Below are 115,343 nucleotides of genomic sequence, written 5' to 3' on the forward strand. Positions count from 1 at the left end.
AATCTATTTAGTCAGGATTAAGCGATTATTACGTGTCAAACGTAGTCGATACTCTTCACCCTCATGCTCAATACGCACTTCTTTAGTGAGTGCAAATAAGTGTTGTGATTGCAAAGTTGGTAAGCGGTTTTCACGGCAATTCAAGTAACGAGAGATAACCATGCTCATAGTAAATTCCTTTTGATAAAAAATGGCTGAATAGTAATGGCGGTATAGTAACTATCTTTAACGATAATAATTATCATTTACATTGGAAGATTTTGCAAGGTAATTGATAAAATAAAATGCAGTCATTGTGTAAACTTATCTACAGTAATTGTTGTAAATGAGGTTTAAATAAATAAAAATTAGCTAATTATTATTATAAATCAATAGGTTGGTTTTAGATCGACTTGATTTTTTAAAGGTATAAACCAATCAAATAGCACTTTAAAAAAACAGTAATAAAGGAGACGCCGATGCCAAATGAAGCAGACAACCACGTTGATAGCTCATTTAACAGCGAAAAAGTACTTATCGTAAACGTGGCAGTTGCGGTCATTCATCATAAAGCCCAATATTTACTTGGATTTAGAAACGCCGCCCAGCATCAAGGCAACCGCTATGAATTTGTAGGTGGCAAAATAGAAGCCAATGAAAACGCCGAGCAGGCGTTAATTCGGGAAGTTGCTGAAGAGACAGGCATTGAGATTTGTGACAATACAATGGTCAAGCTTGGACGTCTACATCATGATTATGGTGATAAGCAGGTCAGTTTACAGATTTACAAAGTTGAGCTGACCGCGCAGCAGTATGAGCAGCATAAGCATCGCCAATATGGGCTAGAAGGTCAGGCGCTAACGTGGGTAAATAAGGCAGATTTATTAGCAGGAAAGTATCATTTACCGGCTGCTAACCAGACGATTCTCGAATGGCTGAGTGTGCCAACAACGATAGCAATTACCTATCCATTGACGCATTTTGATGCCACTCCTGATCCAGTGGCCGCATGGCTGACTTTTCATCAAAACAAGCTAACAGCCAATGCTTGGGTATATATTCGAATAAAGGCAGCTGGCTCAGCAAGTATAGCATCGCAGTTGATGCATATGCGTCCAGATATTAAGGCGATTGTCCCTTGTGATGTCAATGGGCAGACCCTAACCACTGAAGCGCCGCTAGCAATGAAAGATACAACCACTGCCAATTCAATCGTTGCCAATCAGCTGTCTCATACCGCATTGTTGCAATGGTCGGAGGATACACAAGATAGAGTGCTGTCTAAAAATTATCCGTTAATAGTCAGTTGTCATGATGCCGCCAGTATTGATGCTGCCAATAAACTGGCTCATGCTCGGTTACAACAGCAATTACCGCCCGTCATAGGCGCCTTTTTGTCTCCTGTACTAGTCACCCATACACATCCTGATACTGTGCCACTTGGTTGGGAATCATGGTCAGCATTGGCGCAATTGGCTGACATGCCGATTATCGGTTTGGGTGGTTTATCACCTGTGATGATTCATCAAGTATCAGAGTATGGTGGTATCAGTGTTGCTGGTATTCGACAGTTCTTTGAATAGTAAAAAACTAATAGAGGGAGTGTTGGCACCAATGCTGACCAGTCCTGAACTAGAATTGCCATTAATTGGCATCTATTAGGTCAAATAATTGATTTTTAATATATTTATCCAATCAGTAACTATGTGTTTATTCGGTATTTATTCTACTGCATAAACGCATAGTTACTTACAAACCGTTGCTTTTTCCTACATTGCGACACTGTTTTAATAGCCGAGCTGCCATTAATATATCACCTAAACAAAGAGTACTTACTCTATATTCTTATAAACGAATTGCTTATCAATATACCTCTTAAGCCCTCTCATAATATTTAGTTTTTGCAGCGCCAACTTTTAAATTCAATATATTTTTAAAAGTTGAAGACGCACAGAAGATGAGAGTACATATAGGGCATATAAGAAGAATAGTTAACAGTCACTATCAATAATGGTACCTCTATGAAAACCAATAAGTTACCTCAATCAGCATGGTCTGATACAAAGGAAGCTGGTTCTCAATCTAAGCAGACTACCCAGTCGCGCCACTATCATCTGAATGAGGATAGTACACGGCAGACAGGTAACGCCAGCAACGATGCTAGCTACAACCATGATAATCTAAATGACCAATATTCTACCCATCTGGCAAAAAAAACGTCTTCGCAAGACCACTATTTTGGATATAAAAGCGCCGATAAGAGCCCACTACGGGTAAAAGAGTCTGCTATGACTAACAGCAATAATAATAAAGACGGCGATTCAAAACATAGCGAAAGCAGTAATTTCGTTAGTGATTACTGTACCAAGGATAGTGGTCACTGCACTAACGATTACAAATGGTCACAAGAGTTGAGCGAAAAAGAATCTGGACAGAACCGCCATTCAAAGCAAAATACTGATTCATCATCAACCTCTACTTACTCATCATACAAAGAAATACCGGAGCGTATATTTATGAATGGACTTATCAAGCATACGGGTATAGCGCTAGCTATTATCATCCCATTAGCTGCATTTTCAGCGTATGCGGCGACGCCACCGGTCAATGCTAACGCCACTACTGCTAACGCCACTATTGATAGAACCACTACAGAGACACTGTCAATCAAGCCAAGCGCCATCATTCATAAGTCTGCAAGCACACCGACCACAGTGGATAGCGTTGATCTAAAAAAGTATGCAGGAACATGGTATGAGATAGGTCGTTTGCCCATGTATTTTCAGCGCAATTGTGCCAGTGATGTCACCGCCAATTATACTGAAAAAACCGACGGCTCAGGTATCATAGTCACTAATAAATGCGTACAGAAAGACGGTTCTGGTATTACTTCTGAGGGTATCGCTAAGCCTGTTGATGAGTCAGGCAGTAAGTTAAAGGTCACCTTTTTACCCTCGTGGATTCGTTGGTTGCCAGTTGGTCGTGCTGACTATTGGGTACTAGCCCGTGATGCTGATTACAAGACTGCTTTAGTAGGAACACCTGATAAAAAATATTTATGGTTATTGGCGCGTTCGCCAAACGTCACTCAAGAAACCTATGCCAAATATCGTCAAATCGCTCAACAGCAAGGCTATGACTTAAAAGAATTTAAGTTAACCTCGCAGACCAATCAAACAGTTAGCCTCGTTCCATAACGAGCATCACTTACTAGATACTGTGTTAAATCGTAGTGTCGCTTTATCATCCACTATTTGATAATGGCAATAATAAACAAAAAGGCAGCATAATTGGCTGCCTTTATTTTCATAATAACCTGCACAACTCAATAAAATGCTTTATAAGCGCTAGCAGATCGGTTATCACTGGCAAAATAGGCCGTTTTAGGCTAAAATCTAGGCGATCTCAATACTCTACATCAATAACTGACACCGATATCGTGCGGTTGCCATACTAGAGTGATTGCGTAGACCACACATAATCTATCTAATCTGTATTCTCTATCATTTACTGATCACACATTACTGACCATAAGGATGTTTCTCGTGAGCAACGCTGATACCTTACGCCAATTACATCAAGACCACTTAAGCAACTACAACAATCAAGAGCAACAAGCGATTGAGCTGATGGGGCTATTGAATAAGCTCTATAATGAGCAAGACGTACAAGTGACCTTGTTCGGTGACACGTTAAATACGACGTCAGTTGGTCAAATATTGGCATTGCATCAAAAAGTAGCTTTGCGTAACCAAGACGCTAAATCTATTGATATCGCTGACACTTTAGCCATGGTTAAAGCGCTAGCGGCTAATGATAAGCTTCAGTCTGCACAGGTTGATGTTGGTCAATTAATCGCTAATGACAGTGATTTACAAGCAGCACTTCAAGCCGTTAATGTTGATGACACTACTGTTAATCCGGCGACTGATGTCGTGCTATACGGTTTTGGTCGTATCGGTCGTATTTTAACTCGCCTGCTATTATCACAAGCGTCAAGTGCTAAAGGTATGCAGTTAAAAGCCATCGTCGTACGTCCTGCGGCATCTGGCGATTTGGCCAAGCGCGCCTCATTGCTAGAGCGTGATTCGATTCATGGTAGCTTTGCTGGTGGCGTGGTGGTTGATGATGAAAACAACGGCTTGATTATCAATGGTCGCTTTGTTCAGGTTATCTACGCCAAAGATCCAAGCGAGATTGATTATACGGCTTACGGTATTAATGATGCGTTAGTGATTGACAATACGGGCATTTGGAAAGATGAAGCGGGTCTTGGCAAGCATTTGCAATCGACTGGTGTGAAAAAAGTCCTATTAACAGCCCCAGCTGGCGGTGAGATTAAAAACGTTGTTTATGGTGTAAATAACGATACAGTCGGTGAAGATACCATCGTCAGTGCGGCGAGCTGTACCACCAACGCAATCACCCCAACGTTAAAAGTATTGAACGATGAATACGGTATCGAAAACGGTCACGTTGAAACGATTCACTCATTCACTAACGATCAGAACTTGATTGATAATTATCATAAAGCGGATCGCCGTGGTCGTAGTGCTGTATTGAACATGGTTATTACCAGTACGGGTGCGGCTAAAGCGGTTGGTAAAGCACTGCCAGAGCTTAGTGGTAAACTAACGGGTAATGCCATCCGTGTACCAACGCCAAACGTCAGCTTAGCGATTTTAAACTTGAATCTTAAAACAGCTCCAGAAAATGTTAATGCGTTAAATGAATTCATGCGTAAAATCTCTAATAGCAGTCAGTGGCAAACACAGATTGCTTATACAGATTCTACCGAAGCGGTATCGACGGATTTTGTTGGTGATACCCATGTAGGTATCGTTGATGCCCAAGCGACTATTTTGACCGACAATCATGCCATTGTTTATATCTGGTATGACAATGAAGTTGGCTATAGTACGCAAGTATTACGTTTAGCCACACAAATGGCAGGCATCAGTTATACACAGATTCCAGCTTAATAGATTTGTACAGCAGTAGTGAGTTTTTAATATTGAGGTACTCTTTATAAGAAAGTACTTTAATAGTCACTTTTAGCATGGACAAATAGATGTGATTTTTTAAGTTAATATATACCGCACCCGATAGTCCAATTGGTTATCGGGTGTTATTGTCATAAATAAAGCAATGATATATAGCAACATAGACGTAAGTCTCCTATTTTTTAAAAGATACCTATAGGCAAAAGAAGCAGTATATGACTGCTATTGAGTCTATAAACTAGAGTGTAAATAAAGGAACGTAAGATGCGATTTATTGATGAAGCCGTCGTAACGGTAAAAGCAGGTGACGGTGGTAACGGAATCGCCAGTTTTCGCCGAGAAAAGTATGTCCCACGTGGTGGACCTGATGGTGGAGATGGTGGCAAGGGCGGAGATATTTACGTCATTGCAGAGGATAACACCAACACCCTAGTGGACTATCGTTATACCCGTCGTCACGATGCTATGCGAGCAGAGAATGGCCACAGTAGAAACTGTTCAGGCAAGGGCTCTGATGATTTGTTTTTACCAGTACCTATCGGTACCACGGTAGTTGATACCGAAACTGACGAAGTGTTGGGTGACTTGATTGAACTTGGTCAGACGTTACTGATTGCCAAAGGTGGTGATGGTGGTTTGGGCAATACCCATTTTAAGAGCTCTACCAACCAAGCACCGCGTAAATCGACGTCTGGTTTTGAAGGTGAGTTAAAAGTTCTTAAGTTTGAGCTAAAAGTTGTGGCTGATGTTGGCTTGATTGGTTTGCCTAATGCTGGTAAATCTACCTTTATTCGTCAAGTCTCTGCTGCTAGACCAAAAGTTGCTGACTATCCGTTTACCACCCTCGTTCCGAATCTAGGTGTGGTTGATATCGGTCGTCATCGCTCATTTGTGATGGCAGATATTCCAGGTTTGATCGAAGGTGCTTCAGAAGGTGCTGGACTTGGCATTCGTTTCTTAAAACATGTGGCTCGTACTCGTCGTCTGTTACATGTGGTTGATGTAAAGCCAATTGATGGCAGCGATCCGGTAGCCAACGCTCGTGTTATTTTGAATGAACTTGAGCGTTTTTCGCCTGAGTTATCCAACTTGCCCCAGATTTTGATATTAAACAAAATTGATCAGGTGCCTGACGAAGAGTTAGATGAGCTTTGTACTCATATTGTCGCCGAGCTTGATTGGACAGGCGATGTATTTCGCACGTCAACCTTAATGGGTGAAGGGACTGATGCAGTTAAATATCATTTAATGAATGAGATTGAGCTAGAGCGTGAGCGTGAACTAGAAGATCCTATCTTCGCTGAAGCACAAAGAACCCGTTTTGAGCGCTTAGAAGTAGAAGTACGTCTAAACACTGAGGCGCAGCGTGAAGCATATCGTGCGGCTCGTAAAGCGGCTCGCGAAGGTGTAGATTTAAGCGACGACGATGCTGATTTTGACGATGACGACGAAGATGGTGTTGAGGTCATTTATGTTCCTTAAGCTAACAGGCTTGAGCTGATATACTTGAATTTTTTAGATCAATCCCCGTAATCAATTCACATGAGAGACAGGAGTTTATATGGCAGGTGACATAGAAAACACGACCGAAGAAGCAAGGTTTATTAAACAAACTCGCAACTTTGATATTCAGCGCGTTATTGTCAAGATTGGCTCATCGTTGTTAACCAATAACGGTCGAGGGCTGGATCGAACTGCCATATACGAGTGGGCAAAGCAGATCGCTAAATTGCATAAGCAAGGCGTCGAAGTGCTACTGGTATCGTCAGGTGCCGTTGCTGAAGGTGTAGTACGAATGAACCTTGAGGAGCGCCCGAAGAAATTAGCAGCACTACAGGCCTGTGCTTCTATTGGTCAAATGGGTTTGATTGAAACGTGGTGGTCAGCATTAATTCAGCATGGTATTCAAAGCTCGCAGCTGCTACTAACACATGATGATTTGTCTAATCGTAGCCGTTATCTCAATACGACGGGCGCGTTGACACAATTACTAGAGTGGCGCGTGCTCCCAGTCATCAATGAAAATGATACCATTACCATTGATGAAATTAAATTTGGTGATAACGATACTTTGGGCGCGATGGCGGCGGCGATGGTCAATGCCGATTTATATATCATTTTGACTGATCAAGATGGGGTGTTTACGGACAACCCACGTGACAATCCTAATGCAAAAATGATTCGCCAAGAGCGTGCGATGGCGGATTACTTATTTGATATTGCAGGGGATGGTGGCAAGCTTGGTCGCGGCGGTATGCTGACCAAAATTCGCGCTGGTCGTCTTGCAGCGATGGGTGGTTGTCCAACCGTTATCGTGAGCGGTGCTATCGATGATGTTATTACTCGTGTGGTATCAGGCGAAGCGGTCGGTACTTTATTGACCACCAATGATCAAGACAAAATCATTGCACGCAAACAATGGCTTGCCGCACATTTACGTATGTCAGGCACTCTAATAGTCGATGCAGGCGCAGCAAAAGCAGTAGTCGAGCATCACAAGAGCTTGCTACCGGTCGGCGTTGTGGAAGTACGCGGTGATTTCGATGAAGGTGACGTGGTTGAGGTGGTACACCAAGATACGGGCGAGCGTTTAGCAGTTGGACAAGTGAACTTCTCATCTCGGGATGCTTGCCGAGTGGCTCGCGAGCGTACTGAACAGTTTGATAGAATTCTTGGTAATAATGAAGAGCGTGTGGTCATGGTACACCGTGATAATTTAGCGCTGACCATGTAGACCATTTATGGTATTCATCCGATTTCAAATATGAGCACGATATTATTGATTAAAGACTAACGGCAAATGACGCTCTAAAAAACACAAATATTTTTAATGATTATTGTTTTTATGATTGTTAACACGAGAGATATTAACCAATAAATTGTTATTAGCGAATATCTCATTATTTGTGGTTTTTTAGAATAGATTGTCGCTATCTAAACGTTTTAATATTCTTTTATTCAACTTATTTTATCCAGCACCGTATTCATTGATGATCATGAATGCGGTGTTGTTTTGGAGATTTGTACATGAGTGCTTCAGATAATAGTAACTCGATTCAGCAAGAATTTGCGCCTTTAAAGAACGACAGATTGTTACGGGCATTACGCTTTGAATCAATAGACACCACGCCAGTCTGGATGATGCGTCAAGCTGGTCGTTATTTACCAGAATATAAAGCCACTCGTGCAGAAGCGGGTGACTTTATGAGCCTGTGCAAAGATACGGACCGCGCCACTGAAGTCACTTTACAGCCACTACGCCGTTATGATTTAGATGCTGCTATCTTATTTAGTGATATTTTGACCATACCTGACGCTATGGGTCTAGGCTTATACTTTGAGGCGGGCGAAGGCCCTAAGTTTAAACATCCTATTCGTACGCAAGCAGACTTAGATAGATTGCCAGTACTTGAACCCAATGATTCTCTTGATTATGTCATGCGTGCGGTGACGAGCATCCGCAAAGCATTAAATGGTCAAGTGCCGTTATTTGGTTTCTCTGGTAGTCCATGGACATTGGCCACCTACATGATTGAAGGCGGCAGCTCAAAAGACTATCGTTATACTAAAGGGTTTTTGTATAGCAACCCTGATTTTTTGCATCAATTATTAGATAAATTAGCCACTTCTGTCATTGATTATCTAGATGCACAGGTGGTCGCTGGCGCTCAAATTCTACAGATTTTTGATAGTTGGGGCGGGGCGCTTGGCCATCGTCAGTTTATCGATTTTTCTCATGCTTATAATAAGCGTATTGTTGCTGAATTAAAAGTACGCCATCCGCAGATACCAGTGGTATTATTTACCAAAGGCGGTGGGTTATGGTTGGATGTGCAAGCAGATAGTCAAGCTGATGTTTTAGGGTTAGATTGGACGATGCCCATTGATCGTGCACGCCAAGTATTGGCTGAAAGTCAGCGTCAATTGACCAAACAGCACAAAAAACTACAGAGTAGTAAAGCCATTCAAGGCAACTTGGATCCAGCAACATTGTATGGTTCACCTGCGACGATTCGTGCTGAAGTAAATGCAATGCTTGATAGTGCTTATGCAAGCGGCGAAAAAACGGGTTATATAGCAAACTTAGGTCATGGTATTACGCAGTGGGTTAATCCTGACAATGCCAAAGTATTTATCGATGCGGTGCACGATTATAAAATCTAAAGCTGCTAGAATCCAAAAATGACAAAGTTCAGGTATATAAGCGAGCTTTCTATCTAAGATTTGTTTAACAAACACTGATATTTACCAAGTAAAATAAAAAGGAATATCTTATGATTTCAGCAGCGATTGTTGGTGGTACAGGTTATACGGGTATTGAGCTGATTCGCTTGTTATCTGCGCATCCTGAAGTATCTATTGATTTGCTAACCTCGCGTAGCGAAGCTGGTACACGCGCTGATGAGATATTTCCAAGCTTACGCGGTATATCAGATATTGTCTTTAGCGACTTGGGCGATGAGACGCTTGCAACGCTGCAAAAGTGTGATGTGGTCTTTTTTGCCACTCCACATGGCGTAGCGATGAAGCAAGCAGAGGCGCTAACGCAAGCCGGTGTGAAAGTCATTGATTTGGCTGCTGATTTTCGTTTGCAGTCACTGTCCGATTTTGAACACTGGTATCAGCAGTCGCATGCCTGTCCTGAGCTACTAAAGACAGCTGTCTATGGTTTACCTGAAGTGAATCGAGATAAACTTGCCACTGCTTTAGTCGTCGGTAATCCGGGTTGTTATCCGACTACCGCTATTTTGGGTTTGAAACCAATAATCGATATGCAAAATAAGCAAGCAGAGAAATTGGTGGAATCACGCATTGTTATCGATGCAAAGTCTGGTGTTTCTGGCGCTGGTCGCCAAGCTTCACTTGCGCTTAATTATGCTGAAACTACTGATAACTTTAAAGCTTATAGCGTTGAAGGACATCGTCACCTGCCCGAGATTGAGCAAGGCGTAGCGCAGTTATTAGACAGCCAGTTCACCCATCGCATTCGTTTTTTACCGCACCTTGTGCCGATGATACGTGGCATGCTGAGCTCTATTCATCTTGAGCTGACGGATGTGGGTGCCGCTATTGATTGGCAGCAGATATTTGAAACATGCTATGAATCAGAAGCGTTTATTGATGTCATGCCAAAAGGTATTTATCCAGATACCCGTAGTGTCCGCGCCAGCAACCGTTTACGCATTGCTGTGCATCAAAACAATGAACGGGCTGAATTAACAGTGATTGTCGTACAAGACAATTTGGTAAAAGGCGCTGCAGGACAAGCGGTACAAAATATGAATGTCATGTTCGGATTCGATGAAACAATGGGTCTAAACTTTGCACCTATTGTTCCGTAGCAGATGTTTAGCTGTGGTCAAATCATTCACATTTATGGTGCTAGGTATTGATTATAAATTCCGCTATAATATTGCCATTACTGTTAAGAGATATTGTCTAAATGCGTGTCAAGCTTGTACGACGCTTTTGCTCACAGCCCGCACTTTCATCGTGCAAAGACTCTGATTTGTATCATTTAGAGCGTAGTCCGCATTCTCTTAAAACCAATGCTAGTTCAGTAACTAAGGTAGGTGGTACCCAACAAGGGGCATCCACATTGGTGTTGGCTCTCTTTGTCGTTGTCATATTGGTGACTGCCATTGTTGGATTGATATTCGGTCATAAATTAGGATATCAGCGTGGCTTTCATTCTATGCAAACTGAAACCAAGCAAGCGATGATCAATAGCACTGAGGCAACAGAAGCGCTGGAAGATTTACGTCTTAGTCATAAAATAGCGGCCAATCAAGCCGCTACTGCTAAGCAGGAGCTGGCGATTAGCTTGGCAAACATCAAAGAGTTGCGTGAAAACCAGCAAGAATTAACGGTTGAGAATAGACAAGTTTCTCAACTGAATGAATTATATGCTGATGTCCTTCGTGACAAAGGCGGCATGCCTCTACAGGTAATAGCGGCAAAGATTGAGCCATTACCTGAAAATGCCTTCGAATATGGTTTCGATATAGGCATGCTTGCTAGCGATGGCAAAGCCAAACGCCTAAAGCCAACGTTGACGTTGCTCAATGACGATGATTTTGTAGAGGTGCCGCTAGATCCTCCAGTTTATACTATTGAAGGTATCGTTCGTATTCGTGGTCGTTTCATGATGCCATCAGGCTTTAAACCGTTACAAGTCAAACTTAGCTTACAAGCTGGCGGGCAACAAGTGGAGCAGCTCTATGATTGGAAGCTTGGCGACCGAGTGGATAATATGCCGCTATCACTTTTAGATTTACCTGAAGTCGACGAAAGTCCGATTGAGCCTTAATCTATTCATATTTAAGAGCGCTATAATAAGCATTGCATTTGCCAACCTCTGTTAGCGCTCTTTATTCTGTTATAAATATAACCATTAATTTGTATGCCAATTATGATAAAACAAACCCTATTGCAAGCGTTGCCAACTGTTGCTGATTGGCACTTTCCAACCATACCTGCTCATCGTGCACAAGATGGCGATACGGACGGCGAGACCTCGCCACAAGCAGATGTATTGGTAGCAGAGCCAGAAGTGGCTAAGCCGCCTATGTATGCAGTCGTTATGTATAATGATAATTATACGCCGATGGAGTTCGTCGTTTATATTTTGCAGTCCGAATTTCGTCATAGTATGGATTCGGCAGTCGAAGTTATGCTGACGATTCATAACAGTAGCAAAGGCATTGCTGGTATCTATCCTAAAGATATCGCTGAGACCAAAGCCAAAAAGGTAAACAGTCTGGCATATCGTGAAGGCTATCCATTATTGACCCAGATTGAGCCACATCAAGGCGAATAAGGAAATAGCGTAAACATGAATTTAAAGTTTTATCTTCTTTTCGTGCTTCTATCTTATTATTTTCAATGGTTTTATCGTTTAGAAACCCTTTCAAGCTCTAAAAACCGCTCATTGTGAGCTTGATAGGTACTCTGTATCCAAGCAGTCACTCATAAATTCCTTATTATAAAAATGTCCTAACCTTGATTTTTCTTTAATATACCCTTATCTATACTAAGTCATCACATCAAACAGCTGTCTAAATTTTATAGAAATGATTGCTGCACTCGTATCATTTTCTAGTCATCCTATTAACTTGAATTTTTCTATAATTTAATCAGTTGATGGCTTAAAAAAGTCACTTGTATCCTTCACTCTCTCATTTATTATTCTATTACCCATTTCTCCTTTATTTGCTCAGCTTTTGAAGCTTTCATGCTATTTCTTTACTATAAATATTGATGCGCAGTACGCCTTGATACATTTTAGTCTGTGTTAATAGATTGACTCTTCTTAAGTATCGTGTTGAGATAAAGAAAAGCAAGTATGAGTGATCAAAACGCTTAATTGGTGATAAGTAGATAGCACTGCTACTTGAGTAATACATGGTCAATATCATTTAGCGCAGTCTTTTGATAATACAGATTTAGCCCTTGAACAATCCATCTGTCGCCCTGATTTACTTACTAACTCATTCATAAAGCTATCAATTATAAAGATAGGTATAACCGTAGGAAGTCGTTATGTTAAGTCGTCATCTTGAAGTTTCTTTGCGTTTAGCAATGACACTTGCGCGCCAAAAATCGCATGAGTACCTCACTGTTGAGCATCTATTATTGGCGTTATTAGAGAATACTCACGCTGCCAATACATTAACTGCCTGTAATGCTAATGTTTCAACGCTGCGCACCGAGTTAGAAGCTTATATCAATAAGCATACGCCAACGGTAGACGCAGACACCGAGCAGTCACCGCAGCCAACCCAAAGCTTTGATCGTATTCTACAGCGTGCTATTTTCCATGTACAATCTATTGGTGGTGGTCGCCTTGTTGAAGGCTCAGACATCCTAGTGTCTATGTTTTCAGAGCACGATACTTATGCCGTTTATTTGCTCAAAAAGCAGGGTATTAGTCGTCTTGAGTTAACCCAATACTTATCACATGGTCAAGATAAAGACGAGCCATCCGAGCCACGTGCTTCTATGACGGGCGAACGCCGTAGTGCCTCAGAAAAAACCAGTAAAGATCCCTTGGTTGAGTTTGCGACCAACCTGAACCAGCGTGCGGCTGAAGGTAAGACCGATCCGTTAATTGGACGTGGCTCTGAAATTGAGCGCGCCGCGCAAGTACTGTGTCGTCGCCGTAAAAATAACCCGTTATTGGTTGGTGAGCCTGGCGTCGGTAAGACCTCTATCGCTGAAGGCTTGGCGTGGTTGATTATTAATGATAAAGCACCGAAACCATTGAATGGCTGCGTGATTTATAGCCTTGATATTGGCTCATTAATCGCTGGTACTAAATACCGTGGTGATTTCGAAAAACGCATGAAGTCGCTGCTTGATGCGCTAAAGAAAAAGCCCAATGCGATCTTGTTTATTGATGAGATTCATATGATTATTGGCGCAGGGTCGTCAATGAGTAGCAATATGGACGTATCAAACTTGATTAAGCCAGCACTTGCTAATGGTGAGCTGCGCTGTATCGGCTCAACTACCTTTACCGAATACCGTCAAGTGTTTGAAAAAGACCATGCACTGTCACGTCGTTTCCAGAAGATTGATGTCAAAGAGCCGAGTGTCGACGATACAATTGATATTTTGCGCGGTCTGAAGCCTCGTTATGAGGAATTTCATAACGTCGAATATACCGATGAAGCGTTGGTCACCGCCGTTCAATTATCTGCTAAGCATATTCACGAGCGTTTCTTACCAGATAAAGCGATTGATGTGATTGACGAAGCAGGTGCCTATAAGCGTTTAGGCGTGATTCCTGATGCTGATGATATTGATGCAGAAGAAAGCTTCATTGCGGATATAGAGCAAGATTTTGATGCTCAAATTGATGCTGATGTTGAGGGTCTCGATGGCGACACGTATAGCGATAGCGAAATGCAGGATGAAGCACAAACTGCAAAAGCCAATGATCGTGCCAAATCGTTCAGTGATTCAAAAAGTGCCAAAGCTAAGAAAAACCCACCGATGAAAATCGATGTGGCAGATATTGAAGCGATTGTTGCCAAGCTTGCACGTATCCCCCCCAAGTCAGTATCAAGTGATGATAAGAGTATTCTTCAGCACTTAGATCGTGATCTTAAACACTTAGTGTTTGGTCAAGATGAGGCAATTGAAACCTTAGCCGATGCCATTAAGCTATCGCGTGCCGGTCTCAAAGCACCAGATAAGCCAATTGGTTCCTTCATGTTTGCCGGTCCTACTGGGGTGGGTAAAACCGAAGTTTCACGTCAATTGGCAAATTTGTTAGGCGTAGAACTGGTTCGTTTTGATATGTCAGAATATATGGAAGCCCATACCGCATCGCGTTTAATTGGTGCGCCTCCTGGCTATGTCGGTTATGATCAAGGTGGTTTGTTGACTGAAAAAATCAATCAACATCCACATTGTGTGTTATTGCTTGATGAGATTGAAAAAGCCCATCCTGATGTCTTCAACTTGTTACTGCAAGTCATGGATCATGGTACGTTGACTGATAACAATGGTCGTGTGGCTATCTTTAAGCAAGTCATTGTGATTATGACGACCAACGTCGGTGCTGATAGTATTAGCCGCTCTTCAATGGGCTTTACTCAGCAAGACCATAGCCGTGATAATACGGAGTCGCTCAAACGTGTCTTTACGCCAGAGTTCCGTAATCGTCTAGATGCCATCATCCAATTTAACCCATTAGATACCTCCGTGGTGGTATCTGTGGTTGATAAATTCTTGGTTGAGCTACAAGTCCAGCTTGATGATAAACAAGTCACCTTAGAGATTGATGACGAAGTACGCGATTACTTGGCTAACAAAGGCTATGATCGCCTAATGGGTGCACGCCCAATGCAGCGTCTGATTCAAGATGAGATCAAAAAGTCACTGGCAAGTATGATTTTGTTTGGTGATTTGGTCAATGGCGGGGTAGTACATCTCACCTTAGAGCCTGAAGCTAATGATGAGCAAGATGGTGATTCCGTTAAGCTTGATAAGTACAGTGGTAAGACGGATTATAAGTCTACAGATAAAGGATCAGCAGATAGTCGTATTATCTTGACGGTCGTTGAGACTCATGAGCCACATCCAGACTCTGAGTCACTCGCCAGCTAAGTTTTTGCTACTAATGTAATAACAACGGTTACCATGTTACTGTGGTAGCCGTTTTTTTATTGCTATAATTCATAACAAAACCAACGTATGAAATTACGAGCTCTCATGTGCGAGATTAGTTCATGCATCATTACCCGATATTTATCTAATTAATAACAAATATAACAGGACATACTATGGAATTATTCGATGAACAAACACCAAAAACGCCAGTGCAAAAACAAGCAATTTTAGACAATGTGCGCTTGCCAGAAGATTGGAAAACGGCGTTAGCAGACGAGTTAACTTCTAACAATATGGACGACTTGCGTGCGTTTTTAAAAGAAGCCTATCAATCAGAAAATAGTATCTATCCGCCAGCACCTTTAATATTTAATGCGTTAAACCTGACCCCTTTATCACAAGTTAAAGTAGTGATACTAGGTCAAGATCCTTATCATGGGCCAGGGCAGGCAATGGGCTTATCGTTTTCAGTGCCCAAAGCCATTCCAAAGCCACCCTCACTTAATAATTTGTTAAAAGAGATGGCGAGTGACGTTGGTATCGCACCTTCAAAACATGGCGACCTGACTTACTGGGCGCAGCAAGGAGTTTTACTATTAAATAGTTCTCTGACCGTGCGAGAAAGTGAGCCAAATAGTCATCAAAATAAAGGTTGGGAGCAGTTTACCGATGCGGTGATTGATGTGGTTAATGAACAAACAGAACATACCGTATTTATATTGTGGGGCAGTAAAGCACAGAAAAAAGGCAAATATATCAATACTGATAAGCATCTTATTCTCACCGCTGTACACCCATCACCACTTGCTGCCAATCGTGGTGGATTCTTTGGTTCCAAGCCGTTTTCTAAGACCAATGATTATCTGGTACAGTATGGGCAAACGCCTATCGATTGGCAATTACCGCAATAGTTGTCAAAATAAATGAAACATAAACAAAATATAAGCTTGAAGCCACATCCAACCGCAAATAGCCAGTTAGTTATTGAAGATATGCAAGCCAGCGCATTTTGGTCACTTCAAGATATGAGCTGGATGAAAATAGCTCTTAAACTTGCTAGGCAAGGTGCTGAGCGTGGAGAAGTGCCGGTAGGAGCGATACTGGTACACGATCAGCAGATTATTGGTCAAGGATTCAATGAGCCAATTGGTCGTCACGATGCGACCGCTCATGCCGAGATTGTCGCATTAAGAGAAGCGTGTGCGCGCTTAAAAAACTATCGTTTACCATTACAGACAACGTTATACGTTACCTTAGAGCCTTGTACGATGTGTATCGGAGCGCTCATTCATGCGCGGGTAGATAGATTGGTTTATGCAGCAAGCGAGCCACGAGCGGGTATGGTTGGTAGTCAGATAAATTTACCGATACAACCTTTTTATAATCATGCTATCGAAGTACATAATGGCTTATGTCGTGAGCATAGTAGCCAGATGCTTAAGACCTTTTTCCGTGAACGACGAAAAGCGGCAAAAAAGAAAGACAATATAAGCAATTAACAAGATATCAGTCTTGCTGCTAGTGATGGGTAGGTTTCTTTGCTATAATATCGCCCTATTTGATGACGAAATGATGAATTAATTGTCAAGCGTTTGATAAATAAGTAAATATTATTCTGCAGCTAGCATGCACTAAGCCGTATCAGTATCGTCTACTATTAAGTGAGTATTATGACCGTTTCTACAGCTGATAACGCTATACTTGATAACTTTGGTGCTGGCAGTAATGATAACCAAGCGCCATTGTTGCGCTACCCAGTTATCTGCATTGATGGACCAAGTGGGGCAGGTAAAGGTACGGTCACGTGGCGTTTAGCCCAAGCATTGAATTATCAACTGCTAGATTCAGGTGCTTTGTATCGTATCGTTGGACTCAAAGCATTTGAAGCGGGATTAGTTGCGGCAGACGGAAGCCATGCCATTGACGAGATGGTTGTATTAGCATTAACGCAGCGCCTAGAGATTGCTTTTGTACCTAACAATGCATCAGGACGTGTTGATATTTTAGTGAATGGTGAAGCGGTTGGTGAGCAGGTTCGTAATGAAACCGTGGGCGGCTATGCATCACAAATAGCAGTATTTCCAAAAGTTCGTCAAGCATTACTAAAGTTGCAACAAGATATGGCAACTCGTTCTGGATTGGTCGCTGATGGTCGCGATATGGGAACGGTGGTGTTCCCAGATGCGGATGTAAAAGTGTATTTGACTGCCAGTGCTGAAGCGCGTGCCGAGCGCCGCGTAACACAGTTAATAAATGCTGGTCAGACGGCAGATTTTGACGCGATTTTAGCGACGATTAAAGCTCGTGATGATCGTGATGAGAATCGAGCGACTGCACCATCAAAGCCTGCAGAAGATGCTCTACTACTAGATAGCTCTAACTTAGATGCTGATGAAGTTTATGCACAAGTGAAAAGACATTGTCAGGATAAAGGTATTTTCTTTAATAGTTAATAAAAACAAGTTAGTAAGTATGAAAAAGTTTCCTATACGCTTGATTTTAGTATAAAATCACAGTAGTAGATGCTAATAATCTCTAGAGAGTGATAAAAATATTCTTTCTAAATCATAGAGATTTAAAAGTATAAGGCATTGCAATATAAGACAGTTGTTGCTAGTGAGTTTAATAAGTTATGTGCTTACTAACAACAAACGTTTTTATATATGATTGTATGGGATATAAAACCAGTATTCTCGTTTTATGCAATCATAAATTTGATCCGTACTGTGCTGGACAGGATACGGCTATACAAAGGTAGACATAATGGAATCATTTGCTGAACTATTTGAAGCGAGCATCGAAGAAACAGGTCTGGATATCGAGCGTGGCTCGGTTATCACTGGTACTGTTGTGGCCATTGATAACGACTGGATCACTGTTGATACTGGTCTGAAATCTGAAGGTATCGTCGCTCGTGAAGAGTTTTTAAGCGAAGAAGGCGAACTTGAAGTTGAAGTTGGCGATAGCGTTGATGTCGTGGTTGAAGCGGTTGATAACGGCATGGGTCAAACTTTGCTTTCACGTGAAAAAGCCAAACGTGTTGAAACTTGGAACTTCCTTGAGAAAATCGCTGACAATGATGAAATCGTAAAAGGTATCATCTCAAGCAAAGTGAAAGGCGGTTTCACTGTAGATATCGGTTCAGTACGCGCGTTCCTACCAGGTTCATTGGTCGATGTTCGTCCTATCCGTGACACCACGCATCTTGAAGGCAAAGAGCTAGAATTCAAAGTTATCAAACTTGATCAAAAACGCAACAACGTTGTTGTTAGCCGTCGTGCAGTTATGGAAGCTGAAAATTCAGCTGAGCGCGAAGAGCTATTGAACAAGCTTGAAGAAGGCATCGAGATCGAAGGTATCGTTAAGAATCTTACTGATTACGGCGCATTCGTTGATCTAGGTGGTATCGATGGTCTATTGCACATCACTGACATGGCATGGCGCCGTATCAAGCATCCATCTGAAGTTGTTGAAGTTGGTCAAGACCTAAAAGTTAAGGTATTGAAGTTTGACCGTGAGCGCAATCGTGTTAGCCTAGGTCTAAAACAACTTGGTACTGATCCTTGGGATAACGTTGGCGGCACATACCCAGTAGGTAGTGTGGTTAAAGCACGCGTAACCAACTTAACTGATTATGGTTGTTTCGCTGAGATTTCTGAAGGTATTGAAGGTCTAGTACACGTGTCAGAAATGGATCATACCAACAAAAACATCCACCCATCAAAAGTTGTTCAAGTGGGCGATGAAGTTGAAGTAATGATTCTTGATATCGATGAAGAACGTCGTCGTATCAGCCTAGGTATCAAACAAACTCTAGCTAATCCATGGGATGAGTTTGATAAGAAACATGAGCGCGGTGATAAAATTACTGGTACGATCAAATCAATCACTGACTTCGGTATCTTTATCGGTCTAGATGGTGGTATTGATGGTCTTGTTCATCTATCTGATATCTCTTGGAACGAAACTGGCGAAGACGCTATCCGTAACTACAATAAAGGCGACACCGTTGAAGCAATGGTATTGTCAGTAGATGCAGAAGCAAACCGTATCAGCCTAGGCGTGAAGCAGTTAAGCTCTGATCCATTTAACGAATACCTAGTCAACAATGACCGCGGTGCTATCGTTAATGGTAAAGTAAAAGAAGTAGATGCTAAAGGCGCTACTATCGAGCTTGCTGACGAAGTTGAAGCGTATCTACGTGCCTCTGAAATTCAACGTGATCGCGTTGAAGATGCGACTAAGCATTTGAGCGTTGGTGATGACGTTGAAGCGAAAATCATCAGTGTTGATCGTAAAACTCGCAACATCAACTTGTCTATCAAAGCGAAAGACGAAGCTGAAGAGCGTCAAGCGATTAAAGAGCTAAGCAGCACTAGCACGACTAGTACTACTGCCAGTTCTGATGCACAGCCAAAAACAATTGGTGACTTGATCAAAGAGCAAATGCAGTAAGCTGCACGTTATTGATATAAGATTATAAAAGAAGCGACTATGGTCGCTTTTTTTTTGCTTAAATTTTAAGTGCACTATTAATCAACGAGGTTTTTGCTTAAACGGGCAAACTCTTATTTCCATTTACCGTAATATCCGCTATCATTTGCAACATTGAGTAACGAGATGTGAATTATTACTTATTTAAGACACTGAGATTATTTTAGTCAATGGCTACTTATCCTTATGATCTTGATGTATAGCTTGTCTTAAAAGTAACCAGCTATCGAAAATGATGGCCCAATTCACAGTCATCTTATCCATTAATCAACAAGGCAAGCGTAATAATGCAGCAAGCGATTAACAAGTCCGAATTTATTAGTAATTTAAGTGCGAACTGTGACAATATGACTGATACTGTAGTCGATGATGCAGTACGTGAAATATTAAACTTAATGACCGATACGTTAGCCAATGATGGACGCGTAGAAGTTCGTGGTTTTGGCAGTTTTTGTCTGCACCATCGTCGTGCCCGTATGGGTCGAAATCCTAAAACAGGAGAAAGCGTACCTGTGCCTGCCAAAGCGATACCGCACTTTAAACCAGGTAAAGCATTACGTGAAGCAGTCAATGATACAGTAGCAAATAGCTAAGTGTGTTATAAAGTATTTATTGGGTAAAATTGCCAACAAGAGTGCTTGCCAGCTACTTTTTCTAGAACTTATCACTAGTGATTTTATAAGCATATAAATGTATGGGTTGATGAAGGTTTTAGAGTGCTATTTTTAAAACACTAACGACATTCCAAATCGAGGTAGACGTCTCATGCGCTTTTTACTATTTGTATTGCTGTTTTTGAGCTTTGCTTATGCACTTGGTTTGGTGTTGGCAAATAATACCGAAGTTGGCGTAAATTTATTATTCTCGCAAGCACCGACGATGAATCTAGGATTGCTGCTCATTTTATGCCTTATGCTTGGTATTGTTATCGGCATCTTGTTGGCACTGCTTATCTTCCGTGTCTTACAGAATAAGTGGGAAATCTCGCGTTTGCAAAAAGCGAATGTGAATTTGCAAGCGCAACTGACACAAGCCAATGCTGTCATTGATCGCCAAGCAAGTGCACCAACGGTGGAAGAGGCTGTTTATGGTTCGACAGCAACCAATGTGCAAGTGCAAGACGCAGAAGTACTTACTGTAGATGAAGGCGCGACACTTACCAAACAAAAACGAGACTAAATTATATTTTGTACTGATCTATGAGCAGTCCATATATAGTGTTTTGATAATTCTGATATAGATATGGTAAAACCATGAATAATACAATGAATTCCCCAGTCATCGTTGCCTTAGATAATATGACGATGGAGGCATCGATAGCATTAGCTGATCAGTTAGATCCAACATCATGCCGCTTAAAAGTGGGTAAAGAGCTATTTACTCGCTGTGGTCCTGAGATAGTTAAGGCGCTACATCAGCGTGATTTTGACGTATTTCTAGACTTGAAATTCCATGATATTCCTAATACTACCGCTCAAGCGGTACTAGCGGCAGCTGAGCTTGGCGTATGGATGGTGAATGTGCATGCCAGCGCAGGCTTAGAGGCGATGTCATTGGCTAAACAGCGCTTGTTAGACGGTAACTTTGATACCTTGCTGATAGCTGTCACCGTGCTGACCTCTATGGATAATCAAGCATTGATGCAAACAGGTATTACCCATGGTCTAGATGCGCAAGTGAGTCGATTGGCACAATTAACCAAGCAAGCAGGTCTTGATGGCGTGGTCTGTTCAGCGCAAGAAGCTAAAACGCTCAAGACACTATGTGGTCAAGATTTTAAATTGATTACCCCTGGTATTCGCTTGCTAGACGACAATGCAGATGATCAAAAACGTATTTGTACGCCGAAACAGGCGTTAGATGATGGTTCTGATTATTTGGTGATTGGTCGTTCAATTACTCAGGCAGCAGATCCTGCCGCTAAATTACAAAAGATACTCCGAGGTATTTAGATACTTATAAAATATTTGTATATTTACAAAGTGTTTAGCATTTTATAGTGTCAGCATGATAAAAAAGACAGCCTAATCCGCTGTCTTTTTTTAATTTTTGCGGGTATATCAAAAAGTGCTAAACTATTTACGTTTATTTAATGATATTAGAGCTTATGAAATTACAGATTTTAAGTGACTTACATATTGACAGTTATGCGCGTCAGTCACATCCGCTAGGGCATATTCCCAAAACTGATGCAGACGTGGTATTAGTCGCGGGCGATACTGCCAACAGCGATAGTGGTATGCCATGGCTACAAGAGCAGGCAGCACGTTTGCAAGTGCCTGTGATTACGATAGCTGGTAATCATGAATACTTTAATGAAGATGTGCTACATTTTGATAAAAAGCTGGCGACTTGGGATAATTATAATGCCCAGTCGCAGCAAGGCGTCCGTTTTCTACAGTGTCAACATATTGATATTGGTGACATACGTATCCTAGGGTGTACTTTATGGACAGATTACCAATATCAGGCCAATGAAGATACTATAGCTGCTGCTATGCGCTTTATGCGTGACTATAAACAAATCTATGCTGGAGGAGAGCTTTTTTCACCTGAAGTATCGATGCAAATCCATGCTAAGCAGCGTCAATGGTTAAAGCAAGCATTGATCACCGCCAAAACACTTGGCAAAAAAACTGTTGTAATGAGTCATCATAGTATTAGCCCATTATCGGTGTCTGAGAAGTATGCGAATCTACCAAGTAACGCAGCTTTTGTCAGTGATTTGTCTGGCTGGATGCATGAAGATTGGGCGCCAATACTATGGGTACATGGACATACACACGAAGCATTTGACTACCGTATTGGTAATACACGAGTCATTGTCAATCCACGTGCGTATCCAAATGAAGTGAGCAGCACTGCATTAGTGTTCGCGTGGGACAAAGTCATTGATATCGGCTAAGTAATTTTAATCATTTAAAAGCAGATATCTTTTTAGTTATTTGTCACCTTGATCTGTCTTTTTAAAATAGCGCTTGATCTGTCTTTTTAAAATAGCAAATATAAAATAACGCTTATTTTAAAGTCTAACCGCCTAGACTCGTAAGCAATATTACAATCGAACTGATATTTTGTTCATTCATATCAAAAAATCTGCTACGCTTGCTACCATGAGCAAATATCTCAATAACAATCCCTCAAAACTGTTGGCTGAAAAGCTTGCGGGTCATACTCCAAGTGCACCAGCGCCTTCGCACCTGCCTGATAGTATGATTTCCTCAGTCAGCTTATTGCCTGAAGATAAACGGCTGATTTTATTTACCAGACACTCCTTACGTGAACGCTCTGATGGCAATGGTTTTGCCAGTTATCAATTACCACTAACACCTAAAGGTCGAGTACTAGCGAAGTCGTGGGGGCGTTGGTTAGCAGGGCATTTACCGTACTCGCTCGATGTAGACAGTATCTCAAGTCCGATTGGACGCTGTATTGACACGGCGCAGCTGATGCAAGCAGGTGCGGGACTACAACGTGATATTACGCATCAGTCATTGTTGGTCGAGCCTGGTAGCTTAGTGACTGAGCCTGAAATAGCAAATCCAGTATTTAAAGAAATTGGCGTGCTCAACTTTATCAATCGATTTTTGCAAGGCAATCTTGAAGGTACCAAAAACGCTTACCAAGGCGGTCTCGATATTTTATCGCTGTTTTATCAACATCAGCCGCAGCAAGGGCATCTCATGCTTGCTGTTAGTCATGATACTTTATTGTCTGCTTTTTTAGCAGTGATGTTTGATGTGGTCGAGATTGATTGGAATGATTGGCCAAAGATGATGGAAGGCGTGTTTTTGTGGTTTGATGATAAGCCGTTTGAACAAGCCAGTGCACACTTCGTTTGGCGCGGTGAAGTGTATGTGCGCCCGATTCATACTTTATTAGAAGACTACCGTGCTGCTGGCTTTCATCCTAATACATTGCTCTTACCACCAGAAGTAAAATGGATCTAAATACTATTTAATCTAGATACTATTTAATAGATTACTACTCACTTTTCAAGCAGACATAAAAAAACCTTGCCCCAGTATTAGAACCAGTAACAAGGTTTTAGTCATCACGCTATAAAGGCGAGATATGGTCTAAACGTTAACAATCTTAAGCTTGTAGGCCTTTGATGGTTTTGTTCAGGCGGCTCTTACGACGAGCAGCTTTATTCTTATGAATAATACCTTTGTCAGCCATACGATCAAGAACTGGTACCGCTTTTTTGTAAGCTTCGGTAGCCGCGTCATAATCTTTAGCTGCGATAGCCGCATCAACACGTTTTAAGTAAGTACGAACCATAGAGCGTTGTGACGCAGAGTTCTGACGACGTTTGGTGTTTTGACGGGCGCGTTTACGAGCTTGTGCAGTATTAGCCACGCGAATCTCCTTGATAAAGACAGATAAAAATATGAATGTGGATTACAATAAAAAAGGGTTTAACCATCATCGGTAACGAGCAGCCGTCTCGCCAAACATGATGTCGATGTCTAATATTAAAGTACCTATCTGTTATTAAAGGCACCTAAATTAGCAATAGAGCATCGCAAGCGCCAAAACTGTTTGGAATAATTAAACAGCGTTAACGTGTAAAGCCGGTTATCTTAGCAAATTATCGCCCTTAGAACAATATATTTGATGATTAATGCTTAAAGAAGTTGTGTGATCATATATACGACAGTTTTTTGTGTCTCTGCTCAACTATTTCTTGAAATACTTATCAATATTGTTGCACTAAAAACCGCTTATGAGTGAATAAATCGCTTAGCCGATAAAATCTCTTACAATAAATTCTATAGAATACCCTCAGCTATGCGTTAATTTAGGTATGATACTAGGGCATGTCCTCAATTCAATCGATGGACATCTAAATGGGCTAAATCTTGCCAAACAATGTTAAAAAAATGTCAAATAGCTGGTTAATATCCCGATACTGTTTACTATTTCGATAGTATCTGCGCTATTTTCCTCATTTGACTATGATTTATCTCATTGTTATCACCATTTTAAAAATGATGATACGCTCTAAGATGAAAAGCTTTGGTGATAGGCTTTAAAATCAGATTTTTCATTATCATCTATTTTCCAACACACTATAAATGGATAGGCTATGCAGCGAAAAGCAATTGTAATTGGCGCGACAGGATTGGTCGGACAGCATCTTGTCAAACAGCTTAGTGAGCTTTATGACACGTTAATTGTGATTGCAAGGCGTCCGCCACGCTATATCAATACCAGCATGCGTTTTTATCAGGTTAATGATTTTGATAATTTGGCTGAAATATTTGCCAGCGTTGGTGTTGATCGAAAGACGGACGCTTTTAGCTGTCTTGGTACGACTAAGAAGCAGGCTGGTAGCGATGAGGCCTTTCGAAAGGTTGATCATGATTATAATGTCAATTTTGCCAAACTGTGCCAAGAAAAAGGTGTTGAAAATTTCTTTTTGTTATCATCCATGAATGCTGATATTCATAGTCGGTTTTTATACAATCGCGTAAAAGCTGAAACTGAGCAGTCTATTATGGCGCTAGGTTTTACGCAGCTAGTTATTTTCCGTCCGTCCTTGTTACTTGGCAAGCATAAAGGTCGTCCGCTCGAAAGTATTGGTCAAAAAGCCTTTCAGCTGATATCGCCCTTGGTCTCAGAATCATTGTCACTGCATCCCATTTCCGCCAAACGCGTTGCCATTGCCATGGCGATGAGTGCGCATGATGTTTATCAGCGTAATAAATACCGTACTGAACCTGCTATCCAAACCACTGATATCATCGAAAATAAGCAAATGCTAGCGATGACTAAAGTTAAAAAATAGCCTAAGTATTAAGTTAAGGGAACGATTAAAATTAAGCGCCAGTCACAAATAATCAGTCATGAATAACCAATCATATATAACAAGGAGCGTCACTATGTCAGACATGCCAGAATCAATAACAATGGATAAAGAGAACTTTGTGACCTGTGATTTATTGGATGCCAACCCTGAGTCGCAGGTGTGTTTGCCTAATATCGAAGGTAAGTCTTTTCATAGCTTTGGCGGCAAAAAGAAATTCTGCGGTGAAATTGTGACGGTGAAATGCTTCGAAGACAATAGTCGCGTCAAATCATTGCTAAATAGCGATGGTAAAGACAAAGATGGTAACGGTAAGGTATTGGTCGTTGACGGTGGTGGTTCGATGCGTTGTGCGCTGTTAGGCGATATGATTGCGCAGTCAGCGATTGATAATGGCTGGGCGGGGGTTATCGTGTACGGCTGCGTCCGTGACGTTGATGATATGGCAGCAATGGACATCGGTGTTATGGCGCTTGGTTGCATTCCGCGTAAATCGAATCGCCGCGATGAAGGTCAAACCGATATTGAAATAAGCTTTGGTGATTTAACATTAAATTCTGGTATGTTTGTCTACGCAGACAATAACGGTATTATCGCTAGCGACAAGCCATTAATTTAAAAATGGCTTATAATTTAAAAGCAGCTTAATGCATATAACTCAAAAACCTCAGCTTAGCCGTTGAGGTTTTTATATTTAATCATCCTGTCTTTATATACGAATATAATCTTTATCAACTATTTGTCTATTGGTTTTTTAATAAAAATGCTAAGTGACAAACCGTTACGGCATAAATTTTGGTAATTGCTGAAATATTCGTATAATAGCTCTCTGACTCTTAACATTGATCCTACTCTTTATGCCTATCACTGCTTTGACTGACGCGTTTGAACCAATTAACCAGCAGTTGTTTCCTATCCAGAATGCCGAGCGGCGTTGGCTGGCACCTGTGCATGGCGCAGTCAGCAGTTTGTGGCTAGCAAGTCTGGTGCAAACACCGCTATGGAATGTTGCCGACCGATTAAAAGTTGTGGTGACGCGTGACCAAAACCAGCTCAATCAGATAGAGACGGAATTGGCATTTTGCGGCGTCGATGCTTATGTGTTCCCCGATTGGGAGACGTTGACCTATGATGAGCTGTCACCGCATCAAGACATTGTTAGTGAGCGTATCAATCTATTAACAGATATGCCAACGACAGGCGTACTATTGATATCTGTACAAGCATTAATGCATCGCGTAGCACCGCCAAGCTGGCTGATTGGGCAGCATTTTGATTTGAGCGTTGGTGATCGATTTGATATCAATACCCAGCGCGGATTGCTGGCAAAGGCAGGTTACCGCGCCGTTGAGAATGTGTTTGAGCCGGGTGAATTCGCGGTACGTGGCAGTATCATTGATATCTTTGCCATGGGTCAGCCGTTTCCACTACGTTTAGATTTGTTTGATGATGAGATTGAGACCATTCGTTTTTTTAATCCGCAAACCCAGCGGACATTGACCGTTGATGACCTCAAAACAATGATGAGCGGCAACGATAGTAGTATGGGCAAAGAGTCACTATCACTGCTACACAAGTTGCCAGATATCTCAAAGCCCATTCAACAATTTCAAATACTACCAGCAAAAGAGTTCCCGCTTGATGAAGGGCGTGAGATGTTTCGTACCAACTTCGCCACGATGTTCCCTAATGCGAGCAGCCGTAAGTTTGAGCTACATAAAGACGTCATGGCAGGTATCGCTAGTAGCGGACTTGAATATTATCAGCCGCTATTTTTTGATTTAAAAGCGTGGACAGCAGAGAGTAGCTTGTTTGCTTACTTACCAAGCGATGCGCTGTTTATCACTGATGAATTGATTAATGAAAAACAGGTAGATTACTGGTCACAAATTCAGCGCCGTTATGAAGAGCGTCGTCATGATATCGATAAGCCTATTGTCGCGCCTGAGTTGCTGTATTTATTGTCAAATACCTTAAACGCGCATCTTAATCGTTATCCACGGGTGATTCTCAGTGCGCGCAATGAGCTGGCTAGCATGACGGATGTCGCTGCGATTGACAGCGATGACTCATTGTTAGAAGATAGTTCATTGTTACAAGTTGAACACCAATCAGATTTACAGCCACAATTGCCGCTGACGGCAAATAAGCAGCAAGGCTTGGTGACGCTCAGTGCGCAAGAGCCGCCACAATTGACCGTTAATCACCAAAAGGCTGAGCCTCTTACCCAGCTATTAGAGTTTTTAGAGCTGCAAGCACAAACAGCGACGCCAGTATTGATCGTTGCTGAAACAGCGGGTCGTCGTGAGATTCTTATTGAGCTGCTCAAAGGCAAGATTGACATTAAGGCTTATGACAGCTTTGCAGCGTTTCTAGCAGCGGACAAAACCAACAGCGTTAAAGGTAATAAGCTGCCGCAGGTTGGTTTAACCGTTGCGCCCATTGAGCGTGGGGTATATGTTCCTGAGCGTTTAGTGCTGATTAGTGAGACGCAATTATTTGGTCGGCAAGTGCTGCAAACACGCCGTCGTCGTCAAAGCGGGGTGTCTGAAGAGTTTTTGGTTAAAAGTGTTACTGAAATAACCGAAGGCAGCCCAGTGGTTCATATCGAGCATGGTATTGGGCGTTATAATGGTCTAATTACGTTAGATGTGGGCGACGGTGAGCAAGAGTTTATTCACTTAAAATATGCCGATGATGCCAGTATTTATGTGCCCGTTGCTAATTTGCAAATGATTAACCGTTATAGTGGCGGTGACCCAGCACTTGCGCCATTGCACAAAATCGGTAGCGGTAAATGGGATAAGGCTAAGCAAAAAGCGCTCGAGCAAATCCATGACGTAGCGGCCGAACTGCTTAATATGCAAGCGCGTCGTGAAGCCAAAGTCGGTATTCATTTTAAAATAGATCCATCACAGTATGAGCTCTTTGCCAGTCAATTTGCTTTTGAAGAAACGCCGGATCAAGCCAATGCTATCCATGCGGTGATGGAAGACATGCGACAAAACCAACCAATGGATCGGCTCATCTGCGGTGATGTTGGCTTTGGTAAAACAGAAGTGGCTATGCGGGCAGCATTCATTGCCGTCAGCGCAGGTTATCAGGTGGCGGTGCTAGTGCCGACGACCTTGCTGGCCGGTCAGCATGAAGACAATTTCCGCGACCGTTTTGCCGATTGGCCAGTGCGTATCGAGACGCTATCACGCTTTGGCGGCAAAAAGCATCAAGAAACGGTATTGACAGATTTAGCAGCAGGTAAAGTCGATATTGTCATCGGCACCCATAAACTGTTACAACCTGATGTGAAGTTTTCTAATCTAGGTTTGATGATTGTCGATGAAGAACATCGCTTTGGTGTGCGCCATAAAGAGCGTATCAAGGCGATTCAGACTGATGTGGATAGTATGTCGATGACAGCAACCCCCATCCCTAGAACGCTCAATATGGCGCTCTCAGGTATGCGTGACATGTCAATTATCGCGACACCGCCCGCACGTCGTTTGGCGATTAAAACCTTTGTTATGCAAAAAACGGATGCTTTAATGAAAGAGGCTATCTTGCGTGAGCTATTGCGCGGTGGGCAGGTTTATTTATTACATAATGATGTGGCGAGCATTGAGCGTATGGCAGAAACCATACGTGAATTGGTGCCTGAGGCGCGAGTAGGGGTCGCTCACGGGCAAATGCAAGAGCGCCAACTTGAGCAAGTGATGCAGCAGTTTTATCATAAAAAATTCAACGTGCTGATATGCTCGACCATTATTGAAACGGGTATTGATGTGCCGAATGCCAATACTATTATCATTGAGCGCGCTGACAAGTTTGGTTTGGCGCAGCTGCATCAGTTACGTGGTCGTGTCGGTCGTAGTCATCATCAAGCGTACTGTTATCTACTTGTGCCTTCTCTCAAAGGTCTAAAAGGCGATGCTAAACGCCGGTTGCATGCGATTGAACGCGCCAATACGCTGGGTGCAGGTTTTATGCTGGCTAGCGAAGACTTAGAAATTCGCGGTGCTGGCGAAATACTTGGTAAGCAGCAAAGTGGTAATATGCAGGCGATTGGTTTTAGTTTATATATGGACATGCTGGAGCGAGCAACTAAGGCGATTAAAGCGGGTAAAGAGCCTGATTTAAGCACACCATTGTCGCTGACTAGTGAGATTAATCTGCATAGCTCAGCATTGATACCAGAAGACTATCTCCATGATGTCCATCAGCGTTTGTTATTTTATAAGCGCATCAGTAACGCCGATGATAAAGAGGCATTGATTGATATTCGTACCGAAATGATTGACCGTTTTGGTACATTACCAGAGCAAACTAAGCAGTTGTTCGCCATCCACGGACTGCGTATACAAGCTGAGCCGCTCAAGATTAATAAGATTGATGCCAATAGTAATAGCATGACATTAGAGTTTGCGCCCGATACCCCAGTTGATGCCTTAGCAATTATTAAGTTGATTCAATCAAATGGCCAGCGTTATCGTATGAACGGTGCTTCTGGTATTCGTTATCAAGATGCTGATAAACTTGCAACGCCGCAACAGCGCGTCACCGCGATACAAGAGTTATTACGCTATTTTAGCGAGCATATGGTGGCAGAGTCAGCGTAGTTGTTTTGGTATTTCGGCATTTTGAGAGCTTGGCAATGATTTTCGGTAGATTCAATCAGCTCAATAAGTCAGCTAGCCAGTGCTCAAGTAGGACGTCAAGACAATGAGTCATAGCGCTATTTTATCGGTCGGATAACTGATAAAATAGCGACATCCTATATTTAGCCTATTGTTTTTTAGTAAATTAAATTTTGCTTTTCTAGATTTATATTCCTTTTATCTGAGTGTCATAACAAGAGAACCGTCATTATGTTCCAACTTCATCATAAACTTGCTGCCGATAGCTTTTTAGTGGGTGACTTCCCATTATCGACTTGTCGTTTAATCAATGATTGCCAGTTTCCTTGGTTAATATTAGTGCCGCGCGTATCAGGTATCAAAGAGTTATATGAGTTATCTGAAGCCGATCAAACACAGTTTTTACGTGAATCGAGCTGGTTGTCGAGTCAGCTAGCCAAGACCTTTCAAGCTGATAAAATGAATGTAGCTGCACTCGGTAATCAAGTACCGCAACTTCATTTTCATCATATCGTTCGCTATCAAAACGACATGCAATGGCCAAATCCAGTATGGGGCGTCCCTGCTATTCCTTATACTAAAGAAGTGTTGGCGCAGATGCAGCAGACGTTAATGATGGCGCTACGTGGTCATCATCAAATGCCATTTGACTGGCAAATGTAATAAATACCTGAGTAGTAACAGGTCGGTAAGTTGATTGGCAAATCGATAATGATACTCTATTGGCTAGGTATCGATTAACTAGATATCGATTAACTGGGCATCGATTGACCCATCAAAATAACTGGAAAACTGGCTAAACGTTTAAAGTTAAGCCTTATTTTGGTGTCTTAGCCGTTTTATGGTTATGTGCCAACGTTATGCTCAGTTATTACAGCCCCTAATTTTTATATATTAATAGGTTTTAAGTATTTGAAATCCAGATAAATATTATCTGGATTTTTTGTATATGGCTCAAACGATATGTCTTATAATCCCGATTTGGTAGCGTATTAAGACAAGATGAGTGATGAGTGGTAGGCTTTTGGCTATCAGTGACATGGGTTTTATAGTATTTAAAAAGTATAATGTAATCATTGATTAATTTTATACACAACTTGGCGTAGAGGCAGGTAGTACGCGTGTGCTATCCTCAAGCCTTTTAGTTTTTTACATAGCCTGTTTTACGTGAGCGAATACTTCATATGCCTTTTTTAGACACGCTGAGACCAAATCACTCTTCAAAAAATGAAGGGATTTATCGATTTGACTATCCAGAAGTCTTCGTTTTAATACTCACGGTAATACTCCTCGCTGTACATTTTAATTTTAGACCTACTTCAATGGCACTGCTCGTTATTGTTTGTTTGCCAAGTTTAATGATTTTGATTTATAACTATCGCCGCCAAAAAAGCTTTTGGACGTCTAACATTGTTATTATTTTACTATCGGTAGTTATTGGGTCGATACAATTTTGCACGGTTATTTCGCTTAGCTTAGCCGCGCTTATAGCACTCAGAATTATTATTAGTAGCCCTGAAAATCATTTAAAACTGATTACCGTTTCCGTAATAACCGTCATTGTCTTCTATTATGTTAGCGTTACCCTAAGCAGTGCTGATATAGATTGCCATGAAGGCTGGACCACACCAATAATATTATTAGCCAGTATGATCGTCATACTGTATCAGTTTTGGCATGTATACCAAGAGTATATTGGTTATGAAACTCGTGCTCATCAGGCTGTTGGGCGATTAAGCACGATGGTCTCCGTCATTAATAAGTTAACGCGCTTCATACCTCCACAAGTTTGGGAGCCTATCGTAAAATCTGACAGCCCAGTTACCGTTGCTAATAAGCGCGCTAAGCTGACGATTATGTTCTCAGATATCGTTGGCTTTACGGAATTGTCAGATAGTTTGAGCGCTGACAATTTGGCTGATATCTTAAATACTTATATGCATTGTATGACATTGATAGCAAACAAGCATGGCGCCGTACTTGATAAATTTATTGGTGATGGCATGGTGTGTTTTTTCGGTGAGCCAAATAGTCGCGGTGCGCGCCAAGATGCTTTAGACTGTATTGCAATGGCAATAGACATGCGTCGCGAGATGCGAACTTTGAGGCAGAAATGGCGCTTGATGGGCTTTGAGGGGTTGTACATCCGTATCGGCATCAGCACAGGTTATTGCCATGTTGGTAATTTTGGTAGTAATAATCGCCTAAGCTATACTCTTATTGGTAAAGAGGCCAATCTAGCGGCAAGACTTGAGTCGAGCGCTGGTAAAGATGAGATACTGGTCAGTGAGAGTACTTACGATTATATCTGTCATAATTATGACTGTCAGCATGCGGGTGCGTTCAAGTTAAAGGGTTTTGATAGCAAGGTAAATGCGTGGCAAGTGCTGGATCCAGATACGTATAAAGGTCATTTATCAAAGTGGGTTGATCACACATTACCAGGTTTTAATTTGCATCTAAATTTTAAAGATATGAAGGATAATGATTATCAAGATATCAGAGCACGCTTAAATTTTGCGCTTGAACGTGTCGAGCAGGAGCAAGAAAAAGTGGCAACTGACATAGCGGCAGCAAGCAAACGTAATGATAATCAATGACAATCGTCATAAATAATCATTCAAAAAGAATGTTTATAAAATCAAGCACAAAAAAGCCAGCTATTATTATGATAGCTGGCTTTTTTATCTAATGAAGTAAACTGTAATATTAGGACGTGTTCTAGCGTTTAGTGGTTTTCTTTTGCATGGTTGAGCGTATATTTAGGAATCTCAATGGTTAAGTCTTCATCATCGAGCATGACCTGACAAGATAGGCGTGAGTCAGGCTCTAATCCCCAAGCACGATCCAATAAATCGGCTTCAATATCATCCATTTCATCTAAACTATTAAAACCTTTACGGACGACCACATGGCATGTGGTACAGGCTTTTGACATCTCACATGCATGTTCAATTTTAATGCCTTTTTCCAATAGCGCTTTACATAAGTTGCTGCCAGCTTCTAGCTCGACTTCGGCGCCTTCAGGGCAAATTTCATGATGCGGTAGTACGGTAATTTTTGGCATAAATCGTCTTTCCAGTGCTAATCAATTAAAAGAATAAAAATATAAGAAATGCGCTTAGTATGGTGACTAAGCCACATTTTTAAATGTATCTGCTACCAATCTTGGGCATTCGTGCCTGCCATGCTGGCTTTAACGCTTTGATTCATAATACGGGCAGCAAACGCATCACTGTGAGGCTTGAGCTTTGCTTGCTGTGCTTCGATAAGTGCCAAATCATCAGTACTGAGCGTTGTTTGCAACACTTGTATTTGCTCAGCCAATGAGTGCTGCTCTTCAGAAGACAATAAAGCTGCAAATTCTTTAAGGGCAGATTGTAGCGCTAATACTTCACGCTCCGCTTCTACTTTGGTTTCGATTAAAGAACGTGTATTTTTATCTTCTTCTGCATGCTTGAATCCTGCGACGAGCAACTGCTCTTTTTGCTCATCTGATAACCCATAAGAAGGCACAATCTCAATCTTACTTTCTGTCTTGGTTGTGGTTTCCTGTGCGCTGACGGTTAGCTGTCCATTCGCATCAATACTAAAGGTGACCTCAATACGAGCAAATCCAGCTTTCATCGGCGGGATACCATATAGCTCAAAACGACCCAATGAACGGCAGTTATCTACTGTCTCGCGCTCGCCCTGTACCACATGAATCACCATGCCTGTTTGACCATCTTGATAGGTGGTAAACACTTGGCGTTTTTTGACAGGGATAGGCGTATTACGTGGAATCAGCACTTCAACTAAGCCACCCATGGTCTCAAGACCAAGCGATAGCGGCGTTACGTCTAACAATAGTAGGTTGTTATTACTATCGCCATTGACCAATTGATGCGCCGTTTGGGCAGCACCCAAAGCCACGACTTCATCGGGATTTAGACGACAAAGTGGTTGCTTGGCAAAAAAATCTGTCACGACTTGTTGTATAGCAGGCATACGAGTAGAGCCACCGACCAAAATCACTTCGTCTAGATCAGCACTCGAAAGCTTGGCATCACGCAGCACTTGTTCGCATACGCTCAATGTACGGCGGCTCACTGGCTCTGCAATAGCCAGCAAATCTGTACGGCGCAGCACACCTTGATAAGATTGCTCATTGACAGTGATGTCAATATTGACTTGCTCAGCATCAGTCAGGGCTTGTTTATAAGCCTTGGATTGTTGGGCGAGTATCGATTTATCATGACGACTCACGTCTTTAGGATCGATATTTAATTGTTTGATAAGCCAATTGGTCATTAGACGATCGATGTCGTCACCACCTAATGCACTATTACCGCCAGTTGCCAATACTTCAAAGACGCCATCAGTCAGCTTTAAGATAGAAACGTCAAAAGTACCGCCACCCAGATCGTAAATTAAATAATAACTTTCTTTATCGCTGTTTTGCGTTGACTGGTCGAGACCATAGGCGACGGCAGCAGCAGTAGGCTCATTTAGCAGACGTAAAACATTAATACCAGCCGCTTGGGCTGCATCTTTGGTCGCTTGACGCTGGGCTTCATCAAAATAAGCAGGGACAGTAATGACCGCACCCTCGATACTGTCTGCAGGCAATGCGCTCGCTGCCCGTTGCTCAAGCGCTGCTAAAATACGTGCTGATACTTCAACAGGCGATACTTCACCTTGAGCCGTCACAAATGCTGGCATGTCATCTTTGCTGCCGCTTAACTCATAAGGATGAGAGAATTTGATATCAGCTTGACTACGACCCATAAAACGCTTAGCCGAGACGATCGTATTTTTTGGATCATCCGCTAAGTGGGCTAATGCATCAGAGCCAACTAACGGCTTACCTACACTTGGATAATAGACCACAGAAGGTAATAAGGTATCGGTAGCTGCGCTTGCCTCTAAGACTTGCGCCTTGCCTGAGCGTACTACCGCGACCAATGAGCGCGTAGTACCAAGATCAATTCCTAGGCCAAAACGATGCTGATGGGGTTGGGCGCTTTGATTGGGTTCGGCAATTTGCAATAAAGACATAAGATAACTCAAAGATAAAATGAAAGAGATAAAATTAATAAGTAAAATGGAACAAATATGATAAGCGCACTATTGTAGTTTAACTGCTTTGTATGCACGTGAAAACGAAGATACTTAGCGATTAAAAGTGCTTAAAATAAGGGATTATACGGCATCGCTGTGACTATTTTAACCATCGCTTATAATATAGTTTTCAAATAAGCGTCATAAGCTAATAGCATTTATAAATAAATTTAGCATATAAAATAAATTAACAAGCTTATACGTCAGTTAGTTAGACGTATAAATCATCATCATCTGAATGCTCAGCAGTTGCTAACTCATCGATACCAGTAGTCACGTCAGCATTTAATTTGACTAAGAACTTTAGTTTTTGTGTCGCATCAATCGCCGTTTGCCAATCTTGGCTTTGGTAAGCATCGTTAAAACGCTTAGACTGTTTTGCCAGTCGCTCGGTGATTTGAGGGTGTAATTGTTGCAATGTCACACGATCTTTACCCTCGATAGCGTCATCTAAATCCATACGCATCTGCATCGCATCTTCTAAAAAGTCCAAGTCTGCAATTGAATGCTCTAGATTCTGTGCTTGATCTGCCATGTCTAGTAGATAGCTAGCACGACTATCAGGCGCACTTAGCGCTTGGTAGGCTTGATTGATTAACGCTGAGGCCTGCTCAGACTGCTGTTGCGCTTGCGTAGTATTGGCTAGATTCTTGGTGACATTATCAGGATGATAACGTTTTTGTAGCAGACGTAGATGCTGATCGAGACTCTCTTGATTGACTTCAAACTGTACAGGCTGCTCAAATAGGGCAAAGAAGTTATCAAACTGGGCTTCTGCAGTAATGTCTGTCATATCATACGCCTTGCTTGTTATTTATTTTGAAAGTTTTCTTTAGCTGAGAACATATTTATTATGGCTTGAATATAGAGTTAGGAAACTCTAAACTCAAGGGTTTTTTAACCTTTGAACCATTAAACGGTAAAAGACTCGCCACAACCACATTCGCCTTTTTGATTGGGATTGGTAAACTTAAAGCCTTCGTTAAGACCTTCTTTTTCGTAGTCCATCAACAAACCATCTAAATAGACCAAACTTTTAGGATCAATAAAGATGTTAACGCCGCGGCTTTCGTAACGCGTGTCATTTTCATCAGGGGTATCTACAAACTCTAAAACGTAAGCTAAGCCTGAGCAACCCGCGGTACGGATACCCACTCGAATACCTTCGCCTTTGCCGCGATTGTCCAAAAAGTCTCGAACATGCTGAGCGGCGCGTTCTGTCATTTCAATCATGCCAACTCCCATTAACTATCAATGATAAATATCAATCAAAAAAATCTGTATAAACTGGCAATGAAAATAGCGCACTTGCCAAAAAATCTTAATAACGACCAGTTAAGAATCACTAGAAAATAAAAGGTGACAATTACATTAGCGTTATTGTCACCTTTTTAGCGTTAGTAGCTGTTCAATACATCGACTACTAAAGTACGGCCATTAAGACCGTGTACTTAGAAGTACAATACTTACGCTAATAGGTTTAGCTAGCCGCTTCTTCTGGCTCTACTGCTGCGCTATGCTTACCTTTATAGTCGCTAATAGCGGCTTTAATGGCGTCTTCAGCAAGTACAGAGCAATGCACTTTTACTGGTGGTAAGGCTAACTCTTTCGCGATATCGTTGTTTTTGATTTCGCCCGCTTGATCCAAGCTTTTGCCTTTTAGCCACTCAGTCACAAGCGAGCTTGAGGCGATTGCTGAACCACAGCCATAAGTTTTAAAGCGTGCATCTTCAATGATGCCGTTATCATCAACTTGAATCTGTAGGCGCATTACATCGCCACAAGCTGGGGCACCAACCATACCAGTACCAACGTTTTTGGCATTTTTATCAAGATTGCCGACGTTGCGTGGATTTTCGTAATGATCAATAACTTGGTCACTATAGGCCATGGGGTTTTCTCCTAGTTAGATGATGAGTAGTCAATTACTGACTTTAAATGTCTAACTACTCATCGATAATTGGGGTCAAACATTTAGTTAATAGAAACGGTATTTATAAAAACGGTATTTATAAAAACTGGATTTATAAGTGTCTGATCAATCGTATAATGGTTCTGTTTGATAACTGTGTCGTTGCTTTCGGTAATTTTAATGCTCAGCCCATTCGACTGAATCTAAATCAACACCTTCTTGGTACATATCCCAAAGTGGTGATAAGGCACGTAATTTATCGACCGCTTCATGCATTTGTTTGATGACAGTATCGATGTCTGCTTCAGTGGTATAACGACCAAAGCTGAAACGAATTGAGCTGTGTGCTAATTCATCTGGGCGACCAATAGCACGTAATACATATGATGGCTCAAGCGTCGCTGATGTACAGGCTGAACCTGATGATACAGCTAAATCTTTAAGTGACATCATGAGAGACTCGCCCTCAACGAAGTTGAAGCTGATGTTTACAATGTTAGGCACGCTGTGCTCAAGATCACCATTTAGGTAGATCTCTTCGATATCTTGTAGACCGTCCCACAGTTTTTGGCGTAGCTTGGCTGCATGTGCATGGTCTTCTTCATAACGCTCATTGGCTAAAGCAAATGCTGCTCCAAGACCAACGATTTGATGCGTCGGTAATGTACCTGAACGCATACCGCGCTCATGACCACCGCCATGCTGCTCTGCTTTCAAACGGATACGTGGCTTACGACGAACAAATAATGCGCCAATACCTTTAGGACCGTAGGCTTTGTGACCTGAGAAGCTCATCAAATCGATCTTCGTAGTTTCAAGGTCAATCAATACTTTACCAACAGATTGTGCGCCATCGACGTGGAAGACCACACCCGCTTCACGAGTGATTTCACCAATGGCAGCGACATCAGTAATCGTACCAAGCTCATTATTTACCATCATGAGTGATACTAAGATAGTATCATCACGTAATGCTTCTTTAACTTGCTCTGGTAAAATAAGACCCGTGCTTGGCTGCGGCTCAAGATAAGTAATCTCAAAACCTTCTTGCTCAAGCTCACGGCACGTATCTAATACGGCTTTATGTTCGATCTTACTGGTAATGATGTGCTTACCACGAGATTGATAAAAATGCGCGGCACCTTTAATCGCTAGGTTGTCTGATTCTGTTGCACCAGAGGTAAAGACGATTTCGCGTGGATCAGCATTAATGACTTCAGCCACTTGTTGACGCGCTGTTTCTACCGCTTCTTCTGCTTGCCAGCCATAGCCATGCGAGCGCGAGGCTGGATTACCAAAGATGCCATCTACTGTCAGATACTCGCTCATCTTAGCAGCTACTGATTTTGCAACTGGTGTGGTGGCGGCATAATCTAAGTATATAAGGTTGTTATGTTGGCTCATGCTGGGTTTGCCTCGCTGTTCGATAGGGTAATAGTGTTGATATCTTTTATGGAAATCTCTTTGGTAGAGCTGTGCTGACGCTCTGACACTGACTGCACATTTTCCATGTCTAATAATTGCGCTAATGTTATATTTTTCAAGTACTGTTCGATATGATTGGACAGTGCACACCATAAATCATGGGTTAAGCACATTGTACCACCTTGACAGTCGCCACGTCCTTCGCACTGCATCGCATTAACCGACTCATCGACGGCAGATATGATGCTCATGACGTCTATTTCATGCAATGGTTTGGCTAGATGATAGCCACCGGCCGCACCTCGGATGCTAGTGACCAGACCACGCTTACGAAGTTTGGAAAACAGTTGTTCAAGGTAAGAGATAGAAATCGATTGCCGCTTGGCGATATCAGATAAGGAGACTGCAGTGTCTTGTTGGCTGGTCTGTAATGCCAAATCCAGTAACGCAGTAACGGCATATCTGCCTCGAGTAGTCAAACGCATGTGTTATCTCCAAACTTTTAAGTCATTTTTATTTAACAACGACCTTAGCAAAATGATAGTGGTGGCAGCTTGTAGCGCAATATGAAAGCTACTGATGGAATCACATAACCGCTAAGTTGTGTCTTATCGTTATTAAACAGCAGATGATTAACCCGATGTGTGCAACGATTAAGCCAATTATACTTAATCCTGAGTAATTTAGTCAAGATTAAAGTGTGGTTGAATGGTTAATCGAGCTTATCACTATGATTGATAAAAACAATGGTATTAAAAGGAAGGGCTATAAGATTGAGAACATTGATTCCTAGCATTTTTGAAATACTAAAATACAGTCTTAAGGTTTGCGTCTTACGTTTTTTTAACTTCTATCAATTATATTGGGGCGTGCTGAAGGTTCAATACGCCCCAGTCATCTAAGCGCTTAATATCCTAAGTGTTTAATATGCCTTCATCGGCATCAAACGCGTTTGGTAAAGCAAGCAGCCTTTCATTATTAAGCTGACATTGGTAAGTCGTTGTTGGCGAAATTAATTCATCAATAGCGCGATAATGGCTGCGATCATAATGACAAGCGCAGCCACGGTGATGATTATCAGGGTTTTCTGTTTGCTCTGTAACTCTTTAACCGTGATTTCAAGCTCACGGTTTTTAATAGTTAAGGTGTTTATTTGGGTTTGTTGCTCTTTGATGCGTAATTTATAGCTGTCCTTTTTGTCAGCCATTTCAGCTTCAGTAGGTTTGGTCTTACCTTTGCCACCTTTTATCTTTTTAATAAGACCTTGAATTAAGCTGCCAAGACCGAGTTGCATAATAAACTGCTTGACCAACTGTACTTGAACAGATTCGCCGCGCATTTGTAGTTTTTCGGTGGTTTCGCTGTCATGAGTGGTGATCGCATTGATCACTTGGATGCTATAAGCATTAATGATGACGTCAGGTTCGCTGCGGTCAATAGGTAACTCTGCGTCTAATAATACGCCTTTGGTGCTAAACGTGGCAAACACCTCAACATGCGGTAGATACAAGCGTAGCGCCACGACAGTACCTTGCTTGGCAAGTGGGTAAGCGGCTTTACGTAGTTCGGGATCTAAACGTAACAATAGTGTCAGCGCCGACTCGATGAACACCAGAATGATATTAAGAAAAGAGTGAGACAACGTAGAACGCTTCATGTAAATAATCCGTTTTATATTTGGCAAATTAGAGGCAAAAGACAAACAAGAGTCAAAATTGACCCAAAAGGTGCAGTGATATTTTGCTTATAGTAACGCCTTTATAATAAAAAGTAACGCTAGTTTCTGTCAGTTGGGAAATTATTACTTTACAATTTGGTAATCAACAAGGACACAGATATTTATGACTGGCGATGCCTCAGTATGAGATGACATCTCTTTGAACGATAAGGCAGTATAGAGGTTGACTCGCTAAGTCAAAGTTACGAAAAGCCAAGGTTACTAGCGGTTATGACAGTTGCAGAAGCTTTGCGTAACATTGAGTGTCAAATACGTAGTACAGTAGGCAAAAATATGTAAAATCGCTTGCGCTCCTTATGCTGCCTTGATATAAAGACGATAACAAAGCGAAACCTGTTAATACGCCAGTCAGGCAGTTTTTATTGCTTAAATGCTATGAGAGCGTTACAATGCTTGGCGTGAGCGTTTATTATCCCCCTTAAACTTGAAGGAAATTTTATGAATAAGTCAGAATTAATTGATAGCATCGCGGACAAAAGTGGCCTAAACAAAACCCAAGCTGGCGATGCATTGAATGCTGTTATGGAAAGTGTTGGTGAAGCGCTAGAAGCTGGCGATAGCATCTCATTGGTTGGTTTTGGTACTTTCAGCGTAAAAGACCGTAAAGCACGTACTGGCCGTAACCCTAAGACGGGTGAAGAGCTTAGCATTCCAGCAAGTAAAGTACCAAGCTTTAAAGCGGGTAAAAACTTAAAAGAGCGTTTAAACTAAGCCGTTTTATTAAAAACGGATGCTGTATAACGACGTGATATACGAACGAATACAGCATTTACTTAGTAAAGCACTATATGATTTATAGCATGGCTGAAAAGTCATAATATGAATCATAAGAAAGCACCTAAATATTAGGTGCTTTTTTTATCGCTATAGTTTGTATCATACCACGTGAATATTTTGAGTCTGCATCAAAAATCACGTATCATAGGGCGCGCGATAGATGCGTTGTTTAAATAAGGCTGTTTTACTCAGTCTTGTTGTTCTATATCAAATTCACACGTTCTTATTCTTACCATTGCCTGCTTAGATAGCATTGATATTAATAGTAATATTACAATGGTTTTTCATCAATATAGGTTTATAAAGCAGAGATAACTATGGATAAATTGCGCGATTTCTTAAAAAGCTGGCCAGGTCGCATTTTATTGATTTTATGCCTATCGCCGCTCGCTCTATTGGGTGTCGAAAGCTATTTTGGAGGCGGGGTCGATCCCAACCAAGTCGCTCAGGTGGGTGAAGCAAGCGTAGGGTTGTCCGAGTATCAGACTGCCGTAAATAACCGTCGTACTGAAATACTAGAACAAGTTGATGATGCCAGTCTATTAAATGAAGATGTGTTGCACGAGCAGGTGCTCAAAGGTCTCATTGATCGTACGCTATTGGAGCAGCAAGCGGGCAAGCTTGGTATGACAGTCTCTGATGACACGATTAATCGTTTATTGCGTGAAGAAGAAATTTTTAAGGACGCAGAAGGCAATTTTTCTAACGACCAATTCTCAAACTTCTTGCGCCAGCGCGGCATGACCAAAGATCAGCTATTTGCTGAGTTTCGTAACCAGTTAAGCCTCGACCAACTCAATGCCAGTATTGTTGGCACGGCAGTATATCCAATGCAAGCGGTCAGTCAATTGATTGACTTACAACTTGAGTCGCGCAATATCTGGCTGCATCGATTTAATTGGCAAGACTATGCAGATCAGGTCAAGTTAAGCAAAGGCGATATACAAGCCTATTATGATGCCAATAAAGACACGCTAAAAAGTGCGGCGATGGTAGATTTGGCATATTTGCAATTAAGTCCTAAAACCATTCAAGTGAATGAAGTTACGGAAGAAGATTTGCAGCAGCAATATGAAGCTTATAAGCAAGGGCTAGCGGTCGTCGATGAACGTAAAATCAGTCAAATCCTATTAACGGGTAAAGATGCGAAGACCAGAGCGGCCAAAATCAAAGCTCGCTTGGATAAAGGTGAGTCTTTTGCCGCATTGGCTAAAACTGAATCAGATGATCCATCAGGAGCAACAGGTGGCGATATTGGTACCTTTAATCCCTCTGTATTTGGTAATGATGCTGCAGCGGTTGAGCAAGCTTTAGAGGGCTTAAGTGTGGGTGATGTAACAGCACCTATTAAGACTAGCTTTGGCTACCAGATATTTACCGTAACCGAAGATAACGGTAGTAAAATCCCAAGCCTAGAAAGCATGCGTGCAGAGCTGACAGCAAAAGCCAAAGAATATAAGCGTCAAGAAATCTATGCAGATAAAGTGACAGCGATTAATGACTTGGCAGCAGATGGCTTTAGCATCGAAGACATCGCTCAGCAAGAGAACGTAACGTTAAAACGTATCAAGGATTATCGTAAAGAAAACAACAAATCGGAGCTATCACAACCAGCAGTGATTAAGCAGGCTTTTGATGAGTTTACCATTCAAGATCAGGCAGTAACCGCAGGTATCGAAGTCGGTAATGGGACGGTATGGGTGCAGCCAAGCAACTATCGTCCTACGAAAACGCTTAGCTTAGCTGCTGCTACACCAAAAATCACTCAGATATTACGTCAAGAAAAGGCCACGGCATTGGCTCTAAAAGAGGCGAAGAAACTAGCCGCTGGTATTAAAACGCCTGCTGATATCAATAAACAGCCAGTACGTTTTCAATCATTAGGTGAAGTGAATCGCCAAACCACTCTATTGACAGAGAAAGAACGCGGATTGGCCTTTAGTCAGCAAGCAGCTAATAATGGCGTCGTTGCTATTGCCAGTGAGACTGAGATGGGCGCGACTTTGTTGGTCGGTGATCGTATTAAAACAGAGGAGCAGTCGCCATTATCTGATGTGCAAAGAGCACAAACGGCTGCAATCATTCGTGATAACTTGGGGCAAGATCAGCTACAAGATTACTTGGATTATCTACGCTTGGTATATAAAGTTGAAGTTAATGACGCCAATATAGCAAACGCGCAAGGGCGTTAGAAATAAAGCTATTAAGGAAAACTTGAGATACTTACTTAGTCATTCTTTCTAAATAATCTTCTCAAGTTTGAAGCATAAAAAAGCCACTGTCTACAGTGGCTTTTTTAATGAGTATTACTTTTATCATAAAGATTTAGCATTAATAGCGATACGAAATTCAATACTGCTATCAATGCTAATATTCAAAGTGATACGGAACAATTTAATGGCGGAAATGACGCATACCAGTGAATACCATCGCGATGCCATGCTCATTTGCCGCAGCGATGGTTTCATCATCACGCATAGACCCACCTGGCTGGATAATAGCAGCAATACCGACTTGGGCAGCGTTATCGATGCCATCACGGAACGGGAAGAAGGCATCTGACGCCATAACAGCACCTTCAGTAGCCAATCCAGCGTGCTCAGCTTTGATAGCAGCGATACGCGCTGAGTTGACACGGCTCATCTGACCAGCACCAACACCGATAGTACGCTGACCTTTGGCATAAACAATAGCATTAGATTTGACGTATTTTGCTACATTCCAGCTGAATAATAGATCGGCGATTTGCGCTTCTGTTGGTTGTACATCAGTGACAATCTTTAAGTCATTGGCTGTAATCAAACCAAGATCTTGCTCTTGTACTAGCAGGCCACCGTTGACGCGCTTGTAGTCAAGCTGACTATCGCGTTGATCTGGCGCTGGCAGTTCGCCGCACACCAATACACGGACATTTTTCTTAGCAGCTGTCGCTTCAAGCACACCATCTTCGATGCTTGGTGCAATAATAACCTCTACAAACTGATTGTCGATAATGGCTTTAGCCGCTGCCAACGTCAATGGGCGGTTAAAAGCAATAATGCCGCCAAAAGAAGACTCAGGGTCAGTACTAAAGGCAGTGTTATAAGCGGTTACTTGATCGTTATCCACAGCGACACCGCAAGGATTGGCATGCTTAACGATAACGCAAGCAGGGGCGCTAAAGGCTTTCACACACTCAAGAGCAGCATCAGTATCGGCGATATTGTTATAAGACAGCGCCTTGCCTTGCAGTTGCTTAGCAGTCGCTATAGAGGCTTGGTGGCTTTTTAGCGGATGGTTTTCCGTATAAAAAGCGGCGTTTTGATGTGGGTTTTCGCCGTATCGTAGATCCTGTGCTTTTTCGAGCTGCACATTAAAGGTACGTGAAAAATTCTCAGGTTGCTGGTTTTCATTGACACGGCTACCTAAGAAATTGGCAATCATTCCGTCGTACTGTGCAGTATGCTCAAAAGCCTTAACCGCTAAGTCATAGCGCAAAGCAGGTGTCAGCTCGGTGCCATCACCTAAAGCGGCAAGTATGCGCTCATAATCTGCTGGATCAGTCACGATACCCACATGAGCGTGGTTTTTCGCCGCAGAACGCACCATCGTGGGACCACCGATGTCGATGTTTTCGATAGCGTCGTTCATGGTGACATCCGCACGAGCAATGGTTTCAGCAAACGGATATAAATTCACGACAACCAAATCAATACGCTCAATCGCGTGCTCACTCATTACGGCATCGTCTGTACCACGGCGTCCTAGGATGCCACCATGAATTTTAGGATGTAGTGTTTTAACTCGACCATCCATCATTTCAGGGAAACCCGTGTAATCGGATACTTCGGTCACAGCGACATTGTTTTCTGTGAGTAAACGATAAGTACCGCCAGTAGATAGTAAGCCAAAGCCTGACTTAATAAGGCCTTGCGCAAATTCAACGATATTGGATTTATCAGAGACTGACAATAGAGCAAGTGGGGTTGTACTCATAAGAAAATTTCCATAAAAAAAGCCTGACGTAAACGTCTGGCAAGGTGACAATGACAATTTTTGCAGACAATATCATGGTGGATAGCGTCAATAACGTTAAATTGCCATACATAATGATTGGTAATAAAGACAGAGAAATGCATATAGCAGATGCTACATTAAGTCATAAGTTTTGAGTTTTTTGCGTAAAGTGCCACGATTCAGACCTAAGATTTGTGCACACTTGGTTTGATTGCCTCGAGTTTTTTCAAGGACAACCGATAATAGTGGCTCTTCAATTTGTTTTAAAATAAGCTCATACAAGTCGGTCGGCATCTCATCACCTAGCATCGCAAAGTACTGTCGTACCACACGCTCCACATGTACGCGCAGTGGTTCATGACGCTGGCTCGCATCGCTGTCTAATGAGGAGTCAACATGACGAGTTGAATGATGGTTAGCTTTACTATAATCGGCAGGATGCTCAGAGCTTGTGGCAAAATGATTGGCATTATGCTGTGCATGAGGTGCCATAAGATAATGTCCTTGGGATTGGAAAGAGTCAAACCATAAGATATCAGGGTATTATATCAAATTAATATCGTTTAGCGCTGACAGATTAACCTTATATTGGCAGCAGTATGACTAAGGTATGAGCTTACTATTATAACATTGCCACAAAATATAACTGGCTGTGTCGCACTTGCATCACTATTGAGCTTGCTACCTGCCTACGTTTTTCTGAGGGCTGAAGTTTTAAAAAACGAGGTTGTTTGTAGATAAACAGCTATTTTGTTGGTAATTATCCATTCAATACAAAGGACTTATAGTCACTTCTCGAATTTGTCTATTAGCAACAGGGATGGTAAATAATATGTTTCGACTACTGTCAGCCGCTAATTGGCTTTGCTTGCTTAAGAGATAATCAGCCGGCGTGGCGATGAATTCTCCAATCATATCATTTGCGCCGTATACGCTGACTTTAACATTCGGATATAGCTGTGCTTTGGCACTTTGATTGTTTAATGTGGCACTGACATCGCTCGACTTTCCATCCATCTTAATCTTACTCGATTTATGATTAAGGTTGGTAATCGTGAATGCTGTTAGATCGGCACTAGGTAAACTACAGGCAGCGACTGCACATACTGATTGTAAGCGCTCTGCATGCACTGGGTTTTTCATCAAAGTTTCTAGGTTAAAAATGACGTATTGAGCAAAAAGCAGCAGTGCTAATACTAAGCATCCTAGTGTCCATAGTAAGGATGCGATAGAACGTCTCTGCGGCGTAGGTGTAAACTTTGCTTGTGCTTTTCTCACACGCTCTTCGGCGGTTGGCGCTTCATCTTTCAGTGGTACACCCATATCGAGCAATAGTTGTGATAAATCGGTATCGTCTTGTCGAACCTCTTCGCTTTTATTTTGTTCTTTTAGGAGTTTTTCGAGCCAAGAATTGTCCGCAGTATCATCCACATTGGCATGAATATCATTAGCGGCTGCTGAACTGAGCGCCATTTGTGCTGATGAGGAATTTTCTATTGTAGCATCAGATGATACTTTCGCTGATGACGCGTTGTTTTTATCTGTTTTTTTAGAGAGGTTACTTGGTGGTTGGTTGTCTGCTGTAGAAGTATAACTGCTATTATTCATATTACTTGCTTGAGTCAGCCAAGCATCCATACTATCTAGAGAATCATACTCTAAAACGCTTTCTTCTGGTTCATCGCTATCCATATCATCATAGATTAAGCCGTCATGAATCAAATCATCCTCAATTAAAATATCAGATGAAATATTTTTTGAATGTGGAGGAGTGAGTCGTGACTTAGCAGCGCCTGCTGCATGTTGATTTTTATTATGATTGTCAGCGGTTTGTGCAGAATGTCTATTTGAATCGGCTAGCGTATTGGTGTCAGTCGTTGTATTTTCTTGAATCGCGGAAGTACTGACAGCATCGGCAGTGAGGATAAGATGTTTATTGACCAAAAAACTCTGTTGGCATTGATCACAGCTAACCGTGGCGTTTACTTTATTCAACTGTGTTTGCTGTATTTTAAAGCAAGCTTGGCAATGAGGGCACTGAGTTTTTATGGGCGTGGTCATAGGGTCGAATCCAAAAAATTATGGTTATCAATACCGCTTAGCCACTCGCTAATAGTTGCCTATAGTGCTAATACTGCCGTTTGTATCAGCTTTAAATATTAGCTTTAAATGTCCATAAATCATGAATAAGGACAGAGTGGCGTCAAATGCATGACATTTGACTGCCCTCTATCGTAACAGATGTAATTAAATGTTGCTAGCCTGTAAATGTACCAGATAAACGCTGCCAATGTTGGTCTTCTTGCGCTGTAAAAGCATGCTTTGCATCAAGCGCAAAATAAGGTTGATAAGCCGCCGTTACCTGTTCGGTTTGTGACTCTATTAGACCAGCCAATACAATGCGACCTTTTGGTGCGATTAAAGTGGCGAAGTAAGGCGCTAAGCCAATAAGCGGCTTGGCTAGAATGTTTGCAACGATTACGTCTACAGGTAATACATCGTTTTGTGCGCAGTAGTCAGTGAAGTCTTCTGGCAAAAACGCTTGCAGACGATCCCCAACGTGATTGCGTGCGGCATTTTGATTGGTTGCTAGCACTGCTTGTGGGTCGATATCGACGGCATACACGTGGCGCGCACCTAATAACAAAGCAGCAATGCCTAAAATACCTGAACCGCAACCATAATCAATCACCACTTTGTCTTTTAGATCTTGTTCTGTTAACCAGTCAAGACATAAGCGGGTAGTGGCATGATAGCCTGTACCAAAGGCTAGGCCAGGGTCCATAATAATGTTAGTCGCCTCAGGATTGGGCGGCGTCAGCCAGTTGGGTACAATCCATAAATTATTGGCACATTCGATAGGATGGTAATTGCTCATCCATTCGCGCTCCCAATCTTTATCATCGACAGCCGTGAGCCAGATACGGGTGGCTTGCACTTGTGCTGCGATTTCATGACTGAGCTGCTCGACTGCCTGACGACTGCCAGCATCGGTGGTCGCATCAAATAGCCCTGTCAAGATAACTTCATCCCATAGCGGTGATTCGCCAGGTAATGGCTCAAATAAAGGCTGGTCACCTGCGTCGTCTAAGGCGATGGATAATGCACCTGCTTCTAGGAGCAGTGCCTCAGCCAAATCGACGTTTGCTTTTTCACATTGTAAATGCAGTTGTTGCCATGCCATAACGATAACCTTAATTAAAAATGAATGTCTATTTTGGATAAATGATGCGGGTACAGAATATAAAAAGTGAATAGATACCAAGTTTATCACTTGGTATCTATTCACTTCGGTATGTCTTGATATTAGCGTAAGGCTTGCTTCGCTTCACTGATGACGCGAGCGTTGCCTTGGGCTTGTCCTGATTGCAAAATAATTTGCCACAGCGCGCGACGACGACTGGTATCTTGAGAAACACTCAGACCACGGCGTGCCATGGCTTCTGCCTTGCGCGGCTGGTTCTTTTTTAATGCTACTTGCGCCAAATAGAAATATACCGCAGAAGATTTAGGTGCTAGGCGCTGTGCACGGGTAAAGCTGTTTTCAGCATTGGTCAGTTTGCCAGCTTTTAGTTGACTGATACCTGCTTGCATCAAATTGCGAAATGCTGGCAAGTTGCTATTGTTGGTAGTAGCTTGCTGTGTCCGTTGCTGCGAGTTTTTTCTTGCCTGTTCTAGCAATTCGTTGTGTGACGGTGCTGACGGCTCAGAGATGATGTAGTCATCACGCGAAGGGATGATAATAACTGGATCAGGTTGGGTCAATACAGGATTAGATGGTGTAAATACAGGCGTCTCTTGAGTCAATGGATTGGTTGATTCGGCTGGTTCATAGGAATTATAAGGCTCAATGGGGTAGTCATCCTCGTCCTCTGTTCTGACAATGGGCGCTTGCGTCACAGTCGCTATGGGGGCTTTAGCTGTCTGCGATGATGGCAGCGTTTGAGTCGGTACGGTTTTCATCGCGGTAGATGCAGTCGGCGCAGTCTGGCAAGCGCTTAAACTCAACATGCCAGCTAGAGCACTGACTGCCAGCATCGTATTGGCTGGCTTGACTTTGATAGACCGCGTTATGACGGCTGACCTAGCTGATACAGTTTGCTTAAGAGATAACATTAAGTTGAGACCTTTTTTAAGTTTCACAAATAACTTTAGAACCATTCAACGGCACGATCATACCAAGTATCGGCACGACTTTCTGCATCATTACCATTTGACCCATCATTGTTTTCTTGGTTGTCACTATCAACAGCTTCGCCATTTGGAATCTCTAAACCTTCACTACGGCGCTGCTGGTTCTGTTCACGAGCACGATCTTGTTGATATAAGCCGACAGCGCAACTGCTGGCTTCTTCTGGTAAATATGCCGACAAGACAGGCAGATAGCGTGCATCTGCACAGCGCTCATTAGACAGCTTGCCTGAGTTGTTCTCTAACCACAACCATTCAATACCTTCAGGCTCTGGTAGTGCCACAGGCGTCAGTTTCAAGCGATTCATATAGTCAACCCAAACTGGCAATGCGCCAGTACCGCCGCTTAAACCAATTGGCTTGTTATCATCACGGCCAACCCAAACCACACTGACATAGTTGCCACTGTAGCCTGCAAACCAAGCATCGCGGTAATCATTTGTGGTTCCTGTTTTGCCAGCAAGATTTAGATTGCTACCAAGTGATTGCACGCGTTTGGCAGTACCGTTTTTGACCACATCTTGTAAAGCATAGTTAATTAAGAAATTGGTCTCAGGCGGAATACTACGCTGAGTGTTGAGTCCAGTACGTTGTAAAATACGACCACGGTCATCAATGACGGTGCGAATACTATGGATAGGCGTACGGAAGCCGCCAGTTGCAAAGACTTGATAGACACCAAGCATGTCCATTGGGCTAAGATTAACAGAACCTAACAATGCTGACGGGTAGGGTGGTATTTTTTCTTTAATACCCATGCGCTGTAACTGCTTGGCAAAGGTATCGACCCCAAACTCCATACCTAAGCGTACCGCTGCTTGGTTATAAGACTTTGATAAAGCGGTGGTAAATGGCACATAACCATGATCACGATTGTCATAGTTCTTGGGGTTCCATTTAGTACCATCGCTTAGATTCACGGTAATCGGTGAGTCATCGACTGAGCTTGCAAGATTATAGCGCCCACTTTCAAGCGCTGTCATATAAATAATAGGCTTCAATAAAGAACCCACTTGGCGCTTGGCATCGACCGCACGGTTAAAGCCGGTAAATTCACTGCCACTACCCACCACAGAGACCAGCTCACCAGTCTCAGGATTGGCACTCACTAAGGCACCTTGCAAGTCTTTAGTTTTGCTGCTGTTACGACGCAGCTCACCCAATTTTCTATCAACTGCTTTGTCTGCGGCTAATTGTGCAATAGGGTCTAAAGTACTGATAATGATAAGACCTTCATTCTTGAGATCATCAGAATAGTACACGGTGTTCAGCTCGCGCTTGACGATATCCAAAAAGTCAGGAAATTGACTTTTGCCTTCGACAGGTTTGTCCACGACACCAAGTGGCTGCTTTAGCGCTTTTTCATAGTCTTCTTGACTGAGTGAGCCAACGGCCAGCATATTGCCCAGCACGACGTCACGGCGCGCTTTTGAGTCGTTTGGATGGCGACGTGGGTTGTAGATACTCGGGCCTTTTGCCATACCGACTAACAGGGCTTGCTGATCCAAGCGCAGCTCATTCAGTGGTTTATCAAAGTAAAACTGTGATGCCAAGCCAAAACCATTAATAGAGCGGTTGCCGTTTTGACCCAAATAAATCTCATTGAGGTACGTTTGTAGAATTTCATCTTTGCTATAATGTAGCTCGAGCAATACTGCCATTAACGCTTCGTTAGCTTTGCGCTTCAGCGTACGGTCTGAATTGAGATAGAAGTTTTTAATCAGCTGCTGAGTGATGGTCGAGCCGCCTTGTCTAGAGCCACCAGAGAAGTTGTTCAGTACGGCACGTGCAATGCCTCGTATAGAGACGCCTTTGTGCTCATAAAACGCACGGTCTTCCGTGGCTATTAACGCATCAATGAGTGGTTGTGGCACTTCATCTAACGAGACGACTAAACGATCTTCATTACTGTCAGGATAAATACCACCGATACTCACCGGCTCTAAGCGAATGATGCCGCTTTTGGCAGGCAAAGTGCTTTGTACGGACTCAATCTTATTACCAGCAATGGTCATTTTTATGACTTGCTCTTTATCCACATCGTTGGCGCTATAAGTAAAACCGCGAGTATGAATAAAGTAGGTATTACCTGATCTATGATAGGTTCCCGTGCGATCATAAGCTTTGTTGCTTTGATAGTTCAGCAACTCCAGCCATGTCTTCATCGTATCTTTATCGACACTCGCGCCTTGATACAATTCAAGCGGCTGCGAATACACTTTAGCAGGGATATCCCAGCGCTTACCCTCAAACTTATGAGTAATGGTGCGATCAAGTTTGATTAAATATAGCGCCAAGAGCACCATGCCAGCAATAATGACAATTAAGATAAGACTACTAAATACCAACCCACGCTGCTGTGAAGGGAGCGTGTGGTTAACAGATTTAGAGGACTGTGTTAACTTGGTATTTGGTAACTTGGAATTGGATGTTTGCACTGATGTCGCACCATTTTGGTATAAAAAACTGCCTCATAATGACGCAAATTGACAAATTTTTCAATCTATCATCGTCAACGCAGGCATTCATTGATTTTAAGCTATGCGTGGTTATGCTCTTCACAGCACTTGCTTATAGTATAATCTCTGTTAAAACACGGTCATTGCTAACAAAGCATTAAAAGCTTTAGATTGGCAGTATTATTGTCATATAAGTGTCATATAAGTGTCATATTAGCTTCATGTCACCATGTCACATAGCCATGCACGATAGCAGTTTAGAGACGCGCCAACGATGTATTTTTTATGAATTAACCGCTACTGTTATTGTTTTATTTTTTGTGAGCCGTGCTGAAAGTTATTTAAAATAGCTGTTTTAGATAAGTCTTCTGCATAGGCGTTGAGTCTCGTTAGTGATAGTAAGTTTACTTAAAGCGAATAAGGTTCGAGCAAACCTGTCTAAAGGAAGTAAGCGCGATTATGTCCAATGTTTCATCATCAATGGCATCGACCACCAGCCAGCATTATGAAGATAACTCTATCATCGAAGGTTTAGTACTGCCACTCGCAGGTCACTGTTTCCACTGCGGTGATCCTGTACCGCAGCCGCCGTTCCATGCCAAGATATTGGGTAAGCCGCGTGAGATGTGCTGTATGGGCTGTCAGTTAGCCTCTCAAAGCATCGTAGAGGCAGGGCTTGAGCAGTATTACTTGGACCGCTCAGAGATTAATCGTACGGCAAGTCTACCGACGCAGTTGACTCGCCTTGAGGCGTATGACCATGACGAGATCAAATCACAATTCGTCTATGCTCAAGACGGACTGTCGGTTGCAGAGCTGTCCGTCAATAACCTACGCTGCGCGGCATGTACTTGGCTAATTGAGTCGCGTCTCGATGAGTTAGAGGGTATCAGTAAATGTCAGGTGAATTTGACCAATCAGCGTATGCGTGTGATTTGGAACGAGGATAAGCTGCCGATCAGCCGTATTCTTGCCACCATTAATGAAATAGGCTACGAAGCCAAGCCTTATCGTCAAGATACGCATGAGGCGATGCTGGCGCGTCATAACAACCAAATGCTCATAAGATTGGGCATTGCCGCGTTGGGCTCGATGCAAGCGATGATGTATGCCGTTGCCATCTATTTTGGTGAATACAGCGATATGCTAATATTTCAGCGTGATTTTTTGCGCTGGGTATCTTTATTTGTCAGTACGCCCGTTTTTTTCTATGCGGGTGTCCCGTTCTTTACCTCAGCGTGGTCGGCAATTCGTGCCCGTCAAGTTAATATGGATGTGCCCGTCAGTATCGCGCTGATTGTGACTTTTTTCGCGAGCCTATATGCGACCATCACTGGGCAAGGGGAAACCTATTACGATTCGGTCAGCATGTTTATTTTCTTTTTACTGGCAGGGCGTTATATTGAACATAATGCCCGCCTAAAAGCCGCCACCATGGCCAATGATTTGGTCGTAGTGGAGCCAGTACTGGTACAAAAAATTGCGGAAGATAAAGAAGCCGCCGCGCTTATATTACAGCAGTTAAAGAAAAATGAGCTCGAGAAAACAGCTACAAATGAAGACGTGAGTAATCAAGTCAGTAATTTGGATACAAATGAGGCGAGCACATCAGCCAATCCAACGCCTAATTTTATGCAAAGCATGGATGTTAATGTTCATCAACTCACATCAAAAATTGCACAAGACTGGCAACGCACGCGTACTCAAAAATCAGCCATATCAACAACAGCAGATGAGGCAAAAGAAAAACAAATGGTCACCGCCCATAGTTTGCAAGTGGGTGATATCATTTTAGTTGAAGCTGGCTCTGAAATCATTAGCGATGGTATTTTGCTGAGTCAGACTGCTACCGTGTCGCAAAGTTTATTGACAGGTGAGGGCGACTTGATTATCAAGAGCCAAGGTGACTATATCGTTGGCGGTGCACAAAACGATAGCCAACCGTTTGAGATGCTGGTCACAGCATTGCCAGCAGACAGCCAAATTGGCTTGATTGATCGGCTGATGAACCGTGCCATGAGTGAAAAGCCCAAACTGGCACAGCAAGCCGATAAGCTGGCACGTTGGTTTGTGGCGCGTATTTTAGTATTGTCTGTCTTGGTATTCATTGGCTGGTATATCGTTGACCCAAGTCAAGCGATTTGGGCTACGGTCGCGGTATTGGTCGCGACTTGCCCTTGTGCACTGTCTTTAGCGACACCGATTGCGCTTACTGTAGCGACAAATCGACTGGCAAGCTATGGCTTTTTGACGACGCGTGGACATACGCTACAAACGCTCGCTGAAATCACTCATGTCGCTTTTGATAAAACAGGTACTCTCACTTATGGTAAGCCGAATTTATTAAATATTGAGCTGCTTAAAGATAATGATATTGCAACGGCTACAGATGAGCAAAAAGATACGCTATTAGCAATCGCCGCCGCCTTAGAAGTGGGCAGTCGCCATCCTATCGCACACGCGTTGCTTACTGCTGCCTATCAGTTGCACTTGCCATCGACGCAGGCCTTACAGCATTATCCAGCAGGCGGTGTCGAGGCAATGATTGATGGCGTATTATATCGAATTGGTCATGTGGATTTTGCGTTAAACGATGCTGATAATGATCTGGTCATTGATTTAGTATCACAGCGCGCCAGCTCAGCGGTGGTTTTATCTTGTCAAAAAAATGATTCGGTCACTTGGCAAGCGCTGGCATGCTTCTATTTCAATGACAAGGTGCGTGATAGTGCCAAAGCCATGCTCGATATGCTTAAAGAGTTGGGTATTGAAACAGTTATGTTGACTGGTGACCCAAGCCCGCAAGCGCTGGTATTGGCTGAAAGCTTAGGGATGTATTCTGCTTACAACGGTCTGTCGCCAACAGACAAGGTCACTCACATTCAAAAACTACAGGCGAAAGGTGGCGTAGTGTTGATGGTGGGAGACGGTATCAATGATGCGCCAGTGCTAGCAGCAGCAGATGTCTCGACTTCTATTGCGGGGGCGGCAGATTTGGCACAAGTATCGAGTGACAGTATTATCTTAAATGGTCAAATCGACGCTATCACTGCGGCTAAGCGTATCTCTGATAAAACGGAACGTATTATCAAGCAAAACTTCCGCTGGGCACTGATTTATAATGGCAGTGTGCTAATACCAGCGGCGTTAGGCTATGTGCCACCTTGGCTGGCTGCTATTGGTATGTCACTAAGTTCGTTGTTTGTGGTCTTAAATGCGCTGCGCTTAAAACGCGCTTGATACCCATTCAAAAAACGGTTAGCTGCGTCAAACTCACTTAGCCTACTAATGTAGTAATGAAACTCATCTTCCTTGCTACTCAAATTTTTCCAGATAGTATGTCTATCATAAGTATTTAACTTTACCCATAAAAAAACCGCCTTTAACTATATGAATAGCCAAGGCGGTTTTTTATTTAAATGAAGATTAGCTGGTTTTTAGATTAGTCTTGCAAGTAGCTAAGCAAACGCATAAATTCAATGTACATCCACACGAGCGTGGCAAGTATACCAATACTGAATAACCATTCGTAGTCTTCAGAGACACCCATCGCCACACCGCGATCGATATTATCAAAGTCTAGTAAAAGCGTAAAAGAGGCGATAATAATAACAAACAGGCTAAAGCCGATAGCGATAGCACCACCTTCAAATAAGAAGGGTAAGCTTGAACCAAACGCTAAAGAAAGTACCCATTGCGCCACATAAACCAGCATAATCGCAATCAATGCTGAAGTCACAATTGAGCGGAACTTTTCAGTCACTTTGACCAGACCTGAGCGATATAGCCCTAGCATAACGGCTGCCGTCACAAAAGTGGCACACATAGCGGTCACTGGTACACTCGGATACATCCGCATAAAGAACAGCGAGATGCCGCCTAAAAATATACCTTCTAACAGTGCATAAGGCACCGCAAAGGTTTTGGCTTTGTGTGGTTTAAAAGTGATAAAAAGCGCGAGACCAAAAGCGGCAAACATACTACCGAAGGCAGCCATCGTAATAAAGCCTTGCGACAAGCCTGCCATAAGGGCATAAAAGAAAAAGCCCACACCAGTGATCGCAGATAATCCAAGTAATAGACTGGTCTTTTGAATCACGCCCTTGACCGTCATTGGCTTACCGCCGATCGCAAGTTCTGCGCGACTGACAATAGGATTGGCCATAAAGTTGTCCTTAATAAAATGTAAATAATAATGATGCTAGCTACTTTAGCAAAACCGCCATTATTGTCAACTGTGTTTACGTGACAGCCATCAAGGCTTCACGACCTTATAGAGCTACTAATTGTCAACTGTGTTTACGTGACAGCCATCAAGGCTTCACGACCTTATAGAGCTACTATTAGTTGATGTATTTTGGCGTATTACCTAGCTAAACAAACACGTTTAAGAGTAACGTGCGATAGCCTTTATATGGGGTTGATTACGACAGTTAACAACGATAATTCATAAACATGCTAGTCTAAACGCTCGTTTATCGCTATCATTGGCGAGTACTTTACCGTTATGCCGAGTCGTTTTATGGAAAACTCAGCGCAATCCGCAAGATTGCCGCACTTACATGAATCAGAGCTGTTCCACGCTATCAAAAACCCTGCTTTTAGGCGTATTGGGCTTATGGGCCGCGCTGGTAAACGCAGTGTCACTCAAAGTTTGGTGCAAATTGCCCAGACTATCAATGAGATGAATCTCACATTAATTATGGATGTGCAGACGGCGAACTTGCCCACTTTGAACCTTACTGAGATCGAAAAAGTCAAAATCGTTAAGCGTAGTTTGATTGGTGAGATTTGTGATTTGGTCATTGTTGTTGGCGGTGATGGCTCGATATTGCACGCGGCTGAAGCGTTGGCACGCTACCGTGTACCCGTGCTCGGCGTCAACCGTGGTCGGCTTGGTTTTTTAGCGGATGTAAAACCTGATGAAGCGGCGTTTAAATTGCGCCAAGTCCTGATGGGTGATTATCAGTTGGATCATCGTTTTCTATTGACGATGGAGATACGAGAAGGGCGCACTATCATTCATGAAGATATGGCGCTCAATGATATCGTATTACATGCGGGAAAATCGGTTCATATGATTGATTTTCAAATGAAAATCGATGGTCAAGATGTCTACCGTCAGCATAGTGATGGTTTGATTGCAGCAACGCCTACCGGTTCAACGGCCTATGCACTCTCTGGTGGCGGTCCCATCATCCATCCGAGTATGGATGCTATCTGCTTGGTGCCCATGCATCCCCATACGCTGTCTAGCAGACCGATTGTGGTGAGCGGTAATAGCGAAGTGTGCATTCGCATTCACGAAGACAATCGCACTCAGCCGATGGTCAGTGCCGACGGTAAGCCAAGCGTGCCACTTGAGCAGGAGCAACGGCTCTATATTCGTAAGCATCCAGATAAGCTTACTTTATTGCACCCGCCGGGCTTTGATTTTTATGAAGCTTGTCGCACCAAATTGCACTGGAACGTCCATGCTGAGGAATTCAGTCTTGACGTGGATGATGATATTATGGACGACGAATAAGTGTCTCTTTTATATAAAAACGTTATAGAAAATATGTTATAAAAAATAGTGGTGGAGAGTAGATAGGATGGACAAGCAAACGATATTAGCAAGTTTAACGCCAGAAGTGGTGGATAAATTCCGCATGGCGATTGAGTTGGGTAAGTGGCCTGATGGTCGCAAGCTGACCGCTGAGCAGCGCGAGACCTGTATGCAAGCGGTGATGGTGTGGGAGCACGAGCATCTACCACCTGCTGAGCGCACAGGCTATATTCATAAGCCAGTCAAAGACGATGGTTCTATCGTCGGGGCAGAATGTGATGTTGAGCATGAGCATCATTATCCAAACATGCCTAATCCGAAAGGCGCAGTCCAACCGGTTAAGTTTCGTGATAAATAGGCTGATGGCTAAGTTCTCTGATAAAAAATGAAGCACATAAAAAAGGCCACGCTGATTAGCGTGGCCTTTTCTTATTTAATAACTTTTTAAAGCGCCGTCGTATCAACACTAGGACGAACCGTTAATGGGTTTTTTTGCATCAAAAACCCTTGCCAGCCCCAATGTAAAAAATTGCGGATATTGGCATGGTCAGTACCGTTAGGAGTTGCTTGAACTTTGGCATAATGCTCGCCAAACAGTTTTAGCGTGTCCAATTGATTTAGACCATGGTGCTTGGCAAAGCCAAAAATTTTCGCACTACCTTCATTTTCACCAGCTGCATTGTGTACCATACCGTTCACAAACGGGGCAGGTGCGTAGCGATAAAAATCATCAATAAAACTGATGACATCATTGAATCCAATGGCTTTTTTATCCAAACCATTAAGTAGAGCCGATACATCTGATTGGCGGATACTCATAAATAAATGACCTCAGAGCAGATTAAAAAAGTGAAAGTATTTAACTTAGCGATTGAAATAGTCTTCGTCATCAAATGAAGGCGCAAAATTGCCTTGCTCAAGATGTTGCATTTGCGACTGTACAGAACGCTCATGCTGAATACGTTGGTAAATCTCTTCGCGGTGTACGGCAATATCTTTCGGTGCATTGACACCGATACGTACTTGATTGCCTTTGACACCTAGGACAGTCACACTGACCTCATCACCAATCATTAGCGTTTCGCCCACGCGGCGTGTCAAAATTAACATGCGTCACACTCCTTATGTCGCATCAACAAATTATTACTCATCAGATTACTTCTCAATTGCAGGACATTACCGCAGCCCTAGAAAGACAATGTATCAATGAAAACCACAATGCTTACTGTTGTGCCAATAGCGGTAATGATAGGTAGATTCATTTAGCCCAAATGAAAGCCCCATTATAGGGGGCATAACAGAGACTGTCACGGGTTTTCACAAAACTATTGGGTAAATAGTTACCCTAGCAATAATAAAAAATAAAAATAGGATCTAAAAAGACCCTATTTAATTTAATACATTGTTGAAAGTAATTGATACTCACTTAATGCATAACTGTTAATGCTAAATCGATTATTTTAAGCGTTTTAAAATAAGTTATAGCCCAGCGATTTTACTTTCGCCATCTTCACGATCCAGACCAAATGCGGTATGTAGTGATTTAACGGCTTTTTCTAAATACTGTTCTTGGATAAGGACAGACACTTTGATTTCGCTGGTTGATATCATTTGAATATTGATATTGTTTTCAGCAAGGGTTTGGAACATGAGACTCGCAACACCAGCATGAGAGCGCATACCGACGCCGACTAAAGAGACTTTGACGACTTCATCATTAGCCAATATCTCTTTAGCACCGATCTCATCTTTGACTTCGTTTTCCAGTACTTTCATGGTTTTGTCCATGTCAGTACGGTTGACAGTGAAAGTAAAGTCGGTGGTGCCGTTGGTTGATAGATTTTGTACAATCATATCAATTTCAATATTGGCACGACCAATCGGGCTGAGAATAGCAGAGGCAATACCAGGATGATCAGGTACACCGCGCACGACTATTTTTGCTTCGTCTCGATTAAAAGCGATACCTGAGATGATTGCCTGTTCCATATTGTCTCCTTCGTCTATCGTAATTAGGGTGCCGACATTGTCTTGAAATTCTTGGTCGAAGCTACCATCGTTGTTTTCATCAAAGCTAGATAATACGCGTAGTGGTACACCATATTTACCCGCGAATTCTACCGAACGAATCTGTAAAATCTTAGAGCCAAGACTTGCCATCTCCAGCATTTCTTCAAAGGTAATTTTTTCAAGTTTTTTGGCTTTTGAGGTCACACGAGGGTCAGTGGTATAAACGCCATCAACATCGGTATAAATCTGACATTCATCAGCACCCAAGGCAGCAGCAATAGCGACACCTGTGGTATCAGAGCCGCCGCGCCCTAATGTGGTCGCATTGCCTTCGTCGTCAATACCTTGAAAGCCTGCGACGATGACGACATTGCCTGCATCGAGTTGCGCGCGGATATTTTTGTCATCGATGCTTTCGATACGGGCTTTATTGTGGGCATTATCGGTCTTAATCGCGACTTGACGACCAGTAAATGAACGAGCGCCTATACCAAGCTCTTTAATCGCCATAGCAAGCAATGAAATCGATACTTGCTCACCGGTTGAGACCATTTGGTCGTATTCACGGGGATCAGGCTGAGTGCTAATTTGGCGTGCTAGATCAATCAAACGGTTGGTTTCGCCGCTCATGGCAGAGACGACAACAACTATTTGATGACCGTTGTCATGCCAGCGTTTGACTCGTTTGGCGACGTTTTTGATGCGGTCGATACTGCCCATCGAGGTGCCGCCGTATTTCTGTACTATTAACGCCATAAAAATCTACCTATTATTCATTAATGGCCTTTTATTATCATCAATGAGAGCCAATATACGGATGTGACGCTCAATCAATGCTTGTATAGATAAAGCCGTATTATAAGAATTGCGCCCATGCTTTTCGTTTATGTATTCAGTAGTGCTGACTAGGTAATGCACGCACAATGCATATAAACGTTGACCTTTATATCATATCTACGTCACAACGTTAAGTGCCCGTAGCGCTTAGATACATGGCGATTGGTTATAACCGTTATAACCAATCGCGTATCTTATGCGTAGTAGACCAGAGTGATACGCTGTATTCATGTCTTTTTCAGGACTAGCTAAGCTGAGTTTCAATCCAAGCAGGTAGGGCATTGATAACCGCGGTACTGTTGGCAGACTTTGGCGCGCCGCCTTGTGCGTAATCTGGCTTACCACCCCCTTTACCGCCCAGCTCACCTGCCAAATGACGAATGATATCACCAGCTTTTACTTTCGCAGTCACAGACTTTGCCACGCTTGCGGCTAGGGCTAACTGTTCGTCTTTATCACCAATCAATACAATCACGCTATCAGGGAGTTTAGATTTAATATCGTCCATCAGGGTGCGGATAGATTTGCCGTCGATACCGCTTAAGGTACTGATAAGCACGGGCGTGCCTGCGATGGTCTGTACTTCATCGAGTAAATTGGCTGCTTGGGCGCTGGCGATTTTTTGCTCTAAACGCTCTAGTTGTTTCTCAAGTTCGCGCTGCTTATCCGCCATGGTACGCACGCGCTGTGCCACTTCAGGACGTTTTACTTTTAGCTGACTGGCAAGCTCGCTCAGCTGCTGCTCACTTTGCTGAATGTTTTTAATTGCATTCATGCCAGTGACAGCTTCAATACGGCGGATGCCAGCAGCAATACCTGATTCGCTGGTGATTTTTAACACACCAATATCACCAGTACGTTTAACGTGCAAACCACCGCACAACTCAATAGAGAAGGGCTTGCGCTGACCATCGATGATACTGTCAGTGCCCATGGTTAAGACGCGAACGTCACTGCCATATTTTTCGCCAAACAATGCCATCGCACCTTGTTTCATCGCTTCGTCGATAGACATATTCTCGATACGAGCAGGGGTGTTGGCTTGAATTTGCTCATTGACTAAGCGTTCGATACGCGTAATTTCAGCAGTGCTGACAGGCTGGTCATACGAGAAATCAAAACGTAATACTTCGCTTGATACTAGCGAGCCTTTTTGCGTGACCGCGTCGCCCAATACTTCTCTTAATGCCGCATGCAATAGATGCGTGGCAGAGTGATTTTTGGCACTGGCTGCGCGAATACTCGACAAGACTTGCGCATCAGCGGTCTGTTTGGTATTAATGTCACCCATGGTCACGACACCATAATGGATGATGGCTTGACCAGATTTTTTGGTATCTTGCACTTCAAAAACGCCAGTCGCAGTGCGAATTTCGCCAAGCTCACCAACTTGACCACCACCTTCAGCATAAAACGGTGTACGGTCAAGAACTATAACGCCTTCCATGCCCTCAGCTAAGCTATCGGCTGGATTGCCATCTTGATACAGCGCATCAATCGTGACGCCTTCTTCTGCAAGCTGCTCATAACCGATAAAGGTGGTTGGGTTTTCTACTTGAATGACACTACTATAATCGACGTCAAATTTGCCAGCATCACGAGCACGCTCACGTTGCGCTTGCATATGCTCATCAAATTCAGCTTCATCAATCACAATACCGCGCTCACGAGTGATATCCGCAGTCAAATCGACCGGGAAACCATAAGTATCGTACAGTTTAAATGCGGCTTCCCCAGATAACGTGTCGCCATCTTTTAGACCTTCCAGCTCGCTGGCAAGTAGACGTAAGCCTTGTGCCAAAGTTTTGGCAAACTGTGCTTCTTCTTTTTGAATGGCATTTTCAATCACGCTTTGCTTATCTTTTAGCTCAGGATACGCCGTACCCATTTCAGCAACCAAGGGTGCGACCATTTTATAAAAGAACTCACTGTCAGCACCAAGTTTATTGCCATGACGTACCGCACGACGAATGATACGGCGCAGTACGTAACCACGACCTTCGTTGCTTGGAGTAACGCCATCAGCAATCAAAAATGAAACGGCGCGAATATGGTCAGCGATGACTTTTAATGACGATTGTTGCTGGTTTTCAATCTCTAAAATCTCAGCCGCCGCATCCATCAAATGTACAAACAAATCTATCTCGTAGTTGCCATGAACGCCTTGCATGATGGCGCTGATACGCTCAAGTCCCATGCCAGTATCTACGCTTGGTGCTGGTAGCGGTAGCATAGTGCCATCTTTTTGACGATTAAACTGCATAAAAACGCAGTTCCAAATTTCGATATAACGGTCGCCATCTTCTTCTGGTGTGCCCGGTAGACCGCCTTCGATATCAGCACCATGGTCATAAAAGACTTCGGTACAAGGACCACAAGGACCGGTATCGCCCATCGTCCAAAAGTTGTCTGAGGCGTAAGGCGCGCCTTTATTATCGCCAATACGGATAATGCGCTCGCTAGGAATACCGATGTCTTTATGCCAAATGTCAAAGGCTTCGTCGTCAGTCTCATAAATGGTCACATACAAGCGATTTTTATCGATTGCTAGCCATTCATCTGAGGTCAAAAACTCCCAAATATAGCCAATACCGGCTTGCTTAAAATAATCGCCAAACGAGAAGTTGCCTAGCATTTCAAAGAACGTATGATGGCGCGCCGTATAACCGACATTATCCAAATCATTATGCTTGCCGCCAGCACGTACGCACTTTTGCGACGTCACCGCACGGGTATAATCACGTGGCTCCATACCCAAAAACGTTTCTTTAAATTGATTCATACCAGCATTGGTAAATAGCAATGTCGGGTCATTGTGTGGAATCAAACTCGATGAGGCGACGGGGGTGTGCTGCTTGCTTATGAAAAAATCGATAAAAGCTTGACGAATATCGGCTGAGCGAAATGGCTGGCTCACAGCGGCTCCTTACTGGCGAATAGAATTGAGTAAAATAATTTTGCAAACGATTTTAGCACAAACGCCCAAGCTCTTGGTACAAGAGTTACAACGGCTAGGTTATTCTGCGCATGTAGATGCTCGATGGATTTGTAGCGCATCAAAGCCAGTTGGTCAAAAAAGCTAATTGGTCAAAATCGCCGCATCAGTCTCGTCCAGTTTATCTTGTATCAATGGATTAGACTCAATGACTTGTACTGGCAAGTAGCGTAGCTGTAGCTTAATAGGGAGATACTCAGGAAAATTCTCTGCCATATCTTGAGTAATGACGGTTTCGATTTGCCGTACATCGTATGAGGTAGGCGTCGTCTCTCCGCGAATGACCGCACGTACGACTTTATTTTCTTCTGAAGTATCAAATTGCGTATTGGTCAGCACGTTGCCTTTGTCGATAAAGTAGCTATTGATGGCTTCTTTGACGCTACTCTCAAAAACCTGCTGCTTGGCGTTGGTCTGTAGGTTGATGGTCAAATACGTCCCCAATCCACCTAACAATAATAACGTCACCGCATTACGGCGTAAAAAGGTCAAATAGGTGCTTGATTTATAATCATCATCGACCAAACGGCGAAAGCCTAATAACCAAAGTACTAAAGCATTGGTAAACTGGATAGCAATAATATTGGTTAGCGCCAGTAGCAGTGCCCCAAGTCCAAGCTGCGTCTCGCCATTGGCAAATAATATCCCACTCGCGGCAAGAGGTGGCACCAATGCAGTGGCTACCGCCACGCCGACCACTGCCACTGATAGGTGCGGTGAAACCATCGCATAAGCACCAGCAGTACCACCCGCTAGAGCAATCATTAAATCCATCGAGGTTGGCTGAGTGCGCGATAATATCTCTGCGGTCAGTGGCTGATCTTTGTGTAACCAGCCGACGATAAAACCAACCAATACCACTAAGGACACACCAACGATAACCGTAATCAGTGATTTACGTAGCAATGGCATACGATGATCAATAATCGCTAACGCTATGCCAGTAATGGGACCTAACATCATGGCAACCAACATGGCGCCAATGACGACGGCAGCTGAATTGGTCACCAGTCCATAACTGGCGATGATGGCAGAAAGTATATTCATAATGAAATACATTTTGCTAGGCAGAGCGTTGGCCTCGATTCTGACCCGTACTTCTGGATAGTCTACCTTTTGATTGCTAAATTGCTCGGCAACAAATTGCTTATAAGATTCGAGCTTGGCTTCCTTTTTTTCTTTAATCTCGTCTTCTAGCTCTTCCTGATTATCGACCTTATCTTTCACAGTATTTTTTACGATAGCGTCATGATTTTTAGGCGTGTCTGGATGTTTATCAATTGAGGACAGTTTTGTGTTGTCACTATTTGCTTTGCTTTCTTGCTGATGGTTATCAGAGATAGGATAAGTGCTCTGTGCATCAGCGGGTGCAATACCCTCTGCTTCTACCGTTACCTCAGCGTCAGCATCTTCTTGAGACGTTTGCTCGGAAGCGTTATCTTCTTCTGCTTGAGCATGTTCTGCTGATACATTTTCTAGATTTTTATGATTGGGCGCTGTTATCGATTTTAACGATTCATTGAATAGTGGTGTCTCAAGCCCAGTGATTTCAAGTTTGGTTATTTCAGACTCATTGTTGGGCTTGGCGGTTTCTAACGTTGCCACTACCTCGTCAGCACCAATGGACTTTATCGCTATCGTTGTTTCAGGCAGCTGTGCACAAGCCATATCCTCGCCACAGTCATTGTCATCACGAGTCTCTGAGCTTTTTGAAGACTCAGTATGTTCAACAGAGCTATCTAGTACAGAGCTATCATCTGCGTCAGTTAGCACCACTTTTTTGTCTGGATAATTGGCCGTGCTTGAGGCATCTTTTATAACTGAAGAATCATTAGAGGGTTTGTTTTCAGATGAGGTCATGGCAGATAGCTTTCTTAAAAAGTAAAAGAAAGACATTATTGTAATGATAAAACGAGGACAACGTATGGTTTTTTTACGACTAAATAGAGCGCAGTGTCATTAAGTAGTAATACTTAAAATAGTAAAATTATGCATCATTAACTAATAACAATAAAAACCTTAACTCTAACAGGGTTTTTTATGCTTAGTCACCTACTATAGCTGGCTCGCAGGTTTATAGGAAATACTTACTTTCTTTGTGGGTTTAGTGTATAAAGGTACTATATCCACAATAAAAATGAGGAATAAGTTATGAACTGGCCACTATTCTCTGTTATCTATTCAATCGCAGCAACCGTTACCATTGGCGTTTTTATGATTGGCGCTTTAGTCACAGGTTTTAATGAAATACCTCATATCCAAATAGCAGTAGCATTGGGCATTTTGGTGTCTATCCCTGCAGGCATGTTTTTTACCAAAAAAGTTGGTAGCATCACTGGTAATGAAGAAGGCTATAAAGCATAAAAGCGAATAATGTTGTCAATTTAAATGAATAAATCCGATTATCAGCCATAAAAAAAGACCTTGATAACAAGGTCTTTTTTTTATTCATCATTTATGACTCATTAGTTAGGCCAAATTTATTTAAGCTCAACAGTCGCGCCATTTTCGATATTGGCGTAAACCTCTAACACATCCCAGTTGGTCAAACGCACACAACCTGCAGAGGCTTGGCGACTGATGCCTTCAGGCTTTGGTGAACCATGAATACCATATGAAGGTTTAGACAAGCCCATCCATACGACGCCAACAGGGCTATTTGGTCCTGGTGGTAGCATATGTATTTGTTTGTCTGCGCCTTTACCAACGGTTGCTTTATACCAAGGCATTTTCACCTTGTTAATGATTTTAAACGAACCTTGTGGCGATGGTGTGGCATCGCTACCGATTGTCGTTGGGTAAGTAGCCACCAGCTTATCGCCGTTATAAGCATATAATGTCTTATCGGCTTTATTGGCAACCACACGGTTAATGCGCTGCTTAAGTGGTGCACGGGTATTTAAAACAGTGATGGTTTCGCCCGCTTTATACTGCTTATTTTTATTGAGCTTATCTAAATAACGCACATCCATATGGAAGCGCTCACCAAACATCTCTTTAATGTCTTGATAGTATAAGCCTTTCATTTTTGACTTGGCTTCTGAACCTGCAGGTGTGCTAGCAAAGTTAGTCTTAATATCATCTTCAGTGATGGTGTAAGTCACGAGCACAGGCTTGTTGGCTGGGATATTTTTATTTAACGCATCCCACGTTTTTTGATCCATTTTACCTGTGGCTGGCAGACCTTTCATGGTTTGGAAGTTGATCAGCGCTTTTTTACTGTTCATGCCCCAGCCGCCATCGATGGCACCAGGAGAAGCATGGTTCCAATCAAGCAGTGCCTGCATTTTGATTGTCATTGCCGAGTTAACTTTCATATTCGGTGTCCATGTGGCACCGTTTACCTGTTTGGCGTAATTCGACAAATTCAGCGTGGTATGTTTTTTACCATTAACATCTTCGATGCTTTTGATAGAAGTATCTGCTGGGCTAGCATCAGATATGGCTGCGGTAGGGGCAGCGACGGCTTGACCTTCACTAATATCGTCAGTGCTATCAGACTGCACATCTTTACGAGCCAGCTCTTCTACCGTCATATTATCAGCACTGACTGCTTGTTGGGCTGTCTCTACATCGACTTCCTGCTTTTCGTCAATCAGCTGAGTCATACGGTCAGGCGCATTAGGCTTTAAGGCAGGCGTGGCTACGACAGGAGCACGACCATCGATTGAGCTACTGCGATTCTCTTGTACATCAAGGCTAACTTTTTTGGCAATGCTAGGCATTGAGTCAGCGGTTCGTACTGGCAGGGTGCGCGTATTATCAGCAGGTGCGGCAATGGCGCTGACACTGGCAGTAACGATAGCAATTGATATAGCGGTAATAAGAGGCTTCATTTTCATCATATTGGGATACTTATGGTTATAACTAATGGGGCTATTATGCGCATAATTTGAATGCTTCGCAAACTTTTGACACATCTTTTTTCATTAAAGTCTTGCCAAACGTCAACCGTTGACGTATTCACTACAGTTGGGCAATAACTGAGCGAGGGTATGCATAAGATGATGCGCTATTCTTACTTGCAGTCCTCATTATTCACGTTGTTTTTAGAACCATTTTTATGAATATAAAACTGCAAAAATTGGCGCAACTTAGCGTTTATGTCTATAATGGTGAATAAATTTTTATTTAATAGATCGGCTTTTAATAAAAGGCGTTTTAACCCATCCGCATGTAGTCAGTGAACATGTAATCAGCAAGGTGCGATATGTCAGAAGACCAAACAATGAGCGCAGAAGAGTTTCAAAATCAATACTTCAATGACGATGGTCTAGAGAGTGAAATGGTGTTTGATTTAGAGAGTGGGATTCTGGGTGAAGACGATCAATTTGCCAATTTGCCTGCAGAATTAGAAGAGGCCCGCGAGCAACTGGTCAGTATTCGTGATTTTATTCGCTTTTCGGTCACCCAGCTCCGTAATTATGATGTGGTCGTTGCACAAGGCACCACCGATGAGTTTGCTGAAGCATCCGCTATTGTTTTGCATTCTCTGGCTTTAGACTGGTCAGCCAATGAGCAGATTCTCGATTGTCGCTTGACCACCTCAGAGAAGCAGTTGGTACTGAGTTTGTTAGAAGAGCGTATCGCTGAGCGTAAACCATTAAGCTATTTGATTAACTTATCATACTTCTGTGATTTGCCTTTTTATGTCGATGAGCGTGTACTAATTCCAAGATCGCCTATCGCAGAATTGATTCGTCAGCAGTTCCATCCATATTTTGATGTCAATGAGCTTGCCAAGCCACTTGGTAAGAGCGTCAACGAACAAGCTGCTGCATTTTATGATCACGGTTTAGAGGTCAAGCAGCTGTCGCAGCCTGAACGTATTTTAGATTTATGCACGGGCTCTGGTTGTATTGCTATTGCACTTGCGACGCGTTTCGTTGATGCGCTGGTTGATGCTGTTGATATCGATAAAAGCGCGCTTGAAGTAGCCATGGTTAACGTCGATCATCATGATCTTGGGCATCAGGTTAATGTGATTGAGTCCGATTTGTTTGCTAAGATTCCTGCTGAACATCAGTATGAGCTGATCGTCACCAATCCGCCGTATGTTGATGCGGCTATTATGGCAGAGCTGCCACCTGAATTTTTATATGAGCCAGAGCATGCGCTAGCCGCGGGTCAAGATGGGCTGGATTTGGTGCATCGTATTTTGTTTGAAGCGCCAGATTATCTGAGCCCTGAAGGCTTGTTAGTTTGTGAAGTAGGTGATAGTGAGTGGGCATTAAAGCAAGCCTATCCTGAAATTCAGTTTGATTGGTTGAAATTTGCCCACGGTGGTCACGGTGTCTTTGCGATTACTTATGATGAGCTCATGGCGCATCGTGAGCTGTTCAATGCTTACGTGCAACTGTTAGATAGCATTCAATAGAACTGTCAGGTAATAGAGCTATCGAATACTAGAACTGTTGAGTAATAAAACCATCGAGATTTACGCGATACTCAAAAATCGACTTCATTTGTTTAAGGATAAATATGGCAGGCAATAGCATTGGACAGGTTTTTACAGTCACCACGTGCGGCGAGTCGCATGGTGCAGGTCTCATGGCAATCGTCGATGGCGTGCCACCGGGTTTAGCCTTATCTACAGATGATTTGCAAATCGATTTAGATCGCCGCAAACCGGGCACGTCTAAATACTCCACCCAGCGCCGCGAATCTGATGAAGTTGAGATTATCTCTGGCGTGTTTGAGGGTAAGACGACAGGCACGTCTATTGGTTTGCTGATTCGTAATACCAATCAAAAATCCAAAGACTATGGCGAGATTAAAGACACGTTTCGCCCCGGTCATGCCGACTATACCTATAGTATGAAATATGGCTTTCGTGATTATCGTGGCGGCGGGCGTTCCTCAGCGCGCGAGACTGCGATGCGCGTGGCGGCAGGTGCTATCGCTAAGAAATATCTACAAGAGCGCTTAGGTGTTCAAGTCCGTGGTCACGTCACCCAAATTGGCAATGAGTACAGTAATGTCCTAAACCCAAGCCAAATTGATTGGGACTTTGTGAATAGCAATCCGTTTTTTTGCGCCGATGTTGATGCTGTCAGTCGTTTTGAGACCTTGATAGACGGTTTGCGCCGTGAAGGCACTAGCTGCGGGGCCCGTCTAGAGATTATCGCTAGCGGTGTGCCAGTCGGACTTGGCGAGCCAGTATTTGATCGTTTAGATGCGGATATTGCCCATGCCATGATGAGTATCAATGCTGTTAAAGGCGTTGAAGTAGGCGATGGTATGGCAGTAGCAGGGCAGTTCGGTCATAGCTCTCGTGATGAGCTAACGCCAGACGGTTTTACTGCCAATCATGCTGGTGGTATTTTGGGTGGCATCTCGTCAGGGCAAGATATCCGTGTCAGTATTGCGCTTAAGCCAACCTCTAGTATTACTACGGCTGGCAAGAGTATCAACACACAAGGGGAGTCGGTTGATATGCTCACCAAAGGTCGTCATGACCCTTGCGTTGGCGTACGTGCCACGCCTATAGCAGAAGCCATGCTGGCTATTGTTTTGCTCGATCATTATTTGCGCCATCGCGGTCAAAATGCGGATGTTAAGCTGCCAGTAGCATCTATTACTTAGATTGTTTACCGTAAAATTATAAACCCTCTATCATTTCTTGTTAGAAATAATAGAGGGTTTTTTTTGACTGATTTTTTATAAATAATTAACAAGCCAGCAATTCAGTTAATAAGATTTAATCATTAAATTGAATGAATTTTTAAGCCGCTATTTGATAGTGGTCAATAGCCACACATTGCTGGTGGCGAAATACCAATAGCAGTTGTTGACTGGGAATGGCTAACCAATGCCCAAAAGCGATACTATCAATCCCTTCACCTGACAGCGCTTGTAGGCAAAAATGGCGACTACCACCTAAACAGTTTTTTATAATTTGGTTTTGTTCAATAGCTTCTTTCATGGTCTTTCTATCCTTAATATGGATTACGAATTTGAATAACGCTATCGTAAAACAAGCAGATAGAAAACCTGTGTAGGAATGATGGAAAATCCATGAACTGGCATAGATGTTTATTTTTAAGCCAATGGTAGGGTTAAGCTAACCATGACACCAGAACGCTGATTCTTATCAGTACCAATTTTATCGTTATCATCATGGACGTTATTAATAGTTACATGACCGCCATGATGCTCAATAACTTGCTTCACAAGGGTTAAACCAAGGCCAGTGCCTTTTTTTAGGGTATTACTTGTGACATTGGGCTGCTGTGCTTGTTTGATTTCTAACTTGGAAGATTTATCTGGTGCATGCTCTGAGGCTTTTTCAGCAGCTTGGCTCTGATGCGATAAGCTAAAATAACGGTCAAACGCTTTATCAACGGCATACTCAGGGAGCAATTTACCATTATTAAAGATATCAATAGTCACAGTTTGCGCTGAACCATGTTGCTCGATGCTGTGCAAATAAATAACGACTGTGCTATCGGCAAAATGAATGGCATTGTCCAATACATTTTGCAGCACTTGTACCAACCAAAACTGGTCAGCGAAAACGCTGGTACTTGCCAAGGTATTTGGTGATAAAGTCGCTGTTTCAGTCACTCGTTTATCATCAAGATAGATGTCGATAGGCGCTAGGTGCTGCTGTTGCAATTTAGCGCTGTTGTCTTTTGCAAGAGTTTGCAACAACGGTAGTAGAGGGGTCAGCTGCCGATTCAGCTTAAAAGTCGGTTGCTCAACTTTGGCAAGTAATAGCAGCCGATCAATCAATTGCTGCATTTTGATACTTTGTTCACCAATGGACTGGATGAGCATCTGTTGATCTTCTTTATCAAGCCCATCATCTTCTAGCAACTCACTACTGGCACGAATGGCGGTTAACGGACTTTTGAGCTCATGGGTCAGGGTATGAACGTAGTCGGTGACATAGGCGCGATTTTCCAATCGATGTTTCATAGACTCAATGGTATCCGTTAGGCTATTAAGTTCATGACCTAAGTAAAAATAGGGTTTTTTGGTGTCTTCTGCCAGTGCACTGGTATATTGGGTCACAAGGCTGATGCTTTGCTTGAGCCACCAGGCGACCAGTCCTGCTAATATAAGGGCAGCAATACTCATGAGCAGCGCTGTGATAAGCATGCGATTGCGCGTATCGTCTAAATAAGGCAACACGCTAGCGACAGGTTTGCCAACGCTGATGATACCAATTAAGTTGCCAGTTTCATCCTTTATCGGCTGTGCCACATACATGACCGTACCGTCGCGCTGATTATGATCTAGTGTTGTACTTCGCGCACCATACTGATCATTTAACGTTAGATAGACATCATTCCAGCGGCTGTAATCTTGTCCTTCATCATTGTCAGGTTCGGGTAGTGAGTCGTATATGACAATCCCTTTATCATCGGTGACATATATCCGAAAGCTGCTAGGGCTTTTATTTTTATATTCTGGATCTGTTGTTTTACTTATCGTGGGCGTGCCGATAAATGCCGCATCGAGTTTCGTTTGATACTGCTCATCGTATAGCTGTCCTGAAGATAACGGCATCTGCAAACTTGCTGCCAGCAATTTGCTGGTATCTAACAACGTATCTTCGATGACTTGCTGTGCCGTCGGTTTGACATAACCAAACAGCTGAGTAAATGCGACCACACCGCAGATAATCAGCACTAACGCCAACGCGAGCCAAATCCTAAAAAATATACTTAAATTCAGTAGTCGTTTTGGTTTAGTCGTTTGCTGCGCGGTGCCGATAGGATGCAGTTTTGCATACCAATTACTTTGGCTGACATGCGCGCTGTTATCAGCCTTATTAATATGAGTCTTAGGATGGCTATTAGCACTATCGTTGGTTTTAGGATTCATATTTTTAGGTGTATTATTTGACGTTATAGAAGGTCGATTTTAATCAAAATAGGGGTATAGGCAGTGCAGCTAGGCAGGACACAAGGCGTAACCCAAGCCGCGATGAGTATGAATGACATCGATGCTGGCATCGACGGTCGCCAGCTGCTTACGAATGGACTTGATATGACTGTCTATGGTTCTCGCCAAGCGATGATCGGGATAGTCGCTCACAGCGCTCAGCAGTTGCTCACGGCTAAAGACTTGATTAGGGGCTTTTAACAAGGTTAATAAGATTTTGCGTTCTGTGTTACTCAGCTCAAGCTTCTGCTCTTGCCACATTAACGAATAATTAAGCGGTTGGTAGTGCCAGATGCCAGACTGACATTCAAACGTTAAGGCTTGCCCCGACATATTGCTAGAAGAATTGTCATTAACGGTATTATCTGCTGCTGTTGTATGATTAGTAGACTGCTGAGACAATAATTGCTCACGTCGCCAAATGGCTTTTAGGCGAGCAACCAACTCGCGCGGGCTAAATGGCTTGGCACAATAGTCATCGCCGCCCATCTCTAAACCCAAAATACGATCGACCTCATCGCTACGAGCCGTCAAGAAGATGATAGGAATGTCCTTTAAGCTATCAATATCAGGGGTGTGGCGTATTTGTTGACAGAGGCTAAGACCATCGCCATCTGGCAACCCAACATCTAAAATAATCGCCGATAAATTTTGCGCTTCAGCACTTTTATGTAAATTGCGCAGCATTGGTAATACACTGCTGGCGTTATCGAGCCAAGTGATTTGCCAGCCTTCACGCTTGCAAGTGACTTTCAGTGACATCGCGATAGCAGGATCGTCTTCTACCAGTAAAATATGGGTCATAAGCTCTATATCGCTATATAAAGAAAAACTATTTAAGATGAAGGGGTTATTAATATCTACTGAGATACGAACATTGAAAAATGAGTGTAGGGCATCATACAGTAGTAGCTAGAGTGCTATCTAAGTTGACGAATTTATCGTAGCACAAAAGTCACACTCGCTTTTGCTATCAGGTCTTAAAAGATGTGAAAAGTTGATGGAAATTGGCATTGTTAGCGAAGACTTTTTTGACTAGCGGTTTTGGTGAAAGGCTGTAAAATAATCAGTATTATTATAAAAAATATTGAAATATAGTGCGAATGTCAGTTTTACTAAAAATAAGTTTGATGTACCTACCATTTTTATTTAAAGGAATTTAAAAATATGAGTGACTATTTAGATGCGGTCATCGTTGAGCATAATCCAACGCAAAAAAAGATAGATAGAGCCGTTATCTGGCTACATGGTTTGGGCGCGAGTGGTCATGATTTTGAGCCAGTGGTACCACAGCTCGGTTTAGCGGATGATATGGCAGTGCGTTTTATTTTTCCACATGCACCAAAGCGCCCAGTGACGGTTAATGGTGGTATGGTCATGCCAGCATGGTACGACATCTTAGAGATGAGCCTAGAGCGTAAAGTCGATGTCGCTCAGATTGAAGAGTCTGCGCAGCAAATCCGTGATTTGATCAGCCGTGAGATAGAGCGTGGTGTTAAGCCTGTATACATTGTAATCGCAGGATTTTCGCAAGGTGGGGCAGTGGCATATCATGTGGCACTTGGCTACCCGCAGCGTTTAGCTGGCTTGATGACACTCTCTACTTATCTAGCGACTAATGATAATATTAGCTATAGCGCTGCTAATAAAGATATACCAATATTGATTGAGCATGGTACGCATGATCCAGTTGTTCCTGTAATTTTGGGCGAGCAGGCGCAGCAGTTATTATCCGCTAAAGGCTATAATGTTGCTTATCATACTTATCCGATGGCACATCAAGTTTGCATGCCGCAGATTCAAAATATCGGTAAGTGGCTCAATAAAGTACTGGCTTAGAGAGTGCAGCTGTAACGTAATGTAATATAGATATTATATAGGTTGAAAGTCGACCTATAAGTCCTATATAATAGATGACCTTATTGGGGATGTTCTGGCTTCGACGCTGGTAATGAAACTCAATGATGCATGTCGAGAGTATATGTCCTCTCGTTAATCAAACATATATTGTTATAGTCGCAAACGACGAAAATTACGCTCTAGCAGCTTAAACCCTGTTTACATGGTTTAAACCTGTTTACTTAGTTGCTGATCACCTACAGTTGGTCAACTAAGTTGAAGCGTCCGCATGTAGGCTCGCCACAAGTGATTGTCTCAATCGCTTGGGTTCAAAAGTAGAGAATCGTCCAATCCATCCTGACTGTCGGATCGGTGCGGATTAAATCTAAAGACAGAAACTAAACATGTAGATTCATGAGCGTAATGCTGGCGGACGCGGGTTCAACTCCCGCCATCTCCACCAAACAACGATAAAGGGCTGACCGTCATAGACTGTTAGCCCTTTATTTTGGGCGTTTTTCAGGTATTGAGGGTTATATAGGGGTATGGCGTCCTATATAGAATGTTGGTATTATTGTTGGTATTAGAGTTTATACACGCTCTCAATACCAACAAAGGATAGTCCAATGCCCTTAACTCATACCGTTATCAATAAGCTACAGCCCAGTAGCACCTCGATTGATACAAAGCGACCTGACAAGCACAGTGACGGTAACGGGCTGCAATTATGGGTGCGTTACACGGGCGTTAAGTCATGGATTAGCGCCTACAGATGGCAAGGAAAACAGCAAACCCTCACTATTGGCACTTATCCAGTAATGAGCCTTCAAAATGCACGCCAACGCAATATTGAGATCAAACGCTTAATAGCTGATGGTGTGAACCCAAAAGACCATAAGAAAGAGCAGCAAGCCAGCCAAGACGGTTTAAATATTTTCGATAACATAGCCCAGTCATGGTATGCAGAACGCAAAACCTACCTAGCAGAAAGCACCTTTTCCCGTAACTATTCCGCCTACATGCGCGATGTTAAGCCCTCTATTGGTCAAAAGAACATAAACGATATTACCGCGCCTGATGTATTGGCTATCGGTAAAGCAGTAGAGAGCCGCGGCGCTAATGAAATGGCAAGGCGGACTATTAGAGAGATAGGGCAGATATTCAAGCACGCCATACGCAATGGACTAGCCACGCATAACCCAGCCACCGACCTAGCAGAAGCCATCAAGCCACACAAAACCGTCAATCATAGCCGTATCACTAGCCAGCAATTACCTAAGCTATTAAAAGATATTAATGCTTATCAAGGTGATGTACTGGTGAAGCTAGGCTTATGGTTTTTATGCTATACGTTTGTGCGTACCAATGAATTACGCTTTATGGAATGGCAGGACATAGATTTTAATCGCGGCTTATGGACTGTCCCAGCTGAAAAGATGAAAGCTAGGCGTTTGCATATCGTGCCACTAGCACCGCAAGCAGTAGCGATATTAAAGCAGATCAAAGAGCTAGGCTTTTCGGATCAATATGTTTTCTTTAATACCTCAACCCGTAAGCCGTACAGCCAAAGCGCGTTTATTAATGCCCTATGGAATATGGGCTATAAAGGCAAGATGACAGGGCACGGGTTTAGAGGGCTTGCCAGTACCACATTGCATGAAAAAGAGTTTATGCACGAAGCCATAGAGCTACAGCTGGCACATGATAGAGAAAACAAGATCAGTGCAGCCTATAACGGAGCACAGCATTTACCCTACAGAATTAATATGATGAATGAATGGGCAAACTTCATCGATGATGCCTATGCTGGCAAACTGGACAACGTGATCCGTGCAGACTTCAAACAACAGACACAAAAGCATGGCTAACATCATGCTGTAACGACTATGCAAGGCTAGGACTAATTACCCGAACGACAGCTATTCACACCCTTATGCTGTCACTGCCTTGCACCTATTTTGCTTTAAGGGTGTAGGGGTGTGAATGTGAGTATTTTAATTGACGAATTAGAAGCGCGGAAAAATGACTATATTGTAGTGGCAGACGTAATAAACTCAATGGCAGAAGTAACCAACAGTACATCATCTCAAGTAGTGGATTACCTCAATGCTCATAATATTGATGAATGTCTCATGATGTTTTATATGGACGAAAATTATAATTTTTACCAATATAACAGTTTCTTATTAGGTTTAGGGAATGACGCAAAAACTACATACTTTAAAGCAGCTGATGTAATGGCTTTTGAGCCAATCACTAAGCATGGTATTTTCAAAGAAAGCCAAGCTACAAACAGTATGGTTCATGATGTGTACGGGCGGACTTACGATGTTAATCAACATAAGAAAAATCGTGAAGATGACTACCTAACATTAGGTGAAACATTAGACTTCCTTAATTATAATACTGATGTTAATTCTTTAGCTTATGACTATGTGAAACTAAGAGATATAGCAAGACGAAAACTGATTACCCCATGCTTTTATTTTGATGGGCATGTTGGTAGTTTTAGAGGTGATAGCGATGATAGCAATAATGGTTTTTACACAGAAGTAATAGCAGGCTATTTCACATATAGATCACTTGCAGAAGAAATTTGTAGGTATGACGATCATATGAAGTTACCAAACGATGGGGTTATGATTTACAGTATTCTTGAAAAGAAAACCGCCGCATATGTGGATTATGACGATGTATTCTTGTTTTATGATAAGCCGCAAGGACTTGATGAAGCTGAAAAATTCAAGATAACACATATTGAAGCTGAGGAAATCAGGTTTTCAAAGCGAGCACTGAATAGCTATATAGCCTCACTTGCCAATGCTAGCCAAGATGATACACCAGCACAGAATGATAGTGAATTACTCGCAAAGCTAGAAAAATTACAATCTGAAAATAACGACCTTAACGCTAGATTACTCACTGCTAGAAACACTTACAAGCAACACCGAAATGAGATAAAAGCACTCACAGAAAAGAATGAACAAGCGGACATTGAAAAAGCGAAGCTCATTGAGCAGTTAAGTAAAGCCGAATTGACAGACAAGCCAGCTAATAGCGTTACACATTCAAACACTGATATTCAGAACATAAAGAAAGCAGCTATCAGGCAGTTTAATAGAAGCATAGCTGTAGCATTGATTGACCTAGATTATCAAAGCAATCTAAGAAAGGGCGACATAGTCAACTTCATAATGCCTCACATGAAAGAATTAGCGTATGTACTTGCTGATGAACAGGCAGATAAAGCTAAAGTTTTAACGGTGAAATATAAGACAATTTATGATACTCATTTACAAGGATTAGAATTTAAACAGGGAACACAGACTACAAAAGAAAGAGAACGAGTAAATATAGAGCTATTATTCAAAAAACAATTACCCGTTACGGAATAAACACCCCGTCAAATACCTTTTACAGCCCGTAAGCCCTCTATTTAGAGGGTTTTTTGTTGTCTATTCTATCCATATCGCAGAACACCGCAGCGATGCAAATCATACGATATGGAGCAGCTAAAATGACACAGCAACAAGCCACCCAAAACACGCCAGTAATTCCTTTTACTGGTGACACCTCGCACGATACCGAACCAACCACCGCAAACAGTCCAGCTATGCAACTGCCTACTACTGGCATGGGCAGGGCTAAAGATATTCTGCCATTCCTACCATTTAGCAAAACCACCTTGTTTGAATGGTCAAAAGATGGACGTTTCCCAGCTGGCAGAAAGCTAAGCCCTACCATGACCGCATGGAGTTATGCAGACATTCACGAATGGCTAAACAGCCACACCTCAAACACAAGTGAGGTATAGAGCCATGAATATTGCAGCCACCAGCACCGCCCCAGTGACCAACCAGCCAGCACCTAAGACGCAGATTGACACTGTTAGAGCACACCTGATGACAGGGGCAACGATCACCACTTGGGACGCATACCGCCTTTATCAAATCACATGCCTAGCACAGCGCATACATGACCTAAGAACCGCAGGGCTAACCATTCAAAGCGAGATAGTCACGCACAATGACAAGCGTTTTTCGGTCTATTGGCTTGATGAACAGACCTTACTTGAAAGCGAACTATCCAACAGTGAGGTGAATTAAATGAATAACCACCCTAGCATATCAATCGACACCCCAGCTAGCCGCCTAGTAACCGTAGATAGTTTGTACTTACGGCTTATGAATGACCGTGTACAAGATATTTATAACGATACTGAACACTTAGCCACCGCGCTAGATGCTATCAAGACAAAAGATGATGTTAGCCAAGGCGTTCTTGTGGCAGTCAAAGCAGCACTTTATGCCAATAGTGAGCTGGCAGGTATTGTTAGTGACATGTTTTGTGAACACGCATTACCGTACCAAGTGGAGGCATCAAGCCATGAGTGATGACACCTTTATAAATCAAGTAATGGACGGGCTAAAAGAACAGGGTTATTTGATGATAAATGATGACTTTATCGACCAGCTAATCATTACCTTGCACGCCAATGTGACCATCATTAACACTATGACCCAATTAGCCGAACTTGAAACCAAGATGTTAGGCAGCTTGTTACCTACAGGCAGCCGACAAGTAGAGTCACTAAAAGAGCTATCCAAACGCATAGCAGAAATCGCTTTCAACGTGGAGGACGTACGAAATGACCAAAGATAACAGAAATGACCTAAAAGCCGACCACGGGCAGCACAGCGACAACCAGCCCCACAAACGTAGCTTACTACTTAGATTTACTATCTTTATGGCATGGGTGGTAGGTATTGGCTTGCTACTGTCATTGATAGCTTGCCAGCCAGTACAACCAAAACCGATTGCAACCAATACCAACAATGGTTACTATATAGACCTCTCAAAAAAACACGCAAGCGGTAAGCCAGACCGTTATTCATTGGCTTTTTTTGTGCCTGTTATTGGTGTGGACTCTCAATCCTTATCCAAACATACAGACACAGCCCCACAAGCACATTTAAGTGCCACAAGGGGGCAAACCATCATATCTATAGCAAATCACTTGCTAACCGACTATGACGGGTTGACGCTGCGAAATAAAATAGCCGAAAGGCGAATATGCGGGGCGGTTGCTTGCGTGACCGAGAGTAAGACCCGTCACCCTATACTTTTACCGTATAGCGTGGCACATACTCAAAAAACAACGCAAGGAGGGCATCATAATGCCTAATTCAATCTGTACGACCTCAAACACCCAAACCACTACTAACAGCACACCAGCCACATTCAAGGCAGGTGATAGCGTTCTGTGCCCGTCATTGAGCCTTAACCCGTTTGTACTTCACAATGACCCATACGGCAAGCGCAAACTATTGGCACTCACTCACGATGACAGCCACTTGTACTATGACAAGCAAGGCTATTTTGTCCCAGCATGTGACAAACAAACAGGCGATTATCAGCCGTCATTATTCCATGACACGCCAGCCAACCGCCAAGCGATAGCCACGCTATACAGTGTCAACCAAACCAGCCAACGCACAGTAATAGACATAACCGAACCGAACGACAATGAAGTTATTGTTATGTCATCTTTTGAGTTATCAGATATTGCTTGTGATCTTGAAAGCGCAGCCGTTGTTATAAGTGACATTGGCAAGCTATTAGCACTCATTCACTATGAAAAAATAGAACCTCATGTTGCTATATCAATGGCACGCTTAACGCATGACACCACTGAAACGTGGCACGAACTACTGCAAAGCCAGTTAGGTTCAATCAAAGAAACCCTAGCAATGACTCGTTACGGCAAGGAGGGCAGCCAATGAAAACCTACCCTCCAAAACAGAGCCGTAAGCACGCCAAGCGCAAAAGCTACTACAAGAAGTACAGAGCTACGCGCCAGCCTAAACAGTCGCACGCAAGGGGGAACAGATGACCACCACATCAACAAACACCCATGAAAAAGCCCACGCATTTAGCGCAGGCTTTGAAATGATAAGTAGATTTGATGCAGCCACACGGCAAGGGCTAGCAGATGACAATATATTACTTAATCTTTATAACCTATGTGAGCAGTCATGTTCGCAAGATAAGCTATTGCACCTTGATAGTGATATTACCATAACCAGGGGCTTTGATATAGGTAAGACAGCGCCGACAGCTGGCACGATAGGGCTAGCATTGAGTAATAACCAAGATCAACCCGTAACCCTTGCCAGCGTCACACCTAACAGCAACCGTAAGCCGTTAATCATTGACCGTATGCAGCCGTCTGCCTTAATCATTGGCACGTTAAACAGTGGTAATGAGCTTATAGCGATTGATGACGCATTAGAGGACGTTATAAAGCTGGCTTACTACCTCATAGCTGATAACGTCACGCTACTGGTAAGCCTTGATAAGCTGCTATTTAATAGCATGGTCAGTCACTTTGCCGAAGTTTATCCCGTGACTATCTTTACTACCTTAGATCAAAAAGACAAAGTTTGTAAGCCGTTCAGAGGTGCAAACGTCAAAGCTATTGTTACCAGTGATAGAAACGTATTGGAGCATTTAGAATATAGCGAGCTAAGTTATAGAGATATATTAGCCCTCGATGATACAACCATACTCGATTTACAAGCTGAGATATGGAGCGAACCTGAACCATTAGCCAATAGCCCAAACAAGCCCACGCCATACCCCATAGATGCGTTCACAGGCTTGCTACAGCACGTTGTTAAGGCAGTAGCACACTACACGCAAGCACCGACAGCTATTGCAGGACAGTGCGTTTTAGGAGCATTGGCACACATGGGGCAGCGGTTCATTGATGCACCGATGGGGCACGGACACATGCCGACCAGTTTAATATTAATCACAGAGGGCGAAAGCGGTAGCGGTAAGTCACAAGCTATGGGCTTAACTCACTTCAAAATACGTGAGTATGAAAAGCAGTTATATGCTGATTATCTTATTGAACTGTCATCATGGGAGAATGACAAGGCAAGCCTAAAAGGTAAAGAGTTAGCCGACTTCTTAGAGTCCAACCCAAAGCCCCAAAACCCTAAGACCATGTTTAAAGAAGCAACCATTGAGCCGATACTCGATAAATTTATTGATGGTAGTATCAGTAATGTTTCATGGACAACAGACGAAGCAGCCCAATTTTTTAATGGTCACACAATGAAAGGTGATACCGCAGGCAATGCCCTATCATCATTGACGACCCTTTATAGTGATGGTGAGGTGTCCCGTTTACGCTCGCAAAAGTCTGCCTATGCTACACCACATACAGACGCTTACAACGTGCGTATGACGCTATTACTACAAGGACAGCGCGTTATCTTAGAGCCAGCACTAGCCGACCCCGTGATGAATGGACAAGGCTTTTTAGCCCGTGCCTTGATTGCTTGTCCTGAAGACTTGCGAGGTCAAAGAGTATGGAACGATGAACAGCGCAATAACGACAGCCCGTATGATAATCCGCACTTAATAGAATACTGGTCACGCTGTCATGCCTTACTTGATCCATTGCCAGCCAATCTACCCAATGACAGCACAGGCGCACCACAGCGCATTAAAATGCAATGGGCAGACAAACAGACTAGGCAAGTCTTTAGTGACTTCAAACAAGCAATAGAAGACAGGCAGGCACACGGGCAGCCGTTAGAGTATCTAAAAGCGTATGCCTCACGTATGGCAGAAAATGCGAGCCGCATAGCTTCACTGATGGCGTTCTTTGATGGGCGCAAGGCAATCACTACTGATGATATCAAACGGGCTTTTATGCTGGTGGAATACTCAACAGCCGAACGCTTACGCTACCTTGATGCAACGCCCACAGGTGAGCAGAACGACAGTGAGAAGTTAAGCAGCTGGCTGGTAGATAAAGCGAGGGGTAAAAATCCGCCTATCTTGAATAAGTCGTTTGTGTCACAGAACGCACCCAATACATTAAGAGGTAAGAAACTTAATAGCTTACTTGATGACTTAGAAAGCGCGGGGCACGTTCGATTAGAAAGTGAGGGGCGCAGGCGTTTAATATGTATCAATCCTAAGCTTATGAGTGCTTAGCTACCCTAAAAAAGCTGCTAAACTTGCTAAACTTCATCTAGCCCTTGCCAGTCAAGGGCTTAACCTTAGATAGGGCGCTGCTAAGCATTGCTATACTTGCTAAACTTTAGCTAAACATGACTAACTTTAGCGGAACTATAGCAACTTTAGCGGAACTATAGCAACTTTAGCGGAACTATAGCAACTTTAGCAGGACGTTAGCAGCTGCTAACTAAGCTACAAACCATAACTAGCAAGGCTTAGCGGAACTTTAGCAACTATAGCGACTTTTTGTAGGTATAAAACTATATTGGCAGGCGTTTATCGTCTGCCTTTTTTATAGTGTAAATAAACTAAACTATAATCGTGCTAATCTATAGTTTATTGAATAAATATTAACAGGCAGGCAAATGAAAAAATTAGCTCTTATATTCTTCATATCACTCACAGCTTGCCAACCCTTTGATGATATAGCCAGTGATACTGATGATGATATAGAAGTTAGTGAGGTGCATTGGTCAACATATGGCAATATTAAGCCATACCCATTTACTACTAGCCATGGCAATATTGCTTGCAGTTTGAATGAAGTATCGTTCTATCCTGACGACACTGCAAATGACGAGTTAACAATAGGCTTTCCATTAAATAAGTTAGCTCAGATCAGACAAGAAGCCAGCGGTGTGACAGCAAACGTGGAAAATACTATCAAACGTGATGCCGATTTGTCCGAGGCTATTAGAATGGGGCTAGATAGGTGTAAACAAACAGAAGAACGATTAGAGAAGTTCAAAGCGCAAAATAGCAAATAGTTATTACTGTCTCGGTAAATTTAAAAAGCCGTAAAGTACAGTTAAGTATTTTACGACTAGAAAATCATCTCATTCAATTTCATACCATTAAAGCGAAAATGATATAGAGTGATATTTAATGGCAGTGATAAGTTCCTCTCTTAGTATCGTTATGGCAACCTGCTGAGTTAGTACCACCACCATGTGCGAATGCAGTAGAAACAAAAGTCATTGTGACAAGTACAAGCATTAATTTTTTCATAATTTTCCCACTATAGTTGACTATCAAGACTTCACTATACAAACAAAATACAAATATTGATATTTAGTTTATTATTAATAAATGATAACTTTAAATTGTTTTATCAATCGACTTGGTTTCTAGTGTTATAATATAACAAAACTACCTAATGATTTAGATAACATGCCAGCACTTGCCACTACTCACAGCCTAAACGACTATTTAAAGTTACCTATCTCACGCTATCGTGAGCAGCTTAAACAAGGCAATGCTAAGAGCATCGAAGTCAGCTACACCCATCGAAGCAAGCCCTATCAATACTCTATTCAGCTAACAAAAACATCATGCAATTATGGAAATTATCGCCACTGGTGGTTATGCCCTAAATGCTCAAAGCGTGTCAGTGTCTTATATTGTGCTGGCTCGTATGTTTGCCGTCATTGCATAGGCGCTAATTATGGCAGTCAGTTACAGCAACCCATTGACCGCTTATTCAGTCGCTTACACAATATTAGACAGCGTTTAGGCTGGCAAGCAGGGATAACACATGGCACAGGTGAACGACCCAAAGGAATGCACTATAGAACTTATAACAGGCTAGTTAATGAGCATGAGCAGCTAACTGCTAAAGTCTGGCAAGCATCACTTGATAAACTAGGTTGCACCCGTTGAATAATAAATATCGAGGCAAGCAGACGATGACTAGATTGACGCTTGATGACTTACTTGACCAGTTAGAGCAAGCAAGGCAAATCGCCATAGATGACCGCAAACCCACAGCCATGATACAAGCCACTGCTATGATGGCAAAGCTGACAGGGTATGACAGACCACAGTTAAAAGACGTTAATGCCGATCAGGTGCAGACCATTAGCGACCTGATGGACGAATTGGCAAACGATGACCAGTTGCTACCGCAAAGGATAAGCCATGCACAAGATGAGTATTGATGACCTGATGAATGAATTAGACGATGCTCGATTGACCGCCAAAGCCAATGGGCAAGCGTCTGCTATGGTATCTGCCACGATGAGCAAAGCAAAGTTGCTGGGGCTAGATAAAGGCGTTGCTGATGATAACGAGGTGCAGCCAATAAATATAATTGTCCGAACCGTTGACGCTCGCAAACCTGAGCAAGTGTGTTAGTTTTCGGACACGTTAGAGGGGGGGGGGGTATTTTGAGTGTTGAGTGTATCGAGAGAAAAGAGCGCCACTATCCACACGCATGAAATAAAATCTGTTTTCAAAAATAGTTTAAAGCGACTTTGGGGACAGGTATCGTAAGCGTAGGACTTACAGCCACTATGAGTAGGTTAATGCCATATTAAAAAGTTAAGAGAGGTTAAAGGTAGTTTTCGGACATCTTAAGAGGGGTTAAAAATGAGTTGTTAGACACGTTAGGGGTAGTTTATGGAACAGTACGCGCACGGGGCATATTTTGCCAATGATGGATAGTTTCGGGACAAGTATCGTGAGCAGCATAAGGGACTTCTCGGACAGGTATCGCGAGAGCGTGCAGACGCACAAAAACGCACGATAAACGCTTAACTTTAAGAGCCATTATGTAAGCGCGGGCAGCTACTCCCAAAACAACCCCATGAAAGAAAATTACAAGCTGGTAATAGTATCTAATTAATATTTTTAGGCTATTTATTACTCTTGCCTAGCTATGTAAATATAGCTATAGTCAAATTATTCACCAAACAATAACAAGGGCTAGATAATGAAACGGATATCAATTTTGATAATGGGCTGCTTTATAGCTGGATCTGCCTATAGTGTAGTGCCTGTTAACAATGCACCTTTAGATTATAGCCGCGCTGTTATTGACTTCAATAAATTAGATTTAGCAAAGTCTTATCAAGATGGCGTAAATATGCGCAAAGCAAGAGAAGAGAAAAAGATTTATAAGAAGCATTTAAAAGCTATGCAAGAACTTGAAAAACTAGATCTACAGGATAAGCAGGCAATTATGAGTTTTGCTAAAAGTTATCCTGAGGAAGTTGATAGCTTGAAAGAATTACTGGATCTACAGCAGCAGCTACAGTAGTCAGATAATTGTTAGCTAATACAATCAATTTACAAAATAATTTTTAGTTGATAGGGTAAACATTGAATAACAGCAAAATCAAAAACGATTGTTGGTATTATGGTTGGTATCTTATTATTTTTAACTTAATATAGCTATATTAATCAACGTCTTAAGTCTATAGTTTAGTTTCCGCCATCTCCACCAAATATTTTAAATAAAGTCAGTCACTTAGGTGGCTGGCTTTTTTTATGACAGGCTTTTGACAGGTTTTGCTTTTTTCTGGCATGCTAGTCTGTATTCAATTTAGATACTTCAATCTTGTTCTGATCACCATGTAGCCAACGACCGTATCGCTTAATAAGCATCTGCAAGCTATGGCTCAATTTGTTAAGCAGTACGGATTTTCCAAGCCCCAGTGCAAACTGCCAACCATGCGTGCTAAAGGATGACAGTTGTAGTGTACGCAGCGGCGGGGTGGTACCGTCATCATGAGGGACTAATGCCTGACCAGACAGGTGTAGTCATGGTTTGTTGTAGGGTGTTATCGGTGATAGTAGAGGGGAAAATATGTTTGCTGGTCTATTTTTATAGTTAACAGGTTTTATAGTAATTATGAAGTTCTACCACAAGGCGCATTCAATCCACACGCTCATAGTTCATCCCCATATCGGTATTAATCAATTTATAATCAAAACCGAATTGCTCTTTAAAACTATCAATAGTTTCTTTATCAACCTTACTATTCTGACAAGTATATGAACGAGTCAAGTGCCAATCAGTAGCAATATTGAAGTTCATCATACATACACCATCTAGACGAATGTTCTCTTCTCCAAGTGTGTTAAAGTCAATATTGGCAAATTCGTTAGGGTCAATACCTAACTTGATAAGATCATCTTCTTTAAATTCATAGTTCACAATTCCTAATGGAAACGATAATACAGGATATAAAGCACTCTTCTCACTACTTTTCTTTACGAAATATATATGAAGCGACTGATTTGGATAGCCATCCTCGTATTGGTCATTACTAAAACTAATTAAGAATACTTCATTATCATTATAAGGTATTAAACCAATCTGTATCTATTCATTATGTATTTTGCTCCTAATATATTTACGGTTACTTTGAACATCAAACATACCATTAACCTATGCTGTCAAATCTGTAGACATCGACTTGGGAGATTTTATTTACGCAGCCTGACGATAAAAGTCAAACCACATCTGTTTTGGCGTTTTATAGCCCAAACCCTTTTGAATTCTAGTCTGATTGTAATCTAGTTAGATATATTTAGTGATATCACTGATGGCTTCGAATCTTGTTTTATAGTCTTCGTGATACACCAACTCATTCTTTAATATGCCCCAGAAGCTTTCTATGGGCGCATTGAACCGCCCCGGGATTGTCGGAGACTTAATATTCTGAGAGAATACGACAATGGAAAAACAAACCTACACCCCTGAGATGAAAGAACGCGCCGTTCGCATGCTAATTGAAGCGTCTGACAATTACCCCTCCACATGGTCAGCTATTCAAGCCATTGCACCTAAGATTGGCTGTACACCTGAAACCCTGCGATCATGACATAAGAAGCTCATAGACCAAACCATTCCAGCATCAGTACAAGCTCAAAGCCAAGAGCAGCGTATCAAAGAGCTGGAACGTGAATGCAGAGAGCTCAGACAGGCCAATGAGACTATACGTAAGGCTGCTGCTTTTTTCGCCCAGGCGGAGCTCGACCGCCCACTCAGATAATGGTTCAGTTTATTGATGACTATAGAGGTAGTTATGGGGTCGAGCTTATCTGTCGAATACTACCGATTGCCCCGTTAACCTATCATCGTAAAAAATATTTAGCTAATAATCCTGAAAAGCGTTCACTGCGCAGACAGCATGACGACTATTATCTCAGCGAGATTAAACGTATTTGGCAGGACAGCAAATGCCGTTACGGCGCACGTAAAGTCTGGCAGCAGATGAAATCTGACGGGTTAAAGATTGCTCGTTGCACCGTAGAGCGTTTAATGAGCCAGCATGGCTTACAAGGTGTCTGGCGTGGCAAAAGCAAGATTACCACCAACAGCTGTGATAACCAGAAGCGCGCTGATGACTTAGTCGATCGTAACTTTAATGCCTATCGTCCTAACCAGCTCTGGGTGGCGGACTTCACTTATATCAAGACAATGAATGGTTGGGTGTATACTGCTTTTATTATTGATGTGTTTGCTCGCGCTATTGTGGGCTGGAAAGTCTCTAATCGCATGAACACCGATATGGTAATGGCGGCATTGAACCAAGCAATAGCAGACAAAAAAATCCCAAAGATGTCATTCATCACAGTGATCGAGGCGTTCAGTATTTATCCATTCGCTACACTGAGAAGATGGCTGACTGCGGTGTGATTGCTTCGGTCGGCACCACAGGTGACTCATACGACAATGCACTAGCTGAAAAGGTCAATAGCCTCTATAAGACTGAAGTAATCTAGTATTTAAAAGAGAACTGGAACGGTGTAAATGATGTTGAACTGTCAACCCTTGAATGGGTGGACTGGTTCAATAAAACACGATTGCATAGCACGATTGGTTATATGCCACCTTTAGAATTTGAAAAGCGGTATTATGATAATTTTATCCTGTCAGGCATCGCTGCCTAACTCAAGTAAATCACTCTCCGATATACTCGGGGCGGTTCACTTTAATAAAAACCTTTTAGTAGGTGTCTAAAATTAGTTGACCACTACAAAATCACCATAACCAACTATTTAGATAACTCATTCACATTGTGTTCGTAGTATACAGTCGTAGCTGGGCTGTTGTAGTTGATGAGAATAGTGTTCTTGATTAATCTCCAATTGAAGACAGTGGCAACTTTAAAAACCTTGAGTTGTGTTGAGTTTGTATTCCTTATAATATCAGTAGCTAAAAGTGCGCTTTCCTCTGAGTTGTAGGTAACTTGATAAGCACCAAGATAACCCTCTCTTAAATCTTTGATACTAATAACTGTTCCATCTATTGCGCAGGCATCTTTTAAAAAATCAGATCCAAACTCTGAAGTTAGGTTTTTCTCTATCCTTGATTTAGGTGTATTGCTTTTAGTAAAAGTTATATTAGCTTTGCTAGTTAATAAATTTGATTCTTTAATACCCAGTTTGACAAATTCTTCATACATTGATAGTAAAGGTTCACCAGTACAATTGTTTTCAATACTAGATTCAATAAAAGTAGTTTCGCTTTTTGCGATATTAGGCACGTCTTCAATAGCACTGCTTTCTATTGAACACCCTAAAGGTACAAAAAATAGGAACAGAATAAACTTTTTCATATGAAACCTCTTGATTTTGTAATGCACCATTATTTTTATGACCAAGCATACTAAGGAAGAACTAATGTCCTTCCTCTGATTATGGGACGTACTGCTTTCAGGTATATTATTTTTGCATCAACATCTTTATTTGATGTGACACCACCTAATTCGCGTAGGGCTTTATTAAAGCGAGAAAACCCATCATGCCCAAAGACTTCCAAACAACCCGCAGTACCTATCATGCTATCAGCTCTATTTGGATCACTTGTATTAGGCCCATCATGAATCAGGAAGTTTCCATAGACTATCCATGCACCATTTTCTGCTGAGTCTGTACTGTGAAGCATATATTCTGGATACCATGTTAAAGAATGTGTTTGTTGATCCGCTAGTCCAGCAACTGAGTAACCCTCACTTCTTACATATCTTGGACCGAACCTTATTACTTGAAACGCTCTAGTATGTTTACCATTAGATATCCTTAGAGTATAAAGCGGAGTTTTATAGTGGTTTTCAAAACTTCCATGTGGATAGTCCCAAGTATAAGCATGGTTACCATTAGGAGTTCCATCTAGAGTCAGTGTCAACTTTCTTTTAACACGTGAAATCCTAGCATTTGCAGTTACAGAGTTTCGAGTAGCATTAGTATTTGTGGCATTAGGACCATAGAGAACAGCAAATGGATCATATTCTTCAGACATAATTACTTCCTTATTAAAACTATATTTTCAAATGAACTTTGATTTCTTGTTCAATAGGTGTATTCATAACCTCGGTATAACCATCAGTATCAGTAGTACCTTCAAACACTTCCCCCGTTATTTCAGCCTGCGCAATATAATCAACGAAACTATAGGGAATATCATCATCGTCAGCAAACCTAAACTGAGCAGTATAGTTATCTAATTTCAAATGAACCTTAATCTCATCAGAGTTAGAGCTAAAGAAAGTTTCCGTATTTCCCTCAGTATCTGTAACACCCTCAAACGTCTCTTTTGTATTTTCATTAATAGCAATATATGATGTGTTGGCATAGGGAATATCATTATCATCAGCGAACCTAAATTGTGCTTTAAACATCGCACCAGCTATCAAACTCGGCAACCCTGCCAATCCCAACCCATCTACACCACCCCCAGCCTTACTATGCTTCCCTGCTTTTTCCGTAAACGATTTTGCATTGATGGTAATATCAGTACCATCAAGCGTGATACTTGCACCACCAGCGGTCAGTGTAATTTTATTCGTTGCCACTATCTCAACCTCTTTAGTCGAGGAGGCAATATTCACATCTTGCTTAGCCGTGGCTTCAAGCTTACCTGTGTGCGCTGAGAGGGTGATATTCTCTTTCGCATTGGTCATACTAAACTGACCATCGGCTACTATATTGAGTGACTCGCTACTGACTTGGCTATGACTCTCCCCACTACTGATCATCATATCTTGCTGCGTAGTACTAATCATCTCACCCATGCTTCTATGAATCAGCGTATCGTCACTGACGTAGCTACTGTCTGCTGCGCTATCGATTAGTGTGTAGGGCATCGTTTGATGGGTTTTGGTTTGCTGTTCCTCTGCGATAGTTTCAAGTTGCGTCTTAATCGCTTTGTGGTCATTGACATGACGTCCAAGCCCTGTTGCCAGTTGCGTTAACCGCTCAGTTAAGTGCTGACCTCCAAGACCAGTTTGGGTCATAGTCGGGGTGTGATGCTGATAGTTATGCTGTCCAAATTGTGCGTGGGTTTGTGCTTGAGTGGAAAGGACGAGGGCTTCACCTGACTTTATGTTGATTTGAGCGTTAGTAGCCGCATTGATGCCTTGACGTTTGGCGGTGTCTGACGGATTGATAACCCCCATTTTTAGACTGGCGGATATCCCACCACTGTCTACTTTTAGCTGCGAGTAAGCTTGTTCTGTACGATGATCAGTAATCCATTCTGATAAACCATTATCCGTGTTGCGATAACCGCTTTCGACTGCTTGTTCGTTATCCGTGGCAAATAGGCTAGGTCGAGTCGATGACAATAAACTACCAGTATTAATCAGATGTTCGCTATCACCGATAGACTGCATCAGGGTTTGGTCGTCCGCTCTATGGGTGAAGTGGGTGCCGTAGTTAGCGCCAGCTTGTGCCTCCAATCGGTTGATAGGCTGAGATGGACTATCCAGTAAATAGCTGCGCGTGGGCGTCATATGATTGCGGCTATCGATATCGCTTTGCGCTTCGGTGATACCTGTCATCGGCGGTAGAGATCGCCTACTATAAAGCGATCCGACCCATGGGGTATCAGCGGTAATAAGGCGCAGCTGAGTTAAATGAATGCCAGCTTCTAAAGAGGAGGCATGACGCTGTTGGTGGCGTGAGCTTTGGGTCAGCCCTGTGACATGCGCTAGACTATTGCGAGCCAGATGCACGATATGGGTAGCACGGTAGTGCTGATTGAGCGTACTGTGATCGACAAGCATAAAGGTATCAGCAACACTCAAATCCGTAGCATGGGCTAGAGCATGATAGATGTTATATCGATTTTGATGACTGTTTGCCACGATGGTTGCTGCGTCTATGGTTTCAGTATCGGTTACTGGCGCAAAAGCAGCAGGCGTGTCTAATGTGAGTGTGTGGTTATTCGAATGGCTTACGTCATCAGGGTTACGGCTCATCGCAACGTCAGCGGACTGCGTTGGGTGTGCAACACTGCTGCTATTAAAACGCTGCATCGTTACTGAGTTTGGCTGGGTGATGACCTGCTCACTTAATGCCAATACTGGTGCATGGACACGGTCATGTAACACTTGCTGGTAACGCAGCGCGCCAATATTTAAGCTAATTCCATCGCCATCACTTGGACTATGCGATGTAATAACGAGCTTTGGTGGACTATGCTCGTCCGTTTGCTTATGGCGCAGATAGGCGGTCAGCCCTTGACGCGCGAGCCGCTCGCAAATATGTGTCCAGTCGCTTATTTGCCACTGGGTCATGCGTGCTGGTGACCAGTTAGCATCTTCACCATTGTTGCTGTCATCGATTATTTCTATATCCAGCGTAGCCGTGCGCTCTGCTACCATAGCTTGTACGGTCAAATGAGTATCAATATGACTGCGTATATGCTGATGCAGGCGATAAGTGATGGGCTGGGCGAGCAGACGATAGTAACCGTAGCTGCCCTCATGATCTAGTTGATGCACAGCCGTTATATACAGATGACGAAAGCTTAGGCCACTTGGAATATCAAAGCTCAAGGTCAGAGGGCTACCGATGAGAGGAGTTAATGGTGTAAAGGGTGGGTGACGGCGCTCATGGATATAGACATGCAGCACATAAGTGTCGATACCGTGCTGCTGGTATTGGTAATTACCATTGGGGTTGAGTTGAGCAATGATATCGGCTTCATCAGCGCTATGCATGAGCTTATCTTGCCACGCACGATGAGCATTGATGTCTTGGCGAGCGCTCGGATAGGGCGCTTGAGTGCTGCCTTCACTGGCATAGAGCCGGTCAGGGTGCATAGGCAGCACGGTATTGGTCAAGCGTAGCATAGTTATGTCCCTATTTTTTTAGCGGTGGCTCTCTTTTAGCATTGGTGTTTTTTGTAGCATCGATATCTCTAGTAGCAATGACAGCATATTTTTCAGCATTATCAAACCAGCTATCAGCACTTAACCGTCATTGCTTAGTTGCCGTTATCGTCATACGTTCTACATAGCGATGTTATTCATTAAGGGTAAATTCGATACGGCGATTGCGAGTGCGACCTTCTTCGTTGTCGTTACTAGCGATAGGGTCTGAGTCCCCTTTACCAGTAGTACTGAGGCGAGACGCATTGATATTTCGACCGATCAAGTATTGTTTGACGGCTTCTGCACGCTTATTTGATAGGGCAAGATTGGCAGTAGAATTGCCGACATTGTCGGTATGACCGGTGATAAGAACAGGCTTATTACCTACCCGCTGTAACACCCCTGCCATATCGTCTAAGATACCAAGGCCCATCGGCGTTAGATTGGTGCTACCAGACTCGAACTCGACGATACGGTTGCCTAAAGTCTCGTCTATGAGGCGTTGTTCACCTTCTACCACGACCAGCTGATTTTCTAATTGATAGAGATCAGTTAGGCGCGAGTGAATACGATTTTGGATGGCTTGCTTTTGTTCAAGGCTGCTTACCTTGCCATGTAAGCTAATGGTCGTACCATGAATGTCAATACGCCCTTGACGAATGTTAGAGATGTCGCTATCAATGATAGTCGTGGCTATCTGTTGCCAGTTGGTCGGTATACTGATGTTCGAACGTACTTCGATTTCATCTCTGACAGGTTTATCAGGATACTGTGCTTTTAGCTTGTCAAGCAATTGCTGTTTGTCTGAACTGGTAGCGACCACACCTTTGATGACCACTGGCACATTTTGTGAGTTATTTGTCACATGAGCGTCGTTATGTTCTGCAAATACAACGGCGCTCATAGGAAGGGTGATAGCGGCGGCTAATAGCAGGTTTTTCGTGTGATTTGTTAGCTTGGGTTTTGTCATTCTGGAGAGGACTTTCATTCAAGTACCTTTTTAATCTGTCTATTATTGAGCAGTGACTAATTGCAGGGGTATGATGCATGGCGGTTACTATCAGCTGTTACGAATCGGCAGTTATCGTGAGCTATTATTTATTGTGCTAAAAAAGTTTTTTTAAACAATTGCCTAGTATCATACAGATATAAATTGTCTTGTAACAATACTTTATTAAACCGTGTCAATCCAATGTCTTCATCGATATAGCCTTGAGTCCAGTCGCTATGAGCGATGACCACCCAATCTTCAGGATAGGTGTGTTCACTTTCTGATATTTGCTTGAGTATACGTCCATCGGGTTTAGTAAAACTCATGAGCAGGCGATAGCAATTAGCGACACGATATAAGTAGGTATTCAAGTAGAGCTGGTGTGGCTGATAAAAACCATTGATGAGATCGTGCCAAAAAGTGGCCATGTGTATCGAGTTTTCTCTATCAGAGGTAAGTGACCAGCAGATCGCTTTATTTAAGCCATGGAAACCCTTAGTAAAGGTCGGTAAAAATAACAGGCCAGTGGCAATGATTTGCTGTATCAGTTGCGCTTTATCGATGTTCATTAAGATCGCTATATTATGCAAGGTAGTGGTATTGATAAAATCATAGTAGTAAGTACTGGCATTGTTATCGATGCTGAGTTGGCTATGGTTGAGGTGCTCCATAAGATCGCTATTGTCAGTTTTGGATTTGGCCATACTCAAAACTTCATAAGTGTCATTCCAAAGCGCTGATGACTTGACGGGCAGATAGTTCATCCAGTTTTTCGGTTTATCGAGATGAAGCACGCCAAAACCTATCAATGGGTAATTTCTATAGCTACTATCGTGACTAGGGATCAAAACACCGGTGATAATCTCATTAGCTCTAGTATCGATATGACTGAAATTTAAAAAGGCAAAGTTATGATTATTGACATTGTCTATCGGAATTCCGCTAAATACACTTTCCGACACGGCTAGCGCTTCGCTGACCCATTCATCAATGGAATTGGTCTCAGAGATATGAGCGCGCGCCCGTACAAAGTCCCCGCGAGCAGGCAATTTTCCAAAATATACTAAAGGCAAGGAGTCTGGAGTCATGGCGTTTGCTCCTGCTGTTCAGTCACGGCTGAACGATCATCAGTAGCCGTCGTGGTATCAGTAGGCGGCTGTACTGGTGGACTGTTTTCACTATTGGTATTAGGGACTACAGTAGATACGCGGGCAGGCGGCGTGACATTGCTTGTATTTTGCTCGCCAGTCGGTACTGGCTGATTGGTGCCAGAACCCGCATTAGGAGTATCGCCATCAACAGCATTATCATCAGAAATTGGCCTTGCTGTACGTGTGACACCAAGGGCAATAATCTCCTCTGGTAGTTTCATGCCGGTAAAGGGATTGGTAGAGCGACCTTGACCGGTAGTGGTACTACTACCACTGCCGCTGATGATTCTAAAGCGTACAGAGATAGTGATGCCGTCACCAGACCATGCCATCTCAAAGATATCATTGCCCAGTTCAGTACGGCGTGCACTGTTAATCAGCTTTTCTACCCCAAAGCTACCTGCTTCTTCAAAGACAGTAAAGTCTCTGCCATCATAGTCTTTGGCTCGAATACTGGCACCAGGTTGGCTACTTGGGTTCGGCCATACAAACGTTGTCCACGCTTGGGTCCCCATGCGATAACGCAACTGCTGACCATCGACCACAATGGTATATTCAGTCAAACCGCTGACGGGTAATGGCATGATTTGAAAAGTGGTTTGATTGGCAGCGCTACCAGTATTATTGGCACCAGCAGCACCTGGGCTATTACTACCCGTATAATTGGTAAAGTAACGCCCAAAATCAGCGACAAACTGCGGGTTAAGACCCAGACCTGCACCATTCCAGATTTTACTGGAGATTTGATCGCCGCGGCGAATGATAAAGGGCGATAACGTTTCGTTGACGAATCGCGCCACATAGCCATCTTCGCCGAAGAATTGACCGATCTCTGCAGGCGTCGCTTCTAAGTTTGCATTAGCGGTAAAGGGATACTTACTGCCTAAATTATCGAGGAAAGGCTTATAGACCTGCGCTTTCCAAACTTTATTAATCTCAGCCTTAGTGGGCGTCAGCAGCATGTTAAATGAACGAGTCAGTGGCTCACTCAACAACGGACGAACCAGTTGTTTTATTTCAGAGTTGGCTTGACTCAGGATCTGCTCATCTAATATCTGTAGAGATTTGGTTAACTCTGAGCCTTCGGGGCTGAGGGTTTGTGAGGCAAACAACAAAGCATCAGGGCCGATGTCGTCACTACGAGCGATATTGTTAAAACGGGTTCTGATATAGCCTAAGCTGACTAAATAGCTGTCTAATAATGACAGATCCTGATTTTCTTCTCTTGGCGTTACTAGCGCATGTATAGAGGAGAATTCTTGCGCAATCACACCTGAGCTTACTTGTGCTACAGGCGCGGCGTTATTAGAGCTACCACCATTATTCATCGCTGCTTCTGCTTGCCGCAGCTCAGCAGGGCTTTGACGCAGGATGGTTTGCTTAAACCAATTGACAAATGAGCGACGAGATTCGCCACCATTGCCAGCTGCTTGATTAGCCGCTTTATTGTCCCATTGAGTTTGGCGATCTACTGTCTCAAACAGGGTTTTTAACGGTGACTCTGCGGCATTGGACAGCTGATTTAATAAGACCGCATGATCATCGAAGCCTGTGCTATCCCGAACATACACTTGAGATAAAAAACGTTTCCATTCACTGATATATTCTTGCTTATAGCGATTGACCAGATATTGTCGTATCTGTTCAGGACTGCCCGTCAAGGTAAGGTCATCTTGGCTGCTGGTGGCCAACACCCAATCATCGGCGACCACTCTTGTGGTGGCAGCTTTATCAATCTCATCACTGACGAAAGCATCCCATGCCTCTTTAGTAAAAGTGCCTGAAATGACATAACTACCAAGCAGTGCTTCATTAGCATTGTTTTGCGTAATCTGCGCAACCGTGACTGATGGGAAGCGGGCAGATGCACGCATTTTAATCTCAGAGTAAACCCGCTCACGAGCAGGTTGACCTTTGCTAACCTTGGATAAATTGCTACGGGTTTTGTCTATCAGCCCTAAGTCATTTTGGATCAATGGAAAGGCGGGATCGTCGACATGAGCCAAGGTAAAACTCAAGATACGCTCAGCTTGGCGAATCATCTTGTCACGCGGCATGTCAGCGCGATTGGCTTCGAGCCAGTTGCGCCAAAAACGGGTCATCTGATCACTCAAATGACTGGCCTCTAAATTGTCATGATTGCCAAGCATGAGATAAGCTTTGAGCGCGTTATAAGCATCTTCAACGTCTGTGGGGTCCGACTGGATATAAGCATCATTAACGGCAGCATCAGAGGTGTCATCAGTGCTTGAGTCTTCTGTACGGACTTCTAATTGATCGGCATTGGTATTTACTTCGGTCAAAAACGTTTCGATATTTTGTTTGGTTGGCGCTAAGACGATAATGCTGATGCCGTTATAATATTCTGCTAGCAATTTCTGCTTAAGCTTATCGCCTTGATAGAGGCCAAATCTCAAAGACAGCGGCTTGTCGTCTTCATAGCCTTCAAGCTGCTCGATTCGACTTTGTAGAATATTGAGCGACTCAAGCTGCGATTGTAAATCACCGTTAGAATTTTTTTGTAGCGCTGCGACTTGCTGTAAGTCAGCCACGACACGCTCAGTGAGCTGTTTATTATTGGCATAAGACCATGTCCACAGACCGACAGCCGCACACAAAGTCACGACAGCAGCTAGCGTCGCAAGCGCACGATGACTGCGCTTGTGTCGGTTTTTATGCTGCTTGACCAAATGCTTGTCTTTTAAAATGACCTTAGAAAATAGATCTTGTAAAAAATAAGGCTTGTCTGCGGCTTCTTGCTGCGCATTGAGCGGTATCGCAGGTGGGCGCAAATCGTAATTTTGTACCATTTGCAACGTCATTTGGCTGCTAACTTGCCCGTCCTGCAAGGCGCTGGTAAAGTAAAAGCCACGCAATATGGGCTTAAATTGGAAAGGGTTGTCCTCAAACAACGCATGCATCAGCGTCCGTATCATAGGACGTAATGACTGAAATTCCATTGGGAAAGTCATTAGACTGGGAGATACCGTGCGCTGATGACGTAAGGATAGCTTAGTGGTGCTCAAGTCTTTTAGACCATTGACCAAGACACCAAAATGCTCTTCGAATACGTCCGTGATATTGATATTTTCTGGGTCTTCAGGATAGGGAATGGTCGCGCCCCATACTTGGCTGCGCTCTTCTTGCTCATAGTCATTAAAGAAGTCACGGAAGCCTGAAATCAAATCCATTTTAGTAAAGACCACATAGACAGGCGCATAAACTTCTAACTGTTCCGTTAAGTCTTGCACACGGCTGCGCAGATTCTTGGCCAAATCCAACGCATAGTTTGGATCGTTTTTGGTGAGTTCGGCGATACTGACCGCGATGATGATGCCATTGATCGGTGCTTTAGGTCGATTCTTTTTGAGTAGGCTTAAAAATGACAACCATTCTGAGCGATCTTCTTCATAAACGGAGTAACGTCCTGCGGTGTCGAGCAAAATACCTTCAGTCGAAAAAAACCAATCGCAGTTACGTGTACCGCCGACGCCTTTAACGGATAGCTTGTTACCTTGCTCCATAAAGGGGAATTTTAAGCCAGAGTGTAGCACTGCAGAGCTTTTGCCTGCCGCGGGATTACCAATGACCATATACCATGGCAGCTCATATAACGCCGCTTTGCCTGTTTGATCGCCTATCTTTGATTTGCGAATGGTTTTAATGGCATCTTGCATTTGCTGACGTAGCGCTTGCACTTCTTGAGCGTTTTCATCTTTGGCCACATGAGGGCTATCGTCACCTTGGCTCTCGTTGCCATTATCCTCCACTAAGTTTGCCAGCTCATCTGAGGCAAGCTTACGTTTTTTCCACAGGTAATAGCCAAGCGCCCCCAGCACCGTACATGTGATTAGGACGCCAATGATTATGACAAAGGTTTTAATAGTCACATAATCATAAAGTAAGACTAGGGCGACTATGAGCCCCAGCGCCAATAATACTCTTGGGTTATAGATAAGATGAAAAAACCTTGAAAACATGCGTGCTACCTAGTGTGAACTTAAGATAATAAAACGAGTATTTACCACGACAAAGCACCATTAAAACTACGACTCAGATGTTTGAGAAGAGTCTAGCAACCAAAGCATATTGCAGTGCTTATGTTGAGTAATTAAAAACGATATGTCTGACTCTTGTTGGTCTTCTTTGGCTAAGTCAATGAATAACGATAAGCTGATGAATGGCTTCAACCAATTATTCAATGGCATATAATGCCCTAAATGATGCTCGTTTACCAGAGCGCCTTGTGCTATAAATGCTTCAAGAAAGCTCATATACGTTGATAAGTCATAGGGCTGCTTTAATGGATTAATGTCAGACATAGCGGTAATAGCCACGTCTGTTATAGCAACATTAGTCTTGTATTTTTCTTTGCTATTGATGTCAGACGATTTTTTTGCGGGATTTACTGTCTGTTTATCAGTGGTTTTTAGCGTGGTCGTATCGGTCGGCGACAGTGAAAGCATATTGTTTATTAATAGGTTTTTGATAGTCGTTAAATGATTCAAATAGCGACGTTTATCACTCAAAAGCTCAGTGCGATGAGCTGTACCTATCTCCGTTAATAAAATACGGGTACTGGCGTCAATATTGAGTAGCTCTTGAGCCGCTTGATTCGAGAATAGCAACAGCGCACCCGCCTCAGTTGGAATGACATTGGTCATTTGCTCAGCATACAAATGAGTGTCTAACCATTCTTCACTTATCTGTGAATCTGCAATGAGAATTAAGCAAAGATCCGGCGCAGTTGATTTAGATAAAGGCAGCAGATGTCTATTGATGAATTCTGCAGGTGTGGCAATTAGGGTATTGTTAGCGCTATTATCTGCTACGGTGTTTGAGACATCAGTGCTGTCAGTTATGATGGTCGTAATAGCAAGCCGTGTATCAAGAATACTGTAAGTTGCTAACTGTTCTTTTATGGTCGCGATCAAAAATGCTGAATCGGCGCTGGCAGGTAAGCATAAATAGATAGGAAGATTGGTTAAATGACCAGCAGAGGCTGCTGTCATTTTGTCATCACTGTTCTCTTTACGGCTGTTATTTTCACTACTTACTTCGTTGGCACTCACCAAATAATGTTGCTGCCATTCGGGATGAATATGAATGGCTGCGTTGGACTGAGTCGTATCTTGTTGGTGATGTTGATAAAAGTGTTCGGCAAGGCTAGACAGCATCTCCTCGCTCAAGACTAGCTGCTCATAAATTAATGCCTGTAAACGTAAGGTAGTATCATTTAACGCAGCTTTACGTTCAGTAAATCTCTCATCATCGATATGGCTGTCTAAACTAAGGTCTAAATCATTGTCTAAATTACTGTTCGAATCTAAATAACGGTCTGAATAGCTGTCGTCAAACTCTGAATCTGCTGAATAGGCATCAGACAGACTAGGATATGGTAGGGCGGCGGCATCAGGGAGTCTTGCAATCGGTTTGACCAACATTGGCATACCATCAATATCTGTCAAATCCTCGCTCAATACGATTAGGTCTGCATCATTGTCCACCACCTCAGACCAACAGTCTCCTTCTGGTAGGCAGACACGGCTATAGATGAATAACTGATAAGTATTGGGCGGCTTAATAGTGTCTGTTTTATCTGTTGTTCCATCAAGTATCTTTGGTGAATCGGTTGTTTGCTTATCCAGTTTTTTTTGCCACCATGAGAGCGCCATGATAGAGCCAAGAAACAATATAGGGATGGTAACAAACCATAGTAATAAGCCAGATGAGGTCAGCTGTCGCGCATTGTCTTTAAAGTACATCCAGACCAAAATGAGATACAACACCAAAAGCATGACTAAAACAGATCGGCCGTATGACAGTATTTTTTTTGCGCCCACTTATTTAAACTCCCTATTTGTTGGGTTTTATTATGATTATTACCATGTAGACAAGCTTTTCGATCCAAATTTTATGATATCTACAAGCTTGTTTTTACTATATTAGTTAACTTTATTTGTCTTTTTTGTGATTCGGTTGTAATGATAGGAATCACTTTGAAAATGTTGTTAAACTATAAATTCGATAACCAGTGAGGGTTTTAGGAATTATTAAGTAAATTTTTATAATGAAATGGTATTTTTAAGCTGTCTATAAATAAGCTAATGGATAGGAATAAATAAAAATTAGTGTAATTAAGTTAGCTTTGTTTTAAAAGGAGATGATTTGTCTATATAATACTGACGAAATCATAATTATCAACGCCTGTTTATTATTATTTTGTTTTTATCGTCTCAACTGTCGCTGACTCTTGCCTATGATTTACTTGACTGTATCGGCCTTTACATTGCTCTCTATCCTCATGATGGTCATGCTTTTTGATCGGCAGCTATGTGGACGACTATTAGATAAGGTAATGGTGTTTTTTCATCGATTGCTTAGCCTAAAATTCAAGCGTCCATCGATAAAGACACCAAAAAAGGCATTTCATTATCGTATCAAGCAGTTTATTCGTTTTATTTCAGATATAGATGTTTCTCGTATTCCAGTGATATCGGCATTGTCTTTTTTGATTGTCATGGCAACGGTTGGATTGTGTTATGCCCTGATTACCAATCATTCTCTGGAGGTTTATCATGCCAACGATACCGTGGCTAGCACGACAAATCTGCAAATCAGTCAACTACTCATAGGAGAGCGTCTGCGTCCGCCGTCGCCTCCGCCAGAGGAGCTGTTTGCTGAACTAGAAGCCGAGGTTGCAAGCTACCAAGCTGACAAGACAGAGGAAGGGTATTGGCCAAATAATCAGACAAATATACCTCAGATTGATAGACCGCTCATGCTCCCTGAGCCTGATTTGTCTGACTTAAACACGCAAGATCATAGCACTGGCTATTCAGGTGATATGTTGGCTACACATCTAAACAATGGTCATATCAATATCAAAAATGCTGACCGTAATTGGCAAAAAATGAACTCAGATTTTGTTCAACGGCTGTTGACTGTGTATAAAGTAATGAGTGACCAATATGGCTATGACATGGTGTTGTTAGAAGGCTATCGTAGCCCTGCAAGGCAAGCAAGACTATTGAAAAAAGGCACTCATGTAACGAAGGCAGGATCATACAAGAGCTATCATCAGTTTGGTTTGGCGGGCGATAGCGCCTTTATCAGAAATGGTAAAATTGTCATAAGCGAAAAGGATCCTTGGGCAATGCGGGGCTATAAATTATATGGTAAAGTAGCCAAATCTGCCGGACTTGTGTGGGGTGGTGATTGGCGTATGATGGATCTTGGGCATGTCGAGCTGCGCAAAAAAGGCGTGCTCGGTCGCCCAGAAATGGCTGAGATTTTGACCAGTCAATAATGATAATAAAAAGCTAAGGTAAACTGAAAGTATGAATAAATGTATGACATTGCCAGTATCATTAATCGCCGCCACTTGCTTGCTAAGTGGTGCGATCGCCGGATGCAGCACTGATAAATTGAGCAAGTCAAATGACAAGGTATCGGCATTGGCAGGAGAGCCTCCTACTATAGATGCCATGAGCCATATCGTTGATAATGGCAAAAATAGTGCTGATTTGCAAAGTTTAAAAGCACAGTTAGAGCTGCAGCAACAGCAGCTGGCGACCATGAGTGCTGAGCAGCAAGCATTGCAAGAAAAATTAAAGCGTCAGCAGATTACCCTAAATATCAAACCCACTGCCACTGCCAATGCAGCGCGTACCAAAGTAGGCACGGCAAGTACTGCCTATATCGCATTTTTGGAGGAGGAGAATCAGTTTACGGATATTGAAGCGCTGGCTGCCAAAGAGATCAGTATTATCCCAAATCGTGAGAGCAGTCTGACCGTGAACATTCCACAAGACGCGCGCTTTATCGCTATTAAAGTGGGGCTGAGATATACCAAAAAGCGCTCACAGTTTCTTATCCCACTTGCCAGTCTCAATTTTGATACGCCACTGGCGATCAATATTGGTGGATGCGATGTCAGCATTACTGAGGGTGTTGACCCAGCGCTGGCACCTACATTTACCACCAAACTTAAATATTATCAGCAGCCACTAGTCAGCTGTTCTTAGGAGATTGTCTTGAGTAAACACAGGGTATTATGGGGAGAAGGGTTGTTTTTGCGACCCCAACATTTTCAGATTCAAGACACTTATCATGACTCGCAACGAGCTTTGAGTATGATGCTGGTGCATCCTTATGCTTATGGCGTATCTGATGTTCAGATTGATAAGCAACTTTTGGAAAGCAATTTACTAAGCTTTCAAAGTATTTATGCGGTATTGCCAGATGGCACGATATATCATGCGCCTCGTACCGACACCTTACCGAAAGCCATTACCTTAGATACCCAAGACAATGGCGATGAAGTTTTCGTGTTTTTGAGTTTAGAGATTGTCCATAGTGGCGGCAGCAATATACAGACGGATCATAGTGACAACCCAACACGCTATGTAAGGGGCGCTATTGAGGCACAAGATCTATATAGCCAAGCGGCTGAAGCAGTCATTGATGTGATTAAGCTGTCGCCAAGTTTACAATTAAGCCATTCTGCGCAAGCGCCTAGCCAAGATACCGTGTCCTTATTGGTAGCCAAGCTCGTGCGTACCACTCAAGGCGTCTATCAAGTCGATGATGATTATATCGTCCCAAGTGTGCATATTACGAGTAACCCTGCGCTTATTGGTCACGTATATCGTTTGATGACGATGATTAATACCAAGTCTACGTCACTGTATGACCATCATCGTCAGTCTAACAATGATTTACTGGAGTTTCGCTCCTCAGATATTGCCTCTTTTTGGCTATTGCATACGCTAAATACCGCATACTCTCAGCTCAGTCATTTATATAATAATGCCAAACTACATCCAGAACGCCTTTACGAAGCATTATTAAATGTCGCCAGCCAATTGGCTACTTTTAGCTCATTATATAAGGTGGGCGACTTACCTTCTTATCATCACGATAATGCCAATGACTCATTTGTTAGTATCATTTTAATCATTCGTGAGCTACTCAATACCGTCATTGCCAGTAACTTTATCTCGATTCCATTACGTCAGAATAAGCCATCTTATTATACAGGCGAGCTAAGTAGTGACAAGATCACACGTGGCTCACAGCTGTATTTGTCTGTTAGCTCATCATTGCCGATGCACGAGCTCATCGACATCGTACCACGCCGATTTAAAATTGCGACGCCTGACTCAGTAGAGAAACGTGTGTTGTCAGCGCTGCCAGGCTCTTCTATTTCACATGTCAGCCAAGTACCCAGTGCGATACCAGTTAGACCAGGCTTTAGCTATTTCACCATCGAACCAGTAGGCGAGCTATATGACGAAATGCTCAAATCTGAATCTATCTGTATTTATGTGCCCAATGGCTTTGATGATTTAAAAATAGAGCTGATGGCTATCGTACAGTAGTTCTTTTTGTCTCTAGAGGTGCTGAGGTTGCAAGATGAGTATGCACTATATGGCGCGCCCTCATTTTGAGGACACGCCCTCAATAGTATTTGAAATAATAAGCATTAGGAATAATCATGTCAGGGAATAATTCAATGGGTTCTGCACCTTCGTTGTTAGATTCAGGCGAAGTGGCTTCAAAGGTCTCAGCAACTGGTCTAGATAAGCGTATCAGCAGTCAGTCGCTGGTAGACATCATGTATGACGGCTTTTACTTGGTGTTTTTATTGCGTAATCATTATTTCAGCACTGAGCCGCGACAGTTTCGTCAAAAAATATATGATTTTTTAGACAAGTTCGAGATGAATGCGCGCAAAAAAGGATTTCTTTCAGAAGATATCCATGAAGCTAAGTATGCGTATTGTGCGTTGATTGATGAGACCATCATGACCTCGCAAGAGCCCGAGTTTCAAACTCTCAAAGATGCTTGGGAGCTAAATCCTTTGCAGTTGGATTTATTTGGCTCACAAATTGCTGGTAATGAGTTCTTTGAGCGTTTAGATGGGCTACGCGAGCAAGGAGAGAGGCGTCTGCCTGCTCTGGAGGTCTATCACTATGCGATGCTACTTGGCTTTCAAGGGAAGTATCGTTTAGAAGCACCCGAGAAAATTCGTTATCTTATCTCACGCTTAGGGGATGAAATTGAGCATCTACGGGGTAATAAGAACGAGTTTTCGCCTTTTTGGGCGATACCCGACCAAATCAAACACACGCTCACGAGCGAAACGCCACTATGGGTCATACTTACGGTCATGGCAGTGTTGTTGACCGCGATATTTGCGACCATGTGGCAGTTTACCAATAGTTTCTCTAATGAGCAGCTGTCAGCATACGACAATGTGATTCAAGAAAACAAAGAGCAAGCTCATATCTCAATTTTCCTACCTTAATTATTTTCCTTACTTTAAATGCTAACTTTTTTAACAGTTTTTATTTCAGCTGCATATGTTGTGCTGAAATAGAAACCGTTAGGACAGCCCCGATTGTTATATCGTTGGCTACTTATTTTTCTACTGAGTTTTATATAAATTTCTTCATGCCAATAAAAATAGCAGCTATAAAAAAACCCTCATCAAAGAGATGAGGGTTTTGGCAAATGCCATAATTGAATTAAAGATAATTCAAGAAATTTACAACTAAAATGTGGCTCTCCAACCTGGGCTCGAACCAGGGACACACGGATTAACAGTCCGTTGCTCTACCAACTGAGCTATTGGAGAATAAGCTGCAAGTGTTTAAAACCTTACAACGAGCCTTAGAAGTCTCTAACGAGTTCTTGCTAAGTGGGGCGTATTCTAGCAAAAATAAAAAATACGTCAAGCCTTTTTTGCATAATTATCAAAGATAATTATTTTAATAAGGGGATAAGGCGTTTTTCGAGGTTTTTTGCCAAAAAAACTCCCAATTGTGAGATGAATAAAAAGACGCCACATAGAGGATAGGTGGCGTCTTCGTTTATAAGCACATACTTAAGCGTAGTAGTTTTAAGACAGTGGCTGTTTAGTCTTTATTCAGCAACGTCTAGATCAGCAACCGCTTTTTCGATACGTGATAACGCATCTTTTAGCGTTGCTTCATCAGTCGCGTAAGAGATGCGCATATAGCCACCAAGACCAAAGGCGTCACCAGGCACCACTGCAACGCCAACCTTCTCTAACAACCATGCTGAAAATTCAGTACATGATGACAGACCAGCGGCTTTGATGAGTGGTTTGATATCAGGATATACGTAGAAAGCGCCATCAGGACGCAGGCAGGTGATACCTTTAATCGCGTTCAAACCATCAACGACTAGATCACAACGCTTTTCAAAGGCTTCTACCATCGGGGTGAGCACGCTTTGATCACCACTGATAGCAGCTTCAGCAGCAACTTGGCTGATCGATGTTGGGCATGAGGTTGACTGTGATTGTACTTTTTTCATTGCCCCAATCAGCTTGGCAGGGCCACCAGCATAACCAATACGCCAGCCAGTCATCGCATATGCTTTTGACACGCCATTTAAAATAATCGCCCGCTCTTTTAGCTCAGGTGCTGCATTCAAAATATTGTAGAACTTATCGCCCGTCCAGCGGATGTGCTCATACATGTCATCTGAAACGACATAAATTTGTGGGTGCTTTTTCAGCACGTCAGCGATGGCTTTTAGCTCATCCAACGTGTAAATCATACCGGTTGGGTTAGAGGGGCTGTTTAGTACCAGCATTTTAGTTTTGTCAGTGATGGCGTCTTCTAACTGCTCAGCGGTGATTTTGAAATCTTGCTCAGCAGGGCATTTGACGATGACTGGCACACCTTCTGCAATGATGACCATGTCAGGATAGCTGACCCAGTAAGGTGCCGGAATGATGACTTCATCACCTGGATTGATAAAGGCTTGCGCAAGGTTAAAAAATGATTGTTTACCACCGACCGATACTAGGATTTCATTGGGCTCATAGCTGATGTTGTTGTCACGTTTGAACTTCTCAATAATGGCTTTTTTGAGCTCTGGCGTACCATCGACAGCGGTGTATTTGGTAAAACCGTCATTAATGGCATCGATGGCTGCTTTTTTGATGTGCTCTGGCGTATCAAAATCAGGTTCACCCGCACCCAGACCGATAATGTCTTTACCAGCTGCTTTTAGCTCTTTGGCTTTATTGGTAATCGCTAGCGTAGGCGATGGTTTGATGTTGTTGACGCGGTCAGAGAGTTGCAATTCGCTCATGAGAGATCCTTTTTATAGTGGAGTGGGATTGGTGAAGCACTATCATTAATTGTATAACGTTTGAGATGTCATTAGGACACGATATCAGGAGGACATGATATCAGGCAGTTTCAAAAACTGTCGCAACGGAAGTTGATTTTTGAAAACAAATAACCGTTAATAAAGACAAGCGTTTTTAACAGGTTGGATATTTTCATGATAAATACGTTGACTAATCAGCCCTTTAATTCAAATATATTTTTGATTTTTAGTATTGTAGCATGCCGTAATTAGGCTGTCTTATAAGGCTAGTAACATAAAACGACAGACCTAAGAGCAATTTTTCCAGTGCGTGAGAGTAGACAGGTTCAGTCAATTAAGAGACGCATTGATTGCGAAACCACAACAATAAATCGATAGCCTTGCGCTATGATTGTTTAGATTTAATAAATAAAATGGATGATACCTTAATGAAAAAGGGTTAATGCCATCAGCTGACTAAAGATGATACGCAAGTGTTTGACACCTGAATACATGGTAAGTTTTGTACTATCAGCACAAATAAAAGGACGTTTACGATGACTGACTCTACTAAGAAATTACATATAATTATTACTGGCGCGACGTCTGGTATTGGCAATCAATTGGCAAAAGACTATCTACTAGAAGGTCATCATGTCTATGCCGTTGGTCGAGACGATAGCGCATTGGCTGAGCTTGAGTCATTAGGCGCAGAAACGGTTGACTTAGATCTCATGGATCGGGATAAAGTTATCGACGCTTTTGAAAAAATTGAAGAGGTTGATTTGGCGATTTGTGGCGCTGGCATGTGTGAATATTTGGACATGCCAAACTTCGATAGCGCCTCGTTTATGAAAGTGATGTCGGTAAATATGGGTACGTTGTCACATGCTATCGAAGGGATATTGCCAAAGCTAATCGCCTCAAAAGGTCGTCTGGTTGGCATTGGTTCAGCATCTGCTTATGTGCCGTTTGCTCGTGCCGAAGCTTATGGCAGCTCAAAGGCTGCCATCCATTACCTAATGAAAACTTTGCAAATTAGCCTTGCACCGCATGATGTGTCGGTAAGTTTGGTCGTGCCTGGTTTTGTCGAGACGCCAATGACTAAGCAAAACGATTTTCCCATGCCCTTTATCCAAACAACAGCGCAGGCAAGCCAAGCTATTCGTGTTGGTATCGCGAGTGGTCACGATGTGATCGAATTTCCCAAAAAGCTCACTTTACCGCTAAAGGTATTGGGTACGCTGCCAGATTTGGTGTGGCAGCAAGTCAGTGAAAAAATTAATAAAAAATAGCTTATATTGAAGAACTGTTAAAAAAAATTACTAAAAATATGGAAAGGAACGCATCAATGCTGTTTAACCACCGTAAACGTAAGAACCTAGAGACAGTCTCTCATGAAGCCAGCAGCCTCTCAAAACAGACGACTAACGCTCAAGCTAAAAAACGTATTGCTATCATTGGCTCAGGTGTATCAGGATTGACTTGCGCTCATTATCTGGTGGCGCAACATGAAGTGACAGTGTTCGAGGCTAATGATTATATTGGCGGGCATGTAAATACCATCGATGTGGCGCTACAAGATGGCAAAAAAGCAAAAAGCAGCAATGTGGAAAACAGTGCCATAGATACTGGCTTTATCGTCTTTAATGAGCGTACTTATCCCAATTTCTTTCGGCTACTGCATGAGCTGCAAGTGCCGTTTCAATCGACTGACATGAGCTTTTCGGTAAAGAATACAACGCGCCATTTTGAATACAATGGTCACACGCTCAATACTTTATTATCGCAGCGTAAGAATGTTTTCAATCCAAAATTTTGGCAATTTATCAAAGATATTTTACAGTTCAATAAGCATATCAAGCAGCTACGCCAAGACTATGAAATGGCACGTACTAAAGGGCAAGATGTTAGTGTTTTTACTGAGCAAACACTGGGCAGCTATCTCACAGAAAAAAGTTATGGCAAGCTGTTTATAGATAACTATTTGCTGCCAATGGTTTCTGCCATTTGGTCAACCAGTCTGCATGAAGTGCAAGACTTCCCACTGGTGTTTTTTGCACAGTTCTTTGACAATCACGGCTTGCTTGATGTGGTTAATCGTCCGCAGTGGTTTACGATTAGAGGTGGCTCAAAACAGTACGTCAATAAGTTGATTCCACGCTTCATCAAAGCGGGCGGTAAGGTGAGAGTAAACAGTCCCGTACAGTCTGTGGTTCGCGATGGTGAGCAAGTATTATTGACGGTTCAAAATAAAAGCATTACTGACAACAATATCGAAAGCTTGAACGAAAAATTGGTATTTGACGAAGTTATCTTTGCTTGTCATGCAGACACCGCGCTCAAAATTTTAACAGACGCCAGTAAGGATGAAAATGAGGTGCTCAGACATTTTCGCTTTACCAAAAATACCGCCGTACTGCATACCGATGTCAGTGTCCTACCGAACAAGCCGTTGGCATGGGCCAGCTGGAATTATCTGATTGATGAGAGTCTCGCAAATCAAAAAGCGCAAATATCAGCAAAACCAGTGCTGACTTATCACATGAATATTCTGCAACGCCTGACCAAAAAACACAATTATTTGGTTACGCTGAATCCAGAAACCGTTCATGAAAATATTGACGATAAGCACGTCATTAAGCGCATCGATTATAGCCATCCTGTGTTTGATAAAGCGATGATTGAGGCGCAAAGCATATGGTCGAGTATCTCTGGTAACGGCATGCACACACATTTTTGCGGTGCCTATTGGTTTAATGGTTTTCATGAAGATGGTGTACGTAGCGGTCTACGTGTCTGCCAGGCGCTCGGTCATGATATTGTCATAAAAGACGAGGTTGATCCGGCTCATCTGCCTGATGCCGAGAGCGCACATACGCCGTTTCGTTATAAGGACCTACCGGTAAAGGCAGATAGCAAATTGCGCACACTTAATAAGCGTGAGGTGGTCACGGCGCTCACCAACCAGGAGTTGATTGAGTACATTGAACGTTTACAACCGACTGTTAAAAGTGATGAATCAAAGCGAAAGCGTCGCTTATTTGGTTGTCATAACGTGCAGTGATTTTGGCAGTGAAATCAACGAACACTATTGAAGAGAATGTTATGTCTATTGAAACCGACACGCCTAATAAGCTGTTACCCCATCAGTTGTTCCATGGGACGACTTGGCACAGTCGGTTACTGCCAAGTGTGCATAAATTTGCGTATCCATACCGTTATTGGGGCATCAATATCAGCGCATTGGCTAAAGGGCTGGAGCTTCCTGAAGTAAGTACAGGTATTAGTAGCAAAAATAAGCTTTTAAAAAAGTTGCTTTCAAAAGGGCGACTGGTCAAAGGATTACCATTATTTTCAGCAAAGAAAAAAGCTTTGCAGCAGTTTTGTCCTGATGATTACTTACAAGGTCTACCTTTACAAGAGTCAAATAGCCTAAGTGATTTCTCAATGAGTGGTAAGCATGATAAGCATGATAATTGTCGTTCAAATTCTGTTCAGACACTTAATCATCGCTTAAACCAAACGTTTACTGAGCAAACGGGTAGTGCGCCAACAGGCGATATTATTGGGATGCTCGTTTGCCGCAATGCGGGCATATATTTTAGTCCAGTCAATTTTTACTTAGGTTTCGATGAGCAGCAGATGCCCTCGCATTTATTGGCTGAAGTCTCTAATACACCGTGGGATAAGCGCCATTATTATGGGTTTACACTCAATGGCACGAATACTGAATTTTGTCATAATAAAGATTTTCATGTCTCACCTTTTAACCCGGTCGATCAGCTATATCGTTGGCAGGTTAAGGTAAAAAAGCAGCCGGATAATTGCTTGCAAGTTCGTATTGCTATCGATATCAGCGATGAGCGCGGTGAGGTATTAAAAACGGGTATAAAAATGGCTGGCGTTCCAATGACCGCCACAACGATTCGCAACAGTTTGCGAAAAAATCCGCTAATGAACATGACCTCTGTAACCCGTATTTATTGGCATGCTTTCAAGCTTTATGCGATTAAAAAAGTGCCTTATATTCATTATGATGAAAAACTGGCCGATAGCCAACAGAACAAAGCACCGACTCCAAAAGATATTCTTTGATCGTTTAAGGGCTAACGATCAGCCAAAGAAATTTATCAGCTTAACGCTTAAGCATAGAGTATTTAAACAAGGATGAATATACGATGTCAGCACGACCAACCGACCGAGCACCCGTTTCAACATTAGGAAAATTGACCGCACAGATGAGTAAAGTCGTCAATGAGCGCGCCATTTTTCAGCCCGTCAGTGCGGGAATGAATCAATTGGCAAGAAAACTCATCTTCCGCGCATTAGCGCATATCCAGTTTGGTAGCCTGACTATAGTCGAAGCATTCGATGAGCAAGCACATAATACCGTCAGCTTCGGTAAAGTATCCGATAGTGTCGCGAGCAGTTCGGCAGTGGGCCGCCATTCACTACACGTTACCTTGATGATTCATGATCCTACTGTATATCGGCAGCTGTTGCTTGGCGGCTCTATTGCGCTAGCAGACAGCTATATCAATGGTGAGTGGGATACGGACGATTTGACAGGGCTGATTCGGTTGGCAGCGCGTAACTTGGCGGTGTTGAATAAATTAGAAAATCGCTTTGCAGGTGTGAGTAAGGCGTTTGAAAAAGCGAAGCATCGGCTACGTAGCAATGATCAGTCTGGTGCCAAGTCTAATATTTTAGCGCATTATGATTTGGGCAATGATATGTATCAGCGGTTTTTGGACGATACGATGATGTATTCAGCAGCAGTATATCGTACGCCTGATGTATCACTGAGCGCAGCACAGCAGCATAAACTGGCGCTCATTTGCCAGCGATTACAATTGACGCCTGATGATCATGTGATAGAAATTGGCACAGGGTGGGGCGGTTTTGCTATTTATGCCGCCACACATTATGGCTGTCACATAACGACGACGACCATCTCTGATGCCCAGTATGATGAGGCGCAGCGCCGAGTCGATGCGGCAGGACTGTCTGATAAAATTACCCTGCTGAAGCAAGACTATCGTGAGCTGACAGGGCAGTACGATAAGCTAGTCAGTATCGAGATGATTGAAGCCGTTGGGCACGAGTACTTACCGACGTTTTTTGCCAAATGTAATAGCTTACTCAAACCCACAGGGCTGATGGTGCTGCAAGCGATTACTTTTAACGATCAAAACTACCAAGATTATGTTAATTCAGTTGATTTTATTCAGACGCATATTTTTCCTGGTGGTTGTTTGCTGTCTAATCAAGAGCTAAATACGCAGTTTACGAAACAAACCGACATGGTTATCAAGCAGCTACATGATTACGGTTTTGACTATGCTCATACCTTGCGCGACTGGCGTGCGGCGTTTATGGCACAGCGTGAAGAAATTAAGAGGCTTGGTTATGATGATGCCTTTATTCGCTTGTGGGATTTTTACTTTTGCTACTGCGAAGGTGGATTTTTAGAGCGTACTATCGGCGTGGTACAGTTGACCGCAGTGAAGCCGGATAATATTGATGTGATGCATTTCTCTGATTTGTCTTCTCATGACACTCTGACCGATGAGCAAAGCAGCCGCCTGATTCACGATATTATGAATTCTCATGAAAGCGGTAATGCCAACAACGGTGATGGCCAAGACGCCTCCAAACGAAACATAGCGTCTTAACAAGTTGCGTTTCAACAGGTAGTGTCTTAACAAACACTGACTTAACAAGCGCTGATGGAAATAAGCTGGGATTAAAAAACGCTAATTAAAAGGATGTGGTTATGGGTTATGTATTTATATATCTGGCTGCTGTGCTTATATTTTTGGGTATTGACGCAGTTTGGCTCAAGACCATGACTGGCTTATTTTATGAAAAGCGTATCGGGCATCTGCTTGCCGATGAGCCAAACATGATTGCTGCTGGTGTTTTCTATATGTTTTATCTACTGGCTCTCTGTATTTTGATTTTATATCCACAAATCAAAGCAGGCGCTTCGATTGGTCATATATTCTTGCTTGGTGGCTTGATAGGGCTGATGGCCTACGGTACTTATGACTTTACCAGTTTAGCGTTGTACAAAGGTTTTACACTAGATACAGCGTTGGTTGATTTTGCTTGGGGCGGTATCTTGACAGGTTCAGTGAGCGCCATTGTTGCTTGGCTTGCTTATCGTTTTCATTGGTTGAGCTAAAGTTAAATAGCTTAAGATTTACATAACCTAGACCATTCAATGACAGAGTGCTGTTTGTGCTCTCTTGTGAGCTGCTGTATAAATGATACTTACTATCAACACGCCCTAAATCATTCAAGGATTTTTATGCCGCAATACAATACCAGCTCGACTGCCAAAAAAGCCCCATTAAATCATGAGCTATATATGTCGATACTCATGACGCCTGATATGGCGAATTTTATTGGCAATGTGCATGGTGGTGATTTGCTTAAGATGCTAGATCAAGTCGCTTACGCTTGCGCCAGTCGCTATAGCGGCAATTATGTGGTGACGCTGTCTGTCGACCAAGTGATGTTCCGTGAGCCTATATATGTTGGCGAATTGGTCACCTTTGCGGCAAGTGTTAATTATGTGGGAAATACTTCAATGGAGGTCGGCATTCGCGTCGAAGCAGAAGACGTTCGAGCCCGTACTGTACGCCATACCAACAGCTGCTATTTTACGATGGTCGCTATCGATGATAATGGCAAGCCCACCCCTGCGCCGCCACTTGATATCAAAAATCCCATGCAGCAATGCCGCGCCGATGCCGCACTAGAGCGTAAAAACCTGCGTCTGGAAAGCTCGCATCGACCCAGTTGTGATATCGGAGATATGATTGGTGAGCTGGCTAATTCTCATGATCGTTAAGAGGAATAGACCTTGTATAGTCAGTTAAACGGCTTTCAATATAGGGTCTATTGATCTGGTTAAATACATATCTGCGTTCAAAAAGCCTATATCGAGATTATTATGAGCTTAAAACCATCGGAAGCCGAGTCACACGCTCCTATTTCTCATCAGCCAGCGCCGCATAATAGTCGTGCTCGAGGCGCTGGCACGCTCATTACAGACGCCACTTCTGATGGTAATTCTCATTCTGTATTAGACGATTCTGCTAAGTCGACAACCAATAAAGACCAGCAACATTCCGCTTCATTGGTAACGGTATTAATTGCCGTTGGAGCCAACATCATCATCGCGATTGCCAAAACGGTAGCAGCATTTATGACGGGTTCTGCTTCTATGATCGCAGAGTCAGCGCATTCGTGGGCAGATGCAGGTAACGGTACCTTATTAATCGTCGCCGAGAAAAAGGCGATCAAACCTGCTGATGAAAGCCATCCCCTCGGCTATGGCAAAGAAGCTTATGTCTGGTCGATGATTGCCGCTTTTGGTGTCTTTATGGCAGGTTCGATTGTCTCCATTTATACTGGTATCACCGAGTGGAATGCTGCGGAAAGCGAGACCAACTATACCATCGGTTTCATTGTATTGGCGATTGCGTTTGTGCTCGAAGGGTTTTCATTAGGGCAAGCTTACTTACAAAGTAAAAAGCATGGTGAAGCGATAAATGTCAGCGCCATTGGCTATGTGGTCGATACGTCAAACCCAACTTTACGTGGCGTATTCTTTGAAGACTTGGCAGCTGTCATTGGCTTGGTTGTCGCTGCTGCTGCCATGGGTATGCATGCTTATACGGGACAGCCGTTTTGGGATGCGCTCGGCTCTATCATTGTCGGAATATTATTGGGTGCGGTAGCCATCTTTTTAATTAGCCGTAACCGTGACTTTTTGGTCGGTTATAAAGTATCAGAGAGGATACATGGCTATGCATTGAGCGAGTTACTCAATCATCCAGATATAGATAGTGTGTCGTACTTACATTTGGAGTGGGTGGGACCCAAAAAGATATTTATGGTGGCGGCAGTCGATATCGCTGGTAATCAAAAAGAAAAAGAGATTGCCCAAAAATTCGAAATTATTGAAAGTCAGTTCCGTGCGAATCCTTTATTTCAGGAAGCTATCCTGACATTATCTGTACCCAATGCCGAAACTTTGAGCTTACCCAATAGTTATAACCAAGATGCCTGATAAAGAGAAACTAATATGAAACTAAGTCTTCAGTCTGCTATAGAGAGCCCTGTTGGGCGTTCAATCATGGTTCGCTCATTAAGTATGGCCGTTGTCACTATTAGCGCAGTAGCCAGTCTGACTCAAGCACAGGCTGAGCTGGTAATTCATAATGGGTCTGCTCAACAGCAAAGCGTAAGTATCAATAGAATAAGTGCGAATAGCGCTTCTATTAACAATACCGCTTTTATGAATAATAATATTTCCCCAACAGATAAGTCTATCGTTAAGCTGATGGAAGTGATGCACATTGATGAGCAAATAGAATCTATCGTTAACGGGCAACAAGCGGCTATTAATGCTATCAATGTACAAACGCAAAATCGTACTGAGTCAGTAGGTGATGGTAACTTAAATAAACGCCAACAGGCGCTACAAGAGCAGATTCAAAAAGTGCTAGGTCAATATGCCAAGATAATGACCAATACTATCGGCGATACCACTGACAAGCAGACGTTGACGCAAGCATATATTAACGCGGCAAAAACTTACTATACGCAAGCGGAAGTTGATGCTCAAATTGATTTTTATGATACAGAAATGGGGCAAAGTATTCTTGCTAAGCAACCACAAATTACCGCCGCTTTTTTACAGCAATCCTTGCCTGATGATACCAGTGAGATAGAGGCGCAACTGGATGAGCTTTTACCGCAGATGCAACAAATAATCCAAGGTGTTTTTTAACTGACAGCTAATAACTGATAATTTAACTATTTTAAAGCCCGTTTCTGAGCGTGAATCTTAAAGTTATTACACATAAATCATTACACATAAGTTAGTACACACAAAAAGGTCACTATAAAAGTGACCTTTTTTGCTGATATAGACTGTCTTATTGATATACCTGTTTTATTGCTATAACTGGTTTGAGTACAAAGATATTATTTCTTTGGTGCATTGGCACCTATGAACCATGCATCTTTATCAACCGTACGGCTTATTTCCGTTAATAAGTCAGCGGTATCTTCGTCACCCGCATCACCAGCAGCATCAATCCCTTCACGCAATGATGCCGCAATGGTCTTATAACGATTGGTAAGCTCACGAACATGCTGATCAACGTCAGTGATATCAGTAGGGTAAGTCTCTAAGATAGAGTCCTCAACGACGCGTTTAGAGATACCATTGGCTTTACCGCCAAGGATAACAATACGCTCAGCGACCGTATCATAAGCTTCAGTCAAGCGACCATAAGTATCATCTAATAATTGATGAACACCGATAAAGCCAGTACCTTGCAAATTCCAATGACATTGCTTA

The 115,343-nt window shown here is 42.7% G+C and carries 95 protein-coding genes, 1 tRNA gene, 1 other RNA gene, 3 pseudogenes and 1 other annotated feature (1 of these 101 cut by a window edge); of the genes and pseudogenes, 61 read left to right on the top strand and 39 right to left on the bottom strand.

Annotated features, from left to right (window positions below):
* Positions 1-3 precede the first annotated feature (3 nt).
* Positions 4-162 (bottom strand): hemin uptake protein HemP, encoded by a 159-nt coding sequence (gene hemP / locus JMY05_RS01900; protein ID WP_227672156.1) that lies wholly within the window; start codon positions 160-162, stop codon positions 4-6.
* A 296-nt stretch (positions 163-458) separates the two neighbouring features.
* Here hemP and JMY05_RS01905 point away from each other — a divergent pair, with 296 nt between their 5' ends.
* The 19 genes from JMY05_RS01905 to JMY05_RS01995 all read left to right on the top strand — a co-directional run bounded on the left by JMY05_RS01905 (position 459) and on the right by JMY05_RS01995 (position 23,545).
* Positions 459-1,562: an NUDIX domain-containing protein gene (locus JMY05_RS01905; RefSeq protein ID WP_045445023.1), complete on the top strand. Its 1,104-nt coding sequence runs from the start codon at positions 459-461 to the stop codon at positions 1,560-1,562.
* A gap of 438 nt (positions 1,563-2,000) precedes the next feature.
* Positions 2,001-3,176, top strand: a complete 1,176-nt coding sequence (locus tag JMY05_RS01910) for a lipocalin family protein (protein ID WP_201614031.1) — start codon at positions 2,001-2,003, stop codon at positions 3,174-3,176.
* A gap of 339 nt (positions 3,177-3,515) precedes the next feature.
* A complete protein-coding gene (locus JMY05_RS01915) occupies positions 3,516-4,961 on the top strand; it encodes a glyceraldehyde-3-phosphate dehydrogenase (protein ID WP_045445025.1) in 1,446 nt (481 codons plus the stop codon).
* 285 nt (positions 4,962-5,246) lie between these two features.
* Positions 5,247-6,464 (top strand): Obg family GTPase CgtA, encoded by a 1,218-nt coding sequence (gene cgtA, locus JMY05_RS01920; RefSeq protein ID WP_055124422.1) that lies wholly within the window; start codon positions 5,247-5,249, stop codon positions 6,462-6,464.
* 79 nt (positions 6,465-6,543) lie between these two features.
* A complete protein-coding gene (proB, locus tag JMY05_RS01925; RefSeq protein WP_045445028.1) occupies positions 6,544-7,716 on the top strand; it encodes a glutamate 5-kinase in 1,173 nt (390 codons plus the stop codon).
* Positions 7,717-8,009: 293 nt separating this feature from the next.
* A complete protein-coding gene (hemE, locus tag JMY05_RS01930) occupies positions 8,010-9,146 on the top strand; it encodes a uroporphyrinogen decarboxylase (RefSeq protein WP_045445031.1) in 1,137 nt (378 codons plus the stop codon).
* 110 nt (positions 9,147-9,256) lie between these two features.
* On the top strand, positions 9,257-10,324 hold the full coding sequence (gene argC / locus JMY05_RS01935; RefSeq protein WP_045445034.1) for an N-acetyl-gamma-glutamyl-phosphate reductase: 1,068 nt from the start codon (positions 9,257-9,259) through the stop codon (positions 10,322-10,324).
* Between the two features lie 101 nt (positions 10,325-10,425).
* Positions 10,426-11,292 carry a hypothetical protein gene (locus tag JMY05_RS01940; RefSeq protein ID WP_045445038.1) on the top strand — a complete coding sequence of 289 codons (867 nt, stop codon included), beginning with the start codon at positions 10,426-10,428 and terminating at the stop codon, positions 11,290-11,292.
* Positions 11,293-11,394: 102 nt separating this feature from the next.
* Positions 11,395-11,802 carry an ATP-dependent Clp protease adaptor ClpS gene (locus JMY05_RS01945; RefSeq protein WP_201614033.1) on the top strand — a complete coding sequence of 136 codons (408 nt, stop codon included), beginning with the start codon at positions 11,395-11,397 and terminating at the stop codon, positions 11,800-11,802.
* Between the two features lie 722 nt (positions 11,803-12,524).
* On the top strand, positions 12,525-15,098 hold the full coding sequence (clpA, locus tag JMY05_RS01950; protein ID WP_201614035.1) for an ATP-dependent Clp protease ATP-binding subunit ClpA: 2,574 nt from the start codon (positions 12,525-12,527) through the stop codon (positions 15,096-15,098).
* A 176-nt stretch (positions 15,099-15,274) separates the two neighbouring features.
* Entirely contained in the window at positions 15,275-16,012 is a 738-nt protein-coding gene (locus JMY05_RS01955; protein ID WP_045445044.1) for a uracil-DNA glycosylase, read from the top strand.
* A gap of 12 nt (positions 16,013-16,024) precedes the next feature.
* Positions 16,025-16,600: a tRNA adenosine(34) deaminase TadA gene (tadA, locus tag JMY05_RS01960; protein WP_201614037.1), complete on the top strand. Its 576-nt coding sequence runs from the start codon at positions 16,025-16,027 to the stop codon at positions 16,598-16,600.
* A gap of 171 nt (positions 16,601-16,771) precedes the next feature.
* On the top strand, positions 16,772-17,554 hold the full coding sequence (cmk, locus tag JMY05_RS01965; protein WP_201614039.1) for a (d)CMP kinase: 783 nt from the start codon (positions 16,772-16,774) through the stop codon (positions 17,552-17,554).
* A 310-nt stretch (positions 17,555-17,864) separates the two neighbouring features.
* Positions 17,865-19,556: a 30S ribosomal protein S1 gene (gene rpsA / locus JMY05_RS01970; RefSeq protein WP_055124414.1), complete on the top strand. Its 1,692-nt coding sequence runs from the start codon at positions 17,865-17,867 to the stop codon at positions 19,554-19,556.
* 326 nt (positions 19,557-19,882) lie between these two features.
* Positions 19,883-20,188, top strand: coding sequence for an integration host factor subunit beta (locus JMY05_RS01975; RefSeq protein WP_045445047.1), 306 nt, complete (start codon positions 19,883-19,885; stop codon positions 20,186-20,188).
* 172 nt (positions 20,189-20,360) lie between these two features.
* Entirely contained in the window at positions 20,361-20,774 is a 414-nt protein-coding gene (locus JMY05_RS01980; protein ID WP_045445050.1) for a lipopolysaccharide assembly protein LapA domain-containing protein, read from the top strand.
* 74 nt (positions 20,775-20,848) lie between these two features.
* Entirely contained in the window at positions 20,849-21,547 is a 699-nt protein-coding gene (gene pyrF, locus JMY05_RS01985) for an orotidine-5'-phosphate decarboxylase (protein ID WP_045445053.1), read from the top strand.
* A 155-nt stretch (positions 21,548-21,702) separates the two neighbouring features.
* Positions 21,703-22,500, top strand: a complete 798-nt coding sequence (locus tag JMY05_RS01990; protein WP_227678076.1) for a metallophosphoesterase — start codon at positions 21,703-21,705, stop codon at positions 22,498-22,500.
* 208 nt (positions 22,501-22,708) lie between these two features.
* On the top strand, positions 22,709-23,545 hold the full coding sequence (locus JMY05_RS01995) for a histidine phosphatase family protein (protein ID WP_045445210.1): 837 nt from the start codon (positions 22,709-22,711) through the stop codon (positions 23,543-23,545).
* A gap of 145 nt (positions 23,546-23,690) precedes the next feature.
* On the opposite strand, the gene rpsT is transcribed toward JMY05_RS01995, so the two are convergent.
* Complete coding sequence (gene rpsT, locus JMY05_RS02000; RefSeq protein ID WP_010200097.1) at positions 23,691-23,957, bottom strand: 30S ribosomal protein S20; 267 nt, start codon at positions 23,955-23,957, stop codon at positions 23,691-23,693.
* A gap of 730 nt (positions 23,958-24,687) precedes the next feature.
* On the opposite strand from rpsT, the gene JMY05_RS02005 reads away from it, so the two are divergent.
* The 5 genes from JMY05_RS02005 (at position 24,688) to JMY05_RS02025 (ending at position 32,638) form a co-directional block, all read left to right on the top strand.
* Positions 24,688-25,389 carry an NAD-dependent epimerase/dehydratase family protein gene (locus tag JMY05_RS02005; protein WP_045445057.1) on the top strand — a complete coding sequence of 234 codons (702 nt, stop codon included), beginning with the start codon at positions 24,688-24,690 and terminating at the stop codon, positions 25,387-25,389.
* Positions 25,390-25,492: 103 nt separating this feature from the next.
* The gene (rraA, locus tag JMY05_RS02010) at positions 25,493-26,026 is read left to right on the top strand and encodes a ribonuclease E activity regulator RraA (RefSeq protein ID WP_045445213.1); all 534 of its coding nucleotides are present in this window, start codon (positions 25,493-25,495) and stop codon (positions 26,024-26,026) included.
* A 238-nt stretch (positions 26,027-26,264) separates the two neighbouring features.
* Positions 26,265-30,020 (top strand): transcription-repair coupling factor, encoded by a 3,756-nt coding sequence (gene mfd / locus JMY05_RS02015; protein ID WP_201614043.1) that lies wholly within the window; start codon positions 26,265-26,267, stop codon positions 30,018-30,020.
* Between the two features lie 249 nt (positions 30,021-30,269).
* A complete protein-coding gene (locus tag JMY05_RS02020; RefSeq protein ID WP_045445060.1) occupies positions 30,270-30,701 on the top strand; it encodes an HIT domain-containing protein in 432 nt (143 codons plus the stop codon).
* A gap of 659 nt (positions 30,702-31,360) precedes the next feature.
* A complete protein-coding gene (locus JMY05_RS02025) occupies positions 31,361-32,638 on the top strand; it encodes an adenylate/guanylate cyclase domain-containing protein (protein ID WP_227678077.1) in 1,278 nt (425 codons plus the stop codon).
* 128 nt (positions 32,639-32,766) lie between these two features.
* Here the strand turns inward: JMY05_RS02025 and fdx are convergent, their stop codons facing one another.
* From fdx to JMY05_RS02065, 8 genes are all read right to left on the bottom strand, one after another.
* On the bottom strand, positions 32,767-33,105 hold the full coding sequence (fdx, locus tag JMY05_RS02030) for an ISC system 2Fe-2S type ferredoxin (RefSeq protein ID WP_045445066.1): 339 nt from the start codon (positions 33,103-33,105) through the stop codon (positions 32,767-32,769).
* 92 nt (positions 33,106-33,197) lie between these two features.
* Positions 33,198-35,078 carry a Fe-S protein assembly chaperone HscA gene (gene hscA / locus JMY05_RS02035; RefSeq protein WP_045445069.1) on the bottom strand — a complete coding sequence of 627 codons (1,881 nt, stop codon included), beginning with the start codon at positions 35,076-35,078 and terminating at the stop codon, positions 33,198-33,200.
* Between the two features lie 274 nt (positions 35,079-35,352).
* Positions 35,353-35,934, bottom strand: coding sequence for a Fe-S protein assembly co-chaperone HscB (gene hscB / locus JMY05_RS02040; protein WP_201614045.1), 582 nt, complete (start codon positions 35,932-35,934; stop codon positions 35,353-35,355).
* A 119-nt stretch (positions 35,935-36,053) separates the two neighbouring features.
* A complete protein-coding gene (iscA, locus tag JMY05_RS02045) occupies positions 36,054-36,374 on the bottom strand; it encodes an iron-sulfur cluster assembly protein IscA (RefSeq protein ID WP_045445072.1) in 321 nt (106 codons plus the stop codon).
* Positions 36,375-36,621: 247 nt separating this feature from the next.
* Complete coding sequence (gene iscU, locus JMY05_RS02050) at positions 36,622-37,032, bottom strand: Fe-S cluster assembly scaffold IscU (RefSeq protein ID WP_201614047.1); 411 nt, start codon at positions 37,030-37,032, stop codon at positions 36,622-36,624.
* Positions 37,033-37,230: 198 nt separating this feature from the next.
* Entirely contained in the window at positions 37,231-38,457 is a 1,227-nt protein-coding gene (locus tag JMY05_RS02055; RefSeq protein WP_045451862.1) for an IscS subfamily cysteine desulfurase, read from the bottom strand.
* Positions 38,454-38,963, bottom strand: a complete 510-nt coding sequence (locus tag JMY05_RS02060; protein WP_045451863.1) for an Rrf2 family transcriptional regulator — start codon at positions 38,961-38,963, stop codon at positions 38,454-38,456. The genes JMY05_RS02055 and JMY05_RS02060 overlap by 4 nt, the downstream gene beginning before the upstream one ends.
* A 527-nt stretch (positions 38,964-39,490) precedes the next feature.
* On the bottom strand, positions 39,491-40,135 hold the full coding sequence (locus JMY05_RS02065) for a hypothetical protein (protein ID WP_045445074.1): 645 nt from the start codon (positions 40,133-40,135) through the stop codon (positions 39,491-39,493).
* Positions 40,136-40,654: 519 nt separating this feature from the next.
* Between JMY05_RS02065 and JMY05_RS02070 the strand changes: the two genes are divergently transcribed.
* The gene (locus JMY05_RS02070) at positions 40,655-40,927 is read left to right on the top strand and encodes an HU family DNA-binding protein (RefSeq protein ID WP_045445077.1); all 273 of its coding nucleotides are present in this window, start codon (positions 40,655-40,657) and stop codon (positions 40,925-40,927) included.
* A gap of 383 nt (positions 40,928-41,310) precedes the next feature.
* The gene (locus JMY05_RS02075; RefSeq protein ID WP_045445079.1) at positions 41,311-43,185 is read left to right on the top strand and encodes a SurA N-terminal domain-containing protein; all 1,875 of its coding nucleotides are present in this window, start codon (positions 41,311-41,313) and stop codon (positions 43,183-43,185) included.
* 202 nt (positions 43,186-43,387) lie between these two features.
* Here JMY05_RS02075 and purH read toward each other — a convergent pair whose 3' ends face one another.
* From purH to mrcB, 6 genes are all read right to left on the bottom strand, one after another.
* Entirely contained in the window at positions 43,388-44,968 is a 1,581-nt protein-coding gene (gene purH, locus JMY05_RS02080) for a bifunctional phosphoribosylaminoimidazolecarboxamide formyltransferase/IMP cyclohydrolase (protein WP_045445082.1), read from the bottom strand.
* Between the two features lie 153 nt (positions 44,969-45,121).
* Complete coding sequence (gene fis / locus JMY05_RS02085) at positions 45,122-45,481, bottom strand: DNA-binding transcriptional regulator Fis (protein ID WP_201614049.1); 360 nt, start codon at positions 45,479-45,481, stop codon at positions 45,122-45,124.
* Positions 45,482-45,757: 276 nt separating this feature from the next.
* Positions 45,758-47,050, bottom strand: a complete 1,293-nt coding sequence (locus JMY05_RS02090) for a DUF3426 domain-containing protein (protein ID WP_045445085.1) — start codon at positions 47,048-47,050, stop codon at positions 45,758-45,760.
* Between the two features lie 196 nt (positions 47,051-47,246).
* Positions 47,247-48,173, bottom strand: coding sequence for a 50S ribosomal protein L11 methyltransferase (prmA, locus tag JMY05_RS02095; RefSeq protein WP_201501574.1), 927 nt, complete (start codon positions 48,171-48,173; stop codon positions 47,247-47,249).
* A gap of 122 nt (positions 48,174-48,295) precedes the next feature.
* Positions 48,296-49,105, bottom strand: a complete 810-nt coding sequence (locus tag JMY05_RS02100; RefSeq protein WP_201614050.1) for a tetratricopeptide repeat protein — start codon at positions 49,103-49,105, stop codon at positions 48,296-48,298.
* Positions 49,106-49,140: 35 nt separating this feature from the next.
* Entirely contained in the window at positions 49,141-51,618 is a 2,478-nt protein-coding gene (mrcB, locus tag JMY05_RS02105; RefSeq protein ID WP_201614051.1) for a penicillin-binding protein 1B, read from the bottom strand.
* 480 nt (positions 51,619-52,098) lie between these two features.
* Between mrcB and JMY05_RS02110 the strand changes: the two genes are divergently transcribed.
* Positions 52,099-54,879: a heavy metal translocating P-type ATPase gene (locus JMY05_RS02110; protein ID WP_201614052.1), complete on the top strand. Its 2,781-nt coding sequence runs from the start codon at positions 52,099-52,101 to the stop codon at positions 54,877-54,879.
* A 202-nt stretch (positions 54,880-55,081) separates the two neighbouring features.
* Here JMY05_RS02110 and JMY05_RS02115 read toward each other — a convergent pair whose 3' ends face one another.
* The gene (locus tag JMY05_RS02115) at positions 55,082-55,804 is read right to left on the bottom strand and encodes a Bax inhibitor-1/YccA family membrane protein (RefSeq protein WP_045445091.1); all 723 of its coding nucleotides are present in this window, start codon (positions 55,802-55,804) and stop codon (positions 55,082-55,084) included.
* A gap of 357 nt (positions 55,805-56,161) precedes the next feature.
* On the opposite strand from JMY05_RS02115, the gene JMY05_RS02120 reads away from it, so the two are divergent.
* Together JMY05_RS02120 and JMY05_RS02125 are read left to right on the top strand one after the other, a co-directional pair.
* A complete protein-coding gene (locus tag JMY05_RS02120; protein WP_227675922.1) occupies positions 56,162-57,166 on the top strand; it encodes an NAD(+) kinase in 1,005 nt (334 codons plus the stop codon).
* A gap of 67 nt (positions 57,167-57,233) precedes the next feature.
* Positions 57,234-57,545, top strand: coding sequence for a YeaC family protein (locus JMY05_RS02125; RefSeq protein ID WP_045451872.1), 312 nt, complete (start codon positions 57,234-57,236; stop codon positions 57,543-57,545).
* Between the two features lie 86 nt (positions 57,546-57,631).
* Here the strand turns inward: JMY05_RS02125 and JMY05_RS02130 are convergent, their stop codons facing one another.
* The 5 genes and pseudogenes from JMY05_RS02130 to JMY05_RS02150 all read right to left on the bottom strand — a co-directional run bounded on the left by JMY05_RS02130 (position 57,632) and on the right by JMY05_RS02150 (position 64,889).
* A complete protein-coding gene (locus JMY05_RS02130) occupies positions 57,632-58,006 on the bottom strand; it encodes a HopJ type III effector protein (RefSeq protein WP_045445094.1) in 375 nt (124 codons plus the stop codon).
* A 123-nt stretch (positions 58,007-58,129) separates the two neighbouring features.
* Positions 58,130-58,297 (bottom strand): annotated as a pseudogene (gene csrA, locus JMY05_RS02135) (carbon storage regulator CsrA); the annotation flags it as partial.
* A gap of 369 nt (positions 58,298-58,666) precedes the next feature.
* A complete protein-coding gene (locus JMY05_RS02140; protein WP_201614053.1) occupies positions 58,667-59,953 on the bottom strand; it encodes an aspartate kinase in 1,287 nt (428 codons plus the stop codon).
* A gap of 325 nt (positions 59,954-60,278) precedes the next feature.
* Entirely contained in the window at positions 60,279-62,951 is a 2,673-nt protein-coding gene (alaS, locus tag JMY05_RS02145) for an alanine--tRNA ligase (protein WP_201614054.1), read from the bottom strand.
* Positions 62,952-63,113: 162 nt separating this feature from the next.
* Complete coding sequence (locus JMY05_RS02150) at positions 63,114-64,889, bottom strand: DUF389 domain-containing protein (RefSeq protein WP_227678078.1); 1,776 nt, start codon at positions 64,887-64,889, stop codon at positions 63,114-63,116.
* A gap of 291 nt (positions 64,890-65,180) precedes the next feature.
* Between JMY05_RS02150 and JMY05_RS02155 the strand changes: the two genes are divergently transcribed.
* A complete protein-coding gene (locus JMY05_RS02155; protein ID WP_045445100.1) occupies positions 65,181-65,393 on the top strand; it encodes a hypothetical protein in 213 nt (70 codons plus the stop codon).
* 116 nt (positions 65,394-65,509) lie between these two features.
* Here JMY05_RS02155 and JMY05_RS02160 read toward each other — a convergent pair whose 3' ends face one another.
* Positions 65,510-66,949, bottom strand: a complete 1,440-nt coding sequence (locus JMY05_RS02160) for a L,D-transpeptidase family protein (RefSeq protein WP_201614056.1) — start codon at positions 66,947-66,949, stop codon at positions 65,510-65,512.
* A 290-nt stretch (positions 66,950-67,239) separates the two neighbouring features.
* On the opposite strand from JMY05_RS02160, the gene prmB reads away from it, so the two are divergent.
* A complete protein-coding gene (prmB, locus tag JMY05_RS02165; RefSeq protein WP_045451878.1) occupies positions 67,240-68,406 on the top strand; it encodes a 50S ribosomal protein L3 N(5)-glutamine methyltransferase in 1,167 nt (388 codons plus the stop codon).
* A gap of 104 nt (positions 68,407-68,510) precedes the next feature.
* Positions 68,511-69,614 carry a chorismate synthase gene (gene aroC / locus JMY05_RS02170; protein WP_045445103.1) on the top strand — a complete coding sequence of 368 codons (1,104 nt, stop codon included), beginning with the start codon at positions 68,511-68,513 and terminating at the stop codon, positions 69,612-69,614.
* Between the two features lie 139 nt (positions 69,615-69,753).
* On the opposite strand, the gene JMY05_RS02175 is transcribed toward aroC, so the two are convergent.
* The 3 genes from JMY05_RS02175 to JMY05_RS02185 form a co-directional block, all read right to left on the bottom strand.
* Entirely contained in the window at positions 69,754-69,954 is a 201-nt protein-coding gene (locus tag JMY05_RS02175) for a hypothetical protein (protein ID WP_045445106.1), read from the bottom strand.
* 116 nt (positions 69,955-70,070) lie between these two features.
* Positions 70,071-71,861, bottom strand: a complete 1,791-nt coding sequence (creC, locus tag JMY05_RS02180) for a two-component system sensor histidine kinase CreC (RefSeq protein WP_201614057.1) — start codon at positions 71,859-71,861, stop codon at positions 70,071-70,073.
* 69 nt (positions 71,862-71,930) lie between these two features.
* Positions 71,931-72,725 (bottom strand): response regulator, encoded by a 795-nt coding sequence (locus JMY05_RS02185; protein ID WP_045445109.1) that lies wholly within the window; start codon positions 72,723-72,725, stop codon positions 71,931-71,933.
* 363 nt (positions 72,726-73,088) lie between these two features.
* Between JMY05_RS02185 and JMY05_RS02190 the strand changes: the two genes are divergently transcribed.
* The 12 genes from JMY05_RS02190 to JMY05_RS02245 all read left to right on the top strand — a co-directional run bounded on the left by JMY05_RS02190 (position 73,089) and on the right by JMY05_RS02245 (position 82,564).
* Entirely contained in the window at positions 73,089-73,760 is a 672-nt protein-coding gene (locus JMY05_RS02190; RefSeq protein ID WP_201614059.1) for an alpha/beta hydrolase, read from the top strand.
* 85 nt (positions 73,761-73,845) lie between these two features.
* Positions 73,846-74,223, top strand: a transfer-messenger RNA (tmRNA) gene (gene ssrA, locus JMY05_RS02195).
* 163 nt (positions 74,224-74,386) lie between these two features.
* A complete protein-coding gene (locus JMY05_RS02200) occupies positions 74,387-75,628 on the top strand; it encodes a tyrosine-type recombinase/integrase (RefSeq protein ID WP_201614060.1) in 1,242 nt (413 codons plus the stop codon).
* 117 nt (positions 75,629-75,745) lie between these two features.
* Positions 75,746-77,155, top strand: coding sequence for a hypothetical protein (locus JMY05_RS02205; protein ID WP_201614061.1), 1,410 nt, complete (start codon positions 75,746-75,748; stop codon positions 77,153-77,155).
* A gap of 122 nt (positions 77,156-77,277) precedes the next feature.
* Positions 77,278-77,574 carry a helix-turn-helix transcriptional regulator gene (locus JMY05_RS02210; protein ID WP_227678079.1) on the top strand — a complete coding sequence of 99 codons (297 nt, stop codon included), beginning with the start codon at positions 77,278-77,280 and terminating at the stop codon, positions 77,572-77,574.
* Between the two features lie 4 nt (positions 77,575-77,578).
* Positions 77,579-77,866 carry a helix-turn-helix domain-containing protein gene (locus JMY05_RS02215; RefSeq protein ID WP_201614062.1) on the top strand — a complete coding sequence of 96 codons (288 nt, stop codon included), beginning with the start codon at positions 77,579-77,581 and terminating at the stop codon, positions 77,864-77,866.
* The gene (locus tag JMY05_RS02220; protein ID WP_201614063.1) at positions 77,867-78,154 is read left to right on the top strand and encodes a hypothetical protein; all 288 of its coding nucleotides are present in this window, start codon (positions 77,867-77,869) and stop codon (positions 78,152-78,154) included.
* A complete protein-coding gene (locus tag JMY05_RS02225; RefSeq protein ID WP_201614064.1) occupies positions 78,147-78,422 on the top strand; it encodes a hypothetical protein in 276 nt (91 codons plus the stop codon). The genes JMY05_RS02220 and JMY05_RS02225 overlap by 8 nt, the downstream gene beginning before the upstream one ends.
* Positions 78,409-78,945 carry a hypothetical protein gene (locus JMY05_RS02230; RefSeq protein WP_045445118.1) on the top strand — a complete coding sequence of 179 codons (537 nt, stop codon included), beginning with the start codon at positions 78,409-78,411 and terminating at the stop codon, positions 78,943-78,945. Before JMY05_RS02225 ends, JMY05_RS02230 begins: the two co-directional genes overlap by 14 nt.
* Positions 78,938-79,543 (top strand): hypothetical protein, encoded by a 606-nt coding sequence (locus JMY05_RS02235; protein WP_045445121.1) that lies wholly within the window; start codon positions 78,938-78,940, stop codon positions 79,541-79,543. Before JMY05_RS02230 ends, JMY05_RS02235 begins: the two co-directional genes overlap by 8 nt.
* Before the next feature lie 106 nt (positions 79,544-79,649).
* Positions 79,650-81,773, top strand: a complete 2,124-nt coding sequence (locus tag JMY05_RS02240; RefSeq protein WP_201614066.1) for a DUF3987 domain-containing protein — start codon at positions 79,650-79,652, stop codon at positions 81,771-81,773.
* Between the two features lie 389 nt (positions 81,774-82,162).
* Positions 82,163-82,564 carry a hypothetical protein gene (locus tag JMY05_RS02245; protein WP_201614068.1) on the top strand — a complete coding sequence of 134 codons (402 nt, stop codon included), beginning with the start codon at positions 82,163-82,165 and terminating at the stop codon, positions 82,562-82,564.
* Between the two features lie 115 nt (positions 82,565-82,679).
* Here JMY05_RS02245 and JMY05_RS14045 read toward each other — a convergent pair whose 3' ends face one another.
* A complete protein-coding gene (locus JMY05_RS14045; protein WP_149490948.1) occupies positions 82,680-82,805 on the bottom strand; it encodes a YHYH domain-containing protein in 126 nt (41 codons plus the stop codon).
* Between the two features lie 162 nt (positions 82,806-82,967).
* Between JMY05_RS14045 and JMY05_RS02255 the strand changes: the two genes are divergently transcribed.
* The 4 genes from JMY05_RS02255 (at position 82,968) to JMY05_RS02270 (ending at position 84,834) form a co-directional block, all read left to right on the top strand.
* Positions 82,968-83,456 (top strand): hypothetical protein, encoded by a 489-nt coding sequence (locus JMY05_RS02255; RefSeq protein WP_201614070.1) that lies wholly within the window; start codon positions 82,968-82,970, stop codon positions 83,454-83,456.
* 26 nt (positions 83,457-83,482) lie between these two features.
* Entirely contained in the window at positions 83,483-83,734 is a 252-nt protein-coding gene (locus JMY05_RS02260; protein ID WP_201614072.1) for a hypothetical protein, read from the top strand.
* Positions 83,715-83,930 carry a hypothetical protein gene (locus tag JMY05_RS02265; protein WP_201614074.1) on the top strand — a complete coding sequence of 72 codons (216 nt, stop codon included), beginning with the start codon at positions 83,715-83,717 and terminating at the stop codon, positions 83,928-83,930. Before JMY05_RS02260 ends, JMY05_RS02265 begins: the two co-directional genes overlap by 20 nt.
* A gap of 577 nt (positions 83,931-84,507) precedes the next feature.
* Positions 84,508-84,834, top strand: coding sequence for a hypothetical protein (locus JMY05_RS02270; protein ID WP_201614075.1), 327 nt, complete (start codon positions 84,508-84,510; stop codon positions 84,832-84,834).
* 618 nt (positions 84,835-85,452) lie between these two features.
* Here the strand turns inward: JMY05_RS02270 and JMY05_RS02275 are convergent.
* A complete protein-coding gene (locus JMY05_RS02275) occupies positions 85,453-85,734 on the bottom strand; it encodes a hypothetical protein (RefSeq protein ID WP_045445135.1) in 282 nt (93 codons plus the stop codon).
* Between the two features lie 276 nt (positions 85,735-86,010).
* A pseudogene (locus tag JMY05_RS02280) lies at positions 86,011-86,208 on the bottom strand (IS3 family transposase); the annotation flags it as partial.
* A 49-nt stretch (positions 86,209-86,257) separates the two neighbouring features.
* Between JMY05_RS02280 and JMY05_RS02285 the strand changes: the two are divergent.
* Positions 86,258-87,476 (top strand): annotated as a pseudogene (locus JMY05_RS02285) (IS3 family transposase).
* Positions 86,533-86,649 (top strand) — a sequence feature (AL1L pseudoknot). Its footprint overlaps the pseudogene before it by 117 nt.
* Positions 87,477-87,580: 104 nt before the next feature.
* Here the strand turns inward: JMY05_RS02285 and JMY05_RS02290 are convergent.
* The 7 genes from JMY05_RS02290 to JMY05_RS02320 all read right to left on the bottom strand — a co-directional run bounded on the left by JMY05_RS02290 (position 87,581) and on the right by JMY05_RS02320 (position 99,669).
* On the bottom strand, positions 87,581-88,144 hold the full coding sequence (locus JMY05_RS02290) for a hypothetical protein (protein ID WP_201614076.1): 564 nt from the start codon (positions 88,142-88,144) through the stop codon (positions 87,581-87,583).
* 50 nt (positions 88,145-88,194) lie between these two features.
* Positions 88,195-88,827 (bottom strand): hypothetical protein, encoded by a 633-nt coding sequence (locus JMY05_RS02295; protein ID WP_045445247.1) that lies wholly within the window; start codon positions 88,825-88,827, stop codon positions 88,195-88,197.
* A 19-nt stretch (positions 88,828-88,846) separates the two neighbouring features.
* On the bottom strand, positions 88,847-91,663 hold the full coding sequence (locus JMY05_RS02300; protein WP_201614077.1) for a DUF2345 domain-containing protein: 2,817 nt from the start codon (positions 91,661-91,663) through the stop codon (positions 88,847-88,849).
* Positions 91,664-91,835: 172 nt separating this feature from the next.
* The gene (locus tag JMY05_RS02305; RefSeq protein ID WP_201614078.1) at positions 91,836-92,672 is read right to left on the bottom strand and encodes an OmpA family protein; all 837 of its coding nucleotides are present in this window, start codon (positions 92,670-92,672) and stop codon (positions 91,836-91,838) included.
* A 110-nt stretch (positions 92,673-92,782) separates the two neighbouring features.
* Positions 92,783-93,763, bottom strand: coding sequence for a type VI secretion system-associated protein TagF (gene tagF, locus JMY05_RS02310; protein ID WP_045445258.1), 981 nt, complete (start codon positions 93,761-93,763; stop codon positions 92,783-92,785).
* Positions 93,760-97,806, bottom strand: coding sequence for a type VI secretion system membrane subunit TssM (gene tssM / locus JMY05_RS02315; protein ID WP_201614079.1), 4,047 nt, complete (start codon positions 97,804-97,806; stop codon positions 93,760-93,762). The genes tagF and tssM overlap by 4 nt, the downstream gene beginning before the upstream one ends.
* A gap of 66 nt (positions 97,807-97,872) precedes the next feature.
* Complete coding sequence (locus tag JMY05_RS02320) at positions 97,873-99,669, bottom strand: hypothetical protein (protein WP_045445261.1); 1,797 nt, start codon at positions 99,667-99,669, stop codon at positions 97,873-97,875.
* A gap of 416 nt (positions 99,670-100,085) precedes the next feature.
* Between JMY05_RS02320 and JMY05_RS02325 the strand changes: the two genes are divergently transcribed.
* The 4 genes from JMY05_RS02325 to icmH all read left to right on the top strand — a co-directional run bounded on the left by JMY05_RS02325 (position 100,086) and on the right by icmH (position 104,138).
* Positions 100,086-101,135, top strand: coding sequence for a M15 family metallopeptidase (locus JMY05_RS02325; protein WP_227678080.1), 1,050 nt, complete (start codon positions 100,086-100,088; stop codon positions 101,133-101,135).
* Positions 101,136-101,166: 31 nt separating this feature from the next.
* Positions 101,167-101,853: a hypothetical protein gene (locus tag JMY05_RS02330; protein ID WP_045445264.1), complete on the top strand. Its 687-nt coding sequence runs from the start codon at positions 101,167-101,169 to the stop codon at positions 101,851-101,853.
* Between the two features lie 9 nt (positions 101,854-101,862).
* Positions 101,863-103,209 (top strand): type VI secretion system baseplate subunit TssK, encoded by a 1,347-nt coding sequence (gene tssK / locus JMY05_RS02335; RefSeq protein WP_201614080.1) that lies wholly within the window; start codon positions 101,863-101,865, stop codon positions 103,207-103,209.
* Between the two features lie 116 nt (positions 103,210-103,325).
* Positions 103,326-104,138: a type IVB secretion system protein IcmH/DotU gene (icmH, locus tag JMY05_RS02340; protein ID WP_060491495.1), complete on the top strand. Its 813-nt coding sequence runs from the start codon at positions 103,326-103,328 to the stop codon at positions 104,136-104,138.
* 254 nt (positions 104,139-104,392) lie between these two features.
* Here icmH and JMY05_RS02345 read toward each other — a convergent pair.
* Together JMY05_RS02345 and JMY05_RS02350 are read right to left on the bottom strand one after the other, a co-directional pair.
* Positions 104,393-104,468, bottom strand: a tRNA-Asn gene (locus tag JMY05_RS02345).
* 287 nt (positions 104,469-104,755) lie between these two features.
* Complete coding sequence (locus tag JMY05_RS02350) at positions 104,756-105,958, bottom strand: pyridoxal phosphate-dependent aminotransferase (protein WP_201614082.1); 1,203 nt, start codon at positions 105,956-105,958, stop codon at positions 104,756-104,758.
* A 557-nt stretch (positions 105,959-106,515) separates the two neighbouring features.
* On the opposite strand from JMY05_RS02350, the gene JMY05_RS02355 reads away from it, so the two are divergent.
* From JMY05_RS02355 to JMY05_RS02390, 8 genes are all read left to right on the top strand, one after another.
* Positions 106,516-107,253 carry an SDR family NAD(P)-dependent oxidoreductase gene (locus tag JMY05_RS02355; protein WP_045445270.1) on the top strand — a complete coding sequence of 246 codons (738 nt, stop codon included), beginning with the start codon at positions 106,516-106,518 and terminating at the stop codon, positions 107,251-107,253.
* Between the two features lie 56 nt (positions 107,254-107,309).
* Positions 107,310-109,025, top strand: a complete 1,716-nt coding sequence (locus tag JMY05_RS02360; RefSeq protein ID WP_045445272.1) for an NAD(P)/FAD-dependent oxidoreductase — start codon at positions 107,310-107,312, stop codon at positions 109,023-109,025.
* 41 nt (positions 109,026-109,066) lie between these two features.
* The gene (locus JMY05_RS02365; RefSeq protein WP_045445275.1) at positions 109,067-110,056 is read left to right on the top strand and encodes a DUF1365 domain-containing protein; all 990 of its coding nucleotides are present in this window, start codon (positions 109,067-109,069) and stop codon (positions 110,054-110,056) included.
* Between the two features lie 83 nt (positions 110,057-110,139).
* Positions 110,140-111,636, top strand: a complete 1,497-nt coding sequence (locus tag JMY05_RS02370; RefSeq protein WP_201614084.1) for an SAM-dependent methyltransferase — start codon at positions 110,140-110,142, stop codon at positions 111,634-111,636.
* A gap of 101 nt (positions 111,637-111,737) precedes the next feature.
* On the top strand, positions 111,738-112,148 hold the full coding sequence (locus JMY05_RS02375; protein ID WP_055123835.1) for a DUF2177 family protein: 411 nt from the start codon (positions 111,738-111,740) through the stop codon (positions 112,146-112,148).
* Between the two features lie 126 nt (positions 112,149-112,274).
* A complete protein-coding gene (locus tag JMY05_RS02380; protein ID WP_045445278.1) occupies positions 112,275-112,820 on the top strand; it encodes an acyl-CoA thioesterase in 546 nt (181 codons plus the stop codon).
* A 102-nt stretch (positions 112,821-112,922) separates the two neighbouring features.
* Complete coding sequence (locus tag JMY05_RS02385; RefSeq protein WP_201614086.1) at positions 112,923-114,044, top strand: cation diffusion facilitator family transporter; 1,122 nt, start codon at positions 112,923-112,925, stop codon at positions 114,042-114,044.
* Positions 114,045-114,059: 15 nt separating this feature from the next.
* Positions 114,060-114,767 (top strand): DUF2059 domain-containing protein, encoded by a 708-nt coding sequence (locus tag JMY05_RS02390; protein WP_201614088.1) that lies wholly within the window; start codon positions 114,060-114,062, stop codon positions 114,765-114,767.
* A gap of 197 nt (positions 114,768-114,964) precedes the next feature.
* Here the strand turns inward: JMY05_RS02390 and dps are convergent, their stop codons facing one another.
* Positions 114,965-115,343 carry the 3' portion of a DNA starvation/stationary phase protection protein Dps gene (dps, locus tag JMY05_RS02395; RefSeq protein WP_045445281.1) on the bottom strand. Its footprint extends 104 nt past the window's final position, so only the last 379 of its 483 coding nucleotides appear in the window; the start codon falls outside the window, past its right edge; it ends in the stop codon at positions 114,965-114,967.

It is taken from the genome of Psychrobacter sp. JCM 18902, from assembly GCF_904846615.1.
Taxonomy (GTDB): Bacteria; Pseudomonadota; Gammaproteobacteria; order Pseudomonadales; family Moraxellaceae; genus Psychrobacter.

Bases quoted from the DNA above. Each gene is read 5' to 3' on its own strand.
- JMY05_RS02100 (WP_201614050.1), bottom strand. From the start codon at position 49,105: ATGTTATCTCTTAAGCAAACTGTATCAGCTAGGTCAGCCGTCATAACG.
- JMY05_RS02260 (WP_201614072.1), top strand. From the start codon at position 83,483: ATGACTAGATTGACGCTTGATGACTTACTTGACCAGTTAGAGCAAGCA.
- JMY05_RS01945 (WP_201614033.1), top strand. From the start codon at position 11,395: ATGATAAAACAAACCCTATTGCAAGCGTTGCCAACTGTTGCTGATTGG.
- JMY05_RS02290 (WP_201614076.1), bottom strand. From the start codon at position 88,144: ATGAAAAAGTTTATTCTGTTCCTATTTTTTGTACCTTTAGGGTGTTCA.
- fis (WP_201614049.1), bottom strand. From the start codon at position 45,481: ATGGCACCTCATGCACAGCATAATGCCAATCATTTTGCCACAAGCTCT.
- argC (WP_045445034.1), top strand. From the start codon at position 9,257: ATGATTTCAGCAGCGATTGTTGGTGGTACAGGTTATACGGGTATTGAG.
- JMY05_RS02255 (WP_201614070.1), top strand. From the start codon at position 82,968: ATGCCAGCACTTGCCACTACTCACAGCCTAAACGACTATTTAAAGTTA.
- JMY05_RS02305 (WP_201614078.1), bottom strand. From the start codon at position 92,672: ATGAAAGTCCTCTCCAGAATGACAAAACCCAAGCTAACAAATCACACG.
- iscA (WP_045445072.1), bottom strand. From the start codon at position 36,374: ATGATTGAAATGACAGAACGCGCCGCTCAGCATGTTCGAGACTTTTTG.
- JMY05_RS02125 (WP_045451872.1), top strand. From the start codon at position 57,234: ATGGACAAGCAAACGATATTAGCAAGTTTAACGCCAGAAGTGGTGGAT.
- JMY05_RS02370 (WP_201614084.1), top strand. From the start codon at position 110,140: ATGTCAGCACGACCAACCGACCGAGCACCCGTTTCAACATTAGGAAAA.
- JMY05_RS01990 (WP_227678076.1), top strand. From the start codon at position 21,703: ATGAAATTACAGATTTTAAGTGACTTACATATTGACAGTTATGCGCGT.
- JMY05_RS02020 (WP_045445060.1), top strand. From the start codon at position 30,270: ATGTTCCAACTTCATCATAAACTTGCTGCCGATAGCTTTTTAGTGGGT.
- JMY05_RS02215 (WP_201614062.1), top strand. From the start codon at position 77,579: ATGAATATTGCAGCCACCAGCACCGCCCCAGTGACCAACCAGCCAGCA.
- JMY05_RS02270 (WP_201614075.1), top strand. From the start codon at position 84,508: ATGAAACGGATATCAATTTTGATAATGGGCTGCTTTATAGCTGGATCT.
- cgtA (WP_055124422.1), top strand. From the start codon at position 5,247: ATGCGATTTATTGATGAAGCCGTCGTAACGGTAAAAGCAGGTGACGGT.
- JMY05_RS02160 (WP_201614056.1), bottom strand. From the start codon at position 66,949: ATGTGTCAAAAGTTTGCGAAGCATTCAAATTATGCGCATAATAGCCCC.
- JMY05_RS02155 (WP_045445100.1), top strand. From the start codon at position 65,181: ATGAACTGGCCACTATTCTCTGTTATCTATTCAATCGCAGCAACCGTT.
- JMY05_RS01975 (WP_045445047.1), top strand. From the start codon at position 19,883: ATGCAGCAAGCGATTAACAAGTCCGAATTTATTAGTAATTTAAGTGCG.
- JMY05_RS02150 (WP_227678078.1), bottom strand. From the start codon at position 64,889: ATGACCTCATCTGAAAACAAACCCTCTAATGATTCTTCAGTTATAAAA.
- JMY05_RS02225 (WP_201614064.1), top strand. From the start codon at position 78,147: ATGAGTGATGACACCTTTATAAATCAAGTAATGGACGGGCTAAAAGAA.
- JMY05_RS02245 (WP_201614068.1), top strand. From the start codon at position 82,163: ATGAAAAAATTAGCTCTTATATTCTTCATATCACTCACAGCTTGCCAA.
- JMY05_RS02190 (WP_201614059.1), top strand. From the start codon at position 73,089: ATGAGTGACTATTTAGATGCGGTCATCGTTGAGCATAATCCAACGCAA.
- JMY05_RS02005 (WP_045445057.1), top strand. From the start codon at position 24,688: ATGCAGCGAAAAGCAATTGTAATTGGCGCGACAGGATTGGTCGGACAG.
- JMY05_RS02075 (WP_045445079.1), top strand. From the start codon at position 41,311: ATGGATAAATTGCGCGATTTCTTAAAAAGCTGGCCAGGTCGCATTTTA.
- JMY05_RS01940 (WP_045445038.1), top strand. From the start codon at position 10,426: ATGCGTGTCAAGCTTGTACGACGCTTTTGCTCACAGCCCGCACTTTCA.
- JMY05_RS02025 (WP_227678077.1), top strand. From the start codon at position 31,361: ATGGCACTGCTCGTTATTGTTTGTTTGCCAAGTTTAATGATTTTGATT.
- JMY05_RS02265 (WP_201614074.1), top strand. From the start codon at position 83,715: ATGCACAAGATGAGTATTGATGACCTGATGAATGAATTAGACGATGCT.
- JMY05_RS01915 (WP_045445025.1), top strand. From the start codon at position 3,516: ATGTTTCTCGTGAGCAACGCTGATACCTTACGCCAATTACATCAAGAC.
- JMY05_RS02110 (WP_201614052.1), top strand. From the start codon at position 52,099: ATGTCCAATGTTTCATCATCAATGGCATCGACCACCAGCCAGCATTAT.
- JMY05_RS01995 (WP_045445210.1), top strand. From the start codon at position 22,709: ATGAGCAAATATCTCAATAACAATCCCTCAAAACTGTTGGCTGAAAAG.
- proB (WP_045445028.1), top strand. From the start codon at position 6,544: ATGGCAGGTGACATAGAAAACACGACCGAAGAAGCAAGGTTTATTAAA.
- JMY05_RS02055 (WP_045451862.1), bottom strand. From the start codon at position 38,457: ATGAGCCAACATAACAACCTTATATACTTAGATTATGCCGCCACCACA.
- fdx (WP_045445066.1), bottom strand. From the start codon at position 33,105: ATGCCAAAAATTACCGTACTACCGCATCATGAAATTTGCCCTGAAGGC.
- purH (WP_045445082.1), bottom strand. From the start codon at position 44,968: ATGAGTACAACCCCACTTGCTCTATTGTCAGTCTCTGATAAATCCAAT.
- JMY05_RS02130 (WP_045445094.1), bottom strand. From the start codon at position 58,006: ATGAGTATCCGCCAATCAGATGTATCGGCTCTACTTAATGGTTTGGAT.
- icmH (WP_060491495.1), top strand. From the start codon at position 103,326: ATGTCAGGGAATAATTCAATGGGTTCTGCACCTTCGTTGTTAGATTCA.
- tssM (WP_201614079.1), bottom strand. From the start codon at position 97,806: ATGTTTTCAAGGTTTTTTCATCTTATCTATAACCCAAGAGTATTATTG.
- JMY05_RS01910 (WP_201614031.1), top strand. From the start codon at position 2,001: ATGAAAACCAATAAGTTACCTCAATCAGCATGGTCTGATACAAAGGAA.
- hscB (WP_201614045.1), bottom strand. From the start codon at position 35,934: ATGACAGACATTACTGCAGAAGCCCAGTTTGATAACTTCTTTGCCCTA.
- JMY05_RS02185 (WP_045445109.1), bottom strand. From the start codon at position 72,725: ATGACCCATATTTTACTGGTAGAAGACGATCCTGCTATCGCGATGTCA.
- aroC (WP_045445103.1), top strand. From the start codon at position 68,511: ATGGCAGGCAATAGCATTGGACAGGTTTTTACAGTCACCACGTGCGGC.
- JMY05_RS02210 (WP_227678079.1), top strand. From the start codon at position 77,278: ATGACACAGCAACAAGCCACCCAAAACACGCCAGTAATTCCTTTTACT.
- tadA (WP_201614037.1), top strand. From the start codon at position 16,025: ATGAAACATAAACAAAATATAAGCTTGAAGCCACATCCAACCGCAAAT.
- JMY05_RS02390 (WP_201614088.1), top strand. From the start codon at position 114,060: ATGAAACTAAGTCTTCAGTCTGCTATAGAGAGCCCTGTTGGGCGTTCA.
- cmk (WP_201614039.1), top strand. From the start codon at position 16,772: ATGACCGTTTCTACAGCTGATAACGCTATACTTGATAACTTTGGTGCT.
- mfd (WP_201614043.1), top strand. From the start codon at position 26,265: ATGCCTATCACTGCTTTGACTGACGCGTTTGAACCAATTAACCAGCAG.
- JMY05_RS02295 (WP_045445247.1), bottom strand. From the start codon at position 88,827: ATGTCTGAAGAATATGATCCATTTGCTGTTCTCTATGGTCCTAATGCC.
- iscU (WP_201614047.1), bottom strand. From the start codon at position 37,032: ATGGCCTATAGTGACCAAGTTATTGATCATTACGAAAATCCACGCAAC.
- prmB (WP_045451878.1), top strand. From the start codon at position 67,240: ATGTCAGAAGACCAAACAATGAGCGCAGAAGAGTTTCAAAATCAATAC.
- JMY05_RS01980 (WP_045445050.1), top strand. From the start codon at position 20,361: ATGCGCTTTTTACTATTTGTATTGCTGTTTTTGAGCTTTGCTTATGCA.
- JMY05_RS02065 (WP_045445074.1), bottom strand. From the start codon at position 40,135: ATGAAGCGTTCTACGTTGTCTCACTCTTTTCTTAATATCATTCTGGTG.
- JMY05_RS02350 (WP_201614082.1), bottom strand. From the start codon at position 105,958: ATGAGCGAATTGCAACTCTCTGACCGCGTCAACAACATCAAACCATCG.
- JMY05_RS02140 (WP_201614053.1), bottom strand. From the start codon at position 59,953: ATGGCGTTAATAGTACAGAAATACGGCGGCACCTCGATGGGCAGTATC.
- JMY05_RS02120 (WP_227675922.1), top strand. From the start codon at position 56,162: ATGGAAAACTCAGCGCAATCCGCAAGATTGCCGCACTTACATGAATCA.
- rpsA (WP_055124414.1), top strand. From the start codon at position 17,865: ATGGAATCATTTGCTGAACTATTTGAAGCGAGCATCGAAGAAACAGGT.
- JMY05_RS02175 (WP_045445106.1), bottom strand. From the start codon at position 69,954: ATGAAAGAAGCTATTGAACAAAACCAAATTATAAAAAACTGTTTAGGT.
- JMY05_RS02360 (WP_045445272.1), top strand. From the start codon at position 107,310: ATGCTGTTTAACCACCGTAAACGTAAGAACCTAGAGACAGTCTCTCAT.
- JMY05_RS01905 (WP_045445023.1), top strand. From the start codon at position 459: ATGCCAAATGAAGCAGACAACCACGTTGATAGCTCATTTAACAGCGAA.
- JMY05_RS02200 (WP_201614060.1), top strand. From the start codon at position 74,387: ATGCCCTTAACTCATACCGTTATCAATAAGCTACAGCCCAGTAGCACC.
- JMY05_RS02380 (WP_045445278.1), top strand. From the start codon at position 112,275: ATGCCGCAATACAATACCAGCTCGACTGCCAAAAAAGCCCCATTAAAT.
- JMY05_RS02355 (WP_045445270.1), top strand. From the start codon at position 106,516: ATGACTGACTCTACTAAGAAATTACATATAATTATTACTGGCGCGACG.
- JMY05_RS02300 (WP_201614077.1), bottom strand. From the start codon at position 91,663: ATGCTACGCTTGACCAATACCGTGCTGCCTATGCACCCTGACCGGCTC.
- JMY05_RS02240 (WP_201614066.1), top strand. From the start codon at position 79,650: ATGACCACCACATCAACAAACACCCATGAAAAAGCCCACGCATTTAGC.
- JMY05_RS02375 (WP_055123835.1), top strand. From the start codon at position 111,738: ATGGGTTATGTATTTATATATCTGGCTGCTGTGCTTATATTTTTGGGT.
- JMY05_RS02325 (WP_227678080.1), top strand. From the start codon at position 100,086: ATGATTTACTTGACTGTATCGGCCTTTACATTGCTCTCTATCCTCATG.
- hscA (WP_045445069.1), bottom strand. From the start codon at position 35,078: ATGTCTTTATTGCAAATTGCCGAACCCAATCAAAGCGCCCAACCCCAT.
- pyrF (WP_045445053.1), top strand. From the start codon at position 20,849: ATGAATAATACAATGAATTCCCCAGTCATCGTTGCCTTAGATAATATG.
- JMY05_RS02115 (WP_045445091.1), bottom strand. From the start codon at position 55,804: ATGGCCAATCCTATTGTCAGTCGCGCAGAACTTGCGATCGGCGGTAAG.
- JMY05_RS02220 (WP_201614063.1), top strand. From the start codon at position 77,867: ATGAATAACCACCCTAGCATATCAATCGACACCCCAGCTAGCCGCCTA.
- creC (WP_201614057.1), bottom strand. From the start codon at position 71,861: ATGAATCCTAAAACCAACGATAGTGCTAATAGCCATCCTAAGACTCAT.
- JMY05_RS02330 (WP_045445264.1), top strand. From the start codon at position 101,167: ATGAATAAATGTATGACATTGCCAGTATCATTAATCGCCGCCACTTGC.
- tagF (WP_045445258.1), bottom strand. From the start codon at position 93,763: ATGACTCCAGACTCCTTGCCTTTAGTATATTTTGGAAAATTGCCTGCT.
- prmA (WP_201501574.1), bottom strand. From the start codon at position 48,173: ATGGCATGGCAACAACTGCATTTACAATGTGAAAAAGCAAACGTCGAT.
- hemP (WP_227672156.1), bottom strand. From the start codon at position 162: ATGGTTATCTCTCGTTACTTGAATTGCCGTGAAAACCGCTTACCAACT.
- JMY05_RS02230 (WP_045445118.1), top strand. From the start codon at position 78,409: ATGACCAAAGATAACAGAAATGACCTAAAAGCCGACCACGGGCAGCAC.
- JMY05_RS02365 (WP_045445275.1), top strand. From the start codon at position 109,067: ATGTCTATTGAAACCGACACGCCTAATAAGCTGTTACCCCATCAGTTG.
- JMY05_RS02235 (WP_045445121.1), top strand. From the start codon at position 78,938: ATGCCTAATTCAATCTGTACGACCTCAAACACCCAAACCACTACTAAC.
- JMY05_RS02090 (WP_045445085.1), bottom strand. From the start codon at position 47,050: ATGACCACGCCCATAAAAACTCAGTGCCCTCATTGCCAAGCTTGCTTT.
- hemE (WP_045445031.1), top strand. From the start codon at position 8,010: ATGAGTGCTTCAGATAATAGTAACTCGATTCAGCAAGAATTTGCGCCT.
- clpA (WP_201614035.1), top strand. From the start codon at position 12,525: ATGTTAAGTCGTCATCTTGAAGTTTCTTTGCGTTTAGCAATGACACTT.
- rraA (WP_045445213.1), top strand. From the start codon at position 25,493: ATGCCAGAATCAATAACAATGGATAAAGAGAACTTTGTGACCTGTGAT.
- JMY05_RS01955 (WP_045445044.1), top strand. From the start codon at position 15,275: ATGGAATTATTCGATGAACAAACACCAAAAACGCCAGTGCAAAAACAA.
- JMY05_RS02385 (WP_201614086.1), top strand. From the start codon at position 112,923: ATGAGCTTAAAACCATCGGAAGCCGAGTCACACGCTCCTATTTCTCAT.
- JMY05_RS02060 (WP_045451863.1), bottom strand. From the start codon at position 38,963: ATGCGTTTGACTACTCGAGGCAGATATGCCGTTACTGCGTTACTGGAT.
- JMY05_RS14045 (WP_149490948.1), bottom strand. From the start codon at position 82,805: ATGAAAAAATTAATGCTTGTACTTGTCACAATGACTTTTGTTTCTACT.
- JMY05_RS02070 (WP_045445077.1), top strand. From the start codon at position 40,655: ATGAATAAGTCAGAATTAATTGATAGCATCGCGGACAAAAGTGGCCTA.